Origin of the sequence: Kitasatospora sp. YST-16, assembly GCF_026802215.1 — a bacterium.
Taxonomy (GTDB): Bacteria; Actinomycetota; Actinomycetes; order Streptomycetales; family Streptomycetaceae; genus Kitasatospora; species Kitasatospora cineracea.
This window is the reverse complement of the sequence record NZ_CP113837.1, coordinates 6,994,553-7,108,295: the sequence shown is the minus strand read 5'-3', so window position 1 is coordinate 7,108,295 and position 113,743 is coordinate 6,994,553. Positions and strand designations below refer to the sequence as shown.

The following is a 113,743-nucleotide window of genomic DNA, read 5'->3' as shown; positions in this document are numbered from 1 at the left end:
GATGTCGGAGCCGGCCGCCTTCTTGTCGGTCTCCTCCTGGCGGTCCGGGTTCAGGTACTTCCACCGGACCCAGGCCAGGCCGGCCTTGATCTTCGCCGGGGTGTCCTTCGGGTTGAACATGAAGCCGTCGCCGCCGCCGAGCGTCGCGGTGCCGGGCATCGCGGCCAGCCCGTACTCGTCGTACTTGCGCTCGAACTGCTTGACGATGGTGGGGATGTTGTCGGGGCCGGCGAGGTACATGCCGAGCTTGCCCGCGCCCATCATCTTCTGGACGTCGGGGATCTCCAGCAGTTGGCGGCTGCCCATGCTGTCGTCGGTCCACCGCATGTCGTGCAGGTACTGCAGCGCCTTGTGCCCCGCGTCGGAGTCGACGGCGGCCTTCCACTTGCCCGTGCCGTCCTGGGTGGCGACCTCGCCGCCCAGCGAGTAGATCCAGGAGGTCAGGTGCCAGCCGCCCTGGTTGTTCTTGGAGAAGTCGGCGTAGCCGGTGGTGCCGTCGCCGAGCGCGGTGATCTTCTGCGCGGCGGTGCGGACCTCGTCCCAGGTGGTCGGCGGCTTGTCCGGGTCCAGCCCGGCCCTGGTGAACAGTTCGCGGTTGTAGACCAGGCCCATCGAGTAGTTGCCGGTGGGCAGGCCGTAGACCTTGCCGTCCTTGCCCGTGAAGACCCGCTGCAGGTCGGGCTTGACGTCGGCGAGCGCGGGGACGTCCTTCAGGTACGGGGTGATGTCGGCGGCCTGGTGACGCTGGATCAGGCCCGCGGGGTCGGTGAAGTAGACGTAGTAGACGTCCTCCAGCTGCCCGCCCGCGAGCTTGGCGGCGAAGGTCTTCGGGTCCATCAGGCCCTCGTGGGCGTCGATCCTGATGTTCGGGTGGCTCGCCTCGAACGCCTTGACGTCGTCCTCGAAGTTCTTGCGGTCCACGGTCTGGGTGGCCGGGGGGAGGCCGTTGACCGAGATGGTGACCACACCGCCGGTGTCACCCGAGCCGCTGCCGCTGCTGCCGCAGGCGGCGGCCGCGAGGGCGGTGGCCGTGGCCAGCGCCACGGCGGAGACACGGCGAATTCTGTTGCTGCCCATGCTGATTCGGACCTTCCGTGGGACCTGCAACCGCTTGCGCCGGGGTGGACGAACGCGCAAGCGGCTTGACGGATGAGGAGGCCCGGCTGGTTGCCTCGGGCGCTCGTCGATGACCCGAACACTGACATCGCGAACGCAAAGAGTCAACAGCTTGACGCAATATCCTTGCGTGCCGCCCGGTTTCGTGACCTACTTCCCGGTAGCGATCACTGCGCGTGCCGGAGCGGTCGACCCGCGCACGATCAGCTCGGGCTCGAACAGCACCTCCCCGGCGGGCACTTGGCGGCCCTCGATCTGGTCGACCAGGGCCTTTGCCGCCGCGGCGGCCATCACGGCGGTCGGCTGGCGCACCGTGGTCAGCGGCGGATCGGTGGCGATCATGTACGGAGAGTCGTCGAACCCGACCACCGAGACGTCGTCCGGCACCACCAGGCCCTCGCGCCGCAGCCGCCGCACCGCGCCCAGCGCCAACGCGTCGCTCGCGCACACCACCGCGCTCGCCCCGGCCCCCACCAGCCTGGGCACGGCCGCCGCTCCGCCGTCCATCGAGAACATCGCGTGGGCCACCAGCCGACCCAGCTCCCCCTCCCGCCCGCGCCGGCGCAGGTGCCGGGCGAACGCCTCGAGTTTGCGCACGGACGGTACGTGTCCGGCCGGGCCGAGCAGCAGTCCGATCCGCTCGTGCCCGAGCGCCTCCAGGTGGGCCAGCGCCTGCTCGACGGCGGCCTCGTCGTCGACCGAGACCAGCGACGAACCCCGGTGCCCGTCGGCCGCGTTGATCAGCACCACCGGCACCTCGCGCTCGCGCAGCGCCCGCCCCTGCTCGGGCCCGGCGTCCGCGTAGCTGGCCCCCACGAACACGATGCCGGCGACGTTCTGCCGCAGCAGCATCTCGATGTAGTTCGCCTCCGAGACGCCGTCGGCGGTGCGGGTGCACAGCACCGGCATCAGCCCCTGCTTGCTCAGCGCCCCCGCCAGCACCTCGCAGAACGCCGGGAAGACGGGATTCTGCAGGTCGGGGACGACCAGGCCGACCAGCGGCGCCCGCTCCGAACGGAAGCCGGCGGGCCGCTCCAGGCCCATCACGTCCAGCGCCGTCAGCACCGCCTCGCGCGTCTCCCGCGACACCCCCGGCCGGTTGCGCAGCACCCGGCTCACCGTCACCGTGCTCACGCCGGCGAACCGGGCCACCTCGTCCAGCTTCTTCTTCATGTCCGAAGGCTACTGTCTGCGCTGCAAAAAAACGACTGCTCCATGAAAATCAACGAAAGCGGGAGTCGCCGGACCGGTCGGCCGGATGGTCTGTAAGGACTCTTGACAGTCCTGCGGCCCGGACCACGACTATTGGTCCGGACCAGAGCCCCTCGAAGGCCGAAGTCCGTTACCTCCCCACACAGTTGAAGGGAGCGCGGTCCATGACAGGACCCGTTCGCAGACCATTCCGAGCCCTGCTCGCCGGAGTCCTCGGCGTCACCGCCCTGGCCGGCCTCACCCTGACCGGCTCGGGCACCGCCAGCGCGGCGGGCACCCCACTGCCCGCCCAGGTCTTCGCCCCGTACTTCGACGCCCGGACGACCGGCGACAGCCTGTCCACCCTCTCCACGCGGTCCGGCAACAAGTTCGTGACGCTGGGCCCCATCCAGGCCGCCGCCAAGGGCTCCTGCACGCCGTACTGGAACGGCGACACCAGCACCCCGGCCTTCCGGGTCGACCGGGCGCCGAGGTTCACCGACGACATCAGCTACCTCCGGGCGGGCGGCGGCGACGCCGTCCTGTCCTTCGGCGGGCCCGCGGCCGACCGCGCCGGCACCGAGATCGCCGACAGCTGCACCGATGTCGGGGCGATCGCCATGGCCTTCCAGAACGTCGTCCTGTCGTACGGCGTCAGCCGGATCGACCTGGACGTCGAGGGCGACTCGCTGACCGACTCGGCCGGCATCGACCGCCGCAACAAGGCGGTCAAGCTGACCGAGGACTGGGCCGCGTCCGTCGGCCGCCCCCTCCAGTTCTCGTACACCCTGCCGGCCACGCCCGCGGGCCTGACCCCCGGCGGCCTGGCGGTGCTGCAGAACGCGCTGTGCAACGGCGCCCGGGTCGACGTCGTCAACCTGCTGACGTTCGACTACCGCGACGGCCCCCGGCACGACATGGCCGCCGACACCCGGAGCTCCGCGCAGGGCCTGCACGACCAGCTGCAGCAGCTGTACCCGCCCAGGACCGACGCGCAGCTGTGGGGCTCGATCGGGATCACCGAGATGATCGGCGTCGACCACTACGGCCCGGAGGAGACGTTCAGCACCGCCGACGCCGCCGCCGTGGAGAGCTGGGCGGCGGGCAAGGGCGTCAACACCCTGTCGTTCCGGTCGCTGCAGCGCGACAACGGCGACTGCCCGGGCACGGCCGGGTCGGACTCCTGCTCGGGCACCGCGCAGAGCGCCTGGCAGTTCAGCAGGGCCTTCCAGCCGTTCACCGACCCCCCGCCCGTCTACCACTCCCCGTCGCCCTCGTCGCCCTCGTCCCCCTTCCCCTCGATCACCGACGAGGGGCCCAGCTTCCTCATGCACCTGAGCCAGGACGCGGGCAGCGTGGTCGCCGGCTCCTCGGTGACCACCACGGTGAGCGCGGCGGTCAACCACGCCCAGGTGGAGTACGTGACGGTCGGGGTCAGCGGCACCCCGGCGGGGGTCACCGCCTCGGTCGACCCCGCCGTGGTCTTCACCAGCTATCCGGGCAACCAGAGCGACTCGGCCGCCACCCTGTCGCTGACGACCACGTCCGCGACCGTCCCCGGCACCTACAAGCTGACGGTGACCGGGCGGGGCAACTCGTTCCGGGCCGACATCACCTACACCCTCACCGTGGTGAGCCCCGTCCCCCCGCCGCCCTGCGCCGCCGCCGCCTGGAACCCCGCGCGGGTCTACACCAACGGCGACACCGTCTCGTGGACGGGCCACAACTGGCAGGCCAAGTGGTGGACGCAGGGCGAGCAGCCCGGGACCACCGGTGAGTGGGGCGCCTGGAAGGACCTCGGCGCCCACTACTGAGCCACCGGGGCCGACGGGGGTTACGCACTCCGTCCGGGGGACACCGGGAGGTCACGCGGTCTCCCCCGGGCAAGCGAAATCCCGACTCCAGGCGGCGCAGAGCGGCGGTGGCGCCGGGTCGGCGGGGGCGGGGTGTCGCCTTGCATGTGCCGCATGTCAACACTTCGACACGGGCGTCACCGCACGCTCCGGTCCGACTTTCCGCTGCCCCGGGCCCGGCATCCGAAGCCGACCCCGGACCCGGCCCTGACCCCGGCTCCGGAACCGGAACCGACCGCGGCCCCGTCCCGCTCCGGGCGGGCCCGGCTCCGGCGGGAGTCGGGCCGGACCCTGCGGTGGGTGCGGCAGACCTGTGCGCCCAAGGGGCGGCCCGCCGTCTCCCCGGCGGTGTGGCGGTCGGCGCTGGCGGTGACCGCCCCGGCCGGGGTCGGGCTGGGGGTGGGGCGGCCCGCGGAGGGGGTGATGGTGGCGATGGGCGCGTTGTCGGCGGTGCTGACCGATGTGGCGGCCACCTACCGGCACCGGGCGATCACCATGCTGCTGCCCCAACTGCTGGGCGCGGCGGGGGCCTTCGCCATGCTGGCGGCGGAGGGGCGGTGGTTCGCGCCGGGCGTGCTGCCCGCGCTGGGGGTGGTGGCGGGGGTGCTGGCCGCGCTGGGGGTGGAGGGGTCACTGGGCGCGATGATCCTGCTGATGGACGCCGAGGTGGCGATGGACCTGCCGCTGCCGGGGCCGCTCTGGTGGCCGCCGGCGCTGATGCTGCTGGGCGGGCTGTCGGTGGTCGGGCTGGCGCTGGCCGGGCGGCCGTTCTTCCGGGGCCGGGCCGAACGGGCGCTGCTGGCACAGTGCCTGACGGGGTGTGCGGCGGTGCTGGCGCCGGACGCGGCGGGCCCGGCCGGGACGGCGCGGCGGCGGGCGCTGCACGACGTGCTGGAGCGGGCCCGGCACACCGGTTCGGTGGGGGGCAGCGTGCTGCTGGCCCGGCACCTGCCGGGCCTGCTGGCGCTGGCCGAGACGGCGTCCTCGGCGGGGGCCCGGGGACTGGTGGCCGATCCGGCGCTGGTCGGCCGGCTGCGGGCCGAGGCCAGACGGGTGGCGGCGGGGCGGGCGGCGGGGCGGGCGGCGGGGCGGGCGGGCGCGGGCGGGGCGTGGCCGCCGGGGCACGGCCCGCTGGACGCCCGACTGGTCCGGGCGGCCCGCGCGGCGGTGACGCCGGGCCCGGGGCCCACCGGGTCGGCCGGTCTGCGAGCCGGTCTGCGAGCCGGTCTACGAGCCGGTCTGTCCCCGGGCCGGCGGCGGGCGGTGGTCCGGGCGGTGCTGGCGGATCCGCGGTCCTGGCTGGGCGGTCTGCGGGTGGGGGCGGCGCTGCTGCTGGCGGGGGCGGCGGCCGCGCACTGGGACCTGCGGCACCCGTACTGGGCCGTGCTGAACGTGACCTTCGTCTGCCGTCCGGAGGTCGGTCCGGTCACCGGGCGTGCGCTGGAACGGTTCTGCGGCACCGCGCTGGGACTGCTGGGCAGCGGGCTGGCGCTGGCGCTGGCGCCGGCCTGCGCCGGGCCGGACGGGGCGCTGCTGGTGCTGCTGGCGGTGCTGGCGCTGGCGGCGGGGCTGGTCCCGGCGCTGTCCGGCACCGGCTACCTGTACCAGGCGGCGGCGCTGGCCACGGTGGTGCTGATGGCCACTCAGCTCGCGGGCGATCCGGGCCTGCCGCTGCTGCTGCCGAACCTGGCGTCCTGCGCGATCGGCTGCCTGGCCGCGGTGCTGGCCGGTGAGCTGTTCGGCCCGCGCCACCGGCACCCGGTGGTGGCCCGCCGCCTGGCCGGCGCCGTCGAGCAGGCCGCCCTCACGCTGACCCCGCGCCACCCCCGGACCTCGGCCCCGGCCCCGTACCGGCCGGGCGCCGCCGTCTCCGCCGCCATCGCCCCGCACCTGCAACTCGCGGCGGCCCGGGCCGAGTTCGAGCGGGTCCGGCGGGAGCCGCCGTGGGGCAGGGGGCGACCGCGCGCTGGGCCGCGCTGATCGACGAGGTGGAGCGGACGGTGGACACCGCGCTCGCCCCGGCCGTCCCCGCCGACCACCGCCACTTCGACGCCACCCGCCACCACCTGCACCGGCTCGCCACCGACCTGCACCGGCTGGCGACCCGCCCCTGAGCCCCGCACCGCACCGCACCGCACCGCACCGCACCGCCCCGCCCCTTCCCCCTCTGCCCGCAGCGAATCTGCGGCGGGCAGAGAACCCTTCACCGGGGGCCGCCGGGAGCCGACAGTGGAGTCACCGACCCTCCGTCACCACCCACCGGGAGATCCGATGACTCCACCGCTCAGCGTCCTCCGCCCCCGGGCGGAGGACGGCGACACCCCGCCCAACCCGTTCGACGACCACCTGGCGGCGCTGCTGCTGGCCCGGCGGATCGTCCTGCTCGGCACCCAGGTCGACGACGTGTCGGCGAACCGGGTGTGCGCGCAGCTGCTGCTGCTCTCGGCCGAGGACCCGCGGGCCGACATCAGCCTGTACATCAACAGCCCGGGCGGTTCGGTCACGGCCGGGCTGGCGATCTACGACACCATGCGGCTGATCCCGAACGACGTCTCCACCCTGGCGATGGGGTTCGCGGCCAGCATGGGGCAGTTCCTGCTGACGGTGGGCGCGCCGGGCAAGCGGTTCGCGCTGCCGAACGCGCGGATCATGATGCACCAGCCGTCGGCGGGCATCGGCGGCACCGCGTCGGACATCGCCATCCAGGCGGAGAACCTGGAGTACACCAAGCAGGCCATCGAGCGGATCACCGCCGAGCACACCGGGCAGAGCCCGGAGACCATCGCCCGGGACGGCGACCGGGACCGCTGGTTCACCGCCGAGCAGGCCCGCGAGTACGGGATGGTGGACCAGGTGCTGGAGTCGCTGGCCGACATCGGCACGGCCGCGTCCCGTCGACGGGCGGGGCTGTGACATGGCCTCCTACCCGATTCCCTACGTGATCGAGCGGACCGCCCAGGGCGAGCGCTCCTACGACGTGTTCAGCCGGCTGCTGAACGAGCGGATCGTCTTCCTCGGCACCGAGATCGACGACGGCGTGGCCAACGTGGTGATCGCCCAGCTGCTGCACCTGGAGGCGGCGGCCCCCGAGCAGGAGATCGCCGTCTACCTCAACTCGCCCGGCGGGTCGTTCACTTCGCTGATGGCGATCTACGACGCGATGTCGTTCGTGCAGTGCCCGATCGCCACCTTCTGCGTCGGCCAGGCCGCCTCCACCGCGGCGGTCCTGCTGGCCGGCGGCGACCCGGGGCGGCGTTCGGTGCTGCGGCACGCCCGGGTGCTGCTCAGCCAGCCCGCCAGCGGCGGGCAGCGCGGCACCGTCTCCGACCTCAGCCTGGCCGCCAAGGAGGTGCTCCGGATCCGTTCCCAGGTCGAGGAGGTGCTCTCCCGGCACACCGGCCACCCGGTGGCCGCGCTGCGCGCCGACCTGGACCGCGAGAAGGTGTTCAGCGCCGAGGAGGCCGTCGCCTACGGCCTCGCCGACCGGGTCCTGAACAGCCGCGTCCCCACCCCCTGAGCCCCTCGTCCCCCGTGCCGGTGCGCGCCCGCCCCCTTCGGTCCGAAGGGGCGGGCGCGCACCGGCGGGTACGGGTGTGGCGGGTACGGGTGTCCGGCGCTCAGGCCGCCAGGCAGAGCCCGCCGTAGCGGCCCGCGGTCGCGGTCGCGGTCCGGCCGCGGCCGGCCGTGCTGTGCACCGCGACCAGTTCCCGCTGCACCAGCGAGAGCACGTCCCCGAGGCCCAGCCCGAGCGCCCGAGCGGCGGCGGCGAGCACCTCCGAGGAGGCTTCCTTGCGGCCGCGTTCCAGCTCCGACAGGTAGGGCACCGAGATCCGGGCGGCCTCCGCGACGTCCTTCAACGTCCGTCCCTGGGTGAGGCGTTCGCGCCGCAGCACCCCGCCCACCACGTCCCGCAGCAGCGGCTCCCTGGGCTCCGGCCCGGGCGGCGGGGCCTGCTGCGGGCGCAGCGGAACGACGCGGGCGGTCTGGGTGTCCGGCGCACGAGTTGTCATCCCCCAAGCCTAGGCACCGCACCCCGCCCGGAGGGCCCGCGCCGCTCTGCCCTCAGCAGAACCCCCTCCCACCGGCTCCCCGGTCGGTCGGCCGCCGGGCCCCCCGCCCGACGGCCGACCGGTTCGTCAGCCTCCTTCCGTTCCAGGGGTGTCGGCCGGTGCTACGGCACGGCCAGCAGGCACAGCAGCGAGCAGGCGACCGCCGCGGACGGCGCCGTGGTGGTCGGGACGGTCCCGGCGGGCGCGTTCGCCGCGACGAAGCTGGCGGACGCGGTGTTCTTCACCGGCAGGGCCAGCAGCAGCGAGTCGCAGTAGACCTGGCGGCTGCTCCCGGCGGCCAGCGCGAACGTCCCGGCGGCGGTGCGGCAGGCGGGCGTGCTGGGGTCGTTGACGGTGACGGTGGCGGCGTCGACCGGGCCCGCGTTGGTGACGGTGATCCGCCAGTGCGCGGTGCCGAGCAGTCCGAGCAGTCCGACGGGGCTGGTCTTGGCCCAGGGTCCGGGTCCGCCGGGGGCGCAGTCGTGCGAGTTGAGGGAGCCGCAGATCTCCTTCTCGACGCTGACCTTCGGCTGGCAGCCGGTGCCGGGCGCGACGGGGGCGGTGACGGTGTTGGAGGTGAACGTGCCGGTGGTGTCGGTGCCGGTGGCGGTGTTGCTGACCGAGGTGGTGGTGCAGCTCGCGGCGACCGTGGTGCGGAAGCAGATCTGCGGCGCGTCGCCCCGGTACTCGACGACCAGCATGGGGTGGTTGGTGGCGGTGAAGTCCCCGGTGGTGGTGAGCACGAGTTGCGCGGTGACGGTGAGCGCGGGGTGCGCGGCGGGGTCGACGCCGGAGAGGTCGACGGTGCCGTCGGGGGCGAGGCCGGGGGTGGTGACGGGCGTGCCGTCGGGGTCGGTGACCAGGACCCGGGAGGCGGCCAGGTCGAGGTGGGTGAGGTCGAGGTCGGTGAGCCGGGCCCGGGTGTAGGCCTGGACGTGGCCGCTGCCGCCGTCGCAGTAGAAGGAGGCGGGCTTGAGGGTGACGGTGGCGCCGCTGTGCATGCAGGGGCTGGCGGCGGTGGTCGGGTCCATCGAGAACAGCACGCCGGCGTCGCCGAGTCCGATCAGGCAGCGGGTGGTGCTGTCGTAGCTGTAGCCGTAGTCGCGGGTGGTGCCGCCGTTGGCGCTGGGGTGGGTGGCGGGCAGCGGGAAGCCGGCGCAGGGGGCGGCGGTCCGCCAGTCGTAGCAGAGGGTGACGCCGCTGCCGCCGCTGCCGCCCCAGGCCGGGAAGTAGCTGCGGGTGGTGGTGTCGGTGACGACGGTCTCGGGGTCGAAGGTGAGGGTGGAGCCGTTGAGGGTGCCGAGGATGCCGGGTGCGGTGAGCGGCGTGCCGTCGACGGCGTAGCAGGTGGTGAGGACGTTGGCGCCGCCGACGGTGCTGGTGCAGACGCCGTTGGGGTGCCCGGCGGTGTCGTAGGCGGTGAAGGCATCGTAGGTGTAGTACGCGGAGCCGGGCCCGGCGGGGTGCGGGGTGCTCCAGCCGGCGCAGGTGGTGTTGGTGGTGGTGTCGAAGCAGCCGAGGGCGGGCGCTCCGGGGGTGGTGGAGCCGCTGCCCTGCGGGGCGGAGGAGGCGAACACCTTGTCGTCGATGGCGGTCAGGCCGCCCTGGTAGAGGGCGCCGGGGGTGCCGGGCAGGTCGTGGTTGGCGGCGACGACCGGGGCGTAGGGCTGTCCGGCGCAGGGGGTGCGGCCGGGCAGGGCCATGCACAGCACCTGGCCGGTGCTGGCGACGGCGTACAGGTTGTCGCCGACCTTGGCCAGGCCGGCCAGGTTGTTGGCGCTGCTGGGGGAGGTGCCGTTGTTGGCGAGCGCGGTGAAGCCGCAGTTGGCGTGGGCGGCCAGGTCGAGGCAGCCGATGCCGACGCCGGTGGCGGTGTTGGCGGGGTAGTAGAGCAGGTTGGACTGCTGCGGGTCGATCACGTACTTGCTGGTCAGCGGGCTGCCGAGGTCGCCGGTGTTGCCGGTGCCGAGCGGTCCGGCGGTGGTGTTCAGCGGGCGCGGCCAGGGGCCGCCGGTACAGGGCTGGCCGGTGGTGAGGCTGCTGCACACCACCTTGGCGGCGGCGGGCGAGGCGTGGTGGTAGATGCTCCAGGCCTGCACCTCGCCGCCCGGAGTGCGGTACAGGACGGGGGTGTAGCCGTCGCCGCCGGTGGCCTGCGCGGTGGGCTGGACGGGAGCCAGCAGCAGCGGGGAGACCTCGGTGCCGCCGGCCCGGGCGACCGGGTTCTCGGCCCGGACGGCGACGGTGGCCGCGCCGGTGTCGGTGGGCCCGAAGGTGGTGCCGTCGGTGGACCAGGACGGCGTCCAGCCGGGCGGGACCTGCAGCGATCCGGGCAGGTAGCTCTGGCCCGCCCCGGCCCCGGCGATCGGGTCGGTGACGGTGGCCGGGGCGGCCGCGTCGCCGGGGGTCCGGTTGTCGTACTGCACGGTCCAGTTGAGGGTGTCGCCGTGCTCGGCGGTGGCGGCCCCGGGGTGGGTGGCGTTCTGCACGCTCTTCACCAGCGCGGAGCCCGAGCCGGTGTCGGCGGCGGTGGCGGTGTCGGCGGCGGCCCGGCCGCTCGCGGGGACGAGGCCGCCCGGTCCGAGCAGCAGCAGGGCGGTGGTGAGCGCCGCGGCCAGGGCGGCGCGCAGCGGACGGGTCGGCCCGGGGGCCGGTTCGGGGTTCGGGTTCGGTTTCCGATGGGGCGGACGCTGGCTGTTCAGCACTTCTTCTCCACCTCGGCTCAGCAGCCGACCTGACGGACCGTCAGATCGCGCCGCCGCCAGGGTAGGGCGGGCGCGGACCCGCTCCGCGCCCGCTTTTCGTATTGGTCGCATCATGACCGGATATGACTGCTCGCCCCCACCGCGACCGCCCGGAAAACCGAACACCGGCCCCCACCCCGAAAACCCGCCCGAACCCGAACCCCCACCGATCCCCGCCCCGAACCAGAGCCCCGCCCCCACCGATCCCCGCCCCGAACCAGAGCCCCGCTCCCCATCGGACCCCGACCCGCACGCCCCGGCCCGGCTCCCCTAGGGGCCGCCGCCCGCGGCCCGCCGTCCGCTCGGTGGAACCCCCTACGCCTCTGACGTGACGCCAACTCCCTTGCCCACGGCCTATGTTCCGACCATGACCCGAATCCTCCGCCGCACCGCCGCGACAGCCGCCGTGCTGCTCGCCCTGCCGCTCTCCCTCCTCGCCGCCGCCCCGGCCCCGGCCGCCCCGCTCTCCCTGACGGCCACCGCCACCACCGGGTCCGCCGCCGACTCCACCGGCTCCGCCACCACCGCCGCCTCCGACACCGGCTCCGCCAACACCGCCGACGCCCAGGTCCGGGTCGAACTGCCGCGCCCCACCGGCCCGTTCGCGGTCGGCCGGCAGATCCTGTCCCTGGTCGACCAGGACCGCCCCGACCCGTGGGTGCCCTCGGCCGGGCCGCGCCGGCTGATGGTCTCGGTGTACTACCCGGCCCGCCCGGGCACCGGCGGCCCGGCCCCGTACATGACCGCCGAGGCCGCCCGCCTGCTGCTCGCCGACCGGGGCGCGGCCGGCGTCATCCCGGTCGAGGCCGTCACCGGCGCCCGCACCTGGTCGCGGACCGACGCCGTCCCGCACCCGGGGCGCTTCCCGCTGGTGGTGCTCTCCCCGGGCTTCACGCTGCCCCGCACCACCTTGACCAGCCTGGCCGAGGACCTCTCCAGCCGGGGCTACGTGGTCGCCCTGGTCGACCACACCTACGAGAACACCGGCACCACCTTCCCCGATGGCCGCACCCTGCCCTGCACGGTGTGCCACACCCTGCGGACCCCGGAGCAGTGGGCCGCCCTGGACGCGAGCCGGGCCACCGACATCTCCTTCGTCATCGACCGGCTGACCGCCCGCGACCACCCCGACTGGGCCTACTCCCGGATGGTCGACCCGCGCCGGATCGGCGTCGCCGGGCACTCCGCGGGCGGCGCCGCGACCGTTCCGGCGCTGCTCTCCGACGCCCGGATCCGGGCCGGGGTCGACCTGGACGGCACCCTGGACTTCCCGGTCCCCGACAGCGGCCTCCACGGCAAGCCCTTCCTGCTGGTCGGCCACCCCCTCCCCGGCCCCGAGGACGCCACCTGGACGGACGCCTGGGCCCGGCTCGACGGCTGGAAGCGCTGGCTCACCGTGGCCGGCACCGACCACGCCAGTTTCACCGACAACCCGCTGTTCGCCGAGGCGTTCGGCCTGCCCGCCCAGCCCGGCACCACGATCCGCGCCGAGCGCGGCGTCGAGCTCACCCGCCGGTACGTGGCCGCCTTCTTCGACCTCCAACTGAAGGGCGTCCCGCAGCCGCTCCTCGACGGGCCCGACCCGACCGCCCCGGAGGTCGGCTTCCACGCCTGACAGCCGTAGGAGCATCCCGCCGCTCCCGCCCCGTTCGGCCCGGCGGCCCGGCGGGGCGGCAGGGCGGCGGCCCACCCGGAGAACTCCGCAGGCCCGTCCGACCCGGCGGCCCGTCCTGAAAGTTCCGCGGACCCGTTCCGCGGAGTTTTCCGGCGGGCCGCCGCCCCGACCTGCCGGAAGCCCTAGCGTTTACATCCATGAACTTCGGTCACGTACACGTCTATTGACGCGCCCAGAACAGGCTCCTACTGTCCCTGGGGCGGCGCCGCACCCGCACCACGTTCACATCCGTGACCCCACCCACCTGGAGACGAACGCATGCGCAAGAGAGCAGCCCTCGCGTCCGCGGCCCTGCTGGCCGGCACCCTGGCCGTGCTGTCCACCGGGCCCGCCCGAGCCGCGTCCACCCGCTACGAGGCGGAGACCTCCCCCGCGGTCTGCACCGGCACCGTCGACTCCGACTGGACCGGCTTCTCCGGCTCCGGCTTCTGCAACGGCACCAACGCCACCGGCGCGTACGCCCAGTTCACCGTGAACGCCACCGCCGCGGGCACCGCGACCCTGCGGTTCCGGTTCACCAACGGCACCACCGCCGCCCGGCCCGCCGACCTGGCCGTCAACGGCACCACCACCGGCACGCTCTCCTTCGAGGGCACCGGCAGCTGGACCGGCTGGACCACCAAGTCCGTGACCGTGCCGGTCCGTTCGGGCAGCAACACGATCCGGCTCACCCCGACCACCGCCGCCGGCCTGCCCAACCTGGACTACCTGGACGCCGAGACCACCGCCTCCTCCACCACGCCCCCGCCCGCCTCGGGCGCCCTCTACGTCGCCCCGAACGGCACCGCGGGCGCGGCCGGCACCCAGTCCGCGCCCACCACGCTCGCCTCGGCGATCGCCCGGATCACCCCCGGCGGCACCATCTACCTGCGCGGCGGCACCTACGCCTACGGCACCACCGTCACCGTCCCGGCGGGCAGCAACGGCACCACCGCCGCCCGCACCACGCTGTCCGCCTACCCCGGCGAGACCCCGGTCCTGGACTTCTCCGCGATGACCGAGGACCCGGCCAACCGCGGCCTGGTCCTCGACGCCGACTACTGGCACGTGTACGGCCTCACCGTCCAGCACGCCGGGGACAACGGCATCTACGTCGGCGGCAGCCACAACGTCGTCGAACGGACCGTCACCCGGTACAACCGCGACTCCGGCCTGCAGCTCGGCCGGATCTCCTCCACCACCCCCGCCGCCCAGTGGCCGTCCGACAACCTGATCCTCAGCGCCGAGTCCCACGACAACGCCGACTCCGACGGCGAGGACGCGGACGGCTTCGCCGCCAAGCTCACCGTCGGCCCCGGCAACGTCTTCCGCTACGCCGTCTCGCACAACAACATCGACGACGGCTGGGACCTGTACACCAAGACCGCCACCGGCCCGATCGGCCCCGTCACCGTCGAGGACTCGCTCTCCTACGGCAACGGCACGCTCTCCGACGGCACCGTCAACGCCAACGGCGACCGCAACGGCTACAAGCTCGGCGGCGACGACATCGCGGTCGACCACACCGTCCGCCGCAGCATCGCCTACCGCAACGGCCACCACGGCTTCACCTGGAACAGCAACCCGGGCACCATGGCGGTCTCCGGCAACCTCAGCATCGACAACGCCGAGCGCAACTACTCGTGGGACGCCGGTACTTCGGTGTTCCGCAACAACACCTCCTGCCGCTTCGCGATCAGCGGCTCCAACGACAAGACCGTCGGCGACGCCGACTCCACCAACCAGTTCTGGACCGGCACCAACGGCTCCCGCTGCGCCCCCTACGCGGGCGCCCTCGCCTGGTCCTTCGCCGCCGACGGCCACCTGGCCGTCACCATCGGCGGCACCCCCGTCACCCTCTGACCCGCCCGCACCCCGTCCGGCGCACCCCGCCCCACCCGGGAGCCCCCGGCCGCCCGCCCCGCCAGGCGGACGCCGGGGGCTCCCGGCCGTCCGGCAGTTCGCCAGGCGTGCCGCCGGACGGGGCGTCGGACGGGGGTCCGGACGGGCGGCGCCGGGAAAATGTCATGAACCCTTGACGTCGGCACTGTTAGCGCTAACACTCGGGTGACGTCGAACGACGGCACCCCCGCGGCCGGTCCGACCGCCCGTCACCGGGCCGTCGTCCGCCCCGCCGTGCCCGCGCGCGGACCCGGACGCGGGACCGGGCCCGGGCCCCCGTCGTCCGGCGCACCACCACCTGCCCCACCCCCTCGCCCCACCCCCCTCGCCGGCCCACCCCGGCGCACCCTTGGAGGACCTGTGCGGAAGCTTGCGACGACCCTGGCCACGGCGGCGCTGCTGCTGCCCCTCGCCGCCTGCGGCCAGAGCGCGAACGGCGTCGGGGACGGCGCGGCCAAGGACGGCGGCGGCGGCAAGGGCGGGCTGGTCGGCATCGCCATGCCGACCAAGTCCTCCGAGCGCTGGATCAACGACGGCGACAACATGGTCAAGGAGTTCCAGGCCAAGGGCTACAAGACCGACCTGCAGTACGGCGACAACGTGGTCGAGAACCAGGTCTCGCAGGTCGAGAACATGATCACCAAGGGCGCCAAGCTGCTGGTGGTCGCCGCCATCGACGGCTCCTCGCTCACCGACGTGCTGCAGAAGGCCGCCGACGCGCACATCCCGGTGATCTCCTACGACCGGCTGATCCGCGGCACCAAGAACGTCGACTACTACGCCACCTTCGACAACTTCAAGGTCGGCGTCCTCCAGGGCACCTACATCGCCGACAAGCTGGGCCTCAAGGACGGCAAGGGCCCGTTCAACATCGAGCTGTTCGCCGGCTCCCCGGACGACAACAACGCCAACTTCTTCTTCGACGGCGCGATGAGCGTCCTCAAGCCGTACCTCGACAGCAAGAAGCTGGTCGTGCAGAGCGGCCAGACGGCGTTCAACCAGGTCGCCACCCTGCGCTGGGACGGCGGGCTCGCGCAGTCCCGGATGGACAACCTGCTGAGCAAGTCCTACACCTCGGCCCGGGTCGACGCCGTGCTCTCCCCGTACGACGGCATCTCGATCGGCATCCTGTCCTCCCTCAAGGGCGTCGGCTACGGCGGCGCCGGCAAGCCGCTGCCGATCGTCACCGGCCAGGACGCCGAGCTGGCCTCGGTGAAGTCCATCATCGCGGGCGAGCAGACCCAGACCGTCTACAAGGACACCCGCCAACTCGCCAAGGTCGCCGTCCAGATGGGCGACGCGCTGCTCACCGGCGGCAAGCCCGAGACCAACGACACCACCCAGTACGACAACGGCGCCAAGGTCGTCCCGGCCTACCTGCTCCAGCCCGTGAGCGTGGACAAGGACAACTACCGCAAGGTGCTGATCGACGGCGGCCAGTACACCGCCGACCAGGTCAAGTAGCCGCACCGGCCCGCGCCCCCCACCCGAAACGGAAGCCCACCATGGCCGGACCGGTCCTCGAGATGCGCGCGATCACCAAGACCTTCCCCGGGGTCAGCGCGCTCTGTGACGTCAACCTCACCGTCGCCGCCGGCGAGGTGCACGCGATCTGCGGCGAGAACGGCGCCGGCAAGTCCACCCTGATGAAGGTGCTCAGCGGGGTGCACCCGCACGGCTCCTACGAGGGCGAGATCCTCTTCAAGGGCGAGCCCTGCCGGTTCAAGGACATCCGCGCCAGCGAACGGCGCGGCATCGTCATCATCCACCAGGAACTCGCCCTGGTCCCGTACCTGTCGATCGCGGAGAACGTCTTCCTCGGCAACGAGCACGCCCGCCGCGGCATCATCAGCTGGAACCGGACGCTCACCCACGCCGCCGAACTGCTGCGCCGCGTCGGCCTGCACGAACACCCCCGGACCCGGGTCGCCGACCTCGGCGTCGGCAAGCAGCAGCTGGTCGAGATCGCCAAGGCCCTCGCCAAGGACGTCGAACTCCTCATCCTCGACGAGCCCACCGCCGCGCTCAACGACGAGGACAGCCGCAAGCTCCTCGACCTCATCGCGGAACTCAAGGCCCAGGGCATCGCCTGCATCCTCATCTCGCACAAGCTCAACGAGATCGCCAAGGTCGCCGACTCCGTCACCATCCTGCGCGACGGGCGCACCATCGAGACGATCGCCGTCGGCTCCGGGGGCGTCTCCGAGGACCGGATCATCCGGGGCATGGTCGGCCGCGACCTGGAGCACCGCTACCCCGAGCGCACCCCGCGGATCGGCGAGGTCGCGCTGGCCGTCGAGGACTGGACGGTGCAGCACCCGATCGACCACCACCGCAACGTCGTGGACGGCGTCTCGCTGCACGTGCGGCGCGGCGAGATCGTCGGCATCGCCGGCCTGATGGGCGCCGGCCGCACCGAGCTGGCGATGAGCGTCTTCGGCCGCTCCTACGGCCGGTGGACCGGCGGCCGGGTCCTGATGAACGGCACCGAGATCCGCACCCGCACGGTCTCCGAGGCGATCGGCCACGGCATCGCGTACGTCACCGAGGACCGCAAGCACTTCGGGCTCAACCTGGCGGACGACATCAGCCGCAACATCTCGCTGGGCGCGCTCGGCAAGGTCTCCCGCCGCGGCTGGATCAACGAGCACGAGGAGACCCGGGTCGCCGAGCGGTACCGGAAGTCGATGAACATCAAGGCCCCCTCGGTGTTCACGGAGACCGGGAAGCTCAGCGGCGGCAACCAGCAGAAGGTCGTCCTCAGCAAGTGGATCTTCGCCGAGCCCGAGGTGCTGATCCTCGACGAGCCGACCCGCGGCATCGACATCGGCGCCAAGGCGGAGATCTACACCGTGATCGCCGAACTCGCCGCCCAGGGCAAGGCGGTGCTGGTCATCTCCTCCGAACTCCCCGAACTGCTGGGCCTGTGCGACCGCATCTACACCATGGCCGAAGGCCGGCTCACCGGTGAGGTGCCGCGGGCGGACGCGACCCAGGAATCCCTCATGCGCCTCATGACCGTGAGCGCCGCGACCCAGAACGAGCAGGTGTAACCCATGGCCCAGACCGGGACCACCCCCCAGGCCGGGAAGGCCGCCCCCGCGGCGGCCGACCGCCCGGCCCTCCAGACCCTCCTCGCCGGGGCGCTGCGCGGCAACGTCCGCCAGTACGGCATGCTGGTCGCCCTCGCCCTGATCGTGGTGCTGTTCCAGATCTGGACGGACGGCATCCTGCTCCAGCCGCTGAACGTCACCAACCTGATCCAGCAGAACAGTTACATCCTGATCCTGGCGATCGGCATGATGATCGTCATCATCGCCGGGCACATCGACCTGTCGGTCGGCTCGCTGGCCGCCTTCACCGGCGCGGCGGCGGCCGTGATGATGGTCAAGCACCAGGTGCCCTGGCCGGTGGCGCTGGTCGCCTGCCTGCTGATCGGCGCGGCGGCCGGTGCCTGGCAGGGCTTCTGGATCTCCTACGTCGGGATCCCGTCGTTCATCGTCACGCTGGCGGGCATGCTGGTCTTCCGCGGCGGCACCCAGATCATGCTGCAGGGCCAGTCGATCGCCCCGTTCCCCAAGGGCTTCCAGAAGATCGGCAGCGGCTTCCTGCCCGAGGTCGGCCCGCACACGGACTACCACAACCTGACCCTGCTGCTGGGCGCCGCCGTCCTCGCCGTCGCGCTGCTGCAGGAGGTCCGCGGCCGCCGCCAGGCCGCCTCGTACGGGCTCGAACTCCTGCCGACGGGCTTCTTCCTGGCGAAGCTGGCGGCCGTCACCGCCGCGGTCGTGGTCTTCACCCTGCTGCTGGCCAGCTACCACGGCTTCCCGATCGTGCTGCTGGTCCTGGCCGTCCTGCTGTTCGGCTTCGGCTACCTGATGCGCAACTCGGTCATCGGACGGCACACCTACGCCATCGGCGGCAACGAGCCCGCCGCCAAGCTCTCGGGCGTCAAGAGCAAGCGCGTCGTCTTCCTCGCCTTCGTCACCATGGGGGTCCTGGCGGCCCTGGCCGGACTGGTCTTCGCTGCCCGCCTCAACGCCGGCACCCCGCAGGCCGGCATCAACTTCGAACTCGAGGCGATCGCCGCCGCGTTCATCGGCGGCGCCTCGGCCTCCGGCGGCGTCGGCACGGTGCTGGGCGCGATCATCGGCGGCCTGGTGCTGGGCGTGCTCAACAACGGCATGTCGCTGGTCGGCGTCGGCACCGACTACCAGCAGGTGATCAAGGGCCTGGTGCTGCTCGCGGCGGTCGGCTTCGACGTCTGGAACAAGCGCCGGGCCGGTTCCTGACCCGCCTGCGGGCCCCGGCACGGCCCGGTGCCCAGTACTGTTTGGCGGAGGGGAACTCGTCCGGCCTGGTCCGGAGGAACGGGAGAACGATGGAAGAGACTGCCGAGCGGCGCCCGCCGACGATGGCGGACGTGGCCCAGGTCGCCGGCGTGTCCCACCAGACGGTCTCCCGGGTGCTCAGCGACCACCCGAACGTGCGCGAGGCGACCAAGGAGCGGGTGCTGCGGGCCATCACCGAGCTGGGCTACCGGCCCAACTCGGCGGCCCGCACCCTGGTGACCCGGCGCAGCCGCACCATCGGCGTGGTCGCGGCGAACACCACGCTGTTCGGCCCCGCCAGCATCCTGGCGGGGCTGGAGCGCGCCGCCCGGCAGGAGGACTACCTGGTGGCCTCGGTCGGGCTGGAGGAGCTGACCGAGCACGCGCTGGGCAAGGCGCTGGAGCGGCTGGGCGGCTGGGGGGTGGACGGCGCGGTGGTGATGACGCCGCACCGGCGCGCGGTGGCGGCGCTGGCCCGGCTGCCCCAGCCGTTCCCGGTGGTGACGGTGGAGGGCGGGCACGACCTGGACCTGCCGGGCGTGGCCGTGGACCAGTTCGCCGGGGCGCGGGCGATCACCGAGCACCTGCTGGCGCTGGGCCACACCTGCGTGTGGCACGTGGCAGGCCCGGGCGAGTGGATCGAGGCGGAGGGGCGGCTGCAGGGCTGGCGGGCCGCGCTGGAGGCGGCCGGGCTGCCGGTGCCGCCGCACCTGACCGGGGACTGGAGCCCGGCGTCGGGCCACGCGGCCGGGCGGCAGGTCGCGGCGGCGTTCCGCGGCGGGTCCGGCCCGCGGCCCACGGCGGTGTTCGCGGCCAACGACCACATGGCGCTGGGCCTGGTGCGGGCGCTGACCGAGGCGGGCGTGCGGATGCCCGAGGACGTGGCGGTGGCCGGGTTCGACGACCTTCCGGAGGGCGCGTACACCACTCCGTCGCTGACCACGGTCCGGCAGGACTTCGCCGCCGTCGGCCGGGCCGGGATAGGGCTGCTGCTGCAGCTGATCGACGATCCCGGCGCGGCGCTGGCGCACGTGTCCGTCCGGCCGGAGCTGGTGGTGCGGGAGAGCACGGCAGGCCGCTCCCCCGGCGGTCACCGCCCGCGGGCGTCCCGTCCCGGCCCGTCCTCGGCGCTGTTCTCGGACGCCGGCTGACCGGTGGTGAACCGGTAGGCGGTGGTCGAGTCGTACTCCTCCCCCGGGCGCAGGACGGTGGAGGGGTAGCCGGGGTGGTGGGGCGAGTCGGGGAAGTGCTGGGTCTCCAGGGCGATGCCGCCGTGCCGGGGGTGGGGGGCCTCGGCGGGGCCGGTGGAGCCGTGGAAGTGGTTGCCGGTGTAGACCTGGAGGCCGGGTTCGGTGGTGAGGCACTCGACGCGGCGGCCGCTGGCGGGGTGGTGCAGTTCGGCGGCGGGGCGCAGGCCGGTGCCGGGGCGCAGCAGCCAGTTGTGGTCGAACCCGCCTCCGGCGAGGGCGAGTTGGGGGTGGTCGAGGCCGAGCCGGGGTCCCAGCGGGGTGGGCCGGTCGAGGTCGAAGGGGGTGCCGGCGACGGGGGCGGGCGGGCCGAGCGGGAGGAGTTCGGCGTCGACGGGCAGGTAGGCGTCGGCGTGGACGCGCAGCAGGTGGTCGCCGACGGTGGCGCCGGGGGTGCCGGCGAGGTTGAAGTAGGCGTGGTTGGTGAGGTTGACGACGGTGGGCGCGTCGGTGGTGGCCCGGTACCGGATGGTCAGGGTGCCCCCGGCGTCGAGCAGGTAGGTGACGTGGACGTCGAGGGTGCCGGGGAAGCCCTGGTCGCCGTCCGGGCTGGTCAGCTGGAAGCGCACTCCGGCGGCGTCGTCGGTGCGGACGGGTTCGGCGTCCCAGGGGCGGGTGGCGAAGCCGTCGGGGCCGCCGTGCAGGGTGTGGCCGGTGCGCTGGGTGGCGAGGGCGTGCACGGTGCCGTCGAGGGGCAGTTCGCCGCGGGCGATCCGGTTGCCGTAGCGTCCGACGGTGGCCCCGAAGTAGGCGCCGTCCCCGTGGAGTTGGCGCTGGTCGGCCGCGCCGAGGACGATGTCGGCGGTGCGGCCGTGCGCGTCGGGGGTGCGGACGGCGTGGAGCCGGGCGCCGAGGTCGAGGAGGTCGGCGGTGACGCCGCTCGGGGAGCGCAGCGTCCAGCCCCCGCCGGGCAGGGAGCCGGCGGGGGCGCGGTGGACGGTGGGGGTGCGGTCGGTCATGGGGGTTCCCGGGGGTCGGTGGGGGCCGTCCGGGCCGGGTCCCGGCGTCGGGGCGGTGGAGCCGGGCCCCGGCCCGGACGGCGTTTCGGGCAGGGCGTCAGAGGCCCTGGGCGAGGCGGTGGTAGGCCTGGTTCCAGCGCAGTTCGCGGGTGAAGGTGCGCATGGTGGTGTCGGCGTCGATGAGGACGAGTTCGACGTGGAGCATCTCGGCGAGGTCGTCGAGGTGTTCGGCGTCCAGGGCGCGGGTGAGCACGGTGTGGTGGGGGGCGCCGGCGGTCAGCCAGGCTTCGGTGGAGGTGCGCAGGTTCGGCTTCGGCTGCCAGACGGCGCGGGCGACGGGCAGCTTGGGGAGCGGTTCGACGGGGTCGACGACGTCGATCTCGTTGGCGACCAGGCGGAAGCGGTCGCCGAGGTCGGCCAGGCCGACGACGACGGCGGGGCCGGGGGCGGCGTCGAAGACCAGCCGGACCGGGTCCTCGCGGCCGCCGATGCCCAGCGGGTGGATCTCGCAGCTGGGGGTGGCGGCGGCGATGGTCGGGCAGACCTCCAGCATGTGCGCGCCGAGGATCAACTCCCGTCCGGGCTCCAGGTGGTAGGTGTAGTCCTCCATGAAGGAGGTGCCGCCGTCCAGGCCGGTGGCGGCGGTCTTGAGGGTGCGCAGCAGGACGGAGGTCTTCCAGTCGCCCTCGCCGCCGAAGCCGTAGCCGTCGGCCATCAGGCGCTGCACGGCCAGTCCCGGGAGCTGGCGCAGGCCGCCGAGGTCCTCGAAGTTGGTGGTGAAGGCGCCGAAGCCGCCGTCCTTGAGGAAGCCGCGCAGGCCGAGTTCGATCCGGGCGGCGTAGCGCAGCGCGTCGTGGCGCTCGCCGCCGGCGCGCAGTTCGGGGGCGAGGCGGTAGAGCTCCTCGTACTCCTTGACCAGGGCGGTGACGTCCGCGTCGGCGGCGGCGTCGACGGCGGCGACCAGGTCGTTGACGCCGTAGGTGTTGACGGAGACGCCCAGGCGCAGCTGGGCTTCGACCTTGTCGCCCTCGGTGACGGCGACGTCGCGCATGTTGTCGCCGAAGCGGGCCAGCTTGAGGGTGGCGAGGTCGGCGCGGGCGGCGGCGGCGCGGGCCCAGGTGGCGACGCGGGCGGCGACGGCGGGGTCGCTGACGTGGCCGGCGACGGTCTTGCGGGTGACGCCGAGGCGGGACTGGATGTAGCCGAACTCGCGGTCGCCGTGGGCGGCCTGGTTCAGGTTCATGAAGTCCATGTCGATGGTCGACCAGGGCAGGTCGCGGTTGGCCTGGGTGTGCAGGTGCAGCAGCGGCTTGCGCAGCGCGTCCAGGCCGGAGATCCACATCTTCGCCGGGGAGAAGGTGTGCATCCAGGCGATCAGGCCGACGCAGGCGTCGTCGGCGTTGGCCTCCAGGCAGACCCGGCGGATGGAGGCGGCGTCGGTCAGCACGGGCTTCCAGATGATCCGCACGGGCAGGCCGGTGCGGGCGAGCTGGTTGACGACCTGCTGGGACTGCTCGGCGACCTGCTGCAACGTCTCGGGGCCGTAGAGGCCCTGGCTGCCGGTGAGGAACCAGATCTCGCGGTTGAGGAACACTTCGCTCATCGGGGGGTTCTCCTTCAGCGGGCCGCGGGGCGCTGGCCGTAGACGTTCTGGTAGCGGTAGTTGAGGCGGTCGATGTCGGCCTGGGCGATCGGCATCGGCTCGCCGAGCTGGCGGGAGACGTGCACGGTGCGGGCGACGTCCTCGCACATGACGGCGGCCTTGACGGCGGCCCGGGCGTCCTTGCCGATGGTGAACACGCCGTGGCTCTTCATCAGCACCGCGGGCGAGCGGTGCCCCTCGAGGGTCTCGACGATGCCGCGGCCGATCGAGTCGTCGCCGATCAGCGCGAACGGGCCGACCGGGATCTCGGCGCCGAACTCGTCGGCCATCGCGGTCAGCACGCACGGCACCGCCTCGCCGCGGGCGGCCCAGGCGCTGGCGTAGGTGGAATGGGTGTGCACGACGCCGCCGACGTCGGGGCGGTGGCGGTAGACGTAGGCGTGCGCGGCGGTGTCGGAGGACGGGGCGTGCTCGCCCTCGACCACGTTGCCGTGCAGGTCGCACAGGATCATGTTCTGCGGCGTCAGTTCGTCGTAGTCGACGCCGCTGGGCTTGATCACCAGCAGGTCCTCGCCGGGGACGCGGGCCGAGACGTTGCCCGCGGTCCACACCACCAGGCCGTAGCGGACCAGTTCCCGGTGCAGGTCGCAGACCTGGCGGCGCAGCAGGTCGATGGTGTCGCTCATGGGGTGCGGTCCTCGCTGTCGTGGGTGAGGGCGTCGTTGCGCAGGCGGCGCAGGCGGTGCAGCAGCAGGTCGGGGCCGGTGCCGAAGTGGTCGTGCAGCAGGCGGTACTCGGCGTACAGCGCGTCGTAGGCGTCGGCGCGCTCCGGGTCGGGCAGGTAGGCGTGGCGCTGGACGCGGCCCATCGCGGCGGACGCGGCCCGCACGTCGGGGTAGGCCCCGGCGGCGACCGCGGCGTGGATCGCCGAGCCCAGGGCCGGGCCCTGCTCGGAGACGGCGAGCGAGACGGGGCGGCGCAGCACGTCGGCGTGGATCTGCATCAGCAGGGCGTTCTTCTTCAGCCCGCCGGTGACGACGAACTCGGTGACCGGGACGCCACCGTTCTCCAGGGCCTCGACGATGGTGCGGGTGCCGTAGGCGGTGGCCTCCAGCAGGGCGCGGTAGACGTCCTCGGGGCGGGTGGCCAGGGTCAGGCCCGCGATGACGCCGGAGAGGTGGTGGTCGACCAGGGTGGAGCGGTTGCCGTTCAGCCAGTCCAGCGCCACCAGGCCGTGGGCGCCGACCCGTTGGGCGGCGGCCTTGCGGGTGAGCAGCTGGTGGGCGTCCTCGCCGGTGGCGTCGGCCTCGGCGAGGTAGTCGGCGGGCAGACCCTGACGCAGCCACCAGGCGAAGATGTCGCCGACCGCGGACTGCCCGGCCTCGTAGCCCCAGGCGCCCTCGGCGATCCCGCCGTCGACGACGCCGCAGATCCCGGGGACGTCGGCCAGGACCGGGCCGTTGACGACGTGGCAGGTGGAGGTGCCCATGATCGCCAGCAGCCTGCCGTTCTTCACGGCCTGCGCAGCGGGCGCCGCCACATGCGCATCCACGTTCCCGGCGGCCACCGCGATGCCCTCCGGCAGCCCCGTCCAGGCCGCCGCCTGCGCGCTCAGCGAGCCGACCCGCGAACCCAACGCAGCCAGCGGGTGCTCCAGCCGGGTGCGGGCGAAGTCGGCGAAGCCGGGGTGCAGGGCGGCCAGGTACTCCTCGGACGGGTAGCCGCCGTCCTGGAAGATCCCCTTGTACCCGGCGGTGCAGGTGTTGCGGGACTCGGCGCCGGTCAGCTGCCAGACGATCCAGTCGGCGGCCTCGATCCACCGCTCGCACGCGGCGTAGACGGCCGGGTCCTCCTCCAGCACCTGCAGCGCCTTGGCGTACTGCCACTCGGCGGAGATCTTCCCGCCGTAGCGGTGGATCCACTTCTCGCCGCGGGCGTGCGCCAGCGCGTTGATCCGGTCGGCCTGGCCCTGCGCGGCGTGGTGCTTCCACAGCTTGGGCCAGGCGTGCGGACGGTCGGCCCAGGCGGGCAGCTCGGCCAGCGGGGTGCCGTCGGCCAGGGCGGGCAGCACGGTGCAGGCGGTGAAGTCGGTGGCGATGCCGATGACGCGGGCCGCATCGACGCCGGCGTCGGCGAGCGCGGCGGGAACGGCGGTGCGCAGCACCTCGCGCCAGTCCTCGGGGTGCTGGAGCGCCCAGTCCGGGGGCAGGCGGCGGCCGGTGCCGGGCAGGTGCTCCTCGATGACGGCGTGCGGGTAGGGGTGCACGCCGGTGCCGAGTTCCTCGCCGTCGCGCACCCGGACCACCACGGCGCGACCGGACAGGGTGCCGAAGTCGATGCCGACGACGTAGCTCTCGGTGTCCTGGTCGGGGGCGTGGGGCAGGTCGGTCACGGTGTCGTCCTTCGCGCAGGGGTGGGATGTCAGGGTCCGGCCGCCGGTGGTCTCCGCGTCGTCGCGGCCGGCGGCCGGCCTGCCTCGTTCCGCGTTCCCACCCTCGGGAGAAGCACGGAACGGGAGCCGTCGGCCGGGCGCGCGGAAGCGGGTGATGCCGCACGGCCGACGGGGTCGGGGTGGACGGGCGCGACCGGCGGGGGCCGGGCGGCCCGGCTGCGGTGGTGCTGCCCGTGGAGTGGACGAGCGAAATGTTAGCGCTCACAATCGGGGTCGACAAGAGGTCCGCCGCCGGAACCGCAGACCCGCCCGGCCGCACCGCCAACTCCCGCCAGCCGCACGGGAGGTGGCGCCGCGGCCCGTCGTGCGCGACGGCTGGACAGTGCGGACGGCCGCGACTATAAAAGTCATCCATCCGCGACCGGCCCGTGCCGCCTGCCCGCACCGCGCACTTGTTAGCGCTCACACCCCTGAGCCCGCACCCCGAGCCCTGCACGCCCTGAGCCCGCACGCCTTGATCCCCGCACGCCCCGAGCCCCGCACCCCCGAGCCCGCACGCCCCGCACCGCCCGGCACCGAGTCCCCACCCGAACCCGTACCCGGCCCCTGGAGCCCACCATGCCCCCTCCTCCTCCCCCGCCCCCTCCCCCGCCCTCCGCCCCGACCCGGCGCAGCGTGCTGAAGGCCACCGGGGCTGCGGCGGTGGCCGCCGCCGTCCCGCTCGCCGCCGACCGGTCCCCGGCCGCGGCCGCCACCGTCCCCCCGGTCCAGGCGGAGGTCGGCGTCTCGACCTACCCGTTCGACCCGGGGCAGGTCCGGCTCACCGGCGGCCGCTGGCTCGACAACCAGAACCGCACCCTGGCCTACCTGCGGTTCGTCGACGTCGACCGGCTGCTGTACGTCTTCCGCGCCACCCACGGCCTGTCCACCAACGGCGCCGCCCCGAACGGCGGTTGGGACGCGCCGGGCTTCCCCTTCCGCGGCCACGTGCAGGGCCACTTCCTCTCCGCCTGGGCCCAGGCGTACGCCGCGCTCGGCGACACCGTCTGCCGGGACAAGGCCGCGGCCATGGTGGCCGCGATGGCCCAGTGCCAGGCCGGCAACGCGGCCAGGGGCTTCACCGCCGGGTACCTGTCCGGCTTCCCCGAGAGCGACTTCGCCGCGCTGGAGGCGGGCACCCTCGCCAACGGGAACGTGCCCTACTACTGCGTCCACAAGACCATGGCCGGCCTGCTCGACGCCTGGCGCCTGCTGGGCAGCACCCAGGCCCGGGACGTGCTGCTGGCCCTGGCGGGCTGGGTCGACGCCCGCACCGCGAACCTCGGCTACAGCCGGATGCAGGCGGTGCTGGGGACCGAGTTCGGCGGCATGACCGAGGTGCTGGCCGACCTCCACCTGCAGACCGGCGACCGGCGCTGGCTGACGGTGGCCCAGCGCTTCGAGCACGCCGCGGTCCTCGACCCGCTCGCCGCCGGCCAGGACCGGCTGGACGGCCTGCACGCCAACACCCAGCTGCCCAAGTGGATCGGCGCCGTCCGCGAGTACAAGGCCACCGGCACCGCCCGGTACCGCGACATCGCCGCCAACGCCTGGACCATCACCACCGGCGCGCACACCTACGCGATCGGCGCCAACAGCCAGGCCGAGCACTTCCGGGCCCCGAACGCGATCGCCGCCCACCTGACCGACGACACCTGCGAGCTGTGCAACTCGTACAACCTGCAGAAGCTGACCCGGGAGCTGTGGCTGCTCGACCCGGAGCGCGCCGACTACTTCGACCTCTACGAGCGGGACCTGCTCAACCACACCATCGGCGGCCAGAACCCGGCCGACCCGCACGGGCACATCACCTACTTCACCCCGCTGAAGGCCGGCGGCCGGCGCGGCGTCGGCCCGGCCTGGGGCGGCGGGACCTGGAGCACCGACTACGGCACCTTCTGGTGCTGCCAGGGCACCGCGCTGGAGTCCAACACCAAGCTGGCGGACTCGGTCTACTTCCACAGCGGCAGCACGCTCACGGTGAACCTGTTCACGCCCTCCGTGCTGGACTGGTCCCAGCGCGGCATCACCGTCACCCAGAGCACCGCCTACCCGGTCGGCGACACCACCACCCTGCGGGTCACCGGCAGCGTCGCCGGGACGTGGTCGCTGCGGGTGCGCATCCCGGCCTGGGCGGCCGGCGCCACCCTCGCCGTCAACGGCGCCGTGCAGAACACGCCCGCCGCGCCCGGCAGTTACGCGGTCCTCACCCGCGCCTGGACCTCCGGCGACACCGTCACGGTCACGCTGCCGATGCAGGTCGCCGCCGTGCCCGCCAACGACAACCCGGACGTCGTCGCCCTCAGCTACGGCCCGACCGTGCTGTGCGGCAACCACGGCGACACCGTGCCGGCCGCGCTGCCCGCGCTGGCGCTCTCCTCGGTGGCCAGGAGCAGCAGCACCGCGCTGGCCTTCACCGCCACCGCCGACGGCGCGGACGTCGGCCTCGGGCCGTTCCAGGACGCGCAGGGCTACAACTACAGCGTCTACTGGAGCACCGGCGCCGGCTTCCGCCTGGCCAACGCCGCCAGCGGCCTCGTCCTGGGCGTCAAGGACATGTCCGTCGCGGACGGCGCGCCCGCCCTCCAGTGGGCGGACTCCGGCACCGCCGACCACCTGTGGTCCCTCGTCGCCGACGGCACCGCGCTGCGGCTGCGCAACGCCCGCAGCGGCAAGGTGCTCGGCGTGCAGAACATGTCCACCGCGGACGACGCGCCCGTCCTGCAGTGGGCGGACAACGGCACCGCCGACCACCGCTGGGAGGTGGTCGACCTGGGCGACGGCACCCACGCGCTGCGCAACGCCAACAGCGGCAAGGTGCTCGGCCTCCTGAACAGCTCCTCCGCCCAGGGCGCGCAGGCCGTCCAGCACCCGGACAACGGCACCTCCGACAGCCGGTGGCGGTTCGTCCCCGACGGCGCGCGCCGGATCCGGAACCTGAACAGCGGCCTGGTCCTGGGGGTGCAGAACATGTCCACCGCGGACGGCGCGCCGGTCCTGCAGTGGGGCGACAGCGGCACCGCCGACCACCTGTGGTCGGCGGTCGTGGACACCGGCGGCTACCTGCGGCTGCGCAACGCCAACAGTGGCAAGGTGCTCGGCACGGAGGGCGGCGCCACCGCGAACGGCGCCCGGATCGTCCAGTGGGCCGACAGCGGCGCCGCCGACCACCGGTGGCGGCTGCGGTACGGCTCCGGCGGCTGCTTCCGCATCCAGTGCGCCGCCGGCGGCCGGGTGCTGGGCGTCACCGGCATGTCGGCCGCCCAGGGCGCCCAGGTGGTGCTCTGGGACGACAACGGCACCACCGACCACCTGTGGCGCTTCGTCTGAGCGCCCGCCGACCCCCCGTGCCGGACCGGCGGGCCGCGGCCCGGCGCCGCGCGAGCGCGCACCACCGGGTCCGCCGGTCCCCTGCGGCCGGGTCCGGCCCGCCGGCCGGGCGCCGCGATTGGAGCCCGCATGACCGAACCGAGGACCCGTCAGCCCGTGATGGCCGACGTGGCCAAACTGGCCGGGGTCTCGCACCAGACCGTCTCGCGGGTGCTGAACGGCTCGCCGAACGTCGCCCCGGCCACCCGGGCCAGGGTCGCGGCGGCGATCCGCGAGCTGGACTACCGGCCGAACTCGATGGCCCGGGCGCTGGTGACCCGGCGCTCGCAGACCCTGGGCGTGGTCAGTTTCGCCAGCACCCTCTACGGGCCCGCCTCCATGCTGGACGGGCTGGAGCAGGCCGCCCGCAGCGCGGGCTACTTCGTCAGCGTGGCCTCGCTGCGGTCGCTGGACCCGCGCTCCGTGCAGGAGGCCGTCGACCGGCTGCGCGACCAGGGCGTGGAGGGCATCGCGGTGATCGCCCCGCAGGTCTCCGCGACCGGCGGCCCGGCCGACCCGGCCGGGGCGAGCCCGGTGGTGATGGTGGGGACCGGCGCGCCCTCCGCCGTTCCGCGGGTCGCGGTGGACAACGTGGCGGGGGCCGCCGCGGCCACCCGCTACCTGCTCGGCCTCGGCCACCTGACGGTGCATCACATCACCGGCCCGCCGGGCTGGTTGGAGAGCCAGGAGCGGGAGCGGGGCTGGCGCGGCGCGCTGGCCGAGGCGGGCGCGCAGGTGCCGCCGGCACTCCCCGGCGACTGGGGCGCCCGCTCGGGCTACCAGGCCGGGCTGCGGATCGCCGCCGACCCGCGGGTGACCGCGGTGTTCTGCGCGAACGACCAGACGGCGCTGGGCGTGCTGCGCGCGCTGCACGAGGGCGGGCGGGCGGTCCCCGGGGACATCAGCGTGGTCGGGTTCGACCACATCCCGGAGGCCGCCTACCTGGTCCCGCCGCTGACCACGGTCCGCCAGGACTTCGAGGCCCTGGGGCGGCAGGCGCTGTCGCTGCTGGTCGAGGAGCTGTCCGGGGTGCCGTGCGCGGGCCGCCGGGTGCTGATCGCCCCGGACCTGGTGGTGCGCGATTCGTCCGGCCCGGCGCCCGCCGGGGCGGCGGTCAAGATTCGATAACGCGGTGCACCGCTCTTGCCGAGGGTGGTTGTTAGCGCTAACAATCTTGTCTGGCCGAGGCGCCGGCGCGTCGAACCCCACCGGGGGCACCACCGCCGGCCGCCGGCCGCGAACCCGGCGCACTCCCCGCCTCCGGCGATCCACCGCACTCCCCCGCGGCGGCCGTCCGCGCAGGGCCGCCCGATGCGAACCCCCTTCCCTTCCGGCACCACCCCCACCCCTTCCGGCACCACCCGCCGCCCCGCGGCGCCCGCCCGGGAGCACAACCGAGAGGAACCCCAGATGTCCAAGAGAGCCGTTGCCGCAGCCGCACTCGCCGGCGCCCTGGTCCTCGGCCTGACCGCCTGCTCCTCGGGCAGCGGCTCCGCCGACGGCAAGAAGTCGGACGGCAAGCTCACCATCGGCTTCGCCCAGGTCGGCGCCGAGAGCGGCTGGCGCACCGCCAACACCAAGTCCATCCAGGACGCGGCGAAGAAGGCCGGCGTCACCCTCAAGTTCTCCGACGCGCAGCAGAAGCAGGAGAACCAGATCAAGGCGATCCGCTCGTTCATCCAGCAGAAGGTCGACGTGATCGCCTTCTCGCCGGTGGTGGAGTCCGGTTGGGACACCGTCCTGAAGGAGGCCAAGAACGCGCACATCCCGGTGATCCTCACCGACCGCGCGGTGGACTCCAAGGACGAGTCGCTGTACGTCTCCTTCCTCGGCTCGGACTTCGTCGAGGAGGGCAAGAAGGCCGGCGACTGGCTGGTCAAGGAGTACGCCTCCGCCCCCGGGGACGTGAACATCGTCCAGCTGGAGGGCACCACCGGCTCCGCGCCCGCCAACGACCGCAAGTCCGGCTTCGCGGACGCGATCAAGGGCGAGCCGAAGTTCAAGGTGGTCGCCTCGCAGACCGGCGACTTCACCCGGGCCAAGGGCAAGGAGGTCATGCAGGCGTTCCTGAAGTCCCAGCCGAAGATCGACGTGCTGTACGCGCACAACGACGACATGGCGCTCGGCGCGATCCAGGCGATCGAGGAGGCCGGCAAGAAGCCCGGCACCGACATCAAGATCGTCTCGGTGGACGGCGTCAAGGACGCCTTCACCGCGATGAGCCAGGGCAAGATCAACTTCGACGTCGAGTGCAACCCGCTGCTCGGCGACCAGCTGATGGAACTGGCCAAGAAGGTCAAGGCCGGCGAGAGCGTCGAGCGCCGGATCAAGACCGAGGAGGGCACCTTCACCCCCGAGCAGGCCACCGCCGCGCTGCCCAACCGCCAGTACTGATCCGGCCGGACCCCCCGGGGGCCCGCGCCGCCTGCCCCGCGGCACGGGCCCCCGTCTCCCGACCGACCACGAAAGGAGGACCGATGCAGCCACCGGTCCTGGAGGTACGCGGGCTCCGCAAGGAGTTCCCCGGCGTGCTGGCGCTCGACGGCGTCGACTTCCGGCTCTTCCCGGGCGAAGTGCACGCGCTGATGGGCGAGAACGGCGCGGGCAAGTCCACCCTGATCAAGGTCCTCACCGGCGTGTACCGGGCCGACGGCGGGCAGGTCTCGATGGCCGGCCTCGCCGTGCGGATCACCGGGCCGCTCCAGGCCCAGCAGATCGGCATCAGCACCGTCTACCAGGAGGTCAACCTCTGCCCGAACCTGTCGGTCGCGGAGAACCTCTTCATCGGCCGCGAGCCCCGCCGGCGCGGCCTGGTCCACTGGTCCGAACTGCGCCGCCGCGCCGCCGCCTCGGTGGCCGCGCTCGACCTCGACCTCGACGTCACCACCCGGCTGGACAGCCACTCCATCGCCGTCCAGCAGCTGGTCGCCATCGCCCGGGCCGTCGACGTCGACGCCAAGGTGCTGATCCTGGACGAGCCCACCTCCAGCCTCGACCGCGACGAGGTCGCCCAACTGTTCGCCGTCATGCGGCGGTTGCGCGACCGCGGGGTGGCGATCCTGTTCGTCTCGCACTTCCTCGACCAGGTCTACGAGATCTGCGACCGGATGACCGTGCTGCGCAACGGCCGCTTGGAGGGCGAGTACCGCACCCGGGACCTCACCCAGGTCCAGCTGGTCTCCCGGATGATCGGCTCCGAACTCGCCAGCCTGGAGAGCCTGGCCGCGGCCGGCCGCCGCACCGACACCGTGGCCGCCGGCGGCGAGCCGTTCCTGGTCGCGGACGGCCTCGGCCGCAGCGGCGCCATCGAACCGTACGACCTGACCGTCCGCCCGGGCGAGGTGGTCGGCCTGGCCGGCCTGCTCGGCTCCGGCCGCACCGAGGCCGCCCGGCTGCTGTTCGGCGCCGACCAGGCCGACCGCGGCACCCTGCGCCTGGACGGGCGCCCCGCCGCGCTGCGCGAACCGCGCGCCGCCATCGGCCACGGCATCGCGTTCTGCTCGGAGAACCGCAAGGCCGAGGGCCTGGTCGGCGAACTCACCGTCCGCGAGAACATCGTCCTCGCCCTGCAGGCCGGCCGCGGCTGGCTGCGCCCGATCTCCCGCACCGAGCAGGACGCCCTGGCGCTGCGCTGGATCCGCGCCCTGGACATCCGCCCGAACGACCCCGAGGCGCTGGTGCGCAACCTCTCCGGCGGCAACCAGCAGAAGGTCCTGCTGGCCCGCTGGCTGATCACCGACCCCAAGCTGCTGATCCTCGACGAGCCCACCCGCGGCATCGACGTCGGCGCCAAGGCCGAGATCCAGAAGCTGGTCGCCCGGCTCGCCGAGAAGGGCATGGCGGTGCTGTTCATCTCCGCCGAACTCGAAGAAGTCCTGCGCCTGAGCCACAAGGTCGGCGTGCTGAAGGACCACCGGATGGTCGCCCAGCTCGCCAACGACGGCTCCCTCACCCCGGAGCACATCATGGAGACCATCGCGAGCGGAGGCCGGCCGTGACGGCGATCGCCAGGCACCGGCTCTTCTGGCCCGCGGCCGTCCTGGCCGTCATGCTGCTGGCCAACCTGGCCTTCACCCCGGACTTCTTCGCCGTCCGGATCAAGGACGGCCACCTGTACGGCAGCCTGGTCGACATCCTGCACTTCGGCGCCCCGCTGACCCTGGTCGCCCTCGGCATGACGCTGGTCATCGCCACCGGCGGCATCGACCTGTCGGTCGGCTCCACCGTCGCCATCGCCGGCGCCCTCGCCTGCCTGTACATCAGCAAGGCCGCCGACCCCGGCAGCGTCACCACCGTGCTGGTCGCGGTCGCCCTGGCGCTGGCCGTGGCGCTCGTCCTCGGCGCCGTCAACGGCGTGCTGGTGGCCCGGATCGGCGTGCAGCCGATCGTGGCGACGCTCATCCTGATGGTCGCCGGGCGCGGCGTGGCCCAGCTGATCACCGACGGCCAGATCATCACCGTCACCAGCGGCCCGTACCAACTCATCGGCGGCGGCTACTGGTTCACCGTGCCGTTCGCCGTCCTGCTGGCCGCCGCCGCGGTGGGCGCGGCCCTGCTGCTGACCCGGTCCACCGCGCTGGGCCTGCTGCTGGAGTCGGTCGGCGGCAACCCGGTGGCCAGCCGGCTGGTCGGCATCCGGGCGCTGCGGCTGACCGCCCTGGTGTACGTGGTCAGCGCGGTCTGCGCGGCCGTCGCCGGTCTGATGATCAGCTCCAACGTGTCGGCGGCCGACGGCAACAACGCCGGCCTGTGGATCGAGCTCGACGCCATCCTGGCCGTCGTGATCGGCGGCACCTCGCTCAACGGCGGCCGGTTCTCGATCGGCGGCACGGTGATCGGCGCCCTGGTCATCCAGACCCTGTCCACCACCGTCTACACCATCGGCATCCCGCCGGAGACCACCCTGGTCTTCAAGGCCGCGGTGGTCATCGCCGTCTGCCTCGTCCAGTCCCCCCAGTTCCGCGCCAAGATGGCCCGCCGCCGCCACGCGGCCCGCAGCAGCCGGCCCGAGCCCGCGGCCCCTACCGCTCCGAAGGTGGGCACATGATCGCCACTCTCACCGCCCGGCTGCGCGGACAGATCCCGCTGCTGGTCACCTCCGTCCTGCTGCTGGCGATGTTCGGCGCCGGCTCGGTGCAGTACGAGGGCTTCGCCTCCGGCCAGGTCCTGCTCAACCTGCTGATCGACAACGCCTTCCTGCTGGTCGTCGCCGTCGGCATGACCTTCGTGATCCTCACCGGCGGCATCGACCTGTCGGTCGGCGCGGTCGTCGCCCTGTCCACCATGGTGTCGGCCTGGCTGGTGGAGAAGCACCACTGGCCGATGCTGGTCGTCATCCCGCTGGTCCTGGCGATCGGCACCGGGATCGGCTGGGCGATGGGCTGGGTGATCCACACCTTCGAGATCCAGCCGTTCATCGTCACCCTGGCCGGCATGTTCCTGGCCCGCGGCCTGTGCTACACGATCAGCGTCGAGTCGATCTCCATCACCGACTCCTCCTACACCACGATGGCGCAGACCCGCATCCCGCTGCCCGGCGGCACCTTCCTGTCCCCGAGCGCCCTGATCGCGGCCCTGGTCGTGGTCGCCGCCTTCGTGGTGCTGCACTACACCCGCTTCGGCCGCAACGTCTACGCGCTCGGCGGCAGCGAGCAGTCCGCCCTGCTGATGGGCCTGCCGGTGGCCCGGACGAAGGTCACCGTGTACGCGGTCAGCGGCTTCTGCTCGGCGCTCGGCGGCGTCCTGCTCACCTTCTACATGCTCTCCGGCTACGGCCTGCACGCGGTCGGCCTGGAGCTGGACGCGATCGCCGCGGTGGTCATCGGCGGCACCCTGCTGACCGGCGGCTCCGGCTACCTGATCGGCACCGTGCTGGGCGTGGCCGTGCTCGGCCTGATCCAGACGATCATCAGCTTCCAGGGCACCCTCAGCTCCTGGTGGACCCGGATCGTCATCGGCGCCCTGCTGTTCGTCTTCATCGTCCTGCAGCGCCTGGTCACGGCCCGCCGCCGGCCGGCCTGAACGGGCGCCGCCCACCCCCGCCGGACCGGCCGGCGGGGGTGAGTACGCGGGTGAGTACCCGGGCTCAGGCCGCACCGGCCGCCCCGGCGCCACACTGGGCGGGCCGCCCCCGGGAGCGCCGCGGGCGGCCCGCCGCCACCCGATCCCGAGGGCCCACCCCATGCTGAGCGCCGTCGCCCGCACCGTCGTCCCGGTCCTCGGGCGCCTCACCGTCACCACCGACCCGGAGACGGTCCTGGCCCCCGGCAGCATCGTCGCCGCCAACCACTCCTCGCTGGCCGACCCCGGCGTGGTGCTCGCCGCCCTCGACCGGCTGGGCGTCGAACCCGTCGTGCTGGCCACCGCCGGGCTGTGGCGGATCCCGCTGCTGCGCGGCGCGCTGACCCGCGAGGGCCACGTCCCCGTCCACCGCGGCACCGAGCACGCCGCCCGGGCCCTGGACGCCGCGGCCGCCGCGCTGGCCGCCGGCCGGGTGGTCGTCCTCTACCCCGAGGGCCGACTGCCGCTGCGGACCGACCCCGCCGACCACGCCCCCGGCCCGTTCCGCACCGGCCTGGCCCGGCTCGCCGCCGGCGGCGCCCCGGTCGTCCCGCTCGGCCAGGCCGGCGCCCGCCGGATCAGCTCGGGCTCCACCGCCAAGCAGTTCGCCGGCCTGCTCACCGCCCCGCTGCGCCGCCCCGCCGTCCACGTCCACCTCGGCGCGCCCCTGCACCTCTCCCCCGACGTCGCCACCGCCACCGCCGAGGCCCGGGCCGCCGTCACCGCCGCCTGGCGCACCGCCGCCACCCACCTGCCGCCGCACCGCCGCTGACGGCCCGTCAGCCCGACGCGGGCCGGGGTCACCCGCCCTGGCCGGCGCTCCCCACCGGGCCGACCTTCACCGGGGACCCGTCGGTGTCCGAGGCGGGCAGCGAGCCGGCGCCCGGCCAGGGCATGGTGATCTCCTCCGGTGGGACGGTCGGACCGGCCGCCCGGTGCGAGCGGGTTTCCGAAGACCAGGACCGTCCGCCCGGACGAACCCGTTGCACCCGGGCCGCCCCCAGAACAGTGCTGTGACACACCCCGCCGCAACCCGCCCGCCCCACCGCCCCGCATCCCCCGCATCCCCCGCCGACCTGCGAGAACGCCGCCCCGCCCGGCCCCCGCGCCCCACCGCCACCGCCCCCGCCCACCGCCGGCCGGGACGGACCCGTGGCCCGGCCGCCCTTGACCCACGACGGAGCCCCACCGCCCCCCGTCGGCCCGGAAGTTCACTCCCCGTCGGCCCGCACCGCCCGGCCGCGCCCGGGCAGGGCCGTCGGATGTCCCGTCCCGCTGCCCCCTAAGGTGGGCGCAGACCGCGCCGCCCGCCCGGAGGATCCCGTGCTCCAGCTCCGCCTGATCGTTCCCCCCGACCTGCGCGAACAGGTCCTGAAACGGCTCGACACCCGGGTCGGGGTCGCCCACCTCGCGGTGCTGCCCGACGGTGCGGTGCGCCCGGCCGGCGACCTGGTGCTGTGCGACGTGGCCCGCGAGGCCGCGGACGAACTGCTCGGCGAGCTGCGCGGGTTGGGGCTGGCCGAACGCGGGGCGATCAGCCTGGACGAGGTCGGGCTGACCCTCTCCCGGGCGGCCGACGAGGCGGAGCGGGCGGCGCCGGGCGAGGGGGTCGACGCCCTGGTGTGGGAGGAGGTGTCGGAGGTCGTCCAGGAGGAGTCGACGCTCAGCGGGGTCTTCCTGGCGCTCCTGACGGTCGCCACCATGCTGGCCGCCTGCGGCGCGGTGCTGGACAGCGCGATCCTGATCGTCGGCGCGATGGCCGTGGGCCCCGAGTTCGGGCCGCTCGCCGGGCTCTGCGTCGCCGTCGTGCGGCGCCGGGCCCGCCCGGCGGTGCGCTCCCTGCTGGCGCTGGCGGTCGGTTTCACCGTGGCGATGGCGCTCACCGTGGGCTTCTCCCTGCTGATGGACGCGCTGGGCCTGTTCAGCGACGCCAGGTTCGCGGCCGCGCGCCCGAACACCTCGTTCATCTGGCAGCCGGACGCGATGTCCTTCGTGGTGGCCTTCCTGGCGGGTGTCGCGGGCCTGCTCTCGCTCACCTCCGCCAAGGCGTCCGCCCTGGTCGGCGTGGCGATCTCGGTCACCACCGTCCCGGCCGCGGCCAACGCGGCCGTCGCCGTGGCCTACGGCGAGTACGCCCAGGGCTGGGGCTCGGCCGTCCAGCTCGCCCTGAACCTGCTGGGCATCGTCCTGGCCGGCGTCCTGACCCTGCTGGTCCAGCACGGCGCCTGGCACCTGGTCCGCCGCCGCCGCACCCGCTGAACCCGGACGGCCCGCGGGCACCCCGGCCGCTGCGGGCGTCGACGCCCTCCCCTCCGCGGCGTCGACGCCCCTGGACCGCTCATCCCCCCGGTGCGGCTCCCCCTGGCAGTGCGCCGCGGACGGGCCCACCGACGCCGCCGGCGCGGCCCCGGCCGACCCGTCCGCTCCCCCGGTCGCACTGCGGCACCTCCCCCCGAGGTGCCGGGATGATCGTGGCAGGCGGCGGGGGGCCGGCACATTGCCAGGATCCGGCAGTCTTGGCGCCCCTTCGGCGCCGGAAACCCGCAAGGGAGTCGGCCACGGAAATGCGGTCTCCCGTGGCTGGGCGCGACGCCGGTCCTTCCCGCGTGCTCATCCGCCAGCCCGCCTGCTTCGGGCTGTCCGGCCCCACCGTGTCGGCCGACGACCCGCCCCCGGGCCGGCGGGTGCGTTGCCCGTCCGGCTCCCGCGGCGCGCCCCCTCACAGCTCGCGCTGCGGCCATCCGAGCAGGCGGGCGCCCATCGCGGCGGTCTCCAGGGTGTAGCGGTGCAGGGCGTCCGAGGGGTCGTAGCCGGTCAGGGACTTGATCCGGTCCATCCGGTAGCCCAGTGTGCGGACGCTCACGCCCAGCCGCCGGGCGGCCTCCGCGTTCACGTAGCCCGCCTCGGCCTGCGCGGCGAGGGTGGCCAGCAGCGGGGCGGCGCCGCCGCGCGCGCCGCCGAGCGGCCCCAGCACGCTGCGCACCAGCTCCGCCATCGCGGCCCGGTCGCGCATCAGCACCGGGAACACCAGCAGTTCCTCGGCCCGGAGCCGTTCGGCGGGCAGGTCGAGGCGCTGCGCGAAGTCCAGCGCGCCCAGCGCCTCGTCGTAGCTGCGCACCACCCCGCCCGGCCCGGAGTGACGCCGCCCGGTCGCCACCCGGGCCGCCGCCCGGTACCCGGGGCCGGGGCGGAGCGCGAGGGCGGCGAACGCCTCCAGCACCGCGTGCCCGCCGTCGGGGGCGACGCACACCAGCCGGCCGTCCTTGGTCGCCAGCAGGACGTCCCGTTCGCCGAAGCGGCCGACGAGTTCGCGCTCCACCCGGCGCGCCACCGGGTGCGCCCCGTCGTACGGTTCCGTGCCGACCGCGACCGCCACCGCGTGCGCGCGGGCCAGCCGCAGCCCGAACCGCTCGGCCCGCTCGGCCAGCGCCCCCGGGTCGCTGCGCCCGTACAGCAGGTCGTCGATGAACTCCCGCCGCGCCGCCTCCTCCTGGCGGATCGCCAGCCGCTGCGCCCGCTCGTGGCCCTCGCCCAGCGCGGCGACCGCGGCCTCCGCGGCGGCGAGCAGCGCCTCGCCGGTGCGGCGGAGCCCGCCCAGCGAGCCGGCCCCGGCGACGCCGGGCAGCGCCGGCCAGGCCCGTCGGCCGGCGCCGAGGCAGTGCGCGACCAGTTCGCGCAGCCCGTGCCCGGCCTCGGCGGCGCGCTCGCCGAGCGCGCGCAGCGACTCCAGTTCCTGGCGGTCCAGGTTCCGGCCGGTCCGGGAGACCTCGGCGAGCAGTTCCGGGTAGCGGGCGCCCAGGTCGGACAGGGCCGTCGGTTGTTCCATCTCACTGCTCCGCTGCCGCACGACCGGTACCCGGGCGCCCGCCCGGTCGGCGGACGGCGGACAGATCCTAACGACCCCTTGACGGCCCGCCGTCACCGACCACCCGGCCCGGAGGCCCGGCTAGCCCTTCGTCCGGCGGCGGGCCAGCAGGCCGCCGAGGGCGGCTCCGACCAGCAGGGTGACCAGCAGGACCAGCCAGAGCGGGAGGGTGACGGTGGGGATCCACAGCCGGATGCTCACCGAGGCGGTGTTCACCGCGATGAACCAGACCGCCAGGATGCCGAGCACCAGGAAGGCGATCGTCCGGAAGCGTACGTCGCGGCCGCCGACGGTCACCGAGGCCGGTCGGTCCGCACTGCGCGTCTTGTCAGCCATACGGCCCATTATCCGGGGGACGCCGCGTTTCGGCCCGCCGACGGCCGACCGGCCCCCCGCCCCGCCCACCCGCGTCCACTGCCGTCCTCCGCCGCCCCGCCCCCGTCCGCCCCCCGTCCGCTCCCGGCGCGCCGGTTCCGTGCCGTCCGGTGCGCTGCCTACGGTGGGGTGGTGACAGATCGTCAACACCGCGGGTACCTGGGGGCGGCGGCCGCGTTCGCCGTCTGCATGGCCGGCACCACGCTGCCCACCCCGCTGTACGGGCTCTACCAGGAGCGGATCGGGTTCTCCGAGCTGATGGTGACGGTGGTGTTCGCCGTCTACGCGTTCGGGGTGATCGGCGTGCTGCTGCTGTTCGGCAACGTCTCGGACGCGGTGGGCCGGCGGCCGGTGCTGCTGTGCGGGCTGGCCTGCGCGGGCGCCAGCGCGGTGGCGTTCCTCGCCGAGCAGGGGCTGGCCTGGCTGTTCGCAGGCCGGCTGCTGTCGGGTTTCGCGGCGGGCCTGTTCACCGGCACCGCCACCGCGTACGTGCTGGAACTGGCCCCGCCGGGCGGCCGGGCCCGGGCCGCCTTCACCGCGACCGCCGCCAACATGGGCGGCCTGGGCTGCGGCCCGCTGCTGGCCGGGCTGCTCGCCCAGTACGCGCCGCGGCCGCTGACCCTGCCGTTCGCCGTCCACCTGGCGCTGCTGGCGGCCTCCTTCGCGGTGGTCCGGACGCTGCCGGAGAGCGTGGCCGGGGCGCGTCCGCTGCGCACCGCCCGGCCGCGGCGGCCGGTGCTGCCCGCCGAGGTGCGCGGGGTGTTCGTGCCGGCCGGGATCGCCGCGTTCACCGGGTTCGCGCTGCTGGGGGTGTTCACCTCGGTCACCCCGGCCTTCCTGGCCCAGGACCTGGGGGTGCGCAACCACGCCGCGGTCGGCCTGATCGTCGCGGCCGCGTTCTTCGCCTCCACCGGCGGCCAGCTGCTGGTGCCCCGGCTCGGCGCCCGGCGGGCGATCCCGCTGGGCTGCCTGGTGCTGATCGGCGGCCTCGGCCTGCTCGCCCTCTCGCTCGCCACCCACACCCTGGCCCCGCTGGTGCTGGCCGCGCTGGTCGGCGGCACCGGCCAGGGCATGACCCTGCGCGGCGCGGTCGGCGAGGTCGCGGCGGCGGCCCCCGACGCCCACCGGGGCGGGGTGCTCTCCGCCCTGTTCGTCGTCGCCTACCTGGGCATCTCCGTCCCGGTGATCGGCGTCGGCCTGCTCACCGGCCCGCTCGGCCTGCCCGACGCGGGCCTGGTCTTCACCGCCTGCATGGCCGTGCTGGCCGCCGCCTCCGGCGCCTTCCTGCTGCACCGCGCCCGCGCCTCCTCCGCCGCCTGACCTCCACCACCCGACCTCCCCCGCCACCTGACCTCCATCACCTGACCTCCACCGCCCCACCCCCGCCACCTGATCGGACGTCATACCCGGGTAGCATCCCGCCGTTTGGCTCCCGGGTACGACGCGTCCGGCCCGTTCGCGCCCGTACCGTGTCGCCCGTCGGGTCCGCAGCGGGCGGACGGGCGCGGAGGGAGCAGCCGATGGGCAGGCGGGGACGGATCACGGGGGCGGCGCTGCTGCTCGCGGCGACGGCGGCACTGGCACCGGTGTGCACCCCGGGCGCAGCAGCGGCAACGGCAGCGGGCACGACGACGGCGGCAGACGCGACAGCAGCAACGGCGGGCCCGGCAGCGGAGACCCGTCGGGCGGCCGCCGAACTCCCGTCCCCCACCGGCCCGTTCAGCATCGGCACCACCTCGTTCGAGCTCACCGACCCCGCCCGCGCGGACCCGTGGACCCCCGGGCGGACGCGCCGCCTGATGGTCAGCGTCTGGTACCCGGCCGTCCCCGCCACCGGGGGCGCCCCGGCGCCGTACATGATGCCGGCCGCCGGTGCGCACTTCGGCGGGCCGGAGGGCGTCGGGCTGATCAACTACGGTGTCACGCCGGGCAGTACGGACTGGTCCGCGATCCGCACCCACGCCCGGACGGACGCCCGGGTGCTGCCGGGCGGGCCGCGGCCGGTGGTGCTGTACTCGGCCGGGCTGGGCGACCCGCGCACCTGGGGGACCGCGCTGGTCGAGGACCTGGCCTCGCGCGGGTACCTGGTGGTGACCGTCGACCACACCTACGAGGCGTCCGAAGTCGCCTTTCCGGACGGCACGTTGGCGACGTCCGTGCTGCCCGGCATGCTCGGCGACCCGGACCTCGACATCGGCGCGGTGCTGCGCCGGTCGATGGACGCCCGGGTCGCCGACACCCGTCTGGTCCTCGACCGGCTGGCCTGCCTCGGCGAGCGCCCCGGCCTCCCGGCCGGCCTGGCCGGCGCCCTCGACCTGACCCGGGTCGGCATGGCCGGCCACTCCGCGGGCGGCTTCACCGCCCTGCAGACCATGCACGACGACCCTCGGATCGCCGCCGGGATCGACCTCGACGGGCAGCTGCACTACCCGGGCCCCGACGGCCGGAGCGGCGTCTTCCTCCCGACCCTCGCCCAGGACGGCCTGGACCGCCCGTTCCTGCTGCTGGGCACCCGCAGCCCCGACTCCGGCTCCTACCACCGGCAGCCCGGCTGGGACGCCCTGTGGCAGCACAGCACCGGCTGGCACGCGGACCTCACCCTGGAGGGCTCCCGGCACGGCTCCTACACCGACGCCGAGTCCCTCCTCCCCCAGCTCGCCCGCCGGGGCGCCCTCTCCGCCGACACCCTGGCCTCCGAGGTCGGCACCGTCGCCCCCGCCCGCGCGGAGCGCGCCACCCGCAGCTACGTCGCCGCCTTCTTCGACCGCTGGCTGCGCGGCCGCGACGACCACCTGCTGGACGGGCCGTCCCCGCTGTTCCCCGAGATGACCTACGAACGCTGACCGGTCCGGGGCCCGGGACGCGCACCGCCCCGGGCCCCGGCCCCCTCGACGCGCCCCCGCTCAGGCCGCCGTGACGGACTGCGGGAAGGCGAACACCCCGTCGGGGTCGTAGTGGCGGGCGGCCTGCCGGAGGCGCGGCAGGTTGGCGCCGTAGTAGGCGCGGCCCCAGTCGGGCAGGGTGGCGTCGATGTAGTTGACGTAGGCGCCGGGGGCGCCGAGGCGGGAGAGGCCGTCGCGGATCTCGTCGACGGTGGCCCGGACCCGGTCCTCGGTGGCGGGGGTGGCGGCGGCGTAGACCTGGGCGCTGGCCAGCGAGTCGCGGTGCGGGAAGGCCGTCCCGTCGGGGGCGATCTCGCCGACCGCGCCGCCGAGCGAGTCGAGCAGCAGGTCGACGCCGGTGCGGCCGGTCATCAGCTCGGTGAGCCGGGCCGGGTCGAGGGGGCCGGGGCCGAACATCCGGGAGACCGCGACGAATCCGGTCCGGGTGAGCCGGCCGCCCTCCCAGACGGGGTGGCACTGGGCGACGGTGTCGTTGGCGCAGCCGGCCATGAACTTCATCGCGGCCAGGTAGTCCTTGGCGGCGACGGTGCGGCCGGTGGGCGCGGTGCCGGCCAGCCGCACCAGGCGGTCGACCTGCTGGTTCGCGCCGGACGGGTCGCCGACCCAGCAGCCGACGATCTTGCAGGTGGGCGGGTTGCCGCCGGAGACCTGGCAGCTGGCCCACAGTTCGGGGGGCGCGTCGGCGACCCACTGCTGCCAGGCGCCGAGCACCTGCGGGACGGAGCCGGCCGGGAACGGCAGGACGATGACCGTCAGGCCGGGGGCGGGCGGGGTGTCGAAGGTGAAGCGGGTGACGACGCCGAAGTTGCCGCCCCCGCCGCCGCGCAGCGCCCAGTGCAGGTCGCTCTCGTGCTCGGCGTCGGCGGTCAGCACGCAGGAGTCGGCGGTGACGACCTCGGCGGCGGTGAGCCGGTCGCAGGTCAGGCCGTACTTGCGGGCCAGCACGCCGATGCCGCCGCCGAGGGTGAGGCCGCCGATGCCCACGGTCGGGCAGCTGCCGCCGGGCAGCAGCCGGCCAGCGGCGGCGAGGCCCGCGTAGACCTCGATCAGCCGGGCGCCCGCGCCGACCTCGGCGCTGCCGTCGGGGCGGACCCGGACGTCGTTCATGGCGCGCAGGTCGATCACCAGGCCGCGGTCGGGGACGCTGTAACCGAGGTAGCTGTGGCCGCCGCTGCGGGCGGCGATCGGGATGCCGTGGCCGCGCGCCACGTCCAGGCAGGCCCGGACGTCGTCGGCGGAGGCGCACTTGGCGACGGCTCCGGGGAACTGGCCGTCGTTCAGCTCGTTGAAGCCGAGCCGGGCCGTCCCGTACCCGGGGTCGGCGGGCAGCACCAGCCGGTCGCCGAGCCGCTGCCGCAGCGCCTGCCAGTCCGGCGGCGCGGCCCGCCACCCACGCTGCCGGGCCGGGAACGCCCGCACCGAATCCGCTCCTGCTGCTCCCGCTGCTTCCGCTGCTCCCGCGCCCCGCCCTTGGGCCCGGGCCGGTGAAGCCCCTGCCATCAGCCCCGCCCCCAGCGCTCCACCCACGGCCAGAAAACGACGACGGTCCATTGTCACGACGCACCTTCCTCCCCCGCACCGGGCGCACGGGGGCTCTGCGCCGATCGTCACGCCCCGTCCCGCCCCCGCCCGGCTGCGGCCCGCCGGAGTGCGTCCGATGGCCCAGCGCGCCCGGCGCGCGCCCGACGCCCCGTCAGTTTCCGCGCGCCGGTGGGCGGCTGTGCGCCCGGACCACCCTGCGGCTTTAGCCGTCAAATCGGACGAACGTATAAATGTAGGATTTGCACCATGAAACTGGTGAAGAGGCGGCCGAGGTTCTACCTGCTGCTGGGTCTGGCGGTGGCGGCGGTCGTGGCACTGGTCACGGTGGTGATCGTGCGCAGCTTCGCCATGGTCACGGTCGACCCCGCCCAGGCCCGCAAGCAAGCGAAGGGCGCCCCGGCCGCCGGGCAGGTGGACTGCTCCCGGGAGAAGTGCATCGCGCTCACCTTCGACGGCAGCCCGGGCGAACCCACCGGGCGGGTCATGGACCTGCTCGCGCAGCACCACGCCCGGGGGACGTTCTTCCTGGAGGGCCGGGACATCCACAGCTTCCCCGACGTGGTGCGGCGCATCGCGGCGGAGGGCCACGAGATCGGCGACCACACCTGGAACCACCCCCGGCTGACCGAGATCCCCGACGCGGAGGTCAGGGACGAACTGACCCGCACCGCGGACGCCATCGCGGAGGTCACCGGCAGCCGGCCCACCCTGATGCGCCCGCCGGAGGGCCGCACCGACGACCGGGTCTCGAAGATCTCCCGGGAGCTCGGCCTGGCCCAGGTGCTGTGGACGGTCACCGCGCAGGACTACGCGACCGAGGACACCGCCCTGATCACCAAGCGGGTCCTGGACGGCGCCGACCGGGACGGGATCGTCCTGCTGCACCCGCTGCACAAGGGCACCGTGCCCGCCCTGCCCGGCATCCTCCAGGCCCTCGACGACCAGGGCTACACCTTCGTCACCGTCGGCCAGCTGCTCGCTCCCGGCACCGCGCAGCCCGGCACCATCTACAAGTGACGCCCCGCCCCGCGCGGCCCTCCCTCCCCCGTCCACGCCCGCCCGCACCCGACCGCCCCCGAACCGTGACCTGACCGCCCGTCAATTCCGCTGCTGGTGCCGTATTGTCGCCGTCCTCGGCCGGACGCGGACGCCGGCGATCACGCGTCGTCGCGGCCGCACGGCCGCGCGCTGCCCGGAACCGCGGGCGGACGCGCGGACGGACGCGCGGGCCGGGGCGGGGAGGGCACCTCCGGCCGCACGGGTCGGCGGGAACGACGGGAGGCACACGGGTGCGGTTTCGGGGACGGGCACGGCTTCGGGGACGGGAACGGGTGCGGCCGACGGCACGCCCGGCGAAGGGGTGCGACTGGTGACGGCCTTGGACGGCCTCCCGCCGATGAGCGTCGAACCGGGCGCGGAACTGCGGGAGTTCGCCGCGGAACTGCGCACGCTCTTCCTCCGCCTGGACGCCCCCGCGGCGGACACCCTCGCCGCCCGCTGCACGCCGGGGCCGCAGGCGTGCGCCGACTACCTGGCGGCCGTGCGCATCCCGCCGTGGGAGTTCGTCGAGGCACTGCTCGACGCCCTCCCCGACGCCCCCGACCGGCCGGACGTCCGGGAGCGGCTGCGCCGGTCCCGGCTGGCCGCCCTGCGGGTCGCCCCGCCGATCGGCTGGGCGGTGCGCCAGATCGAGGGCCAACTGCACGCCGCCGAACGGGAGGTGCAGGAGGCCGACGAGGAAGCCGAACAGGCCGAACGCGAACTCGCCCACGCCCGGCCGGCTCCGGCTGCCCCCGACACGCCCGACGCTTCCGGCACGCCGGCCGACGGCACCGACCCCGCCCAGCACGCCGCGCTGCTGGCCGAGAAGGCCGGGCAGGCCCGCGAACGGTCGGCCCGGGCCGCCGCCCGCCGCGACCTGATGCAGCGTCAACTCGTCCTGGTGGAACGGCAGCAGGGCACCACGGCCGCCCCGCCCGGGCCCACCGGGGCAGCGGCCGCGGAGAGCGGCGGCGCCGACCCGCTGCCGAAGATCCTGCTGGTGGACGACCGACCGGAGAACCTGGTCGTCCTGGAGGCGCTGCTCGGCCCGCACGGCCACCACCTGGTCTGCGCGACCTCGGGGCCCGACGCGCTGCGGGCGCTGATGGAGCCCGACGACTACGCCGCGATCCTGCTGGACGTGCAGATGCCCGGCATGGACGGCTACGAGACCGCCGCGCACATCCGGGGCCGGGCCCGCACCCGTGACATCCCGATCGTCTTCGTCACCGCCATCGGCAGCGGCCCCGACCACGCCCGGCACGCGTACGCCGCGGGCGGCGCCGACTTCATCCCCAAGCCGGTCGACCCCTGGACGGTGCGGGCGAAGGTCGCCTCCTTCGTCGAACTGCACCGCGCACGCCGTACCGGTCGCTGACCGGCCCGGCCCGGCCCGCCGTCGGCCGGAACGGCGAGGCCGCCACCCCGTGACAGGGGTGGCGGCCTCATTCCGTGGGGGTCTGCGTTCCGCGGGGTCTGCGTCCCGCGGGGGTCCGGTCCCCGTCCCCGTCCCCGGGCGGGTGCTACTTCCAGCTGTCGGTGAGCGTCGCCGTCCCGGAGGCCCCGGTGGTGTAGCTGCGGTTGGCGCCGCTCTCCCAAGTGACGTTCCCGGCCGCGTCCTTGACGATGTACTTGTACTCGAAGGCGCTGTTCGCGGGCAGGGTCAGCGAGAGCGTCCAGTTCGGGTAGGAGGCGGAGGACATCGGCAGCGCGGAGGCGGGGTTCCAGCTGCCGAGCTGGGCGGTGGAGCCGACCAGGTAGACGTTCTGCCCGTAGACGGTGGCCTTGTTCTCGGAGAAGTTCACCGTGACCTGGCCGGTCGTCGCGGTGCTGCCGCCCCAACTGTCGTTCAGCGTGCCGCCGGTGGCCCCGGAGTTGGCGCTGTGGTTGGCGCCGCTCTCCCAAGTGACGTTCCCGGCCGCGTCCTTGACGATGTACTTGTACTCGAAGGCGGTGTTCGCGGGCAGTTGGACGCTGCCGCTCCACACCGGGTAGCCGGCCGGGGAGAGCGCGACCGCCGCGTTCGGGTCCCAGCTGCCGAGCTGGGCGACCGAGCCGACCAGGTAGACGTTCTGGCCGGTCACGGTGGTCTTGGTCTCGTTGAACTTCTCCGTCACCGTCCCGTTGCCGGGCGAGCTGGAAGCCGAGGGGCTCGGGCTCGCACTGGCACTGGCACTGCCGCTCGGGCTCGGGCTCGGGCTGGTGGTGCCGGTGGTGGCGGTGTACAGCGCGACCGCGTCGCCCGCGTTCACGGTGACCGTCGCCTTGCCGGAGCCGTCCACGCTCACGGTCGGGCCGGTGCAGTTCGAGCCGCTGATGTCGCCGTGGACGACGTCGCAGTAGGTGCCCGCGGCGAGGCCGGTGGTGAAGGTCTGGGTGACCGCGGAGCCGCTGTTGTTGATGGCGACCCAGCCCTTGCTGCCGCGGCTGAAGGCGATCGCGTTGCCGCCGTTGTCCCACCAGTTGGCGACGCTCTCGCCGCGGGTGGCGTTGTGCCAGCCGACCATGTTGGAGATGCCCTGGTCCCGGTCGGTGCAGGTCCAGGTGTTGTTGCCGCAGTTGACGTCGGTGACGAAGCCGTTGCCGTCGGCGGGCGGCGAGTCGTCCTTGTTGTTGAACCGGAAGCCCGCGTACACCTGCGGGGTGCCGTAGCCCCAGGCGAGTTCGAAGACGTGCGCCAGCTTGTACTTGGAGCCGTCGTTGTACGTCAGGGTGGTCTTGTCGCGCTCCAGGTCGTGGTTGGTCACCATGACGGCGGACTTGTCGCTCGGCTCGAAGCCCCAACTCTGCCCGAAGGTCTTGAGGTTGGCGATGTTGCCGTTGAACTGCTGGGAGAGCTTGGAGGCGTAGGTGAACTCCAGCACGCTGCCGTTGCCCTCGAACGCGGCGGGCGCCAACTGGCCGCCGCTGCCCGGGAAGATCTCCTGGTAGACGTACGGGCGCCCGCCCCACTGGGTGTCGCTCAGCCGGGAGACGATGTTGCCCATGTCGGCCTGGGCGATGTGCTTGGCCGCGTCCACCCGGAAGCCGTCGACGCCCGCGCCGATCAGGGTGTTCAGGTACCCGGCGATCTTGCCGCGGACGTAGTCGCTCTCGGTGTTCAGGTCCTCCAGGTTGAGCAGCTGGCACTCCTGGACCTGGGTGACGTTGTTCCAGTCGTTGATGCCCAGGTCGGCGTTGGGGCACGGCGGGGAGCCGTGGAAGTCCGACTTGGCGTAGGGCACCGCCGAGTAGCTGTACGCGGACGGGCTGAAGGCCGACCCGCCGTACCCGGTGGTGCTGGTCTGGTTGCTGCCCGCCATGTGGTTGATCACCGCGTCGGCGTACACCTTCACGCCCGCGTTGTGACAGGCCGTCACCATCGCCCGGAACTGCGCGTCGGTGCCCATCCGGCTGTTCAGGTTGTACGAGACCGGCTGGTAGACCTCCCACCAGGGGTGCCCGGGCAGCGAGATCGACTCCTGCGGCGGGGCGACCTGCACGGCGCCGTAGCCCTTGGGGCCCAGGACGTTGGTGCACTCGTTCGCGACCGAGTTCCAGTTCCACTGGAACAGGTTGGCGATCACGTCGCCGCCGTTGGGCGTCGCGGCGGCCTGCGCGGTGCCCTGGAGGCCGAGCGGCATCAGCACGCCCAGGACCAGTGCGCCGGCCGCGGCGGCCACGGGCACGGTTCTACGGACAGGGGTCATCGGCGAATCTCCCAAGGTGGTGGGGGACTTGAGGAGGGAACGGGAAGACGATCCACCCCGGCGCGACACACCGTCAAGACATCCGTGCAAGAAATTTCATCTCCTTGCGTTCGGATCCACATCCGTCGGAAACAAAAACCGGGCAGTCAATCCGCCGAAAAGGTATACACCTCCCCACCATTCGCCCAGCTCACCCCGCACTTGCTGCAAGTATTTTCAGAAACTTTCACCCACCGTGCCGCTCCGCGCCGCGCACCCGCCCCCGGGATAGCGTGGCGCGGTGGACCACAGCGAGATCGACGACGACGGCATGGTGCGGGTGCGCGGCGCCCGGGTGCACAACCTGCGGGACGTGGACGTCGCCGTGCCGCGCGGCGCGGTGGTCGCGTTCACGGGGGTGTCCGGCTCCGGCAAGTCCTCGCTGGCCTTCGGCACCCTGTTCGCCCAGGCCCAGCACCGCTACCTGGAGTCGGTCTCGCCGTACGCCCGCCGCCTGCTGCGCCAGGTCGAGGCCCCGCAGGTGGACGCGGTGACCGGCATGCCCCCGGCCGTCGCCCTGGAGCAGCGCCGCTCCGTCCCCTCCTCCCGCTCCTCCGTCGGCACCATCAGCACCATGTCCAACCTGCTGCGGATGCTGCTCTCCCGCTGCGGCACGTACCCGCCGGGCGCGCCGCGGCTGGACTCCGACGCGTTCTCGCCGAACACCCCGGCGGGCGCCTGCCCCGAGTGCCACGGGCAGGGCGTGCTGCACCGGGTGACCGAGCGCTCCCTCGTCCCGGACGACTCGCTCTCCATCCGGCAGGGCGCCGTCGCGTCCTGGCCGGGCGCCTGGCAGGGCAAGAACCTGCGCGACATCCTGGGCACGCTCGGCCACGACCTGGACCGGCCCTGGCGCGAACTGCCCGCCGCCGAACGGGAGTGGATCCTGTTCACCGACGAGCAGCCGGTGGTCACCGTCCACCCCGAGCGCGAGCCCGGCCGCGTCCAGCGCCCGTACCGGGGCAAGTACAGCAGCGCCCGCCGCCTGGTCCTCAAGTCCTTCGCCGAGTCCCGCAGCGAGGCCGCCCGTGCCAGGGCGGCCGCTTTCCTCGAACAGTCCACCTGCCCGCACTGCCACGGCCACCGGCTGCGCCCCGAGGCGCTGGCCGTCACCTTCGCCGGCCTGCCGATCACCGGCCTGGCCGCTCTCCCCGCCGCCCGCCTCGCCGACCTGCTGCGCCCGCACACCGCCGGGGACGGCCCGGCCGCCCTGATCACCGCCGACCTGGCCGACCGCCTCACCGCCCTGGACCGCCTCGGCCTCGGCTACCTCTCGCTCGACCGCGCCGCCCCCACCCTGTCCACCGGCGAACTCCAACGCCTGCGCCTGGCCACCCAGTTGCGCTCCGGCCTGTTCGGCGTGGTGTACGTCCTGGACGAGCCCTCGGCGGGCCTGCACCCGGCCGACACCGAGGCGCTGCGCCGGGTCCTGGCCGAGCTGCGGGCGGCGGGCAACTCGGTGTTCGTGGTCGAGCACGACATGGCGGTGGTGCGCGGCGCCGACTGGCTGGTGGACGTCGGCCCGGCCGCGGGCTCCGGCGGCGGCCGCGTCCTGTACAGCGGCCCGGTGGACGGCCTGCGCACGGTGGACGCCTCCGCGACCTGCCGCTTCCTGTTCGACCCGCCTCCCCCGCCGCCGTCCCGCCACCGCACCCCCACCGGCGTGCTGCGCCTGCGCGGCGTCACCCGGCACAACCTGCGCGACGTGGACGCGGACGTGCCGCTGGGCGTGCTCACCGCCGTCACCGGCGTCTCCGGCGCGGGCAAGTCGACGCTGCTCGCCGCCGTCGCCGAACACCCGGACGCGCACCGGGTGGTGACCTTCGACCAGACCCCGCTGGGCCGCACTCCGCGCTCCAACCTGGCCACCTACACCGGGCTGCTGGACACCGTCCGCAAGCTGTTCGCCGCCACCGACGAGGCGAAGGCCCGCGGCTACGGCGCGGGCCGGTTCTCCTTCAACGTGGCGGCCGGCCGCTGCCCGACCTGCGAGGGCGCGGGCGCGATCGAGGTCGAACTGCTCTTCCTGCCCACCGCGTGGAGCCCCTGCCCGGACTGCCATGGCAGCCGCTACAACCCGCAGACCCTGCAAGTGACCTACCGCGGCTCCACGATCGCCGACGTGCTCGCCCTGACCGTCGACGAGGCCGCCGCGTTCCTCGCCGACACCCCGCCCGCCGCCCGCGTCCTGACCACCCTCCAGCAGGTCGGCCTCGGCTACCTGCGGCTCGGCCAGCCCGCCCCGGAACTCTCCGGCGGCGAGGCCCAGCGCGTCAAACTCGCCGCCGAACTCCAGCACGCCCACCGCCGCCGCACCCTCTACCTGCTCGACGAGCCCACCACCGGCCTGCACCCCGCCGACAGCGAGACCCTCACCGCCCAACTCCACCGCCTGGTCGACGCGGGCGCCACCGTCCTGGTCGCCGAACACGACCTCACCCTGATCGCCGGCGCCGACCACGTCATCGACCTCGGCCCCGGCGGCGGCGACACCGGCGGCCGCATCCTCGCCACCGGCACCCCCACCACCGTCGCCACCACCCCCGCCAGCCGCACCGGCCCCTACCTGGCGGAGCGCCTCGGACTACCGGGCAGCTGACCGGCCACGCACGTCCACCACCGCCATCCCCGCCCGCCGCGCCGCGAGCAGCCCGCTGTCGGCGTCCTCCAGCACCACGCACGCCGCCGGCTCGACGCCCAACTGCCGTGCCGCCAACAGGAAGACGTCCGGCGCGGGCTTGCCCCGCTCCACCTCGTCCCGGGTCACCACCCGCGCGAACAGCCCGTCCAACCCCAGGTGCCGCAGCGTCGCCTCCACCGTCCGCCGCGTCCCACCGGAAGCCACCGCGAGCGGCACCCGCCCGACCGACTCCCGAGCCAGCCCCGCCACCGGCCCGATCGCGGTCACCGCCCCCAGGTGGTCGAGGTAGCGCTCTCCGCACTCCCCCACCAGCCGCCGGATCAACTCCTCGTCGCCGTAGGCTCGTCGGCCGTCCAGTGCGGCCTTGATCGTCTCCGGAGCTGCGCGAACTCCTCGCCGAGGAGGCGGCGTGTGGCCTCGACCCGGCCGACCGGGTCTGCCTGCGCCACCCCGTCCCGCTCCCGTATCGCCCGTAACACCCGTAACGTCCCGCCGCAGCCCGAGGGGCCCGAGCGCAGTACCTACTGCCCGGGCCCCTCGTTCCCCCGCCCCTCCCTACTGCCCTCCCCCTGCGCTCAGTTGGCGAGGCTGAAGTCCCCGCCCACCGGGGCGGCGATCTTGTCGACGCCGGTCAGCGCGGTCAGTGTGGTGACCGGGGTGCTGCTCTCGGTGGTGGTGCCGTTGCCGAGCTGGCCGGAGCCGTTGGCGCCCCAGGAGCGGACGGTGTTGTCGCCGAGCAGCACGATGGTGTGCTCGCGGCCGCCGGCGACGAGCTGTACGCCCTTGATGCCGGGCACCGGGACGGGGGTGATCCGGTAGTCGGTGGTGCCGTCGCCGACCTGGCCGGAGGTGTTCTGGCCCCAGCCCTTGAGCTTGTTGTCGCTGTCGGTGACGGCCAGGCTGTGGTTGCAGCCCGCGGCGATCTGCGAGACGCCGCCGAGCCAGATGCCCTGGGTGTCGACGGGCGTGTACCGGTTGATGGTGCTGTTGTCGCCGAGCTGCCCGGTCGCGTTGTAGCCCCACGCCTTGACGGCGTTGCCGCTGGTGGGCCTGGTGCCGCCGCTGGGCGGTCCGACCAGGGCCAGGTTGTGGTTGCAGCCGGCCGCGATCTTGGTGACGCCGGTGAGTCCGCCGACCGGGGCGGGCACGTTGCGGCTGGCCGAAGTACCGTCGCCGAGCTGCCCGTTGATGTTGTAGCCCCAGGCCCAGACGGTGCCGTCCTCGCGCAGGGCGAGGCTGTGGTTGAGCCCGGCGGCGATCGCCACCACCTTGTTGAGGCCCTCGACCCGGACCGGGACGCTGCTGTCGGCGTTGGTGCCGTTGCCGAGCTGCCCGTAGTTGTTGCGGCCCCAGGCGACCACGGTCTGGTCGTCGAGCAGCGCGAGGCTGTGCCAGCCGCCGGCGGCGACATCGCGGGCGTTGGAGAGGTTGACGACCTGGCCGGGCGCGTTGTGGCTGAACACGCTGCCGTCGCCGAGCTGCCCGGAGCCGTTGGCGCCCCAGGACATCACGGTGCGGTCCTTGAGCAGCGCCAGCCCGTGCCCGGTGGTGGAGCCGCCACCACCGGCGGCGATCTTGTCGACTTCGGCGCTGGTGAGGCCGAGCACGGTGGTGGAGGTGGTGCGGAAGTCGGTCCAGGTGCCGTCGCCGAGCTGCCCGGAGCGGTTGTTGCCCCAGGCCTTGAGCCGCTTCTCCTGCGCGTGCGCGGTCCCGGCGGGCACGGCGGCCAGGCTGAAGGCGGTGAACGCGGCCAGCCCGGCGGCGAGCACCGGCCGCAGGCGGGAGCGGCCGGCGGTGGCAGTCTGCGTGGACGTCATGAAGTGCCTTTCCTCGAAAGGTGGTTGGGGTCAGCGCGCGAGGCTGAAGTTGCCGTTGCTCGGCGCGGAGATCAGGGAGACGCTGCCGGACTTGGCGAGCACCTGGACGGGGGTGTTGCGCTGGGTGGTGGTGCCGTCGCCGAGCTGGCCCTTGTCGTTGAGGCCCCAGGCCTGCACGGTGCCGTCGGCGAGCACGGCCAGGTTGTGCGCGGAGCCGGCGGCGATCGCCTCGACGCCGGACACGCCGGGGACGGGCACGCTGGTGTTGCGCTGGGTGGTGGTGCCGTCGCCGATCTGCCCCTTGTCGTTGGCGCCCCAGGCGCGCAGCGTGTGGTCCTGGAGCAGGGCGAGGCTGTGGGTGGCGCCGCCGGCCAGCGCGACGACGTCGGTCAGTTCCTGAACGGGCACGGGGTAGGGCTTGTTGACGGTGCTGTCGTCGCCGAGCTGGCCCTTGTCGTTGAGGCCCCAGGCGTAGACGTGGCCGTCGGCGAGCAGCGCGAGGGCGTGGTTGGCGCCGGCGGCGATGCCCTTGACGGTGGTCAGGCCGGGGATGGTCATCGCGGTGTTGCGGGTGCCGGGGGTGGGCGCGGGGACGGGCGCGGTGGAGCTGACGGGCACCGGGGTGACGCCGAGCTGGCCCTTGTCGTTGAGGCCCCAGGTCTTGACGGTGCCGTCCTTGAGCAGCGCCATGCTGAAGGCGTCCCCGGCGGCGATGGCCTTGACGTCGGAGAGCCCGGCGACGGTGACGGGCAGGTTGGTGTTGGTGGCGGTGCCGTCGCCGAGCTGGCCCTTGTCGTTGGCGCCCCACGCCTTGACGGTGCCGTCCTTGAGCAGGGCGAGGGCGTGCGAACCGCCGGCCGCGACGGCTTCGACGCCGGTCAGTCCGGCGACCAGGCCGGGCACCGCCGCGTCCTCGGTGGCGCTGGTGACGCCGTTGCCGAGCTGGCCCTTGTCGTTCTTGCCCCAGGCTTCGACGGTGCCGTTGGCGAGCAGCGCGAGCGCGAAACCGGTGACGGTGGCGCCGCTGGTGGTGCCGCCGGCGGAGATGCCGTTGAGTTCGGCCCCGGCCATGCCGACCACCGAGACGGGGGTGAGCCGCTGGGTCTTGGCGGTGCCGTCGCCGAGCTGCCCGCTGGCGTTGTTGCCCCAGGCACGCAGCCGCAGGTCGTAGGCGGACGCGGTACCGGCCGGCAGGGCGGTGGTGCACACCAGGGTCAGGCCGGCCACCATCGCGGGCAGGGTGACGGCGGGCAGCTGGCGCAGCTTGCGGTGCATCGGTGGTTCCTCCGTGGACGTGGACGGGCGGGACGAGCTGGGCGGACAGGGCAGACGGGACGCGGCCTGACGGGACGTCAACGGCGTCAGGGGGCGGACGCGCCGGGAAGCGCGCGCCGGACGGGCTCGCCCTGGGCGAGCCGTCCGGGCGGGGGCTGGACGGGGTAGGTCTTGTCGACCGGCCGGTGCGCGGCGTGCGATCCGCCGTACGCATCGCCGTACGTACGGCCGTACGCGCCGCCGCTCGCCGCTGGACGACCGTTCAGCGCGGCGTCCGACGCGGCGGCCGGCGGTGCGGCCAGCAGCGCGGCGAGCAGGCAGGGGGCGGCGGCCGCGAGCAGGGCGGCGCTTCGGGTGTGGGGTGTCATCGGGGCCTCGTGGTCACGGTCGGGGCGCGGCACGGCACGGCGCGGCACGGCGCGAGGGGTGCACGGTGGCAGCCCGACCCCGGTCGAAGTCGAAGTCGAAGTCGAGGTCGAGGTCGAAACCGGAGTCGGGCTCGGAGTCGAAATGATGATCCGATCGCCGGATACCTAACCCACCGTCACCGGCTTCGTGCGGCCCGGAACCGCTTTCCATGCCAACGGCCCAGCCCGTCCTTCGCACACCCCCCGTTCGGTCCGCTCTCGGTTGCGGTGCGTAGTCGCCCCGCCCAGCATGGCCAGGGATCTTGATCGTCAGCCGTCCTGATCAGACATCAACCGATCGGCCCCGTCGCCGAGTTCAGGGAGGAACCCGTTGCTCCGGACCTCACCGGCCAGACTCCTGGCCATCACCCTCAGTAGCGCCGCCGCGCTGGCCGTCCCGGCTCCGGCGAGCGCGGAGGACACCGAGCCGGCCGTCGTGGTCAACGGCACCTTCGTCTCCCCGCAGGTCCCGTCCGGCAAGGACTGGGCGTACCTCACCATCGACGGCTGGGACGGCCCCGGCCTGCTCTCCGCCGCCCGGGCCAACCACCCGCAGGGCTACCAGGCCGCTTTCCTCGCCGCCCCCGGCTCGGCCGAACCGCTCAGCACCCGGCTGCGCGCCGTCCGCGCGGGCGCCACGGTCACCCTCACCTGGGACGACAACCCCGACACCTGCGTGGGCAAGGGCGTCGCCCGGCGCAGCTACACGGTCTCGGTCGCGGGCGGCGCCAACCAGCCGGGCGCGTTCGCCACCAACGAGCCCACCGGCCGGGCGAACTGGTTCGTCGGCCGGTCCTACTCCTTCACCGCGGCCGAGGACTCCCCGAAGGTCACCTTCTCCTTCGACGCCTCCAACGCCACCCCGAGCTGCCAGCCGTCGATCACCAATGTGTCCGCCAAGCAGACCGCCCCGACGGCCCCGCCGAAGGCCGCCACCGACCCGTGCGCGGGCGACGCGGCGAACGGCTCCCAGTGCAAGGACGTCGGCGGCGCCAAGGAGGAGATCGCCAAGTGCCCGGCCACCAGCCGGGACTGCCTGAGCGGCGTCGCCGGGGACGGCAAGCAGACCAACGACGGCATCGCCCAACAGACCGGTGCCGTGCAGGACTTCGGGGCCGTCCCGCGCGACCAGAGCCCGGACGCCGCCGCCCAGGGCCTGTGCCCGCTGTCCAACGCCCTCACCGACGGCCTCCCGCCCTCGTCCGTGGTCGTCCCGCCGAGCCAATGGGGTCCGTGCTGATGCTCCGTCAACTGCCTTGCGCCGCCGGTTCGGTGCTGCTCGCGTCCGCCCTCGCCCTGACCGCCCCGCCACCCGCCGCACACGCCGCCGACACCGTCGACGCCACCGTCCCGAACGGCACCTTCGCCGATCCGGTAGCGCCCGACAACGGCACCCAGGCCGGGCACGCCGGCTGGTCGCCCGACGGCAACGGCGTGGTGTTCGGCAAGGGCCTGGCCCAGCACCCGCGGGGCTACCAGGCGGCCTCGCTGAACTGGAACGGCGCGCCGCTGACCCTGCGCACCCGGCTCTGGGGCGTCAAGAAGGGCTCCACCGTCACCCTCACCTGGGACGACAGCCCCAGCACGTACAGGGGCTGCAAGCCGGAGCAGGTCAAGGACGGCCAGACGTACAACGTCGCGCTGATCACCGACGGGCCCGCGCCCGACCCGCAGGTCACCACCAAGGGCAGCGACACCGTCGGCACCGCCAACTGGACGGCGGGGCGGGCCTTCCCGTTCACCACGACCGAGGACAACCCGATGGTGTCCTTCGAGTCGGCGGAGCCCGCCGGGGCAATGTCCTGCGGCCCGCTGATCACCAACGTGGCCGCCCGGCAGACGCCCGCGCCCGTCGACAAGAAGGTCCGCAAGGAGCAGCTGCCGCCTCCGAAGGCGTACCGGGGCAACGACCCGCTGGAGCCGGGCGTGGCGGTGGACGACTGCGAGGGCTCGCCGACCACCTGCACCTTCACGGTCGACAAGGGCTACTCGTACCAGTACTACGGGCAGACCCGGATCGTCGGCGAGGTGTACCTGAACTGCACCCGCAACGCGATCACCGACGACCGCAAGCTGGAGGTCACCGAGCCGCCGTACGACAGCCTCACCCAGTACTACGCGCTGAAGGGCGCCCCGCTGCTGCCCAGCCGCTCCGAGCTGGCCAAGAGCCGCCCCAACGTGGCCAGTCAGGTCGAGGCGGGCTTCAGCGTGGCGGGCGGGAACGCGGCGGCGGTGTCCACCAGCAACCCGCTGACCTGGTCGCGGACCACCAGCAAGCCGATGAACCCGGTGATCCAGCCCGGCGAGGTGAGCTGGATCGAGGTGCAGCCGGCCCGCGAGCGGGTGACCGGCTCGTTCACCAACTCCCGCAACAACTACCGGCTGGACGCCGCCTTCGACGTCCCGGCGACCTCGCTGCCGGACCGCTACTACCAGCGCACTGGCCCGCTCACCGAGGTCGAGCTGAAGCGCTGCGGCGCCGACCGCCCGACGGCCGACACCCCCGACAACACGGCCGGCCCGGACAAGCGCCTGACCGCACTGGACGCCCCGCCGGCCGGCCTGGCCACCCGCACCGTCCCGCTCACCCCCTGAGCCCCCTGAGCCCCCTGAGTCCCCTGAGCCCTCTGATCCCCTGAGCCCCCCGAGCCCGCACAACCCCTTCCCCCGCAAGCCGATCGGCCGCCCGGTACCCGCAACACCGGGCGGCCGAAGCCCTGTTCACCGACCTCCAGGAGCAACCCGTGCCGCCCACCCGCCTGTTGGCCCTCCCGCTCGGTACCGCCCTCGTCCTCGCCGCCCCCTGGCCGGCCGGGGCGGCGAACACCGATCCGGTGGCGGTGGAGAACGCGACGTTCTCCTCCCCGACCGTGCAGTCCGGCGACTGGACCTACGGCGTCGACGGCTGGGCCGGCCCCACCGGCGTCGCCTCCACCTCCCGGGCCGCCCACCCGAAGGGGCTGCAGGCCGCCACCCTGGGCTGGGACGGCAAGGCGGTCTCGCTCAGCACCCGGCTGCGCGGCGTCCGGGCCGGTGCGGGCGTCACCCTCAGCTGGGACGACAACCCCGACTCCTGCGCCGCGTCCGGTTCCGGCCCGCGCTCCTACACGGTGACCGTCACGGGCGCCGCCGACGCCCCCGGCAGCTTCGCCACCAAGGCCCCCGCCGCGAAGGCCGACTGGTACCTCGGCCGCACCTACTCCTTCACCGCCCCCGAGGACTCCCCGCAGATCACCTTCACCAGCACCATCACCAACAACCCCGGCTGCGGCGAGCTGATCACCAACGTCCAGGCCGCCCAGACCCCGCCGCCCGCCAAGGCCCCCACCCCCGGCGCCGCCGACCCGTGCGCGGGCGACGGGGCGAGCAGCCCGGCCTGCACCACCGACGCGGGCAACAAGGAGAAGATCAAGGACTGCCCGGCCACCAGCCGCCAGTGCCTGGAGGGCGTCGCGGGCAAGGGCGAGAAGGAGAACGCCGGAATCGCCCAACAGACCCAGGCCCTCGACGAGTTCACCAACACCCCGCGCGACCAGGACCCCAACACGGCCCTCGGCCCGCTCTGCCAGGTCGCCGACCTGCACCACGGGAGCCTGCAGCCCGGCGACACCGTCCTCGCCCCCGGCACCTGGTGGTACTGCTGAACCACCCCTCCGCCCCGGGGCGGCACGACGCCGGGCCCGTACGGATGGTCACCGTACGGGCCCGGGCCCGCTGTCCGGGCGGATCGGTCAGTCCGTCCGCACCCACTCCTGACGATCAGTCAACTCGTACTGCTCCAGCGGCTGTTCACCGCTCCGATGCGGGGCACCCTCGAAGACCCCGACCTCCGCTCCGGGGACGGCGCGCTTGGGTTGCAGGGTCAGGCAGTAGTCCTTGGCGTTGAAGGTCTGGGCGACCACGGTGCTGATGTTGGAGCTGGACGGGCTGGTCACCACGATGTTCCTGACCGTCGTCCCGGTGCCGTCGAGCGACAGCACGCCGACCGTCCGGGTCATCGCGCTGAGCATGCCGAACTGCAGTTCCTGGCCGGTGCCGACCTGGAACTTCACCTGGGTGCTCTCGGTGTTGGTGCGCTTCCACTCGTGCGAGTAGGCGGCCTTGAAGGCGAGTTGGAAGGCCGCGGTGGCGGTGAGCTTGAGCTGGGCGGAGCCGGTGGCGCTGCCGCTGACGGTGGTGGTGGTACCGGTGGTGGTGTCGGTGTTGGGGCCCTTGTCCTTGGGCGCGGTGGTGTCGGTGTGCGAGTTCTCGGTCTTGTCGGAGCCCGCCACCGTGCCGGACACGTTGGTGGTGTTGTCGATCGTGCCCTCGACGGTGGCCGAGCCGGAGATCTCGCCCGCCAGGTTGTCGGTGGCGCTCGACTCCAGCACCACCGTCCGGTACACGGTGATCTTCTTGTTGGTGCAGTTGATGACGCTGTTGCCGACCGAGACCACGGCGGCGGTCCGCTCCGCGGTCAGCCCGGGGATGAACCGGAAGCTGCAGCTGTGCTCCTGCCCGCAACTGCGCACCACGGCCGCGACGTCCGGCAGCGGGGTGTCGCCGTCGAAGGCCTGCGCCACCAGCTCCTCGGCGGCCGGCTGGACCGGCGCCGCCCCGCCCGCGAACGCCGCTCCGTCCGCGAACGCCGGCCCGGCTGCCGTCCCGCCCAGCGTCAGCAGCGCGACGGCCAGCGCCGCGCCCCGCTTCACCGCTTGCTCCAGGTGCCCTCGGGGGTCCGCGCGTACACCGCGTCCGGCACCTGTCCCGGCGGCTGCGGCGCCACCTCCAGCAGGCCCGGTTTCGCCACCGACCGGCCCGGCGGGCGCAGCGACAGGCAGACGTCCGGCCGGGCGAAGGTCTGCGCGACGATGGAGCTGCCGGTGGCGATGGACGGGCTGTCCACCACCACGTTCTTGATGAACCGTCCGGTGTGGTCGACCGTCAGGATGCCGACCACCCGGGTGACGGCGTTGACGGCGCCGAACTGGATCTCGTCGTTGGCCGAGACGGTGAACACCACCCGGGTGGTCTCCTTCACGGTGGCCTGCCACTGCTTGGCGTAGGACGCCTGGAAGGCGAGTTCGAAGCTGGCCTTGGCCCCCAGGTGGAGCGCGTTGGAACCGGCCACGGTGCCGGTGACGCCCGTGGTGTTCTGGAACTTGTCCTGGGTGGTGGGGCCCTTGTCCTTGTTCGGCCCGTACTGGACGGTGCCGTTGGTGGTGTCCGTCGCCAGGCTGCCCTGCGCGGCGGCGGTCACCGTGGTGTCGATGCTGCCGGTGACGGTGGCCTTGCCGGAGATCGAGCCGCTGATGTTGTCGGTGCTGCTGCTGGCCACCGTCAGGCTGCGGTCGATCTCCATGTCGTCGCCGGTGCAGTTGATCGCCGCGTTGCCGACCGAGGCGACGGCGCTGCCGAACAGCCCGACGATCCGGTCCGTCACCCGGAACGTGCAACTGCCGGGCCGGTCGCACTGCGAGGCGACCTCCTCGGTCGAGGCCAACCTGGTGTCGCCGTCGTACGCCTCGGCCGCGGGCATCGGCGGCAGCAGCGCCGCTCCCGGCGTCCCGGCCGCGGGAGCCGCGGCCGGAGCAGGGGCACTCCCGGCGTTCCCGGCCGTCCCGGTGCTCACCGCCTCGCTGCCCTCGGCGGCCTCGGCGGCCGCGGCGGGGGCGGCCAACGGCACCAGGCCGCCCAGGACCACCAGCCCGGTCAGTGCGGCCCCGGGCAGCAGGGCCGCATGTCCACTTATCCACCTGACCGTTCGCGTGACCGTTCGCGGGCGTGCGGAACCAACCACGGACGTGCTCCTCACTCGTCGACGACCCCCGTGACCGAGCCGCCCGGGCGGGCACCGGGCCCGCGGACGACCCCCCGCGCCCATCCTCCGCGAACGGCGGATCGCGGGCGAACGGTCGTCGTCGCAGGTGCGCCATTCGATGGCACGTCACCCGGTGGGACGTCAGGACGCGTCCGCCGACGGCCGGTCGGCCCCGCCCCGGGGCCCGCTCCGGCAGCACGAACCAGCGCTCGGCCGCCGCCCGGACCCGCTCGGCGAGCACGCTGTACGGGGCACGGGTGCGCGGCCGGCCTCCCGCACCAGGCCCTCCGGGCGGTCGCGCACCCGCCACACACTCGCCGGAGCCGCCCCGGCCGCCCCGGCCGCCCCGGCCACCCCGGCCACCCCCAGGATCCGATCGAACTCCCGTCCGCCGTAGCCGAGTTCCTCCCGGACGGCGTCCGCCGGAATGCCGCTCAGTTCCAGGTCTGCCCGCCCGCTACGCCGCCCCACCGGCCTCCTCGGCCCGCTCCGCCGCCTCCTGCGCGGCCATCACCTCGTCGCCGTGTTCGAAGGCCCACGCGCCGAAGGCGTCGATGGCGGGCAGCAGGGTGCGGCCCAGCGCGGTGAGCCCGTAGGCCACGCCCGAACGGCCGGGGCCCGGCGGGCGGCGGTCGACCAGGCCGTTGTACTGGAGGCGGCGCAGCGTCTCGGTGAGCACCTTGGAGCTGATCCCGCCGATCCGCCCGCGCAGTTCGACGGGCCGGAACGGGCCCTCGCGCAGCGACCAGAGCACGACGGCGTTCCAGGTGTTGGAGAGCAGGTCGAAGGCGAGGCGGGCCCGGCAGTCGGCGAGCAGCGGATCGGCGTTCACGTACCGAATGGTGCCCGATGGCCTCCCTAGGCTCGCATCCGAGGCCCTCACCCTCACGAAGTCACCACCAACAGGCTTGGAACGAACGGGAGTCAGTCGATGCGGATCGGCATTCTGGGCACGGGCAACATGGCGGACGCACTGGGCACCCACTGGGCCCGGGCCGGGCACCGCCTCACCGTCGGCGGCCGCGACCTGGCGGCGGCCCGCCGCGCGGCCGACCGGATCGGCGGCGGGGCCCGGGCCGGCGACCTGCGCGCGGCGGTGGCGGACGCCGAAGTCGTGCTGGTGGCCCTGCCGTTCGGCCCGAGCACGGAGGTCGTCCGCACGCTCGCCGGACCGCTCGCGGGCCGGACCCTGATCGACTGCACCAACCCGGTGGGCCCGGGCTTCCGCCTGCTGACCGGCCACGGCCCGTCCGCCGCCGAGCAGTTGGCCGCCGCCGCGCCGGAGGCCCGGGTGGTGAAGGCGTTCAACCTGTGCCACCAGGACGTCTGGCGGATGTACCCGCCGGTCTTCGACGGCCGCCCCCTCGCCGTCCCGCTGTGCGGCGACGACCCCGCGGCCCTGGCCCGGGTCTCCACCCTGGTCGCCGACCTGGGCTGCACCCCGGCCCCGGCCGGCCCCCTCGACCGGGCCGCCCTGCTGGAGGCCACCGCCGCCCTCTTCATCGGCCTGTGGGTCGACACGGGCGCGGACGTCCAGGCGATCACGCCCCCGCTCACCCACGCCTTCGGACCCGCCCCGTCCGCCACCTGACCCGCCACGGCCCCCGGCCGCCGACCGAACCCGCCCGCGTCAACCACCCGTCCCCGCGCCCACCCCCGTCCCCGTCCCCAACTCCGCGCCCAACTCCGCCCAGGCCCCGACCGGCGCCCCGTCCGTCCCACTCACCCCGCCCGTCCCATCCAGCCCGTCCGGGGTGATGACGTGCAGTGCGACGTGGTCCGCACCGGCCGCCCAGTGGGCGCGGACCCGGGCCGCGAGCGTCCCGGCGTCGCCGTGGGCCACCAGGGCGTCTACGGTCTCCGGGCCCGGCGGGTCGAGTTCGCGGTGGCCGGACCGGCGGAGCAGTTCGCGCCGGTTGGGCATCGCGGCGGCGGCCAGTTGGGCGGCCGCCGCTCCGGTGGCCGCCCGGTCCGGGCCCAGCACGCACAGTTGGACGACGGCCAACAGCCGTTCGGGACCGAGGAGTCGGCGTGCTTCGCGGGTGTGCTCGACCGGCAGGCCGAACACCAGCGCGCCGTCGGCGCCGTGGGCGGCCGTCTCCAGTACGTCCCGCTCCAGCGCCGACACCAGCCGGGGCACGCGCGTCCCCGGGCTGCCGGGCGGTCCGAACGGCGCCGCGTCGAGGGCCGCCAGGTAGGCCCGGAGCGTCTCGGCGGCGGGGCGGTGGGTGTGGCCGCGCACGTCCCGGGCCAGGCTGGGGTGGCTCTCCCAGAGCGTGGTCAGGAAGCGCCCGGGGAAGGCTTCGTCGAGCGTCCGGGCCCCGGCCGCCGTCGTCACCGCGTCGCGGGCGTAGACGTCGGCCATCCCGCAGGCGACGGTGATCCGCCCGCTCGCGGCCAGCAGCAGCGCGGCCTGCGCCATCGCCTCCCGCCCGTGGGCTTCCCCGAACCACAGGGTGCCGTAGCCCAGCCGTTCGGCGGCGGCGGCCGCCCGGCGCAGCTCTACGATCGGCCACCCGTCCGCACCGCCCGCCCAGACCCCGACCCGTCCGAGCGGCGGCAGCCCCGTCGGCCCCGTCCGCCCCGGCTCCCCCGCCGCATCCGTCCGGCTCACGGCATCCCCCTGTCCGGCACGTGTGCACGTGCCGCGCGCTCGGCCCTCGGGCAGCCCATCCGCACCAACCGGGGTGGGCCCCCATTTGACGGACGCTACGATATGGAGGACCACCCCGGTTGACAAGCCGTCAGGAGTTCCGGTGCCCCAGAACCGTCCCGCCACCCCGCCGCTCCCGCCGTCCCGGCCGATGCGCGCGGACGCCCGCCGCAACTACGAGCGGATCGTGGCGATCGCGGAGCTCCTGGTGGCCGAACAGGGCGCGGAGGTCTCCCTGGAGGAGGTGGCCCGGGTCGCCGGGGTCGGCTCGGCGACGCTGCACCGGCACTTCCCGTCCCGGCAGTCCCTGCTGGAAGCGGTCTTCCGGCAGCGGGTCGCCGCGCTGTGCGCGCAGGCCGACGAACTCGCCGCCACCCGGCCCCCCGCCGCCGCGCTCACCGACTGGCTGCACGCCCTCGGCACCCACGCGGTGACCAACCGCGGCCTCGGCGCCTCCCTGCTGCGCGGCGCCCGGACGGACCCGGCCGCCGACCCGGAGTTCGGCGCCACCTGCCACGCGCTGATCACCGGCACCGGCCACCGCCTCCTCGCCCGCGCCACCTCGGCCGGCGCCGTCCGCCCGGACCTGACGATCGCCCCGCTCCTCACCCTGGTCAGCGCCATCGCCACCGCCACCGAGAACGACCCGGACGGCCCCGCCGCGACCCGCCGCCTGATCAGCCTCGCACTGACCGGCATCCACCCCGCCCCGCTGCCCCCTGCCAGCTCACCGCACCCCGCCACCTCACCGCATCCAGCCCGCTGACCGCACCCGCCCCCTCCGCCACGCCTCGGCCACCGTCTCCGCCCCGGCCGTCACAGGGCGCGCAGCAGGTGGTCCGCCGGGGCGTAGTCGATCTTCCAGTCGGTGTAGACCCCGGTCGCGCCGTCCCGGTCGCAGCGCAGCCCCACCGTCACCCAGCGGACCGCCCCCTCGGCCGTCAGCGTGAAGGCCACCGCCGCCTCGAACTCGTCGCCACCGCAAGGGCATTCGGCCATCCCGGGATCGGCCTCCTGCCAGACCTCGGCACTGTCCGCGAGGAAGGCCCGCCCCTCGCAGCGCACGCACTCCCGCCCGGCGCAGCCCTGGGTGTCGTCCACCCAGACGGTGAACACCCGCCCGCCGCACTCCTCGCACACGCACCCGCCCAGCACCCCCGGGGTGTCCCCGACGGCCTCCCGCAGGCACGCCGCCAACTCCGCGGAGACGTCCCCGCCCACACCCGTCCGCTGCTGCCGTTCCGCGCCCATGTCCCCATCCTGACAAAGCCGTCCGACATCCCCCCGGCCCCGGTCAGGCCCTGCGGCGGGCCACCAGTTCGCGGGCGGCGTCCGCGCAGTGCGGGAATCGGGGACGCCCGATTCGCTGCCGCCGACCAGGCCGGTCGCCTCGTCGTTCGGGGCGTCGAAGCGGTGCGCGTACACCGTCGCCGTGCTCATCTGCAGCCAGACCCGGGGCGGACGCGCCGCGGCGGCGATCGCCTCGCCGACCTCCCGGGCCGAGTCGACCCGGGCGTCCATCATCTGGCGGAGGTTCTCCGACGTGCAGCGGCAACCGACCGTCCGCCCACCCTGTCCGCCCCGTCTGCTATCCCTGTGCCGGTGGACACCGAACAGCCGGACCCGGCCGAACTCGCCGCCCTCCGCCGCACCTTCGCCGACCTCGACGGCGTCGCCGACCCCCTCGGCTGGCCCGCCGTGCACGCCTTCGAGGCCCGGCACGGCGTCGTACTGCCCGAGCCCTACCGCACCTTCGTCGCCGAGATCGCCGACGGCTCCCGCAGCGGCCCGCCCGACTACGGCCTGATCGGACTCGCCGCCCTCCCCTCCGACTGGGGCGCCGACCGCCCCGCCCGCGAACTCTCCCGCCCCTTCCCGCTCACCGCCGCCTGGAACTGGGAGAGCGACGAGGAGACCCCCGAAGAAGAACTCGACACCCTGGTCGAACAGGTCTGCAACGACGGCTCGATCGTCCTCGGCACCGACGGCTGCGGCATGTACTGGCACCTGATCGTCACCGGCCCCCACCGCGGCCACATCTGGTTCGTCGCCGACGTCGGCGCCACCCCCTTCGGCACCGATTTCGGCCACACCACCGCCCCCACCGGCTTCACCGCCTGGGTCACCCACTGGCACACCGGCCGCCCCTGGTTCGACGCGGACGCCTGACACCCCCTGCCGCGAACACGGCCACCTCAGCGGCAGAGCCCACCCCCTTCCCACCCAGCACCGACAACAAGGCCCCCGACGCGAGCATGGCCTCGTCGGCGACCAGGCCCCTCTCGCCCCCGCCCTCCCCACCCAGCGCCGACAACAAGGCCCCTCCCGCATCCCCTCCCCTGACTGCAAACATGGCCCCGCCGGCAACCGGGCCCGCCCCTTCCCGCCCCACCCCGCCCACCCTCGGCAACAAAGCCCCCTCCCCCTCCACGCACTCCCTCCCGCCCGACTGCAAACATGGCCCCATCGGCAACAAGGCCCGCCCCCACCCCCACCCTCGGCAACAAAGCCCCCTCCCACACACACCCTCCCGCCCGACTGCGAGCATGGTCCCGTCGGCAACAAGGCCGGAATATCGAGATGTCGACCGGGGAGACCGGATGGAGCTACGGCAGTTGCACTGCTTCGTCGCCGTCGCGGAGGAGTTGCACTTCGGACGCGCCGCCGAACGGCTGCTGCTCGGCCAGCCCGCCGTGAGCCAGCAAGTGCGGCGGCTGGAGCGGGAGTTGAGGGTCGAGCTGTTCGACCGCTCGCCGCGCCACGTGCGGCTGACCCCGGCGGGCGAGCGTTTCCTGCCGGCGGCCCGGAACGTGCTGGCGGCTGAGGACGCGGCCCGCGCCCTCGCCGCCGACCTGGCCGCGCCGACCGTGTTGCGGCTCGGCACCGTCACCGGCCTCGGAGAGCGGCTGGACGACATCCTGGACGCCTACCGCCGACAGGCCCCGACCGTGCGCGTCGAGCTCGACTCGCTCCCCGTCCGGGAGCGGCTGACCCGCCTCGCGGACGGGCGGCTCGACGCCGCGTTCGTCCGCGGCACCGTCCCGAACCAGGACCAGACCCAGGACCAGACCCAGGACCGGAACCCGGACCAAGCCCAGGACCAGGCCCCGGACCTGCGCTACCTCCCGCTCTGGCAGGACGAGTTGGTGATCGCCCTGCCCGCCGGGCACCCGCTCGCCGACCGTCCCGAGGTCGACCTCGCCGACCTCGCCACCTTGCCCCTGCTGCTGACCGAGCGCCGCAACCACCCGACCCTGGTCGACCTGGTGACGGCGGCCTGCGTGGAGGCCGGTTTTCGGCCGCTGCTCGGCCCGCCGCACAGCACCCTGCAGAACACTCTCGCCTCGATCGGCACCGGCGCCCCGATGTGGACGGTGGTGTACGCCGCCAATGCCCGGATGACCAACACCCGCCGGATCGCCTTCCGCCCGTCCCGCACCCCGCTGACCCTTCCGATGTCGCTCGCCGTCCGACGCTCCGCCCCGCTGCCCCGGCTGCTCCTCGCCACCTGCCGCAACCCCGCCACCCTCGCCCCCGCCCCTTCCCTCACCACCACCCCCACCCCCACCAGCAACGATCAGGATTCGTGATCGCTGCGAGAGCGAATCGGGTCTGGGTGCGGACGGCCGGATCCGGTGGACTGGTGTCGGCCGGAAGGACCGGCCCGCAGAACGGATCACCAGGAGTCGAAGATGCCGATCGTCACCATTCAGCAGGGCCCGCGCCAGGTCGAGCAGAAGCGCGAGCTGGTCGAGCGGATCACCACGGCCTTCGTGGAGACCCTCGAGTGCCCGGCCGAGAGCGTGCTGGTGTGGATCCAGGAGTACCCGGCCGAGAACTGGGGCAAGGCCGGCAAGCTCACCGCCGACCGGTAGCACCACCGCCCCGGGCGGCGCGCGGTGTCCGAGCACCCGCGCCCGCCCGGGACGGCCGCACCGCACCGCACCGCCTCACTCCCCCGGCGGCCGCACCCAGGGCGCCCGCCGCTGGCCCGGCTCCACCTGCTCGCGCCAGTACCGGAAGACCACCCCGGTAACGGTCTCCAGCCGCCGGGCAGCGATCAGCCCGGTCTCCGGACCCGCCCCACCCGCATCACACTCGAACGCGACCAGCACCTCCGGCAGCCCCCCAGCCACCTCGGCCACCCGTTCCACCTCGGCCGCCGTCGCCTCCCGGAACACCGGGTCCATGAAATACTCCGGGCACTGGACGAACACCGGTTCGTAGAAGCGCAGTTCGAGCCCGTGGTGGTACGACAGGTCGAAGTCCGCACCCAGCACGAACAGCCCCGGCTGCGCGGGCAGCACGTCCCACTCCCACCACGGTCCCTCCGGCAGTTCCGGCACCACCCGCACCACCCGCACCACTCCTCACCTCCCGGGGAACCGTTCCTGGACGATGACGCACTCGCCCTCGCCGACGGGCTCCTCGAAGTCGGCGAAGTAGCGTTCCAGCAGTTCGTCGGAGACGGTGACGCTGTTCGCGTCGTCCCGCCGGTTGCGGTCGGCCAGCCGGCGTCGCAGGGTCGCAAGATCGGCCTTGAGCCGGATCAGCTCCCATCGGCATCCGTGGCTCTCGATCGCGGCCTTGTACCGGTCCCGGGTGGCCCGGCTCCAGAAGCTGTAGTCGATGACGGTCGGCAGCTTCGCCTCCAGCAGGCGGATCAGCTCCTCCCACAGCTCCTGCTCGATGGCGGACTTGAGTCGCTCGTACTCCGTCGGGTCGAGGTCGGCCCCGTCGCGCCCGGTGCGCGCCCACACCACCTCGTCGATCGACAGCCGGGTGTAGCCGCGGCGTTCGAGGGCCTGCGCGTAGGTGCTCTTGCCCGAGCCGGGCAGGCCGCACATCATCACGACGAGGCCGCGTTCCGTCCCGTCCAGGTGCGGTAGAAGGCCCACTTCTTCCATGCGGGCGAGGCTAACGCGCAGGCGGGCGGTCGTGCTCGGGGTTTCCCCGGTACCGACTCGTGCCCGCCCGACCGCGTCCCCTCCCCGTCCGCCGGAGGTCAGAGTTCGTCCGCCCAGGGCGGGTTGGCTCCGGCGACGGCGACCGTCCGGGCGGCGACCCGGGCGGCGAAGGTGCAGGCGTGCTCCAGGTCCGCGGGGGTGAGGGAGTCGAGGCGGCCGCCGAGGTGGCCCTGGGCGGCGAGTGAGTGGAGCAGGCCGGCGGTGAAGGCGTCGCCCGCGCCGACGGTGTCGGCCACCGGTGTCGCGGGGGCGGGGACCTGGATCCGGTGGCCGTCTAGCGAGGCCAGCGCGCCGCGTTCGGCGAGCGTCACCACGACCAGGCGGGCGCCCGCCGCGTGCCAGCGGTCGCAGGCGTTCTCGGGGGCGGTGCCGGGCAGCAGGGTGTGCAGGTCGTCCTCACTGAGGCGCAGCAGGTCGGCCAGGGCGCACCAGCGGTCGAGCCGCTGCCGGTAGGTGTCGGGGTCGACCAGCAGCGGGCGGACGTTGGGGTCGACGGAGACGGTGGTGTGCGGGCGGGCGGCGGCGAGCAGGTCCTCGATCCGCGGGCCGCCGGGTTCGCGGACCAGGGCGAGCGAGCCGGTGTGCAGGCACACCGAGCCGTCCTGGCGGGCGGTGGCGAGTTCGGTGCCGGTCCACTGCCAGTCGGCGGTGGCCTCGGCGTGGAAGGAGTACTCGGCGCGGCCGTCGTCGTCGAGTGCGGCCACGGCCAGGGTGCTGGGTTCGGTGGCGGTGACGGTACCGGTCAGGTCGACGCCGGAGCCGGTCAGGTGGGCGCGGAAGAGGGCGCCGAACGGGTCGGCGGAGATCCGGCCGACGAACCTGGTCGGCGTGCCGAGCCGGGCCAGGGCGACGGCGGTGTTCGCCGGGCCGCCACCGGGCAGCACCCGCAACGCGAGTTCGCCCGACCGGGCCCCGCCGCGTTCGACGAAGGCGTCGGCGACGCACTCGCCGACCACGGTGATCTGCCGACCTGCCACGGCCATCTGCCGACCTGCCATCGAAACCAGCCTCCCAACAGGGCGAACGCACATCCGGCGGTCCGGACTCCATCACCGCGACCCGCCCGTAGTCAACGCGCGGACCACCGCCCGGGTCACCCCGGCGGTACCGGTCCGGCGCCGATGTACGTTTCAGCTGTACGTTTCAGCTGTACGTTTCAGCGCACCGGAGTGGACAGCCACCTTCAAGTGGGAGCGCTCCCAAAACTCTTGACGACCTAGCACCCCGTCTGGCTTCATATGGCAAGCCCGTACGGGCAGTCAGTGGGAGCGCTCCCGATCTTCCCCCACCACGACCGGCCGCCCCACCCCGTCCGCCCCACGGGCCGCACGACCGAACACCGCACACGTCACGAACATCACGAACGTCTCGGACCACCCCACCCCCACCGGACGCCCCCACCCGCGTCCAGAGAGGAACGAGACCCATGCGCCTCCAGCTGCGCCGGCGCCTGTCGCGCCGGTTGGCGGGCTGTGCCGCGGCCCTGGCCGCCGCGCTCGTCACCACGCTCGCCGCCCCGGCGGCACCCGCGGCCCAGGCCGCCACCACCAATGCCGGCTCCGCCACCACGGCCGCCGCGTCCACCGCCGGAGCCGGCTACTGGCACACCAGCGGCCGGCAGATCCTGGACGAGGCCGGGAACCCGGTGCGGATCGCGGGCATCAACTGGTTCGGCTTCGAGACCTCCAACTACGTGCCCCACGGGCTGTGGAGCCGCGACTACAAGTCGATGATCGACCAGATGAAGTCGCTGGGCTACAACACCATCCGGATGCCGTACAGCGACGACATCTTCAAGGGCACCACCCCGTCCAGCCTGAACACCTCCGGCGGGATGAACGCCGACCTGGTCGGCCTGAGCTCGCTCGGCGTGATGGACAAGCTGGTCAACTACGCGGGCAGCATCGGCATGAAGGTCATCCTGGACCGCCACCGTCCGGACTCCGCCGGGCAGTCGGCGCTCTGGTACACCGCCTCGGTACCGGAGACGACCTGGCTGGCGAACCTCAAGTCGATCGCCGCCCGGTACGCGAACAACCCCGCCGTGATCGGCATCGACCTGCACAACGAGCCGCACGACCCGGCCTGTTGGGGCTGCGGCGACCAGGCCACCGACTGGCGGCTGGCCGCCCAGCGCGGCGGCGAGGCCGTGCTGTCGGCCAACCCGAAGCTGCTGATCTTCGTCGAGGGCGTGCAGAGCTTCAACGGCAGCTCGTACTGGTGGGGCGGCAACCTGCAGGGCGCGGGGCAGTACCCGGTCCAACTGAGCGTCCCCAACCGGGTGGTGTACTCGGCGCACGACTACGCGACCAGCGTGGCGCAGCAGACCTGGTTCTCCGACCCGAGCTTCCCGTCGAACATGCCGGGCGTCTGGGACAAGAACTGGGGCTACCTGTTCAACCAGAACATCGCGCCGGTGTGGGTCGGCGAGTTCGGCACCACGCTCCAATCCACCGTCGACCAGGCGTGGTTGAAGGCGCTGGTGCAGTACCTGCGGCCGACCGCGACGTCCGGCGCGGACTCCTTCCAGTGGACGTTCTGGTCGTGGAACCCCAACTCCGGTGACACCGGCGGCATCCTGAACGACGACTGGACGACGGTCAACACGGTCAAGGACGGCTACCTGGCCTCGATCAAGGCGCCCGGCTTCGGCTCCTCCACCGGCGGCAACCCGGGCGGCGGCGACGTCCAAGCCCCGTCCGTCCCGGGCGGGTTGACGGTCGGCGCCACCACGGCGAGCAGCGTGTCGCTGTCCTGGACGGCGTCCACCGACGACACCGCGGTCACCGGCTACGACGTGTACCGCAACGGCACGAAGGTCGGTTCGCCGACCGGAACCTCCTACACCGACAGCGGGTTGAGCGCGGCAACGGCGTACAGCTACACCGTCCGGGCGAAGGACGCGGCGGGCAACGTCTCGGCGGCCTCGGCCGCGGTGACGGCGACCACCGCGACGGCCGGCGGCGGGACGAACGCCGGGTGCTCGGCGGCGGTCAGCCTGAACGACTGGGGCAGCGGCCTGACCGCGACGGTCACCGTGACCAACACCGGCACCACGGCCGCCACGGGCTGGCAGGTCTCCTGGACGTGGCCCACCAGCCTGCAGATCACCAGCAGTTGGAGCGCGAACGTGACCCGCAGCGGGCAGACCGTCACCGCGACGAACCTGCCCTACAACGGGGCGCTGGCCCCAGCGGCGTCCACCTCGTTCGGCGTCCAGGCGACCCGGACCGACGCGTCGGCCGCGGCCACCGCGACGGCGGTGTGCACCGCCACCTCCTGACCGGCTCCCCCTCAGCAGGCCCGTCCGCCGCCGACCGGTTCCTCCGGTCGGCGGCGGACGCGTTCGCACGGCGGAGCGGGACGGTTCAGCCGGTACGGCGGAGCGGGACGGTTCAGCCGGTACGGCGGGCCTCGAGGAAGCCGGAGCCGTCGAAGCTCCCGGTGGACGGCAGTCGGCGTCCGAGCGCGTCGGCGAGCGCGGTGATGGCGGTGTACTCGGTCCGCCAGCCGTGGGCGTCCAGCCAGTCGGCGGTGCCGGCGCCGAGGCCGCCGCGCCACAGCGCGGTCATCTCGGCGAGCGGCCCCTCGGCGGTGACCTGCGAGACGTCGCGGCCCTGCTCGGTCAGCAACCGGCTGCCGGGGGCGGAGAGTTCGCCGACGGTGGTGAGCAGCCGCTCGGCCTGGTCGGCCTCCAGGTAGACCAGCAGGCCCTCGGCCAGCCAGGCGGTGGGCTGCCCGGGGTCGAAGCCGGCCGCGACCAGCCGGTCCGCCCAGTCGGGGTCGGCCAGGTCGGCGGGCAGCGCGGTGCGGGCGCAGGCCGCGACGGCCCCCTGCTCGTCGAGGACCTCCTGCTTGAAGTCGAGGACGGGCGGCAGGTCGACCTCGAACAGCCGGGTGCCGGTCGGCCAGGCCAGCCGGTAGGCGCGGGTGTCGAGCCCGGCGGCGAGCAGCACCACCTGGCCGGCGCCGGCCGCGAGCAGCCGGTCGTCGTAGAAGCGGGTGCGCATGATGCCCCGGGCCACCAGCCACTGGGCGAGCGGCCCGGCCGGTCCGGCGGTGGGCATCGGGGTGCCGGAGGCCGCGATGAACGCCAGGGCGTAGGGATCGGTGAACAGCGGGTCCGGCCGGCTGCTCTCGTAGGCCCGGACCCGGGCCACCGAGAGCGCGGTGCGCGAGACGGGGCTCAACCGGGCGGCCCGGGGCGCGTCGGGGCCTGGGCCGGGTTCGGGTTCCGCGGGCTCGTTCGTCGTCATGCCCGCCAAACTACATCGCCACAGATGCATCCGTGAAGATACATCTGCGCCGATGGACGATGGATACGTCGGCACCCGCTCCCCGTGCCCCGGCCCCGACCTCGGCCCATCAGTTCCAGTACATCAGTCCTGATGCATCAGCACCGATGCAGTGGCGCGCTAGCCTGTCCGCCATGGACGGCGTACGACTTCTGCGACTGGGCAAGCGGCTGACCGAACTGGGCCGGGCGATGGTCACCGAGCACGCCTCGGCGACGCTCACGCCGGGCGAGATCGCGGTGGTCTCCGACGTGTACCAGCACCCGGGCAGCTCGGTGCAGGACATCCGGGTCCGCACCGGCTTCGCCCAGAGCCACGTCTCCACCTCGGTGGCCCGGCTGCGCGAACGCGGCCTGCTGGACGCCGAACCCGACCCCGCCGACGGCCGCCGCACCCTGCTGTCCGTCTCCGCACCCGCCCGCGACTACGTCCGCGCCCGGGCCGCCCGCCCCGCCGAACCGCTCCTCGCCGCGGCCCTGCCCGACCCCGCCCAGGCCCGGCGGGCCGCCGAACTGCTCGACGAACTCGCCACCCTGCTGCTCCCCGCCCCGCCACCGCCCGCCCCCTGACCCGGCCCGCCCCCTGGCCCGGCCCGGCCCGCACCGGCCCCGCCGATCAGGGCAACGGCGCGGCCGCCGGACGGGCGGGCCCCGCCACCGTCGGTGAGCATGGAACGGACCGAACGCCCATCGGGTCCGAGCCCAGCCCAGCCCAGCCCAGCCCACGGAGGCCGTGAATGATCCAGATCGCCGACATCAGGGAGTGGCGCAGCCACGACGTGGTCGACCAGGACGGCAAGAAGATCGGCAGCCTGGAGAACATCTACGTCGACACCGCCACCGACGCACCGTCCTTCGCCACCGTGACGATCGGCCTGCCCGGCCGGCACCGTCTGGTGTTCGTGCCGGTCGCGGACGCGGTGGCCGGCCCCGGCTACCTGCGGGTGCCGTTCAACCGCGGCGACGTGAAGAACGCCCCGTCCATCGGCACCGACGACGTGCTCACCGCCGAACAGGAGCCCGAGGTCTTCGCCCACTACCACCTCGACTACGCCACCGGCGCGGGCGGCGAACGCCGCCTGGCCCGCCGCTGAACCCCGCCGCTGAACCCCGCGGGCGGGCCGGTCGGGGGTCCGGCCCGCCTCAGGCCGACAGCAGCCCGGCCAGCCCGCCGTCCCAGTCGATCCGCTCCGACTCGCCGCCCAGCGGCACCGCCTCGGCGGTGGCGGCCAGGAACGCCGCGAGTTCGGCGCGCCCGACGGTGAGCACCACCGCGGCGGCCCCGCGCCCGAGCGCCAGGCCCAGGCAGTCGCCGTCGAGCGGCGCGCAGCGGATGTCGCCCTCCCCGACCGGCCCGTGCAACGCGGCCAGCAGCGTCTCCCGGGACAGCACCCAGCTGGCCCCGGCGGCACGCGGACCGAAGTCGAGGCGCACCGCGTACGGGTCGTCGGGCAGGTAGCGCCAGTCGGTGTCGAGGGCGACGGCGCTGCCGTCGGGGGCGAGCAGGTGCAGGACGAGCTGCTCGGTGACGGGGCCCATGGCGGTGCTCCCTTCCGGGTCGTTTCCGTGGTGCACGGGGGGTTCGGACGGTTCAGGCGGTCCAGGCGGTCCAGGCGGTCCAGGCGGTCCAGGCGGTTCAGGCGGCGAGGTGCTGCCGGTGGTCCTCGACGTGGGCCTTGAAGGCGGCGAGTTCGTCGATGACCCGGCGGTCGGTGAAACCGAGGCCCTCGACCAGGTGGTCCCACAGGCCGTGCGGTTCGGTGTCGAGCTGGAGCATCAGCCGGGTGGCGTGGTCGGTGACGCGGTGGAAGGTGACGACTCCGGAGTGCCCGGGCAGGTCGGGACCGCCGCTCCAGGCGATCCGGTCGGGCGGCAGCACTTCGGTCGCGGTGGCGCCGCGGTCGGCCCCGCCGCGCATGCAGGCGGGCAGCGACGAGCGGGCGGTCCACTCGCGGTAGACGGTGCCGATCGGCGCGTCGATCTCGATGGATTCCTCGATCCGGCCCATGGGTGTTCCCTCCTCCTCCGGAACATCCGGAACGCAGCGGGCGTCCCGAACATCCCGGAACATCCTGTAACGTCCGGAGCGCGGCCGCCGGGTGCGGTCCGCGTCCGGGACCCGTCTGCCCCTCCCTCCGCCGCGCATGCACGTTCGAGCGGACCGTTCGCCGAACCCCGCCGCCCGGAAACCGCCCCGGAACCACCCCGGGAGTAGTCTTCACAGAATGTCCACACGGGCAGCAGGCATGAGCGGCGATTGCCCGGGTACCCGGGGACGGACTGGCCGGAGACGAGGAAAGGACTGGCATGCGCGTGCCCACTGATGAACTTCTCCTGACCGCCCCCATCGAGGCTGACTCCGACCGACTCGGAGCGCCCTCCGCCGTACCGGCCCCCAGGGCCGCCGCGGCGGACGTCCGCGTCCCGGGGCTCGACCCGGAGCTGACGGCGCTGCTCGCCGACCCCGCCCACACCACGCCCACCGACGCCCGCGAGCTGACCCGGGTGCTGCTGCGGCGGCTGGCCGACCTGGAGGAGGGCACCCGGGAGTTCAGCTACGTCCGCTCCACCCTGATCGAGCTGAACCTGACCCTGGTCCGGTTCGCCATCCGCCGCTTCGGGCACAGCAAGGAGCCGTACGAGGACCTGCTGCAGGTCGGCTCGGTCGGCCTGATCAAGGCGATCGACCGGTTCGACCCGCACCTCGGCGTCGAGTTCACCACGTACGCGGTGCCCACCATCGTCGGCGAGATACGGCGCCACTTCCGGGACACCACCTGGTCGGTGCACGTGCCGCGCCGCCTGCAGGAGCTGCGCCTGGACCTGGCGAAGGCGCAGGACGCGCTGGCCCAGACGCTGGACCGGGAACCGACCGTCGCCGACCTCGCCGAGCACCTCTCGATCTCCGAGGAGGAGGTGATCGAAGGGCTGACCGCCGCGAACGCGCACACCGCGGGCTCCCTCGACCTGACCTCCCCGGGCGAGGGCGACGGGCAGCAGCCCGCCGAGCGGCTCGGCCGGGTGGACGGGCGGTTCGCGCTGGTGGAGAACCTGGTCGCGCTGAAGCCGCTGATCGCCGAACTCCCGGAGCGGGACCGGGAGATCCTGGCGATGCGGTTCGGCGAGGACCTCACCCAGTCACAGATCGGCGCCCGCCTCGGCCTGTCCCAGATGCACGTGTCCCGGCTGCTGTCCCGGACGCTGGCCCGGCTGCGCACCGGTCTCGACGCGACGGACTGACAGCCCGTCGATTCTCGTTGCTGCGACGGCTTCTGCCGTCCGCACCTCCCGCACCGGGCACCCCCGTCTCGACCGCCGTGCCCGCCGGTGCGTAAGGTCGAGGCAGGTCGGTCGAAGGAACAGGACGAGGATGCCAGCCGAGAACATGCCCGTAGCCCCTCTGGCGGTCGACGTCCGGCGCACGCCCTCCAGAGCCGCCGTGTGCGTGCTCTCCGGCGATCTGGACATCGAGACCCTGGCCCCCGCCCGGGAGGCGCTCGACCTGCTGGTCGCCGAGCGTCCCCGTGCGCTGGTCGTCGATCTCGGACGGGTCGACTTCTGCGACTCGTCCGGGCTGAACCTGCTGCTCCAGACCAGGATGGCCGCCGCCGACGAGGGGCTGTCCTTCCAACTGGCGGCGCTCTCCGGGCCGGTCCGGCACCTGCTCGAACTGACCGGCGCGAAGGCCGTGTTCACCATCCACGAGACGGTGGACGCGGCCCTCGCGGCGGACGGCTGACCGGGCCGCCGTGCCTCCAGCCACCAGCCGCACCCGCACACCGTCGGCCGCACCGGGCATAATCCGGGCACGGCCGGGAAACCGAACCGTGAGAGCGAACCGTGAGAGCGCCGTCGAGAACGAAGGGAACCCGCACGTGACACCGAGCCGGGGCACCCTGGACGGCGACCGTCCGGACGCCGGGTCGGCGCTGCCCCCGGCGGGCAGCGCCGACGCCTGCGACTGGCGGGCGTCCCGCGCCCGGTCGCCCGGGCCCGGGCGTTCACCGCGGAGGCGCTGGGCGACTGGTCCTGGGCGGCGCCGCCCGACCCGGACCTCGCCGAGGACGTCGTCCTGCTGGTCGCCGAACTGGTCGGCAACGCCATGCTGCACGCCGGCGGCCCGCTCGAACTGGTCCTCGACGCGACGCCCGAGCGGCTGCGGATCGAGGTCTCCGACACCTCCGAGGTGCTGCCCACACTGCGCACCCCGCACCGCCCCGGCCTGCCCGGCGGGCACGGGCTGTACATCGTGCAGCGCACCGCCGACCGCTGGGGGGCCGACCTGCACGCGCAGGGCAAGTCCATCTGGGCGGAGATCGACGTCGCCCGGCTGCTCGCGTAGCCGTCGGCCCTCCGGCCATCCGGCCGTCCGGCTTCAGCTGTACCCCGCGCACGGCGGAGGCGGTCCCCGTACCTTCCGGGGACCGCCTCCGCCGTGTTGTCGCCGCGCTCTCCGGGCCGCGCCCGTACGCGGTCAGCGGACGCGGTTGCGCCGGCGGCGGCGCAGCATGCTGCGCCGCTCCTCCTCGGTGCAGCCGCCCCAGACGCCGTAGCGTTCGCGGGCGGCCAGCGCGTGCCGCAGGCAGCGTTCGCGGACGGGGCAGCGCGCGCAGACGGCCTTGGCGGCGCGGTCGCGGTCCTCGTGGGCCTGGCCGCGCTCCCCGGCCGGGTGGAAGAACAGCTGGGAGTCGGCGGCGCGGCAGGCGCCGGCGAACTGCCAGTCCCACTCCTCCTCGACGGCGCCGGGCAGGCGCGAGATCACGGTCATCGGGTGCTCCTTCCGTCGGACGGTCCGACCAGCGGTGAACAGCCGGTCAGATGAACGGATGTTCTGTCCGTCTAACCGCGATCCGTCGGCCGAAGCACCCGTCCCGGCCGGAAGCACCCATTCCGACCGGAAGCACCCGTCCGGGCCGGAAGCACCGGTTCCTACCGGAGCGCCCGCTCCTCCGGGGGCGCCCTGCCCGGCGCAGCCGCTCAGCCCTCCTCGGGCTCGGGCGGCGAGGAGACCGGCACGGCGAACTCGGGGCCGTCCTCGGGGGACTTCTCGCTCTCGTCCGGCGGCGGCGAGCCCTCGGCGGTCATCCGGGCCTCCGGGGTCTCGGTGGGCGGCCACTCGTCGGCCGGCGCGCCCTCGTGGGTCCCGTGCGTGTGCTGCTGCGACATGCTCTCTCCCGCGGCTTCGTCTCGGCCCCCCTCTTCTCTCCATCCTGGCCCCCGCGGCGCACCACCGCCCCACCCGGAGCCCGGCGGCCACCGGCGTGTCGGGACCGCCGCGCCCGGGCCGGGGTACGCGGAGCGGGCCGGGGTACGCGGAGCGGGCCGGGGTACGCGGAGCGGGCCGGGACGGGTGCCGGCTGGCGGGTTCGGCGGGGACGGGGCACGGTGGTGGGACGGGGGGTGCCGTGCACCGCCGCGAGAGGAGAGGCCATGTCGTCGAAGCGCCGCCGCAAGAAGAAGGCCCGCGCGAGGCGCGGAGCGAACCACCGCCGTCGGCCCCAGTGCTGACCGCGGGACGCCCCGCCCCCGCCGTCGACCACTGACGACGCCGAAGCGGCCGCCGCACCGGAACCCCAGCCCCGGTGCGGCGGCCGCTTCACCGTGTCCGGCCCCGCCGCCACCGCTGCCCCGCCGCCCCACTACCTGCCACCTGCTCTACCTGCTACCTGCGCTCAGTGCTACCTGCGCTCAGTCGCGCGCGGCGCCCGCCCGGGCGGTCGGGGTGCCGGCGGCGCGGGCCGTCGCGGCGGCCCGGATCGGGGACAGGCCGCACGCCCAGACCATGACCGTGCCGAGCAGCCGGGCCAGCGGCCGGTCCCAGAGCCGGCGCACGGCCCAGGGGCGGTGGATGCCGAGGCCGCGGCGGGCCCAGCCGGGCAGCAGGCCGACGGCCGCGTTGGTGAGGACCCGGACGGCGAGGCGTTCGCGCCGGGTGCGGCCGAAGTCGCGCAGCAGGGCGACGGCCTCCAGCGCCTCCGGGGTGGCATGCAGCGCGCCGCGCACCCCGGCCAGGTAGCGGGCGAGTCCGGCGCGCGAGACGGGGACGCCGTCCGCGCCCAGGAGTTGGCCGATCTGGGCGACCTCGGCAAGGTAGTCGTCGCTCTCCGGCCCGCTCAACCTCCCGTGCCCGGCGAAGACTTGGTAGCCGGCCAGGAAGCAGGCGGCCTCCGCGGTGTGCACCCAGCACAGCAGGTCGGGGTCGTCGGCCCGGTACGGGCGGCCCTCGGCGTCCCGGCCGCGGACGTGGCCGTGGATGCGGCGCACGCCCGCGATCGCGGCCTCGGCGGCGGCGGAGGAGCCGAGCGTGGTGGTGGAGACGAAGCGGGCGGTGCGGTGCAGCCGGCCGACCGGGTCGGTGCGGTAGTCGGAGTGCTCGGCGACGGCGCGCATCGCCACGGGGTGCAGCGACTGCAGCATCAGCGCGGCGAACCCGCCGACCAGCATCCCGGCCGGGTGCGCGTGCACCCGCCACACCACGCTGGCGGGCCCGAACAGCCCGGGGTCGCCGGCCGGCCGGTCGTAGCGCTCCAGGTGCAGGTCGGCGCCGTGCACCGTGGAGTTGATCTCCCGCAGCAGTCGGCGGCGCACCGCCTCCACCGGCCGCCGCCACCCGGCGCCCGGTGCGATCCGTCCGGCCGCCACCCGCCCGTCCGCGACCCGTCCGTCCGTCATCCCGCACCGCCGTTCCCCGGTCCGCCCCGGCCGCGCTCCGGCCGCTCGCCGCCACCCTACGTCGGGGCGGTGCCCGGGCGGGACGGTCCGGACGGGACGGAAAGCGCCGGAGGGCGGGGACGGAAACGGGGCTGACAGTTCGCCGATCGGCGGCTACGATCACCGACGATGACTACGCATGGATTGGAGGTCCCGTCCTGCCGAAGTGAGTGCTGATGCACGACACTTCCCTCCTGGACGAGGACACTCGGAACAGTTTCTGGTCGCGCGTGCGGCGTTTCGCCGTCCCCCCGACCATGATCGATACCGCCACCGCCCGCCGTGCGCTGGGCGATTGGGGCGGGGCCTGCGCGGCGGCCGGTTGCGATCCGGAGTTCGAGCTGCGCGCCGTCTCCCGTACGTACGGGGCGGAGCTGGCCGGACGGCTCCGGGCCGACCTGCGGCAGTTGGCCCCGGACCTGCTGCGCTGGCACCTACCCCGGACGGCCCCCGACGGGCTGCTGCGGCCCGGGCTGACGCTGACCCTGGCGCGCTACCCGCGCGACGGGGACGCGGCGCCGCTGCACCTGGTGGCCCGGACGGCACCCGCTCACGCGGCGGCGGCCCAGCGCGTCGCGCTCGCGCTGTGGGACGCCGACGCCCGCCCACCCGGACGGCCCCGGTCCCGCCCCGACCCGCGCTTCCGCCTGGACCTGCACCGGCACCTCTGGGACGCCCACCGCGCCCCCGAACTCGCCAACCGCACCGCCGACCTGACGGACAGTCAGTTCGCCGATGCGGCATGGGAGTTCGAGGCCGGGCTGCTGCGTACGGCGGACGGCCTGCCCGCCGGAGCCCCCGTCGCGGTACGGCTCGCCCACCGGCGGTACCTGCTGCTCGGCGCACCCCCGGACACACCGCCGCAGGTGCCGCGCATCCCGCCCGGCCACCCGGTCCTGCCGGACGCCGCGACGTGGACGCCGCCCGACCTGCTGCTGCTCCGCACGGGGCTGCTCGGGCCGGACGCGCTGCACCCGCTGGTGGCCGCCGCACTCGTCCCCGGCCACCGGCCCGTCCAGGACTCCCGGAGCCAACGACCGGGCGACGATGGGGTGTTGACGGTGCAGTGCCGGGGCGTGCCACACCGGATCGCGGTGGTCGACGGGGTGCTCGTCCCGCTCGACCACGACCCGGAGCAGCTGCGGCGCGAGGAGGCCCTGGCGGCGTTCGGCGGCCCGCCGCTGCCCTGCCTGCGGGCGATCGACCGCGCGCACCGGCAGCCGGAGGACCTGGACAGTATCCGGCAGCGCCTGCTGCACGGCGACCGGGCCGGAGCGCTCGCCGCCGTGCGCCAACTCATCGGCCCGGAAGCCGTCCTGCGCGACGGGGCGCTCTCCGAAGCCCTGGACGACGACACCCGCCGACGCCTAGTCGGCAGCCTGCACACGGTCGGCCTCGGCCCCGGCGACAGCCGCTTCCACGCCATTCCCGTTCCCCTTCCCCACACCCCGCGCCCGCACGGCCGCACCCACCGACAACGCCTCCGGCCGCCCCGCCCACTGCGGCACCCCTGGCGGCACTGACCGCGCGCCGGCCGCCAACGCCTCCGGCCGCCCCTGTCGGCGGGCCGCACCACGGCCCCGCCGCGCCCCCGCACGCCTTCTCCCCGTCCCCGAGCACCCAGGTGGATCACCCATGACTTCTTCCCCTTCCCTCTCCTCCTCCGCTTCCCCCTCCATCTCCCCTTCGCCCCAACTCGCGCTCGCCGAACGGCTGCTGGGCCTCCTCAAGGAGTCCGCCACCGAGCCCCGCCAGGACCTGCAGATCGAGGCGCTGACCCTCGCGGTGGCCGCCGACCTGCCGGTGCTGCTGTGGGGCGAGCCCGGCATCGGCAAGACCGCCGCGCTGACCCAGCTCGCCACCGAACTCGACCTGCCGCTCACCACGGTGATCGCCAGCGTCCACGAGCCGTCCGACTTCTCCGGCCTGCCGGTGATCGGCGACGACCCCGCCGTGCAGGGCGTGCCGCTGGCGCCGCCGGACTGGGCGGTGCGGCTGGTGCGGCAGGGCCGCGGGCTGCTGTTCCTCGACGAGCTGTCCACCGCCCCGCCGGCCGTGCAGGCCGCGCTGCTGCGCCTGGTGCTGGAGCGGCGCATCGGTGCGCTGCAACTCCCGCCGGGGGTAAGGATCGTGGCGGCGGCGAACCCGCGCGGCTCGGCCGCCGACGGCTGGGAGCTGAGCGCCCCGCTGGCCAACCGCTTCGTCCACCTGGACTGGGTGCACGACGCCGAGGTGGTGGTGCGCGGCCTCGGCGGGGTGTGGCCGCGCGCCGAGCTGCCCCGGCTCGATCCCGAACGGCTGCCCGCCGCCGTGGAGTTCGCCCGCCGCGCGGTGTGCGGGCTGCTCACCGTCCGGCCCGAGCTGACCCACCGGCTGCCGAGCGCCGAGACCAGGCGCGGCCGGGCCTGGCCGTCGCCCCGCAGCTGGGAGATGGCCATGCGGCTGCTCGCGTTCGGCTCGGCGGCCGGCTCCTCCCGGGAGGTGCTGTCGTTGCTGGTGCGCGGCACCGTCGGCGACGGCCCGGGCCTCGAACTGCTGGCCACCGTCGACCGGTTGGACCTTCCCGCGCCCGAGGACCTGCTCGCCGACCCGGCCGCCGCCGTCCTGCCGCAGCGCGGCGACCTGCGGCAGACCGTGCTGGACGGGGTGGTGGCCGCCGTCCGGTCCCGTCCGACCCGCGAACGCTGGGACGCCGCCTGGGCGTTGATGGCCCGGGCGCTGGAGAGCAGCCCGCCGGACGTGCTGGTGGTGCCGGTGACCACGCTCGCCTCGCTGCGCCAGGACGCCTGGGAGGTACCGGAGTTGATCAACCGTTTCACGGGCGCGCTCCAGGTCTCCCGCCGGGCCGAACGCTCGGCGGCCCGGGTCCCGGCCGTCGCGGGCCGCCGATGAACGCCCCGGTGAGCGACCCGGTGAACGCCCCGACGGGTGCGCCGGCGGGTGCACGGGCGGGTGCGCCGCCGCTCGCGCTGGACACCGAGAAGCTGTTCGCGGCCCGGCTGCACGCCGTCCGGGCCCGCCCGTACCTGGCGACGGCGCTGTTCGCCATGCACGTGGTGGAGTCGTCCCGGGTGCCGACCATGGCGGTGGACCGGCACTGGCGCTGCTACGTCTCGCCCCGCTTCGTCGAACGCACCTCGGAGGAGGTGCTGGCCTCGGTCTGGGTCCACGAGGTCTCGCACCTGCTGCGCGACCACGCCCGGCGCGGCGACCGGCTGCTGCGCGCGATGGACCGCGAGGGGCCCGGCGCCCGCCTTCAGGTCAACCTGGCGGCGGACTGCGAGATCAACGACGACGCGTTCGGCGACGGCCTGGTCCGGATCCCCGACGCGGTCTACCCGGACACCCTCCGGCTGCCCGCGAACCAGCTGATGGAGCAGTACGCGCGGCACTTCTCCCTGGACAGCGAGTACCAGCACCTGGTGTGGCTGGAGTGCGGCAGCGGCGCGGACGGGTGGGAGCGGGAGTGGGACCTCGGCCCGGACGGCGCGCACGGCCTGAACGACCAGGAGCGCGACCTGGTCCGCTTCCGGGTCGCCCGGGGCATCACGGCCCGGCCCGGCCGGGCCCCCGCGGGCTGGCGGCGCTGGGCCGACGAGGTGTTCCACCCGCCGCAGCCGTGGCGGCAGTTGCTCGGCGCGGCGATCCGCTCCACGGTCGCGGCGGCGGGCGCCGGCGAGGACTACAGCTACGGCCGCCCGTCCCGCCGCTCGACCAGCCTGCCCGGGGTGGTGCTGCCCTCGCTGCGCCGCCGCCCGCCCCGGGTCACGGTGGTCGTCGACACCTCCGGTTCGGTCAGCGACCGCGAGTTGGGCTCGGCGCTGCTGGAGACCGCGGCAATCCTGCGCGCACTGGACGGACGGCGCGACCTGGTCTCGGTGATCTCCTGCGACGCGGCCGCCCGGACGGTCCGGGAGGCCGCCGCCGACAGCGGCTGGGTCCTGATCGGCGGTGGCGGCACCGACCTGCGCAACGGCTTCAGCACGGCACTGCGCCGCCGCCCCGCCCCCGACGTCATCGTCGCCCTGACCGACGGCCAGACCCCCTGGCCGAGCTCCCCGCCGCCCTGCCGCACCGTCATCGGCCTGTTCCCCCGCCCGTACACCGGCTCCGCGGCCGACGACGAGGACAACCCCGACTACCGGCCGGACACCCCGCCGGACTGGGCGAAGGTGGTCACCCTCTCCTGACCCGCCTGCCTTGCCTGCCCGGCGGCCGCGGCTCAGAGCGGGCGGAAGCGCAGCGTGTCGCCGGGGCGGGCCTGCGCGGCCGCGTCGAGGTCGGCACGGCGGACCACCGCGACGACCGGGTACCCGCCGGTGACGGGGTGGTCGGCGAGGAACAGGATCGGGCGGCCGGACGGCGGCACCTGCAGCGCGCCGCGCACCATGCCCTCGGAGGGCAGCTCGCCGCTCCGGGCCCGCTCCAGCGCGGGACCGTCCAGCCGCATGCCGACCCGGTCGCTGTCGCCGGTCACGGTGTACGGCTCCCCGTACAGGGTGCGCAGCGCGGCGGCGGTGAACCAGTCGTCGCGCGGCCCGGGGACGACGTGCAGCACCAGCGGCCCGGCCGGTTCGCGCCGCGGGGCGTGCTCGGCGGCGGGCCAGCCGGTGGCGGCGGTGCCGACGGGCAGCAGCCGACCGACGGCCAGCCGTTCGGGGCCGAGGCCCGCGAGGGTGTCGGTGGCACGGGAGCCCAGCACGGCGGGAACGTCCAGGCCGCCGCGGACGGCGAGGTAGACGCGCAGGCCGCGGGTCGGCGTACCGAGGCGCAGCCGGGCCCCGGCGGGCACCGTGAACGGGGTGCGTCCGGCGACCGGGCGCTCGTCCACCCGGGCCGGGCAGTCGGCTCCGGCGAGAGCACAGGTGATGGTGCGGTGAAACTCCAACTCGACGCCGCCGAGCGGCATTTCGAGCCCGGCGACGTCCTCCGGGTTGCCGACCAGCCGGTTCGCGAGACGCAGCGCACCCCGGTCAGCCGCCCCGGAACGCCCCACTCCGAGCGCCGCCAACCCGGGACGCCCCAGATCCTGCACGGTGGCACCGTACCCGGCCCGCACCACCAGCAGCCCGGCCGCGACCTCGTTCACCCGTGCCCTCCCTCGTCTTCGCCCACGTCTCCCTCTCCCCCGCAGTCTCCCCCTCCCCCTCCATCTCCTCCCGCGCCATCTCCTCCCCCGCCGTCGACCGCGACGAAGCGCACGGCGGTGCCGGGGCGCAGCCGGGTGGGCGGGTCGGCGGTGGTGTCCCAGAGCGGGAGGTTGGTGGTGCCGAGCAGTTGCCAGCCGCCGGGCGAGGTGCGGGGGTAGACGCCGGTGTACTCGTCGGCGACGGCGACCGCGCCGGTGGGGACGCGGGTGCGGGGTTCGGCGCGGCGGGGGACCCGCAGGCGCGGGTCGAGGCCGGTGAGGTAGGCGAAGCCGGGGGCGAAGCCGCAGAACGCGACGCGGTAGTGCCCGGCGGTGTGGCGGGCGACGACCTGGCCCGGGGTGAGTCCGGTGAGGCGGGCGACTTCGGCGAGGTCGGGGCCGTCGTAGCGGACCGGGATCAGCACCGTCTCGGCGGCTTCGGCGGGCGGGGCGGCGCGCAGCGGCAGCGCGGTGACGGCGGCGCGCAGGCGCTGCCAGTCGGTGGCGGCCGGGTCGTAGTGGACCAGGACGGTGCGGGCGGCGGGGACGAGTTCGCCGACGCCGGCGGGCGGGGTGTCGCGCAGGGCGGCGTGCAGCCGCTGGGCCTGTTCGGCGTCCTCGGTCTCGATCAGGACGGCGTCGCTGCCGCACCGCAGTACCCGCACCGCATCCGTCCCGTCCGCCGTGCGCGCCCGGCGCGGGTGTGCCGCGTGCGTGCGCCGCCGCCTCCCGGGCCCGGCGCGCTGTTCCGTCTGTCCACCGGCCGTCAGGTGCCCAAGGTACCAAGCCGTGTGGGCCCCGGAGGCATCTGCTGGACGTCGGCTGCCGGGGTGCCGGTGTTGCGGGCATGGTCCGGCCGCGGCCCCCGCCCGCTCGGTGTGCGGGGGCCGCGGCCGGGGCGTCCGACGGTGGCCACGCTCCTCCGCCGGGCGCCTCCCCGGTCAGGCCGGGGTGGCTTCGCGTTTCGCTTCCCGGCGCAGCACGCGGCGGCGGCGGGGTTGGTCGGGGAGCCAGCCGAAGGCGAGGCTGCTGCCGATCAGGCCGAGCAGCAGGCCGATGAAGAAGCCGCCGAGGTTGGAGGTGACCCAGGTGCCGAGGGTGGCGAGGGCGGCGAGCACGGAGTAGAAGACCCGCTGGACGGGGTGGAAGATCAGCAGCAGGCCGCAGAGCACCATGAGCGCGGGGACGATGTATCCGGCCAGGCCGAGCATGCCGATGCGGATGACCATGCGCATCGGGGCCTTCTCGGTGAACAGGATCTCGGCGCCGGCCAGGACGACCAGCAGTCCGCCCCAGAACGGCCGGCGTCCGCGCCAGCCGGCGAAGCCGCGCGGGACGGGCGCCGCCGCGGGGGTCTCGGCGACCGTTTCGCCGGTGCCAATGCCGGTGCCTGTGCCCGCGCCTGCGCTTGTGCCCGCGCCTGCGCCTGTGCCTGTGCCGTCAGCCGGGACGCCGGTGGTGGTGGCTGGGGTGTCGGCGGGCCGGGCGGCCGTGGTGTCGGCCGCCCGGTCCGGTGCCGGTCCGGGTTCAGCAGCCATTGCCGCTGAAGCTGAGGTGCATGTTGGGCAGGCGGAAGGTGCCGGCGGTGGTGGCGTAGTTCTGCTGCCGGAAGTGGTCGACCGCCACGGTGTCGCCCTGCTGGCCGAACATTCCGGGCGGGCCGGCCACGCCGCCCTTGTCGAAGGTGCTGGCGTCGCGGCCGACTTCGAGGTTCTTGAACTCGGCGTCACCGCTCATCAGGTCGGAGTCGGTGGTGAGGTTGTCGGCGGTGACGGGGGTGCCCTTGTCGCCGGCCGTGATCAGCAGGTTGATGCCGCCCAGGTTGACGCTCTGGCAGAGCTTGGTCAGGGAGGCCTGCTTGACCACGGTCTGGATCAGGAACAGCTGGCCGCCGGTGTCGCCGGCGTTGGGGCTGTTCTCGATCATGTTGTCGAGGGTGCCGAACTGCTCGAACCCGCTGCCGTCCAGTCTGTCCGCGGTGACCTCGAAGGCCATCCCCGAAATGGCGAACTGGGTGGCCAGGACGTTCTGCGCGGTCAGGGTCACCAGGATGCCCGCGGTGACGCAGGCCGGTACCGCCATGAGTGCGGCGCGGCGCAGTCGGACCCGGCCGCGCCCGGTCGTGGTGGCGGCGGATTGTTCTGCGGAGGGTGCCATGGAGGGCTCCTGAGGGTCGGGTGGGGGATCCGCAGCCCGTCGGCGGTGAGGGCCTGGCGTGGGTGGGATTCGCCAACTGCGGTGCCTGGCAGTTCAGTTGACGATCTTTCTCACAACCGGCGAGCTGACTGGAAGTTACCCCGGGGTACAGGGCGGGTCAATACTTCGCGCACCGTCCGGGAATTCCTGAACCACAGTCAATTCCTGTTACTGGTGGGACAGTTGAAAACCCGATGTGATCGAACTCCACTCACCTTCCTTCCAACTTCCGCTCTTCTCCTTGACGTTGCCCCGGCAAGCCGCCTAGAACTTGGCGAGTACCCGGCGGTAACCAGGCCTCGCGGCCGCACCCACCGGGTCGTTCCCGTTCCGGGCCCGGCGCGCGCTCCCGCACTCCCCCGTACCCCCGTACGGAGGCGCCGCGTTCCCGGTACGGCGGACCGCTCCGGCGCAACGGTGGCAGTCGTGCGCCCTCGGCCCGGTCGCTCGTGGCGTCGAGCGCCCTGTTCCCCCCAGGCCCAACCGCCCACCCGCTCAGCAGCTCGGCATCGCTCGGCACCACCGCCCGGCCCGCCTCGCCCTGCCCTGCCCTGCCCTGCCCTGCTCAGCCGTGCCCCGCCCCGCCCCCGCCTTGCCTTGCCTTGCTCAGCCCTGCCCCCTGCCGTCAGGAGTCCCCCGCCATGCACGCCAGCACGCCCACCCCTGCCGCTTCCGCCGCCTCGCCCGCAGCCGCGCCCGCCGCCGGCGCCGCCGCCTGCTGCCACCGGCCGCCGTCCTCGCCGGCGCCGCACTACTGGCCGGTGTCACCCCGGGATCCGCCTCCGCCGCCACCACGGCGGCGCCCGGCGCGCCGTACACCGGCATGGGCAACTGTCCGGTCGCCGCGCCCGCCATGACCAACCCGGAGAACCTCCAGGTCGGCTGCCTGGTGTCGGTGACCAACGCCGGGAAGTTCACCCTCGGCAGCACCGTGGTGGCGTTCAACTCGCCGATCACGCTGCAGTTCGGCTTCTACTGGGACAAGTCCGCGCCCGAGGTGTCGTTCCCGGACGGCAGCAGCGCCAACCAGTACACCGTGGTGCCGCCCACCAGCGCGCCGCTGCTCAGCGCGCCCATGGTGCAGATCAACATCCCGGGCATCCAGAACTTCCTGCCGGGCATCACCAGCGTCTTCGCTCAGGTCGAACTCGCGGGCCCGGTCACCAAGTTCACGCCGCTGGCGACCGGCGAGCCGTACCCGGTGTTCCAGCTGCCGATCAAACTGCACCTGTACAACGCGCTGTTCGGCGCGCACTGCTACGTCGGCTCGGACTCCGCTCCGCTGCTGCTCAAGCCGACCACCGGCGCGACCACCCCGACCGGCTCCACCCCGCCGATGACCGGCGACCCGGGCACCCTGGGCTACGACACGGACCCCAACGGGCACAACGCACTGGTCATTTCGGAGACCAACGCCTCCCTGGTCGACAACACCTTCGCGGTGCCCGGCGCCAGCGGCTGCGGCCTGCTCGGCTCGCTGAACCAGATCATCGACTGGACGATGGGCCTGCCCGCGGCGCCCGGCAAGGACTCGGTGAGCTTCCAGCAGACCAACGCGTCCTTCGTCCTGGACACCGACGTCGCCGACCTCACCGCCGCGCTGCGCGACAGCGCCGCGCACTGACGGCCCGCCGGGTCCGCCCCGCGCCACCTCCGCCACCCACCTCGCCCCGCCGGGCCGCACCCGCCCCACCAGCACCATCCGCTCCACCCTCCCCCACGAACCCGTGCCCGCCCCCGTCCCCAGCGCGGGGCCCGCACGCGCTCCGGCGACCGCGCCGGGGCAGCTCCGTCCGCTCCGCCCCACCCACCGGAAGGAACACCCTCATGCGCAACCGCCTCGCCGCCGGCCTCGCGGCCCTCACCGCCGCCGGCGCCCTGCTCGTCCTCCCGGCCGTCCCGGCCAGCGCGGCCGGCACCCCGGTGCTGACCATCGCCGGCACCGGCACGGCCGTCGGGGTCGGCGACACGCTGGCCGCGAACCTGGTCAGCGGCACCTACGCCACCATGTACAACCCGGGCACCACCACCGGCGTCAAGTGCTCCGGCTCCACCATCGGCGGCAGCGTCGCCGCCAACCCGCTCGCCACCGGCTCCGCCACCGCGTCCGGCCCGGTCGGCACCCTGACCTTCTCGGGCTGCACCTCCAACGTGGTGGGCGTCACCGGCGTGAACAGCCTGACCATGAACAACCTGCCCTACACCCTGAGCATCTCCGACTCCGCCGGGTTCCCGGTCAGCCTGAGCGGCTCCATCCAGGCCGCGGTCAGCCTCAAGACCCTGGCCGGCAACGCCCTGTGCACCTACTCCTCGACCGGCGGCGCCCTCAACGGCAACGCCACCAACACCCCGCCGCAGATCAACATGGCCAACCAGGCCTTCACCAAGCTGTCCGGCCCGAGCATCTGCTTCGCCAGCATCAACTTCTCGGCGTCCTACGGCCCGGTCACCGACACCACCCTGGGCGGCACCGTCTTCGTCAACTGACGCCGCCACCAACCGCGGTGCACGTCACCGCACCCCGCACACCCGGACGCCGCGCCCACCCCTCGGGCGCGGCGTTCCGCGCTGACGAGCCGTCAATCCCCTTCCCCACCAGCCTTGTTCGCGGTCCTGGCCCGCACGTGCACCCGCTCCCCCTGCGGGCCGAACAGGCTGAGGAACTCCACCGGCACCCGGCCCGCGTTGGTGAACAGGTGCGGCGTCCGGGTGTCGAACTCCGCCGCCTCGCCCGCCTTCAGCACCACCTCGTGCTCGCCCAGCTTCAGCAGCAGCTCGCCGGAGAGCACGTACAGCCACTCGTGGCCCTCGTGGGTGCGCTGCTCGCAGTTCTCCCGGCTGCCGCCCGCCGGGACGACGATCTTGTACGCCTGCATGCCGCCGAGGCTGCGGGCCAGCGGCAGGTACGTCCAGCCGTGCCGGACGAACGGGCGCAGCCGCACCCGGGGGTCGCCGGTGGGCGGGGCGTCGACCAGTTCGTCCAGCGCCACGCCGTGCGCGCGGGCCAGCGGCAGCAGCAGTTCCAGGGTCGGCCGCCGTCCGCCGGACTCCAGCCGGGAGAGCGTGCTGACCGAGATGCCGGTCTGCTCGCTCAGCTGCGCCAGCGTGGTGCCGTGCTGCTGCCGGATCGCCCGCAGCCGGGGGCCGACCCCCGTCAGCACCGCCTCGAAGTCCTCGCCCATCGCCTCGCTCCTCTCCGGCTTCGCCACTCCCCCATTTGCCACCCCTCCATTTGCCACCTCAGCAACATTGTTTGTCAATCCGGCGAACCCGGCGCACCATCGGAGCATGACCACGACGCACCCGCACGAGCACTCCCAGCAGCACCCGCAGCAGCCCTCGCGCCCCGCCCGCCACCACGACGTCCTGGTCGTCGGAGGCGGCGCCGCCGGGCTCAGCGGCGCCCTCACCCTGGCCCGGGCCCGCCGCTCCGTCCTGGTGGTCGACGCGGGCCGCCCGCGCAACGCGCCCGCCGAGGGCATCCACGGCCTGCTCGGCCGCGAGGGCCTCCCGCCCGCCGAACTGGTCGCCCTGGGCCGGGCCGAAGTCGCCTCGTACGGCGGCGAGTTCCACGACGCGGAGGTGCTCGGCATCCACCGCGAGGAGGACGGCGGCTTCCGCGCCGAACTGTCCGACGGCACCGCCGTGCACGCCCGCCGGCTGCTGCTGACCACCGGCACCACCGACCTGCTGCCCGAGGTGCCCGGCCTGACCGAGCGCTGGGGGCACCAGGTGGTGCACTGCCCGTACTGCCACGGCTGGGAGGTCCGCGACCGGAAGATCGCCGTGCTGGCCACCGACCCGGCCATCGCCGTCCACCAGGCCCTGCTGTGGCGGCAGTGGAGCGACGACGTCACGCTGCTCGCGCACACCAGCGCGCCGTTCGACGAGCAGCAGCGGCGCGAACTGGCCGCCCGCGGCGTGACCGTGGTGCCCGGCGAGGTGGCCGCACTGCTGCCCGAGGACGGCCCCGAGAACGGCCCCGACAGCGCCACCGGCGGCGCCGGGCTGACCGGGGTCCGCCTGGCCGACGGCACCGTGGTGGCCTGCGAGGCGCTGGCCGTCGGCACCGAGATGACGGTGACCGCGCCGTTCCTGGCCGAGCTGGGCCTGGCGGCGACCGACCTGGTCCGCGAGGGCGTCCGGTTCGCCACCCGGCTGGCCACCACCGACCCGACGGGCGCCACCGGCGTCCCCGGCGTCTGGGCGGCGGGCAACCTGACCGACCCGGCCGCGCAGGTCGCGATCGCCGCCGCGGACGGGCTGCGGGCGGCCGCCGCGATCAACGCCGACCTGGTCGCCGAGGAGACCCGGCTGGCCGTCGACGCGGTCGAGTTCTGGGAGAAGCGGTACGGCGAGAGCGAGCAGATCTGGAGCGGCCGCCCGAACGCCTCGCTGACCGTGCAGGCCACCGGCCTGGCGCCCGGCCGGGCGCTGGACCTGGGCTGCGGCGAGGGCGGGGACGCGATCTGGCTGGCCAAGCAGGGCTGGCAGGTCACCGCCGTAGACATCTCGCAGGTCGCGCTCGACCGGGCGGCCGCCCGGGCCGCCGTCGAGGGCGTCGCCGACCGGATCGACTGGCAGCGCGTCGACCTGGCGCACGCCTTCCCGTCCGGCGGCTACGACCTGGTCTCGGCGCAGTTCCTGCACTCCCCCGCCGAGTTCCCGCGCGAGCGGGTGCTGCGCCGGGCCGCCGCGGCCGTCGACCCCGACGGCACGCTGCTGATCACCAGCCACGCCGCGTTCCCGGCCAAGCACGACCACCCGCACCCCGACATGCACTTCCCGACCCCCAGGGAGATGCTCGCCGCCCTGCAGCTCGACCCGGCCGGCTGGACCGTCGAACTCGCCGAGGAGCACGCCCGGCACGACCACCCCGGGCACCCCGTCACCGACCCGGACGCCCGCCCGCACCGCGACTCCACCCTCCGCCTGCGCCGCAAGGGCTGACCGCACCCGCCCCCGGGGCCGCCGCCGTGCCCGCCCGCACGCGGCGGCCCCGCCCGCGTCCGCCTTCCACCCGTTCCACCCGCCGCATTCGTCCAGCGGCCTGACAAACCTGACGCGCCGTCAGCCCTATGATCGCGGCGTGCCCGCTCTCCGCAAGGCCCTGGCCAACCACGAGGACGCGCTGCTGCGCCTGCTGTCGATCGCCTTCCGGGTCGCCGCCGTCCTGCTGCTGCCCTGGATCGTCGACCTCGCCCTGAACGTCCGGGGCCACTTCGGGGCCCGCAACCTCTCCAACGCCTGGGTCTGGCTGGACCTGATCGAGGCCGCCTCCCTGCTGCTGCTCGCCGCCCTGGTCCGCCGCCGCCACCGCACCACCAGCCCGATCGCCTCCGCGACCGCCGTCCTGCTCGGCATGGACGCCTTCTTCGACCTCTGGTCCGCCCACCGCGGCGAGGCCTTCCGCACCGCCGAGTTCCTCGCCTACGCCGCCGAACTCCCCAGCGCCGCCCTGCTCGCCGCCCTCTCCTGGTACTCGCTGCGCTGGGCCGCCGGCCTCCACCCCGCGCCCGCGCCCGCCCGCACCCGCCGCCCGGCCCCGCCCGCTGGGAACTGAGTCCCCCCTCACACCCCCGCAAGAGTGGATCCATGGCACGGAGTGTGGTCTAGTGGGGGTACTCAGTTCCCTCCCGCATGAAAGGACAAGGTGGCCGTGAGCTTGAGGATCGTTGTCTGTGTGAAGTACGTGCCCGACGCGACCGGTGACCGTCGCTTCGCGGACGATGCCACCACCGACCGGGAGGGCGTGGACGGCCTCCTGTCGGAGCTGGACGAGTACGGCGTCGAGCAGGCGCTGCGGATCGCGGAGGCCAACGAGGGCGCCGAGGTGACGGTGCTGACCGTGGGCCCGGACGACGCGAAGGACGCGCTGCGCAAGGCGCTGTCGATGGGCGCGGACAAGGCCGTGCACGTCAACGACGACGACATCCACGGCACGGACGCGCTCGGGACCTCGGCGATCCTGGCGGCCGCGCTGGAGAAGACCGGTTTCGACCTGGTGGTGTGCGGCATGGCCTCCACCGACGGCACCATGGGCGTGCTGCCCGCGCTGCTGGCCGAGCGCCTGGGGGTCCCGCAGGCCACGCTGCTGTCGGAGGTGGCGGTGGCCGGCGGGAAGGTGACCGGGCGCCGGGACGGCGACGCGGCCACCGAGCAGGTCGAGGCGGCTCTGCCCGCGGTCGTCTCGGTCACCGACCAGTCCGGTGAGGCCCGCTACCCCTCGTTCAAGGGCATCATGGCGGCGAAGAAGAAGCCGGTGACCTCCCTGGACCTGGACGACCTGGGCATCGACGCCGACACCGTCGGCCTGGCCGGCGCCTGGACCAAGGTCGAGGACGTCACCGCCCGCCCCGCCCGCACCAAGGGCGTCATCGTGACCGACGAGGGCGAGGGCGGCAAGCAGCTCGCCGCCTACCTCGCCGAGCAGAAGTTCATCTGACGGGCCGCGCCACCGCGCCCGGCCCGGCGGCCGCCACCCCGAGCCCCAGTCGCTCGGCCGGCGGCCGCTCGACCGGCGGCCGACCCGGCCGGAGCACCCCGTCGATGGACAACGCCGCTGCAGGAACGCTCACCTGACGGCTCGTCACCCCTTCTTCCACGCATCCCCAGGAGCCACCGACCATGACCGAGATCCTGGTCCTCGTCGACCACGCCGACGGCGCCGTGCGCAAGCCCGCCCTCGAACTGCTGACCCTCGCCCGCCGCCTGGGCACCCCCTCCGCCGTCGTCCTCGGCGCCGGAGCCGCGGCCGCCGACATCGCCGCCAAGGCCGCCGAGTACGGCGCCGCCAAGGTCTACACCGCCGATGCCGAGGAGTTCACCTCCCAGCTGGTGGTGCCCAAGGTCGACGCGCTGACCCAGATCGCCAAGGACAGCGGCGCCGCCGCGATCCTGGTCACCTCCTCCGGCGAGAACAAGGAGGTCGCCGCCCGCACCGCCCTGCGCCTGGGCTCGGGCCTGATCACCGACGCCGTCGACGTCGCACAGGGCCCCACCGGCCCCGTCGCCACCCAGTCGGTGTTCGCCGCGTCCTTCCAGGTCACCTCCACCGTCACCACCGGCGCCCCGGTCATCACCGTCAAGCCCAACAGCACCGCCCCCGAGACCGCCCCCGCCGCCGGCGCCGTGCAGAACGTGACCGTGGCGCTGACCGGAGGCGCGGCCACCGTCACCGCCCGCACCCCGCGCGTGTCCACCGGCCGCCCCGAGCTGACCGAGGCCGCCATCGTGGTCTCCGGCGGCCGCGGCGTCGGCGCCGCCGACGGCTTCTCCGTCGTCGAGGACCTCGCCGACGCCCTCGGAGCGGCCGTCGGCGCCTCCCGCGCCGCCGTCGACGCCGGCTGGTACCCCCACAGCAGCCAGGTCGGCCAGACCGGCAAGCAGGTCTCCCCCCAGCTCTACGTCGCCGCCGGCATCTCCGGCGCCATCCAGCACCGCGCCGGCATGCAGACCAGCAAGACCATCGTCGCCGTCAACAAGGACCCCGAAGCCCCCATCTTCGAACTCGTCGACTACGGCGTCGTCGGCGACCTCTTCACCGTCCTCCCCCAACTCACCGGCGAGGTCAAGGCCGGCTGACCCGCAGCCGTCCCGGCCCCACCCGAAGGGCGCGACCACCCCGGTCGCGCCCTTCCGCCGTCCCCACCCCCGCCCCGCACCTCCCGCCCTCCTCGCTACGATCGTCCACGGAGCACCGGAACGAGGGGGTACTTGTGCCGCAGAGCGCGCCGCCGACCACGGCCTTCGACGCCAACGAACGCACTGCCTGGGCCGGGCACGGCGCCGTCTACGCCGCCTCGTTCGGCCGGCTCTGCGCCCGCCCGGCGGGCCGGCTCCTGGACGCGGCAGGCGTGTCCGCGCACCACCGGGTGCTGGACGTCGGCACCGGTCCGGGCACCGTCGCCGCGGCGGCAGTGGCCCGCGGCGCCCTGGTCACCGCCGTCGACGCCGAGCCGAGCATGCTCGAACTCGTCCGCCGCGACGTCCCGCAGGCCCGCAGCGGCCTCGCCACCCTCCCCGAACTGCCGTTCCCGGACGGCGAGTTCGACGCGGTGGTGGCCAACTTCGTCCTCAACCACGTCGGTCGGCCGCTGCTCGCACTGGCCGAGATGCGGCGCGTGCTGCGCCCGGGCGGGCGGCTCGCCGTCACCATCTGGTCGGGCAGCCCCGCCCCGGGGCAGACGCTGCTCCCGCGCGCCCTGCAGGCGGCCGGCGCGGTCCGCCCGCCGCACCTGGGGCCGCTCGACCCGGCCGACGACTTCACCCGCACCCCCGAGGGGCTGGCCGGGCTGCTCACCGCCGCCGGACTGCGCGACGCCCACGGCCGCACCCTCGACTTCGACCACGCCACCACCCTGGACGAGTGGTGGAGCGGCCCGGCGGCCGGGGTCGCCACCGTCGGGCTGACCCTGCTCGCCCAGCCGCCCGCCGTCCGGGCCGAGGCCCGCCGCCACTACGAGCGGCTCGCCGAGGAGTACCGCACCGACCCGACGCAGCCGGACGCCCTGCTGCTCCCGCACCGCGCCCTGCTGGCGTCCGCCACCCGCTGAGCGCCCCCGGACCGGCCCCGCGGCCTCACCAGTCGCGGGGTTCGACCAGCTCCTCCAGGTCGGCGTCCGGGAAGCCGTACGCCCCGGCGAGGTACCCGAAGTCCACCGCGATCGTGTCGCGCGCGACGGTCTCGATCTCGCTGTCGGCCGCGTAGAACTCCTCCGCCAGCAGGTTGAACTGCTCCGTCGCGGCATGCGTCAGCACGTACAACTCCTCAAGGCTGCGCGGCGGTTCGGCCTCGATCCGCTCGCACAGCGCGTGCAGGATGTCGCCGCCCTTGGCCACCAGGTGCGCCGGGTAGTACCCGTCCCCGCGCATCGGGCGCAGGAACTCGTACCCCGCCATCCGCTCGTTCGTGATCGCCATGCCGCCGCTCCGTCCACCGGGTCCACTGGGGAAGTCCTCCGGCCGATGATGCCCCCGCCCACCGACAACAGCCGGCACCCCTCCCGAACGGGGCGCCGTCAGCGGTCCCCGGCCGGGTCGCGCAGCAGGTCGTCGACGCTCCGGCGCGGGGTGGCCGCCCCGGGCGGGCCGTAGCCGACCCGCAGCACCACCTGGACGGTGCCGATGCCACTGTCGGGGTCGCGCAACCGCCAACGGGTCTCCGGCAGTTCGACGGCCTGGTGGAGCACCGAGACCCGCAGCCCGCGGGCGGTCGCCACCAGCCAGACCCGTTCCATCGCCTGCCCGGCCCGCAGCCAGTCCGCCACCGTGTCGCCCCGGGTGGCGATGGTCGCCAGCTGCGGCAGCGCCTCGAAGCGCTGCGCGTGCACGGGTCCGCGACCGGCGAAGTCCCGTACGGGGACCCGGGCTTCGTGGTCCTGCGGGCCGAGCGCCCGCTCCGGGATGCCGTCCCCGGTGCGGGCGGCCGGGGCCGCGCGCAGCCAACTCCCGGTCTCCGCCCGGCGGGCGGCGTCCCCGGCGATCCGGGCCTCGGCCTCCGCGGTCAGCGCCAGCACCCGGCGCGCCCCGGCCTCCTCCAGCACGTCCAGCACGGTGTCCTCGTCGGCGGCGGCCGCGATCAGCTCGCCGATCACCGCCTCGGGCACGTCCCGGTTCCCGAACGGCTCGCGACTGGAGTGCCGTTGGCCGATCGCCTCGGCCAACTCGGCCAGTTCAAAAGGCTCCTGGGCTGCTCCGCGCGGCCCGAAGCGCACCACCGCGACCGGTTCGGCCGGCTCGACCGGTCCCGGCGCCAGGTCCAACTCCTCGACGGGCAGGCCGAGTCGGGCCGCCGCCACCCGCAGGTTGAACAGTGCCGCCCCGACCGACAGCAGCATGCCCCGCCCGTCCGGGTCCGCCAGCGGCACCGCCCGCGCCGGGTCGGCGAACACCAGCATCCCGGGCCCGTCCCCGGCCGGCCGGAACCACCACGGCTGCGCGTTGTGCAGCGACGGCGCGGCCCCGGCCGCCGCGACCAGCTCCCGCAGCTCCGCCGGGCTCGGCCCGCCCGGCACCCCGTCCATCGTTCCCGCCGTCGACCCGGTCATCGCGGATCACTCCTCGCCGCATCCTCGTCGGATCCCACACGTCCGTGTCTTGAGCCTGCGCCCGGCCCCGCCCCGCCCGGTAGGGCCCAAAGGCCCGGCCCCGGCGACCTCCGCCCCTCCCGCCGACGACCTCCGCCCCTCCCTCCGACGACCTTCGCCCCTCGCCCCGACGGCACCCGCCCCTGCCCCGTCCCGGCGCCGGTACCACCCGCTCCGCCGCCGCTGACGTACGGTACGGGTCATGGAATTCCGCCACCTGGGCCGCAGCGGCCTGATCATCAGTGAGATCGCGTACGGGAACTGGCTCACCCACGGCTCGCAGGTCGAGGAGGAGACCGCGGGCGCCTGCATCCGCGCCGCCCTCGACGCCGGGATCACCACCTTCGACACCGCCGACGTCTACGCCGAGACCCGCGCCGAGTCGGTCCTCGGCCGGGCCCTGAAGGGCGAGCGCCGCGAGGGGCTGGAGATCCTCACCAAGGTGTTCTGGCCGACCGGCCCCGGCCGCAACGACCGGGGCCTGGGGCGCAAGCACGTCATGGAGTCGATCGACGGCTCGCTGCGCCGCCTGCAGACCGACTACGTGGACGTCTACCAGGCCCACCGCTACGACCCCTCCACCCCGCTGGAGGAGACCATGGAGGCGTTCGCCGACGTGGTCCGCTCCGGCAAGGCGCTGTACATCGGCGTCTCCGAGTGGACGGCCGCCCAGATCCGGGCCGGCTACGCGCTGGCCCGCGAGCTGCGCGTCCCGTTCGTCTCCAGCCAGCCCCAGTACAGCGCGCTGTGGCGGGTCATCGAGGGTGAAGTGGTGCCCACCTGCGAGGAGTTGGGCATCGGCCAGGTGGTCTGGTCGCCGATCGCACAGGGCGTGCTGACCGGCAAGTACAAGCCGGGCGCCGAGCCCCCGGCCGGCTCCCGGGCCACCGACGAGAAGGGCGGCGCGAACTTCGTCGCCCGCTGGCTGCGGCCCGAGGTGCTGGAGCGCGTCCAGCTGCTGCAGCCGCTCGCCGCGGAGGCCGGCCTGTCTCTCGCCCAGCTCGCCGTCGCCTGGGTGCTGCAGAACCCGAACGTCTCCGCCGCGATCATCGGCGCCTCCCGCCCCGAGCAGGTCACTGAGAACGTCAAGGCCGCGGGCGTGAAGCTGGAGCCCGCCCTGCTCGCCCGGATGGACGAGATCCTGTCCCCCGTCGCCGAGTTCGACCCGGCCCGGACGGCGGAGAACGCCCCCAAGACCCGCCCCTGAGACCCGCCTCTGAAACCCACCCCTGAGACACACGGGCGGCCGCCCTTGCCCGGGGCGGCCGCCTCCCCCCGCTATCCGGGCAACTCCCCTTCCCCCTCCTGCCTCTCTCCCTCCCCCTCCGGCAGCTCCTGCTGCGCCCAGATGGTCTTCCCGTGCCGGGCGAACCGGGTGCCCCAGCGCTGCGCCAGCTGCCCGATGATGAACAGCCCCCGGCCGCCCTCGTCGGTGGACTTGGCCCGCCGCAGGTGCGGGGTGCTGTCGGAGCTGTCCGACACCTCGCAGATCAGGCCCCGGTCGTTGATCAGCCGCAGCCGGATCGGCGACTTCCCGTACCGGATCGCGTTCGTCACCAGCTCGCTGACGATCAGGTCGGTGGCGAACTCCAGCTCCGTCAACCCCCAGGCGGCGAGCTGGTGTTCGGCCAGCCGCCGGGCGGTGCGCACCACCGCCGGGTCCTCCGGCAGGGTCCACACCGCGACCTTGTCGTCCGGCAGCCCCAGGGTGCGCACCAGCAGCAGCACGGCGTCCTCGCGCTGGCGTTCCGGCAGCAGCGCGTACACCGCCTGGTCGCACAGCTGCGCCAGCTCCTCCTCGCCGGCCCGGGCCAGCACCCGTTGCAGCACCGCCCGCCGCCCCTCCCCCGGCCCGACCGGCAGCACCTCGTCCAACCCGCCGCGCTCCGCCCCCGTCCCCTCCCTGCCCCCCGTCCCCTCCCCGGCCCCCGTCCGCCGCGGCGGCCCGGACATCAGCCCGTTGGTGTACAGCGCCAGGACGCTACCGACCGGCAGTTCCGCGACCCGCGTCTCGTAGCAGCCGTCGCCGCAGCCCAGCGGCAGCCCGGGCTCGACCGGGAACGGCACCGGCACGCCGTCGGGGCCGACCACGACCGGCCCGGGGTGTCCGGCGGAGGCGGCGGTGCAGGTCCGGCCGATCGGGTCGTAGACCAGGTACAGGCAGGACGCCAGCCCGTCCGGCAGGCTGTCCGCACCGGCCGGCAGGCTGCCCCGCTGCTCGTCGGTCAGCACCCGGGCCGCGTCGTCCAGCCGCACCAGCAGCTCGTCCGGCGCGAGGTCCTGGACGGCCAGCGTCCGCAGCGCGGTGCGGACCTGTCCCATCACGGCGGCGGCCTCGATCCCGGTGCCGGTGACCGAGCCGATCGCCAGCCCGACCCGGGCGGCGGACAGCGGCACCACGTCGTACCAGTCGCCGCCCGGCCCGACCACGCCGGGCAGGTACACGTGCGCGCTCTGCACGGCGCTCAGCTCCACCGGTTCCCGGGGCAGCAGTTGGCGCTGCAGGGTGGTGGCGATCGAGCGTTCCCGGGCGTAGCTGCGGGCCTTGTCGATGGACATCGCGCCGCGCGAGGCGAGTTCGACGGCCAGTTCCAGGTCGTCCTGGTCGAACGGCTCCGGGCGCCGGTGCCGGTAGAGCGCCAGCACGCCCAGCACGGCGTCGTGCACCACCAGCGGCGCGACGATCATCGAGTGCACGCCGAGCCCGGTCAGCCGTCGTCCCCGCTCGGGGTCGGAGGCCAGCCACTGCTCCTCGCCGCCCAGCCCGCGGATCAGCCGGGGCCGCCCGTCCTCGAGCGCCTGGCTGTAGGGCGTCGGCGCCCCGTAGGTGGACAGCGCGCCGTGCGGGACGGGGCCGGGCGAGGGCCCGGCGGGGCCGGCGCCGTGCACGGAGCGGTAGGCGGCCCGGCGCAGCGGGGCGCCGGGGTCGATGGGGCCGGTGCGCAGCGGCAGTCCGCGCAGGGGTTCGTCGAGCAGGTCGACGGTGGCGGAGTCGGCGAAGCGCGGGACGGCGACGTCGGTGAGTTCCTGGGCGGAGCCGATGGCGTCGAGGGAGGCGCCGAGGCTGCGGTGGGCGCTGTGCAGGATGTCGAGCCGGTCGAGGGCGGTCTGCTGTTCGGTGACGTCCTCGACGGCGGCGACCAGGTAGGGGCTGCCGGTGTCGGAGAGGATCCGGAAGAAGGAGATCGCGCCGACCATCTCGTGCCGGGGGTCGGCGGGCATCCGGCCGCGCACCAGGTGTTCGCGGACGTAGCCGCCGTCCTGGAGGGCGTGGCGGGCGAGTGCCTCGAGTTCGCCCCGGTCGAAGCCGGGGGCGAAGTCGGCGGGCCGGTGGCCGACGATGTCGTTGCCGGGCATGCCGCGGACGCCGCGGGCGGCGCCGTTGTAGCGGATCACCCGCAGGTCCTGGTCGAGCAGGTAGAGGCCGATCGGGGCCTGGGCGAACAGCGCGTCGAGCAGTGCGGCGTCGACCTGCCCGCCCTCCCCGCTGCCCACCGGCCCCCGCACCACCCCTTCCCGCGCCTCGCCTTCGCCGCCCCTGCCCGTCACGCCGTCCCGACCGTCGCCGTCCATGCCGTTCCTCCCTGTGCGGCCCCTCCTGCCCTCGTCCCTCCCGCCCTCGTCCCTCACCACCGCTTCCCCTTCCGCCCTCCGCCGCTCGCCGCGCCCTGCCCCGCCGCGCCGTGCCCCGCCGCGCCGTCCTGCACCGGGCCCTGCGGGTCGGGCCGGAAGGCGATCACCGCGATGTCGTCGCGGACGTCGGCGACCAGGGCGACCAGGTGGTCGCAGAGGTCGGCGAGGGGCTGGTGGCGGGCTTCGGCGGCGCTGCGGCAGAGCCGGGCGATGCCGTCGTTGAGGTGTTCGCCGGGGACTTCGACCAGGCCGTCGGTGTAGAGCAGCAGCGTCTCGCCGGCCCCGACGGGGTGCCGGTGGGTGACCCGGGGGCGGCGGGGGTCGACGCACAGCGGGACGTCGGCGTCCTCGGCGGCCAGCAGCCGGGGCGGCCCGTCGACGGGGACGAGGACGGGCGGCGGGTGTCCGGCGTTGGCCCACTCCATCTCCCAGCCGCCGTCGGCGCCGTTGCGCACCAGCCGGGCGTGCACCGCGGTGGCGAAGCTGCCGACGCCCAACCCCTCGGCGGCGGTGTCGAGTTCGCGCAGCGTGTCGGCGGGGGTGTGGGCGTGGCCGCGGGTGTAGGCGATGGAGCGGAGCATGGCGCGCAGTTGGCCCATGGTGGTGGCGGCGGCGAGGTCGTGGCCGGCCACGTCGCCGATGGTGATGGCGAGCGAGCCGTCGGGGAGGGCGAAGGCGTCGTACCAGTCGCCGCCGATCTCGGCGTTGCGGCTGCCGGGCTGGTAGCGGGCGGCGACGGCGGCGGCGCCGAGCCGGGGCGGGGTGGTGAGCAGGGCGCGTTGCAGGACGACGGCGGCGTGCCGGGCGCGCTGCAGGGCGAGGGCCTGGCGCAGCGGGGCCTGGGCGCGCTGCAGGACTTCGTGCTGGAGGTCGATGTCGGCGGGTCCGGGCGGGGGCGCGTCCTGGCAGCCGGCGGTGGCGGCGAGGGCGACGACGGCGCCGTCGACGACGATGGGCAGCAGGGTGAGGCTGGTGGCGCGGACGGCGCGCAGCCAGCGGGCGGAGATCTCGGGGACGGTGCCGGTGGGGAAGGCGCCGGCGGTGAGGTCGAGCAGGGCGGGGGTGCGGTCGGTGACGGCGCGGCGGGCGTGCGGGCCGAGGGTGAAGGTCTGCCGTTCGAGCGGGGGCAGCGGGGGCAGTCCGGGGCGGGCGACGGAGGCGATCCGGGTGGCGACGATCTCTTCGCCGCCGGCGTCGGGTCCGGGCAGCAGGTAGACGGCGCAGACGTCGGTGAGGTCGGGGACGAGGGTGGCGGCGAGGGCGGCGAAGGCGTCTTCGGCGCGTTCGGCCTCGGTGACGGCGCCGGCCCGGGCGAGCAGGCGTTCGCGCAGGCGGCCGCGCCAGTGGTCCTCGATGTCGCGGGTGGTGCCGATCCATTCGGTGCCGCGGTCCTCGTGCGGGACGGGGACGGCGCGGGAGCGGAGGTGCCGGTAGCCGCCGGTGGCGCTGCGGACCCGGAAGGTGTGGTCGAAGACGGCGGGCAGCTCGCGCAGGGCGGCGGCCCAGCGGGCGGCGGTTTCGGCGCGGTCCTGGGGGTGGACGACGTCGAGCCAGCCGTCGGCGGTGGCGGCTTCGGGGAAGGGCTGGCCGGTGATCTCCTCCCAGCCGGGCATGAGTTCGCTGGCGGTGCCGTCGGCGCGGGCGACCCAGACCATCTGGGCGGCGGCGGCGATCAGGGCCTCGTAGCGCTGGAGGGCTTCGAGGCGTTCGGCGGACTGGCGTTCGGCTTCGAGGGCGGAGTGCAGTTCGGCGGTGGTGTCGATGGCGGCGGCGAGGATGCCGGGGCCCTCGCGGGTGGTGGTGGGCGAGCAGGAGTAGACGAAGTGGCGGTGGGTGGGTTCGCCGGCGGGGCAGCCGAGGGTGCGGTGGGCGGTGACCTGTCGGGCGGTGCCGTCGGCGAGGACGGCGTCGAGGGTGGCGAGGAAGCGTTCGCTGCCGGGTTCGGTGAAGGCTTCGCGGGCGGGTGCGCCGAGCGGGCGGTCGCCGAACAGGGCGTGGAAGGCGTGGTTGTAGTAGACCAGCCGGTGGTCGGTTCCGGCGGTCAGGGCGATCGCCACGACGGCGTGGTCGAACGCCTCGGGTGTCAGCTGGGGTTCCGGCACCCCGGGTCCTCCTCCCGTCCGCCGCCGGGCGGGTGCGTGGGTTCCTGCCCGGCTCTGCTCGTGCGCCGTGCGGCGCTCCCGGTACGCGGGCCCGGGCCGGTGCGGGTGGGGTTCCCGCGCCGGCCCGGGCCGTGCTCGGTGCGGTGTCAGGTGAGCAGTTTCTGCTTGGCGGCCCGGAACTCGTCCTCGGAGATCGCGCCGCTGTTCTTCAGGTCGGCGAGCCGGGCGAGTTCGTCGACGTGCCGCGGTCCGGTGTTCCGGTCGTCGGTGCCGGCGGCCTTGCGGATGTAGTCCTGGAACTCGCCCTCGGCCTGGGCGGCGAGGGCCCGGTCGCGTTGGCCCATCTCCTTGCCGCGGACGATCAGGTAGACCAGGACGCCGAGGTAGGGCAGCAGGATCACGAAGATCGTCCAGCCGGCCTTGCCCCAGCCGCCCATGTCGTGGCTGCGGAAGATGTCGGTGAGGACCTTGAACATCAGGAAGAACCACAGGATCCACAGGAACAGCCACAGCATGGTCCAGAACAGGTTGAGCGCCGGGTAGTCGTCCATCGACTGGCTCCCTTCACAGGTCCTTCGAGTGGTATCACCACATTTCGGACATCGCATGTCGGCGGCCCGCCTCCGCGCGGGGCGCCGCGGGCCGGGCGAGGATGTGAGCCGGTGTCGGGTTCGGCGGCGCGGGAGGCGCGGATGGTGGACGGCGGACGGACGGCGGCCGCGGAGCGGGACGGCGACGGGGTGTCCCTGGAGCAGGTGACGGCGCTGCTGGCGCGGCTGGCCGGGATGCTGCTGGCGGCGAGCGGCGAGGGCGCCTCGGAGGTCGAGCGGACGGTGGCGCGGGTCGGGGCGGGTTTCGGCGCCCGCACCTCGATGGTGCTGGTCCCGGACGGCGCGGCGCTGACCGTGCTGCTGGGCGGCCGCACGGCGACGGTCGCGGTGCGGTCCTTCCCGGACGTCGCCCGGCTGGACAAGGTGGCCGCGCTCAAGCCCTGGGCGCACCGGGTCGCACGGGGCGGCACCCCCCTCGCGGAGGCGGAGCGGCGGCTGGCGGCGATCGACGGCGCGCCCGCCCCGTACCCGTGGTGGCTCAAGGGGCTGGGCATCGTGCTGTTCACGGTGGGGTTCGCGCCGCTGATGCAGCCGACCTGGTACGAGATCGGCAGCAGTGCGCTGCTGGGCCTGGTCACGGCGGTGCTGGCGGTGGCGGCGGGGCGGTGGCCGCGGCTGGCGCGGGTGCTGCCGCTGGTGGCGGCGACGGCGGTGTCGGTGCTGGTGCTGGAGGTGTTCGCCCGGACTCCGGCGCACGGCGGGGCGGTGCTGCTGATGCTCCCGGCGCTGTTCTACTTCGTCCCCGGCGACCTGCTGTCGGCGGCGGCCGTCGAGCTGGCCGCGGGCTTCCTCACCACGGGCGCGGTGCGCCTGGTGTACGCGGTGTTCCTGCTGCTGCAGCTGTACCTGGGCGTGATGCTCGGGGTGTACGCGACCGGCGGCGACACCTCGGCGATGTTCGACGTGGCGGCGCACGCCGACCTGCCGCGCTGGGCGACGTTCCTGTCCTGGGTGGTGTTCACCCTCGGCACGGTGCTGGCGTTCGCGGTGCCGTGGCGGCTGCTGCCGGTGCTGCTGGGGACGGTGTACCTGACGGTGGCGGTGCAGTCGGGGGCGACGAAGCTGGTCGGGGAGGTGGGCGGGACGTTCGCGGCGGCGGTGGCGCTGGGGGTGCTGGCCACGGTGGTGGCGGCCGGGCCGGGGCGGCCGCCGCGGATGCTGCTGGCGCTGCCGGGGTTCTTCACGCTGACCGTGGGCTCGCTGGGGATGCGCGGCCTGACCAGCCTGGCCGGCGGGCATCCGGTGCGGGGGTTCCACGACCTGCTGTCGATGGTGACCACGGTGGTGGCGATCGCCGTCGGCCTGCTGGTCGGCTCGGTGCTCGCCCAGCGCCCGCAGCCGCTGCCGGTCTCCCCCGACTACCCGGCCGCGGCCCCGCCGCCGCTGCCGTAGCAGGGCAGATCGAGCGCGGTCGGGTCCATCGCCGCGAGCCACTGGCCGGAGCGGCGCAGCACGGGCGTCAGCACGATCTCCGGCCCGCCGTCGTGGCCGGTCCGCACCAGGGCGTCGTAGCGGACGGGGCGGTGGGCGGCGGTCGCGGGGGTGGGCCGTTCGTCGCGGCGGGCCCGGGCCTGGGCGTCGAGGGCCCGGTAGGCGCGGCGCAGGTGGGGCTCCCAGCCGGGCAGGTGGTGCGGGTCGGCGGGGACGAGGTAGCGGGCGCCGCGGTCGGCCAGCAGGGCGGTCAGGCGCTCGACGGCCTCGGTGCGGCCGAGGCCGTCGGGCAGCTGCTCGACGGCCTCGGCGAGCGGGCGGGTGACGCGCAGCAGGGCCTCGTTGAAGTCGAGGCCGTGCTCGCCCTCGGCCTGCACCAGCAGGGCGCGCTGTTCGCCGGTGAGGTTGAGCCGGCACGGGTAGTGGCCGCCCTCGGTGAGCAGGTCGGGCTGTCCGTGCCAGGCCACGGGGGTGTCGCCGAGGCGGGCCCACTGCGGCCAACTCACCTGCTCGCCGGGGCCTTTGACGGCGTGTCCGAGCGGGTGGTCGCCGACGGTGAGGATCTCGATCCGGGCGCCGACCACCGTGGCGGGGGCGGGGTGGACGACCAGGCGCCGCCCGTCCCAGTCGAGGCCGCCGGTGTGCGCGCCGACGGGTTCGGTGGCGGCGAGGGTGAGCGGGCCGTGCGGGTGGGCGTCGTGCATGTGGGCCACCGTGACGGGGACCAGGACGGCGGCGCGGAGCACGGCCTGCCGGTCGGGGAACGGCCTGGGCTGGACCGTCTCGGTGGTGGCGTGCTCCGTCATGCGCTGTGCCCTTCCCGCGCCCGCACGGCGCGCGACCCGGCGGGTGCCGGCTCGTCGGCCGCCCACCCCGCGGTGTGTCCCGTCGGCCGCCGGAGCGACCAGGGGGACAGCGTACGGGCCGCCGCCCGGTTGCGGAACGCGGTGGGGGCGGGTGGTGGCGAATCGTGACCGGGGGCAACGGCCGGGCGGTCAGCGGTCGTTGGGTGAGACCCGCCAGGCGAGCAGGACGACCAGGAAGGACGCGGCACTGAATCCGGTGCACCACCAGGCGGTGCCGGTCTGGCCGCGCATCCAGGCGTTGGTGGCGGTGTTCAGCGCCCACAGCTGGCCGATCACGATGGTGACGGCGAGGGCGACCCGGGCGGACAGGATCGCCGAGCGCTCGGGCTGCTGGTCGGTGCCCGCGCCGGGGCCGGGGCCGGTCGCCGAGACCCGGGGGTCGGCGTAGCCGGAGGTGGCCCGGATCTGCGGGTACCGTTCGTGGACGGGCCGGTTGAGCCGGGGTTCGTCGCTGCCCGGGTGGTAGCCCTGCGGGTAGTGGCCTTCGGGAACGCTCATCACGCACCTCCACAAGCGAGTTGACGTCTCGTCAGTTCGTCCCGTGCGCGCCGGTCAGCGGCCGCTGCGGCGGGTGGCGCAGCCGGCGGCCTCGGCGAGGGCCGGGTTGCGGGCGGTCAGGCCGCGGCACAGGCCGGCCTCCTCGGCTTCGCCGGAGCGGGCGGTGCCGATCGCCCAGACCGCGCCCTGGGCGTCCTCGACCACCACCACCTTGGGCAGCGGGCGGGGCGGCGGTCCGCCGGTGACCTCGCCGGTGCGGGAGTCGAACTGCCCTTCGTGGCACGGGCAGTAGAGGTCGCCGTCACTGCCGTGGTCGCGCCGCCAGAGCACCCCGCAGGCCAGGTGGGTGCAGACCGTGGAGTAGCCGACCAGGGTGCCGTCGGGCAGCCGGATCGCCATCGCCCGGTCGTCCTCGCCGGGGTAGTCGAAGCTGACCGCCTCGCCGCGCTCGATCCGGTCGGCGACCTTCAGCGGGGCGGCGCTGCCGTCGCCGTGGCGGTGCAGCACGCCGGCCGAGACGACGGTGGAGCCGACCACCAGGCCGCCGGAGACGGTGGCGACGATCCGCAGGTAGTCGCGCCGGGTGGTCAGCGAGTCGGCGCTGATCCGTTCCTTGAGCGCGGCCCGTTCGGCCCGGTGGCCGTCCGGGTCCGCGGTGCCGTACGGCTCGGGGGAGTTGCCGGGGCCGGTCACGCCCTCGCTCCGTTCCCGGGCGCGGGGCGCCCGTTGACCTCGATCAGGTTGAGCGTCCCGCCGGGGACGGGGGTCTGCCGTTCGCCCGGCACCACCATGGCGACGCCGGTGGAGACCACGGTGTCGCCGAACGCGAACAGCGTGGAGACGTCCACGCCGGGCCGTTCGGCCTGGAGTTCCTCGACGGTGCCGTAGAACAGGGCGCCGGTGGGGCAGACGGTGGCGCACATCGGGGCCAGGCCGTAGGAGGTGCGGTCGTAGCAGAGGTTGCACTTCATCTGGAGCTTGGCCTCCAGGTCGATCTTGGGCACGCCGAACGGGCAGGCGTTGACGCAGTTCGCGCAGCCGATGCAGCGGGTCGGGTCGGCCTCCTGCACCACGCCGTCGGCGGTGATCAGGATCGCCTCGGCGGGGCAGACCTCGGCGCACGGCGCGACCGGGTCCTCGCAGTGCATACAGACGGTGGGCAGCGAGGCGACGGTGTGGCCCTCGTCCGGGTAGTCCAGGTGGATCATCGACTTGCCGCGGTGCGAGTCGCACTCGCGGCAGGCCGACACGCAGGCCTGGCAGCCGATGCAGCGGCCCGGGTCGATGAAGATGGTGCGTCCCAGCATCCTCGGTCAGCCCCTCTCGGCGGTGCCGCGGCCCTGCGGCGAGGTCGGCGGCAGCGGGTCGGTGCGGGAGACCTGGGCCTCCGGGTAGGCCTCGCGGCCCGGCGGCACCGGCGGCGCGGGCACCGGGTCGATCTGCTCGGCCCGTTCGATCCGCACCGCGCACACCTTGTACTCGGGGATCTTCGAGCGCGGGTCGAGCGCGTCGACGGTCAGCGCGTTCGCGGCGACGGGGTACGGCCAGTGGTAGGGCACGAACACGTGGTCGGGGCGGATCGCCTCGGTCACCAGCGCGGGCAGCACCTCGCTGCCGCGCCGGGTCACCACCCGCACCGGCTCCCCGTTGCGGAAGCCGTGCGAGGGGTGCACCTCCACCCAGGGGCGGGGCGTCTGCTCGACCAGGCCGCCCAGGCGGCGGGTCTGGTTGCCGGACAGGAAGTGCGCGACGGTGCGCCCGGTGGTCAGCGTCATCGGGTACTCGTCGCTGTACGGGTCGGCCGGCGGGTGCCACTCCACCACCTGCATGTGCACCTTCTGGTCCGGGTGGGAGGTCTTCCCGCCCTCGAACAGCCGCGGCGTGCCCGGGTGGTCGAGGCTGGGGCAGGGCCAGGCGATGCCGCCGGTCTCCTCCAGCCGCTCGTAGGTGATGCCGTAGTAGTCGATGACGGTGCCGGCCGAGGCGCGGCGCAGTTCGTCGAAGACGTCCTTGGAGCCCTCGAAGGCGAACTTGCTTCCCTCGCCGAGGCGCCGGGCGATCTCGCACATCACCCAGGTGTCGGTGCGCACGCCCGGGGGCGGCTCCTGGGCCTTGTTGTGCTTGACCACCCGGGCCTCGGCGTTGGCCATCACGCCCTCGTCCTCGGCCCAGGTGGTGACGGGGAGGACCACGTGGGCGTTGGCGGCGGTCTCGGAGAGGAAGAAGTCGAGCTGGGCGTGGAACTCCAGCTTGTCGTAACCGTCCTTCACCACGGCGTAGTTGGGCAGCGAGACGAACGGGTTGTTGCAGACGCCGATCAGGCCGCGGATCTCGCCGCGCTGCATCTGCCAGACCATCTCCATCATCGAGGTTCCGGCCTGCGGGAGTTCGGACTCCTCGATGCCCCAGATCGCGGCGACCTGCCGGCGGTGCACCGGGTCGTTGATGGAGCGGCCGCCGGGCAGCAGGTCGGACTTCTGGCCGTGCTCGCGGCCGCCCTGGCCGTTGCCCTGGCCGGTGATGGTGCCGTAACCGGCGCCGGGGCGGCCCAGGTTGCCGGTGGCGGTGCACAGGTTGATCACGGTCAGGCAGTTCTCCACGCCCTGGGTGTGGTGCTCGATGCCGCGCGCGTGCCAGGCCATCGCCCGGTCCGCCCTCCCGAACACCCGTGCCACCTGGACGACTTGCTCCGCCGGGATGCCGCAGATCTCGGCGGCCCGGGCGGGCGGGTACGCCTTGACGGCGGCCCTGACCTCCTCCCAGCCGGTGGTGTGCTCGGCCAGGAACGCCTCGTCGGTCAGGCCCTCCTCGACGATGACGTGCAGCACCGCGTTGAAGAACGCCGAGTCCGTACCGGACTTGAGCGCGACGTGGATGTCGGCGGTGCGGGCGACGGCGGTCTCCCGCGGGTCGACGACGATCAGGGTGGCGCCGCGGTCCCGGGCGCCCCACACGTACTGGGTCATCACCGGGAAGCACTCGCCGACGTTCGACCCGGCGATCAGCAGGCACTGGGTCTGCAGGATGTCGGAGAACGGGTTGCCCGCCCGGTCGATGCCGAAGGCCAGCTTGTTGGCGCCGGCGGCGCTCACCATGCACAGCCGGCCGTTGTAGTCGACGTGCCGGGTCTTCAGCGCGACCCGGGCGAACTTGCCGACCAGGTACGTCTTCTCGGAGAACAGGCTGGCCCCACCGAGCATCCCGAACGCGTCCCGGCCGCTCTCGCCCTGGATCCGCTGGATCTCGGCGACGGTGAAGTCCAGCGCCTCCTCCCAGCTCGCCTCCCGGAACGGCTCGTCGCGGCTGCGGCGCATCAGCGGCGCGGTCAGCCGATCCGGGTGGTTGACCTGCTGGTAGGCGTTGACGCCCTTGGGGCACAGCCGCATCCGGTTGATGTCGTGGTTGCGCGGCTCGACGCCGAACACCTTGCCGCGGCCGTCCACCCGTAGGTACATCCCGCACTGCACGCCGCAGAAGCAGCAGTGCGTGGGGACGAGGGTCTGCTCGGTCTGGTCGGCCCGCCAGGCGGCGGCGGGCAGGCCGCCCGCGTCGCGGAAGTTGCGGGTCCCGAGCGGGGCGACGCTCGGGTCCAACGGGACGTGCTCGTGGCTCACTTGAACCCCCGCTTGACGTTCGACAGGTAGGCGTTGCCGCGCAGCACCCGCTTGCAACGGGGGCAGTACTCGGCCCACCCGTCGAAGCCCAGCTGCAGGTCGCGCATGGTGGCGCGCAGGTTGTCCACCGCCGCGACGGTGTCGATCGGCCGGCCGCAGCGCCGGCACCCCTGCAGTTCCTCGGCGTCCGAACCCCCGCGCCGGGCCGTGTACTTGAACAGCTGCATGCCGACCGCGGCCGGGCGCTGCACGATGTGGAAGAACTTGCCGAACGGCAGGTAGACCAGGGTCAGGACGACCGAGGCCATGTGCAGGATCGCCAGGAACTCGTAGCCGCCGCCGTGCAGGAACATCTCGGAGAAGGTCAGCAGCAGGCCGGTGACCGAGATGGTGACCAGGGCCAGCAGCGGCAGGAAGTCGTAGCCGAAGCGCTGTCCGGTGGTGGCGGCGCGGTCGCGCACCCGCCGCCACAGGAAGTAGCCGGCGCCGCCGATCACCAGCACGGCGGCCAGGTCCAGGCCGTGGTAGAGCGCCCAGCCGAGGAAGCTGCCGGAGTCGAAGCCGAACAGCTTGAAGCCCCACAGCCGCATCTCGTAGCCCGGGCCGGCCGCGCTGGAGGAGGTGAAGGTGAACCAGCCCCAGGTCAGCGGGAAGGTGATCGCGGCGGCCAGCAGGCAGCCCCAGAAGATGAGTTGGTGCGCGGCCCAGCGGGCGTGCGAGCGGGCGCCGAGGAACTTCTGGAAGCCCAGGTAGGTGGCGATCATCCGGGGCAGCGCGGCGGGCGAACGCTTGAGGTTCTCCCAGGACAGCGCGGCCTTCCAGCCCGCCACGAACAGCCGGCGGGCGGCGGGCGCGGACACCCACACCACGTAGCGGTAGACCACGCCGAAGGTGAGGAACACCGACGCCACCGCGTACGGCACCAGCGCCGAGTCGAAGTCCCGCAGGCCCCGGCTGCCCAGCACGATCGCCACCACCAGCAGCGCACTGGCCGCGGCGGCGACCACCGAGGCGCGCACCACCGTCGCCGAGCCGGGCGACGGCTCGACCGCCTCCGCGCCTCCCCCGCCCGGCCCGTCCCCGACCGGGCCGCCCCCGGTCGGTCTGCCCTCCGCGGGCGGCGCTGTCCCGGCCACGCGCACTCTCCTCAGCGTTCGACGACCCACTCGACCTGACGTTCTCTCCGCCGGACGCTAGCGATCACCCCCGCCCGGAGCCCGCCGTCTGCACCGTCGGCGGCGCGTCGCTGCGCCGGACGGGTGAGCGGGCGGCGCGGCTGCCCCGGCGGGGGGACCGGCCGTGGTGGGCGGCAGGGCCCTCTCCGGAAGGGCTGGCCTGACGGGACATCAGCCATTAGGGTAGGTCTTCATGTTGAAGGACGTACACAATTCCGGGCCGGTCGAGGACACCGACGGCCACCTCTACGACCCCGGCGTGCGCGCCGCCATGAGCGCGTTCGACCCCGACGGAGACACGCTCGCCCTGGAGGCCGCCGCCGCGGTCCGCTCCGCCTCGCAGGCCGTCGACCGGCTCCGCTCGCACGGCGCGGGCGGACGCGGCCTCAGCTCCGGGGCGCTCGACGTGCTCGCCCGGCTCGCCGGCGCCGACCCGGCGGGCCTGAGCATCGGCGAACTCGCCCGCGCGGGCGGCGTCAGCTCGCGCAACGTGACCGGCCTGGTCGACACCCTGGAGGGCGAGGGCCTGGCCCGCCGCGTCCCCGACCCCGACGACCGGCGCTCGGTGCGCGCCACCATCACCCCCGCGGGCCGCGACTGGCTCGAGGACTTCCGCGTCCCCACCCGGCGCGCGATGGCCGCGGTCTTCCGCGGCTTCACCCCCGGGGAGCTGGCCGCCTTCCGGCACCTGTGCCTGCGCGTGGTCGCCAACCAGCAGCAACTGGAGCAGTACCTGGGCCGCGGCGGGCGCTGACCGGCCGCCCGCGCCGCCCGCGCCGTCCCTCGGCCGGAGTTCCTGCACGAGCGCGCGCACGGGCACTTCCCGCTGGCGGCCGGTCAGCGCCTCCCGACCGGCCCCGTCAGTCCTCCCCCGCCAGGGCGTCGACGGCGGCGCGGACGACGCCCGGGTGGGCCAGCAGGTCGGTGCTGTCGGCCCACTGGTCGACGGCGCCGATCAGCGGGCGCTCGCGCAACTGCGGTTCGGTGACGGTGCGTTGCAGGGCGCGGGCGAAGCGGTCGGCGTGCAGGACCGGGTACGGGCGGCTGTGGTAGCGGCGGCGGGCCGGGTCGAGCGGCTCGGTCAGCCCGAGCGCGTTGTGCGCGCGGGCCGCGGCCTCGTACGCGTCGGCCAGGTGGCGGGCTTTCGCGGCCGGGTCGGGGGCGGCGAGGGCGGCGCGCAGGGCCGGGGCGAGGGCGGGGCCGGTGTCGAGGCGGGCGAAGGCGCTGCCGAGCCACTTGCCGTACGGGGCGTAGCGGCGGCCCATCAGGAGGGCGAGCCGCATCAGGTCGCGGACCAGGCGGGCGGTGGTCACGGCGGCGCCGAGGTCGTCGCCCGCCTCGGCGCAGCGGCCGACGAACGCCTCCTCCTGGGCGATCCGCTGCCACTGGCAGGCCAGCAGGTGGCGCCACACATGGTCGGGGTACCAGCGCAGGCGGGCGCGGGCGGCGGTGAGCATGCCGGGGCCGTCGTGGAGGACGGCGCCGCCGGTGAACTCGGCGAGCCGCTGCTGCGGGAGGGCCAGCCAGTCGGTGGCGGACGGTTCGGCGGCGGTCCAGGCGGCGGCGGGCGGGCCGAGGCGCTCGGCGAGCCAGCCGGGCAGGTCGTGGACGGTGACCCGGTGGTCGACCGGGCCGTCGGCGGGGGCCAGGTGGCTGACCGGGTCGTCCGGGTCGCCGCTGCCGCGGTAGTGGGTGGACCAGCCGCGGATCCGGCCGGGGAGGCGTTCGGCGAGCAGCCGGTGCAGGGCGGGGCCGTGCCGGCGGGCGTCGTCCGGGGCGAGGAAGAGCTGCAGGCGCGGGCCCCAGTCGTGGTCGGTGGAGCGCGCGCTGTCGAGGCCGAGCACCTCGGAGCCGGGGCCGATCCGGGCCGCGGCGTACGGCAGGCCCGGGTGGGTGTCCGCCAGGATCGGCCGGACCGCCTCCTCGTACAGGGCCCGGGCGAGGTCCAGCCCGGGGACGAAGGGCGGGTCCGGCGGGGCGGGTGCGGTCATGCGGCCCACTGTGGCGGAGCGGGTCGGGCGGGGTCCACCGCTTATCCCCGCGGCGGGGCGGGGCCGCCCGTTCAGCCGACGGGGGCCGGGCGTTCGCGGGCGGGGGCGGTGCGCTGCGGGAGGCGGACGGCGGGGGCGGTGGCCTGCTGCGGGCGGGCCGGCGGGCGCGGTTCCTCGGGGTGGCGGCGGATCGGCAGGGCGAGCAGCAGGCCGAGGGTGGCCAGGACGTACGCGCTGCCGCCGAACAGGGTGCCGAGGTCGCGGCCGTCGGGGCGCCAGAGCCACACCATGCCGCTGGAGAGCACGAGTTGGAGCAGCCAGCAGAGGGTGAGCAGGGTGCGGCGGCGCCGGGTGCGGTCCAGTGCGGCGTCGGCGAGGACGACCAGGGCGGGCAGCATCCACACCAGGTGGTGCACCCAGGTGATCGGGCTGACCAGGCAGCAGGCGATGCCGGTGAGGCTGTACGCGGCGAGGCTGTCGCGGGCCGCTTCGGCCCGGTGCAGGCGGTACGCCCAGAGCGCGAGGACGGCCAGCGAGGCGGCCACCCACAGGGCCCGGCCGGGGAGTTGGGGGCCGAGCCGGGCGATCAGGCCCTGCAGGGACTGGTTGGACATGTTGGCGAAGCCGCCGACCCGGTCGGTGTCCCAGAGGGTGACGGTCCAGAACTGGCGGGAGACCTCCGGGCCGGCCAGGAAGCCCGCCCCGGTGGCGCCGAGCGCGGTGGCGGTGGCCGTCGCGGCGGCCCGCCACCGGCGGGTCAGCAGCAGGTGGACGATGAACAGCGCCGGGGTCAGCTTGATCGCGGCGGCCAGTCCGGTGCCCACCCCGGCAAGCAACTGCCATTTCCTGCTGGTGAATTGACGGCTCGTCAGCTCACGGTCGGCGAACACCAGGGCGACCAGCAGCAGGTTGACCTGGCCGAAGCTGAAGGTGTCGCGGACGGGGTTGCTCAGGCCGCACAGGCAGGCCGCGAGGCCGAACGCGTACCAGCGGCACCAGCCCCGGCGGCGGGCGATCGGGTCGACGATCCAGTACAGCAGCAGCGCGGTGGCGACGGCGGACAGCGCGACCCCGACCGCGATCGCCGGGTGCCAGCCGAGCAGCCGCATCGGCAGCATGCAGACGGCCGCGAACGGCGGGTAGGTGAACCCGTACGGGGTGCCGGGCCGGACGTAGTCGTAGAGCTGCCCGGTCGCGGCCCAGTGCCGCACCGTGCCGTAGTACACGCCGGCGTCGAACCAGCCCCGGTGGCCCGGGATGAACGCCAGGATCAAGGTGGTGGCCAGGACGGCGACGGCGAGCACCGCAGTCCTGGCGGTGGTGGTGCCGCGGGTCAGCACGCCGGCTGCCTTTCCTGGAAGGTGAGTTGACGCTCCGTCAGCATGACCGCGGCCGCCCCGAGGACGAGGCCGCCGGCCGCCAGCACCAACTCGGCGGAGTCCGGCTCGAATCCGTCCGGCATGACGGCGAACGCCAGTGCCGCGCAGGCGAGTTCCACCGCCCGGCGGGCACCGGCGGTCCGGGCCGCGAGCGCGGCCGGGACGGCGCACCACAGCGCGTACCAGGGCCGGAAGGCCGGTCCGAGCGCGACCACCGCCCCGAACGCGAGCGCCAGGGCCGCCACCGGCCCGCTCCCCGCCGCGCCACCCGCACCGCCAGTAGGACGACCGCCGCCACCGCCACCGCCGCCCCGAGCAGCCGGGCGCCCGCGACCGGCCCCTCCGGCGCGATGCCCGCCAGCGCGGCGGCCAGCCGGCCCAGCCCGCTGCTCGGCGACCAACTGCTCGCGGTGGCCGGGGTCGTGAGCGCGGAGACCCAGCCGTAGCCGGTCCCGGCCACGGCGGTGACGGCGGCCGTGGTGCCGGCGGCGACCGCCAGGACC

The 113,743-nt window shown here is 74.4% G+C and carries 99 protein-coding genes and 1 pseudogene (2 of these 100 cut by a window edge); 51 read left to right on the top strand and 49 right to left on the bottom strand.

The features are described from left to right. Together OU787_RS31995 and OU787_RS31990 are read right to left on the bottom strand one after the other, a co-directional pair. On the bottom strand, positions 1-1,077 hold the 5' portion of the coding sequence (locus OU787_RS31995) for an extracellular solute-binding protein (protein ID WP_268661453.1). The gene continues 282 nt to the left of window position 1, outside the view; only the first 1,077 of its 1,359 coding nucleotides appear in the window; it begins with the start codon at positions 1,075-1,077; its stop codon lies beyond the left edge, outside the window. 189 nt (positions 1,078-1,266) lie between these two features. Further along, complete coding sequence (locus tag OU787_RS31990; RefSeq protein ID WP_268661452.1) at positions 1,267-2,289, bottom strand: LacI family DNA-binding transcriptional regulator; 1,023 nt, start codon at positions 2,287-2,289, stop codon at positions 1,267-1,269. Positions 2,290-2,492: 203 nt separating this feature from the next. On the opposite strand from OU787_RS31990, the gene OU787_RS31985 reads away from it, so the two are divergent. The 5 genes from OU787_RS31985 to OU787_RS31965 all read left to right on the top strand — a co-directional run bounded on the left by OU787_RS31985 (position 2,493) and on the right by OU787_RS31965 (position 7,677). Beyond that, positions 2,493-4,121, top strand: coding sequence for a chitinase (locus OU787_RS31985; protein WP_268661451.1), 1,629 nt, complete (start codon positions 2,493-2,495; stop codon positions 4,119-4,121). Between the two features lie 339 nt (positions 4,122-4,460). After that, positions 4,461-6,140, top strand: coding sequence for an FUSC family protein (locus OU787_RS31980; protein WP_268661450.1), 1,680 nt, complete (start codon positions 4,461-4,463; stop codon positions 6,138-6,140). Then, positions 6,104-6,274 carry a hypothetical protein gene (locus OU787_RS31975; protein WP_268661449.1) on the top strand — a complete coding sequence of 57 codons (171 nt, stop codon included), beginning with the start codon at positions 6,104-6,106 and terminating at the stop codon, positions 6,272-6,274. Before OU787_RS31980 ends, OU787_RS31975 begins: the two co-directional genes overlap by 37 nt. 157 nt (positions 6,275-6,431) lie before the next feature. Further along, positions 6,432-7,073 carry a ClpP family protease gene (locus tag OU787_RS31970; protein WP_030913048.1) on the top strand — a complete coding sequence of 214 codons (642 nt, stop codon included), beginning with the start codon at positions 6,432-6,434 and terminating at the stop codon, positions 7,071-7,073. 1 nt (position 7,074) lies between these two features. Beyond that, complete coding sequence (locus tag OU787_RS31965) at positions 7,075-7,677, top strand: ClpP family protease (RefSeq protein ID WP_268661448.1); 603 nt, start codon at positions 7,075-7,077, stop codon at positions 7,675-7,677. Between the two features lie 100 nt (positions 7,678-7,777). Here OU787_RS31965 and OU787_RS31960 read toward each other — a convergent pair whose 3' ends face one another. Further along, on the bottom strand, positions 7,778-8,170 hold the full coding sequence (locus tag OU787_RS31960; protein ID WP_268661447.1) for a helix-turn-helix domain-containing protein: 393 nt from the start codon (positions 8,168-8,170) through the stop codon (positions 7,778-7,780). A gap of 161 nt (positions 8,171-8,331) precedes the next feature. Further along, positions 8,332-10,914: a DUF7617 domain-containing protein gene (locus OU787_RS31955; RefSeq protein ID WP_268661446.1), complete on the bottom strand. Its 2,583-nt coding sequence runs from the start codon at positions 10,912-10,914 to the stop codon at positions 8,332-8,334. Positions 10,915-11,320: 406 nt separating this feature from the next. Between OU787_RS31955 and OU787_RS31950 the strand changes: the two genes are divergently transcribed. The 6 genes from OU787_RS31950 to OU787_RS31925 all read left to right on the top strand — a co-directional run bounded on the left by OU787_RS31950 (position 11,321) and on the right by OU787_RS31925 (position 19,991). Continuing rightward, positions 11,321-12,568, top strand: coding sequence for an alpha/beta hydrolase family protein (locus OU787_RS31950; RefSeq protein WP_268661445.1), 1,248 nt, complete (start codon positions 11,321-11,323; stop codon positions 12,566-12,568). A 318-nt stretch (positions 12,569-12,886) separates the two neighbouring features. Continuing rightward, the gene (locus tag OU787_RS31945) at positions 12,887-14,470 is read left to right on the top strand and encodes a carbohydrate-binding protein (RefSeq protein ID WP_268661444.1); all 1,584 of its coding nucleotides are present in this window, start codon (positions 12,887-12,889) and stop codon (positions 14,468-14,470) included. Between the two features lie 399 nt (positions 14,471-14,869). Then, positions 14,870-15,973 (top strand): multiple monosaccharide ABC transporter substrate-binding protein, encoded by a 1,104-nt coding sequence (chvE, locus tag OU787_RS31940; RefSeq protein ID WP_268661443.1) that lies wholly within the window; start codon positions 14,870-14,872, stop codon positions 15,971-15,973. Between the two features lie 41 nt (positions 15,974-16,014). Continuing rightward, on the top strand, positions 16,015-17,562 hold the full coding sequence (gene mmsA / locus OU787_RS31935; protein ID WP_268661442.1) for a multiple monosaccharide ABC transporter ATP-binding protein: 1,548 nt from the start codon (positions 16,015-16,017) through the stop codon (positions 17,560-17,562). Positions 17,563-17,565: 3 nt separating this feature from the next. Further along, positions 17,566-18,801 (top strand): multiple monosaccharide ABC transporter permease, encoded by a 1,236-nt coding sequence (gene mmsB / locus OU787_RS31930; RefSeq protein ID WP_030463911.1) that lies wholly within the window; start codon positions 17,566-17,568, stop codon positions 18,799-18,801. Between the two features lie 89 nt (positions 18,802-18,890). Next, positions 18,891-19,991: a LacI family DNA-binding transcriptional regulator gene (locus OU787_RS31925; protein ID WP_268661441.1), complete on the top strand. Its 1,101-nt coding sequence runs from the start codon at positions 18,891-18,893 to the stop codon at positions 19,989-19,991. Here the strand turns inward: OU787_RS31925 and OU787_RS31920 are convergent. The 4 genes from OU787_RS31920 to OU787_RS31905 all read right to left on the bottom strand — a co-directional run bounded on the left by OU787_RS31920 (position 19,931) and on the right by OU787_RS31905 (position 25,041). Then, the gene (locus tag OU787_RS31920; RefSeq protein WP_268661440.1) at positions 19,931-21,046 is read right to left on the bottom strand and encodes an aldose epimerase family protein; all 1,116 of its coding nucleotides are present in this window, start codon (positions 21,044-21,046) and stop codon (positions 19,931-19,933) included. The genes OU787_RS31925 and OU787_RS31920 overlap by 61 nt on opposite strands. 97 nt (positions 21,047-21,143) lie before the next feature. Further along, a complete protein-coding gene (araA, locus tag OU787_RS31915) occupies positions 21,144-22,649 on the bottom strand; it encodes an L-arabinose isomerase (protein ID WP_268661439.1) in 1,506 nt (501 codons plus the stop codon). A 14-nt stretch (positions 22,650-22,663) separates the two neighbouring features. Next, entirely contained in the window at positions 22,664-23,335 is a 672-nt protein-coding gene (locus OU787_RS31910) for an L-ribulose-5-phosphate 4-epimerase (protein WP_030463907.1), read from the bottom strand. After that, positions 23,332-25,041 carry a ribulokinase gene (locus tag OU787_RS31905; protein ID WP_268661438.1) on the bottom strand — a complete coding sequence of 570 codons (1,710 nt, stop codon included), beginning with the start codon at positions 25,039-25,041 and terminating at the stop codon, positions 23,332-23,334. Before OU787_RS31905 ends, OU787_RS31910 begins: the two co-directional genes overlap by 4 nt. Positions 25,042-25,659: 618 nt before the next feature. Between OU787_RS31905 and OU787_RS31900 the strand changes: the two genes are divergently transcribed. From OU787_RS31900 to OU787_RS31865, 8 genes are all read left to right on the top strand, one after another. Continuing rightward, complete coding sequence (locus tag OU787_RS31900; RefSeq protein WP_268661437.1) at positions 25,660-28,410, top strand: beta-L-arabinofuranosidase domain-containing protein; 2,751 nt, start codon at positions 25,660-25,662, stop codon at positions 28,408-28,410. Between the two features lie 129 nt (positions 28,411-28,539). Then, positions 28,540-29,577, top strand: coding sequence for a LacI family DNA-binding transcriptional regulator (locus OU787_RS31895; protein WP_268661436.1), 1,038 nt, complete (start codon positions 28,540-28,542; stop codon positions 29,575-29,577). A 282-nt stretch (positions 29,578-29,859) separates the two neighbouring features. Beyond that, positions 29,860-30,843: an ABC transporter substrate-binding protein gene (locus OU787_RS31890; protein ID WP_268661435.1), complete on the top strand. Its 984-nt coding sequence runs from the start codon at positions 29,860-29,862 to the stop codon at positions 30,841-30,843. An 83-nt stretch (positions 30,844-30,926) separates the two neighbouring features. Continuing rightward, positions 30,927-32,447 (top strand): sugar ABC transporter ATP-binding protein, encoded by a 1,521-nt coding sequence (locus tag OU787_RS31885; RefSeq protein WP_268661434.1) that lies wholly within the window; start codon positions 30,927-30,929, stop codon positions 32,445-32,447. Positions 32,448-32,497: 50 nt separating this feature from the next. Further along, positions 32,498-33,496, top strand: coding sequence for an ABC transporter permease (locus OU787_RS31880; RefSeq protein WP_268661956.1), 999 nt, complete (start codon positions 32,498-32,500; stop codon positions 33,494-33,496). Further along, the gene (yjfF, locus tag OU787_RS31875; protein ID WP_030464232.1) at positions 33,493-34,470 is read left to right on the top strand and encodes a galactofuranose ABC transporter, permease protein YjfF; all 978 of its coding nucleotides are present in this window, start codon (positions 33,493-33,495) and stop codon (positions 34,468-34,470) included. Before OU787_RS31880 ends, yjfF begins: the two co-directional genes overlap by 4 nt. A gap of 160 nt (positions 34,471-34,630) precedes the next feature. Further along, complete coding sequence (locus OU787_RS31870) at positions 34,631-35,281, top strand: lysophospholipid acyltransferase family protein (protein ID WP_030464231.1); 651 nt, start codon at positions 34,631-34,633, stop codon at positions 35,279-35,281. A 551-nt stretch (positions 35,282-35,832) separates the two neighbouring features. Beyond that, the gene (locus OU787_RS31865; RefSeq protein WP_030464694.1) at positions 35,833-36,768 is read left to right on the top strand and encodes a DUF389 domain-containing protein; all 936 of its coding nucleotides are present in this window, start codon (positions 35,833-35,835) and stop codon (positions 36,766-36,768) included. 460 nt (positions 36,769-37,228) lie between these two features. Here OU787_RS31865 and OU787_RS31860 read toward each other — a convergent pair whose 3' ends face one another. Next, on the bottom strand, positions 37,229-38,335 hold the full coding sequence (locus OU787_RS31860; RefSeq protein WP_268661433.1) for a PucR family transcriptional regulator: 1,107 nt from the start codon (positions 38,333-38,335) through the stop codon (positions 37,229-37,231). Between the two features lie 120 nt (positions 38,336-38,455). Beyond that, positions 38,456-38,710: a lipopolysaccharide assembly protein LapA domain-containing protein gene (locus OU787_RS31855; RefSeq protein ID WP_030464696.1), complete on the bottom strand. Its 255-nt coding sequence runs from the start codon at positions 38,708-38,710 to the stop codon at positions 38,456-38,458. A gap of 228 nt (positions 38,711-38,938) precedes the next feature. On the opposite strand from OU787_RS31855, the gene OU787_RS31850 reads away from it, so the two are divergent. Together OU787_RS31850 and OU787_RS31845 are read left to right on the top strand one after the other, a co-directional pair. After that, positions 38,939-40,069 (top strand): MFS transporter, encoded by a 1,131-nt coding sequence (locus tag OU787_RS31850; protein WP_442788660.1) that lies wholly within the window; start codon positions 38,939-38,941, stop codon positions 40,067-40,069. 200 nt (positions 40,070-40,269) lie between these two features. Further along, positions 40,270-41,592, top strand: coding sequence for an alpha/beta hydrolase family protein (locus OU787_RS31845; RefSeq protein WP_268661431.1), 1,323 nt, complete (start codon positions 40,270-40,272; stop codon positions 41,590-41,592). Positions 41,593-41,652: 60 nt separating this feature from the next. Here OU787_RS31845 and OU787_RS31840 read toward each other — a convergent pair whose 3' ends face one another. Next, on the bottom strand, positions 41,653-43,071 hold the full coding sequence (locus OU787_RS31840; protein WP_268661430.1) for an FAD-binding oxidoreductase: 1,419 nt from the start codon (positions 43,069-43,071) through the stop codon (positions 41,653-41,655). A 369-nt stretch (positions 43,072-43,440) separates the two neighbouring features. On the opposite strand from OU787_RS31840, the gene OU787_RS31835 reads away from it, so the two are divergent. Together OU787_RS31835 and OU787_RS31830 are read left to right on the top strand one after the other, a co-directional pair. Beyond that, entirely contained in the window at positions 43,441-44,211 is a 771-nt protein-coding gene (locus tag OU787_RS31835; RefSeq protein ID WP_268661429.1) for a polysaccharide deacetylase family protein, read from the top strand. A 352-nt stretch (positions 44,212-44,563) separates the two neighbouring features. Next, the gene (locus tag OU787_RS31830; protein ID WP_268661428.1) at positions 44,564-45,613 is read left to right on the top strand and encodes a response regulator; all 1,050 of its coding nucleotides are present in this window, start codon (positions 44,564-44,566) and stop codon (positions 45,611-45,613) included. 145 nt (positions 45,614-45,758) lie between these two features. On the opposite strand, the gene OU787_RS31825 is transcribed toward OU787_RS31830, so the two are convergent. Next, a complete protein-coding gene (locus OU787_RS31825; protein WP_268661427.1) occupies positions 45,759-47,897 on the bottom strand; it encodes a carbohydrate-binding module family 20 domain-containing protein in 2,139 nt (712 codons plus the stop codon). Between the two features lie 337 nt (positions 47,898-48,234). On the opposite strand from OU787_RS31825, the gene OU787_RS31820 reads away from it, so the two are divergent. Further along, entirely contained in the window at positions 48,235-50,562 is a 2,328-nt protein-coding gene (locus OU787_RS31820) for an excinuclease ABC subunit UvrA (RefSeq protein WP_268661955.1), read from the top strand. Here OU787_RS31820 and OU787_RS31815 read toward each other — a convergent pair. The 4 genes from OU787_RS31815 to OU787_RS31800 form a co-directional block, all read right to left on the bottom strand. Then, positions 50,548-50,913, bottom strand: a complete 366-nt coding sequence (locus tag OU787_RS31815) for an HAD family hydrolase (protein WP_327059440.1) — start codon at positions 50,911-50,913, stop codon at positions 50,548-50,550. The two genes, OU787_RS31820 and OU787_RS31815, sit on opposite strands and share 15 nt — an antisense overlap. Positions 50,914-51,179: 266 nt before the next feature. Beyond that, a complete protein-coding gene (locus tag OU787_RS31810; protein ID WP_268661426.1) occupies positions 51,180-52,421 on the bottom strand; it encodes an RCC1 domain-containing protein in 1,242 nt (413 codons plus the stop codon). 30 nt (positions 52,422-52,451) lie between these two features. Next, on the bottom strand, positions 52,452-53,696 hold the full coding sequence (locus OU787_RS31805; RefSeq protein ID WP_051817544.1) for an RCC1 domain-containing protein: 1,245 nt from the start codon (positions 53,694-53,696) through the stop codon (positions 52,452-52,454). 86 nt (positions 53,697-53,782) lie between these two features. Continuing rightward, positions 53,783-54,064, bottom strand: a complete 282-nt coding sequence (locus tag OU787_RS31800; RefSeq protein WP_268661425.1) for a hypothetical protein — start codon at positions 54,062-54,064, stop codon at positions 53,783-53,785. A gap of 370 nt (positions 54,065-54,434) precedes the next feature. Between OU787_RS31800 and OU787_RS31795 the strand changes: the two genes are divergently transcribed. The 3 genes from OU787_RS31795 (at position 54,435) to OU787_RS31785 (ending at position 57,747) form a co-directional block, all read left to right on the top strand. Continuing rightward, complete coding sequence (locus OU787_RS31795) at positions 54,435-55,343, top strand: hypothetical protein (RefSeq protein ID WP_268661424.1); 909 nt, start codon at positions 54,435-54,437, stop codon at positions 55,341-55,343. Beyond that, entirely contained in the window at positions 55,337-56,698 is a 1,362-nt protein-coding gene (locus OU787_RS31790) for a hypothetical protein (protein ID WP_268661423.1), read from the top strand. The genes OU787_RS31795 and OU787_RS31790 overlap by 7 nt, the downstream gene beginning before the upstream one ends. Positions 56,699-56,847: 149 nt before the next feature. After that, positions 56,848-57,747, top strand: coding sequence for a hypothetical protein (locus tag OU787_RS31785; RefSeq protein ID WP_268661422.1), 900 nt, complete (start codon positions 56,848-56,850; stop codon positions 57,745-57,747). Between the two features lie 87 nt (positions 57,748-57,834). Here OU787_RS31785 and OU787_RS31780 read toward each other — a convergent pair whose 3' ends face one another. From OU787_RS31780 to OU787_RS31770, 3 genes are all read right to left on the bottom strand, one after another. Further along, positions 57,835-58,794 (bottom strand): hypothetical protein, encoded by a 960-nt coding sequence (locus tag OU787_RS31780; RefSeq protein WP_268661421.1) that lies wholly within the window; start codon positions 58,792-58,794, stop codon positions 57,835-57,837. Then, positions 58,791-59,786 carry a hypothetical protein gene (locus tag OU787_RS31775; RefSeq protein WP_268661420.1) on the bottom strand — a complete coding sequence of 332 codons (996 nt, stop codon included), beginning with the start codon at positions 59,784-59,786 and terminating at the stop codon, positions 58,791-58,793. The genes OU787_RS31780 and OU787_RS31775 overlap by 4 nt, the downstream gene beginning before the upstream one ends. 574 nt (positions 59,787-60,360) lie before the next feature. Beyond that, a complete protein-coding gene (locus OU787_RS31770) occupies positions 60,361-60,735 on the bottom strand; it encodes a winged helix-turn-helix transcriptional regulator (RefSeq protein WP_268661419.1) in 375 nt (124 codons plus the stop codon). Between the two features lie 99 nt (positions 60,736-60,834). Between OU787_RS31770 and OU787_RS31765 the strand changes: the two genes are divergently transcribed. Then, positions 60,835-61,494: an NADPH-dependent F420 reductase gene (locus OU787_RS31765; protein ID WP_268661418.1), complete on the top strand. Its 660-nt coding sequence runs from the start codon at positions 60,835-60,837 to the stop codon at positions 61,492-61,494. Between the two features lie 39 nt (positions 61,495-61,533). Here the strand turns inward: OU787_RS31765 and OU787_RS31760 are convergent, their stop codons facing one another. Then, positions 61,534-62,517 carry an LLM class flavin-dependent oxidoreductase gene (locus OU787_RS31760; protein WP_268661417.1) on the bottom strand — a complete coding sequence of 328 codons (984 nt, stop codon included), beginning with the start codon at positions 62,515-62,517 and terminating at the stop codon, positions 61,534-61,536. Positions 62,518-62,659: 142 nt separating this feature from the next. On the opposite strand from OU787_RS31760, the gene OU787_RS31755 reads away from it, so the two are divergent. Next, a complete protein-coding gene (locus tag OU787_RS31755) occupies positions 62,660-63,322 on the top strand; it encodes a TetR/AcrR family transcriptional regulator (protein ID WP_327059439.1) in 663 nt (220 codons plus the stop codon). 577 nt (positions 63,323-63,899) lie between these two features. Here OU787_RS31755 and OU787_RS31750 read toward each other — a convergent pair. Next, positions 63,900-64,125: pseudogene (locus OU787_RS31750) on the bottom strand (epimerase); the annotation flags it as partial. 33 nt (positions 64,126-64,158) lie between these two features. On the opposite strand from OU787_RS31750, the gene OU787_RS31745 reads away from it, so the two are divergent. The 3 genes from OU787_RS31745 to dmpI all read left to right on the top strand — a co-directional run bounded on the left by OU787_RS31745 (position 64,159) and on the right by dmpI (position 66,431). Then, positions 64,159-64,725 carry an SMI1/KNR4 family protein gene (locus tag OU787_RS31745; RefSeq protein WP_268661416.1) on the top strand — a complete coding sequence of 189 codons (567 nt, stop codon included), beginning with the start codon at positions 64,159-64,161 and terminating at the stop codon, positions 64,723-64,725. A gap of 431 nt (positions 64,726-65,156) precedes the next feature. Continuing rightward, positions 65,157-66,146, top strand: coding sequence for a LysR family transcriptional regulator (locus OU787_RS31740; protein WP_268661415.1), 990 nt, complete (start codon positions 65,157-65,159; stop codon positions 66,144-66,146). Positions 66,147-66,248: 102 nt separating this feature from the next. Continuing rightward, positions 66,249-66,431, top strand: coding sequence for a 4-oxalocrotonate tautomerase DmpI (dmpI, locus tag OU787_RS31735; protein ID WP_268661414.1), 183 nt, complete (start codon positions 66,249-66,251; stop codon positions 66,429-66,431). Positions 66,432-66,506: 75 nt separating this feature from the next. Here dmpI and OU787_RS31730 read toward each other — a convergent pair whose 3' ends face one another. The 3 genes from OU787_RS31730 to OU787_RS31720 all read right to left on the bottom strand — a co-directional run bounded on the left by OU787_RS31730 (position 66,507) and on the right by OU787_RS31720 (position 68,521). After that, on the bottom strand, positions 66,507-66,914 hold the full coding sequence (locus OU787_RS31730; protein WP_268661413.1) for a hypothetical protein: 408 nt from the start codon (positions 66,912-66,914) through the stop codon (positions 66,507-66,509). Between the two features lie 12 nt (positions 66,915-66,926). Then, the gene (locus tag OU787_RS31725; RefSeq protein ID WP_268661412.1) at positions 66,927-67,463 is read right to left on the bottom strand and encodes an AAA family ATPase; all 537 of its coding nucleotides are present in this window, start codon (positions 67,461-67,463) and stop codon (positions 66,927-66,929) included. A 98-nt stretch (positions 67,464-67,561) separates the two neighbouring features. Further along, positions 67,562-68,521 (bottom strand): carbohydrate kinase family protein, encoded by a 960-nt coding sequence (locus OU787_RS31720; protein WP_268661411.1) that lies wholly within the window; start codon positions 68,519-68,521, stop codon positions 67,562-67,564. A 428-nt stretch (positions 68,522-68,949) separates the two neighbouring features. On the opposite strand from OU787_RS31720, the gene OU787_RS31715 reads away from it, so the two are divergent. Beyond that, the gene (locus OU787_RS31715; protein WP_268661410.1) at positions 68,950-70,806 is read left to right on the top strand and encodes a cellulase family glycosylhydrolase; all 1,857 of its coding nucleotides are present in this window, start codon (positions 68,950-68,952) and stop codon (positions 70,804-70,806) included. Between the two features lie 112 nt (positions 70,807-70,918). On the opposite strand, the gene OU787_RS31710 is transcribed toward OU787_RS31715, so the two are convergent. After that, entirely contained in the window at positions 70,919-71,779 is an 861-nt protein-coding gene (locus OU787_RS31710; protein WP_268661409.1) for an SAM-dependent methyltransferase, read from the bottom strand. Positions 71,780-71,952: 173 nt separating this feature from the next. On the opposite strand from OU787_RS31710, the gene OU787_RS31705 reads away from it, so the two are divergent. Both OU787_RS31705 and OU787_RS31700 read left to right on the top strand, forming a co-directional pair. Continuing rightward, positions 71,953-72,387: a MarR family transcriptional regulator gene (locus OU787_RS31705; RefSeq protein WP_030463438.1), complete on the top strand. Its 435-nt coding sequence runs from the start codon at positions 71,953-71,955 to the stop codon at positions 72,385-72,387. A 167-nt stretch (positions 72,388-72,554) separates the two neighbouring features. Further along, positions 72,555-72,911, top strand: coding sequence for a PRC-barrel domain-containing protein (locus OU787_RS31700; protein WP_268661408.1), 357 nt, complete (start codon positions 72,555-72,557; stop codon positions 72,909-72,911). 49 nt (positions 72,912-72,960) lie between these two features. On the opposite strand, the gene OU787_RS31695 is transcribed toward OU787_RS31700, so the two are convergent. Together OU787_RS31695 and OU787_RS31690 are read right to left on the bottom strand one after the other, a co-directional pair. Continuing rightward, positions 72,961-73,356, bottom strand: coding sequence for an SsgA family sporulation/cell division regulator (locus tag OU787_RS31695; RefSeq protein WP_268661407.1), 396 nt, complete (start codon positions 73,354-73,356; stop codon positions 72,961-72,963). Positions 73,357-73,453: 97 nt separating this feature from the next. After that, positions 73,454-73,825 carry a hypothetical protein gene (locus OU787_RS31690; RefSeq protein ID WP_051817763.1) on the bottom strand — a complete coding sequence of 124 codons (372 nt, stop codon included), beginning with the start codon at positions 73,823-73,825 and terminating at the stop codon, positions 73,454-73,456. A 299-nt stretch (positions 73,826-74,124) separates the two neighbouring features. Here OU787_RS31690 and OU787_RS31685 point away from each other — a divergent pair, with 299 nt between their 5' ends. From OU787_RS31685 to OU787_RS31675, 3 genes are all read left to right on the top strand, one after another. Beyond that, on the top strand, positions 74,125-75,057 hold the full coding sequence (locus OU787_RS31685; RefSeq protein WP_030463442.1) for a SigB/SigF/SigG family RNA polymerase sigma factor: 933 nt from the start codon (positions 74,125-74,127) through the stop codon (positions 75,055-75,057). 145 nt (positions 75,058-75,202) lie between these two features. Then, on the top strand, positions 75,203-75,556 hold the full coding sequence (locus tag OU787_RS31680) for an STAS domain-containing protein (protein ID WP_030463443.1): 354 nt from the start codon (positions 75,203-75,205) through the stop codon (positions 75,554-75,556). Between the two features lie 216 nt (positions 75,557-75,772). After that, the gene (locus tag OU787_RS31675) at positions 75,773-76,159 is read left to right on the top strand and encodes an ATP-binding protein (RefSeq protein ID WP_327059459.1); all 387 of its coding nucleotides are present in this window, start codon (positions 75,773-75,775) and stop codon (positions 76,157-76,159) included. A gap of 132 nt (positions 76,160-76,291) precedes the next feature. Here the strand turns inward: OU787_RS31675 and OU787_RS31670 are convergent, their stop codons facing one another. The 3 genes from OU787_RS31670 to OU787_RS31660 form a co-directional block, all read right to left on the bottom strand. Beyond that, positions 76,292-76,585, bottom strand: coding sequence for a WhiB family transcriptional regulator (locus tag OU787_RS31670; RefSeq protein ID WP_030463445.1), 294 nt, complete (start codon positions 76,583-76,585; stop codon positions 76,292-76,294). A 209-nt stretch (positions 76,586-76,794) separates the two neighbouring features. Continuing rightward, the gene (locus OU787_RS31665) at positions 76,795-76,983 is read right to left on the bottom strand and encodes a hypothetical protein (RefSeq protein ID WP_030463446.1); all 189 of its coding nucleotides are present in this window, start codon (positions 76,981-76,983) and stop codon (positions 76,795-76,797) included. Between the two features lie 522 nt (positions 76,984-77,505). Continuing rightward, positions 77,506-78,489 (bottom strand): oxygenase MpaB family protein, encoded by a 984-nt coding sequence (locus OU787_RS31660; protein WP_268661406.1) that lies wholly within the window; start codon positions 78,487-78,489, stop codon positions 77,506-77,508. Between the two features lie 296 nt (positions 78,490-78,785). On the opposite strand from OU787_RS31660, the gene OU787_RS31655 reads away from it, so the two are divergent. From OU787_RS31655 to OU787_RS31645, 3 genes are all read left to right on the top strand, one after another. Beyond that, a complete protein-coding gene (locus tag OU787_RS31655; RefSeq protein WP_268661405.1) occupies positions 78,786-80,051 on the top strand; it encodes a hypothetical protein in 1,266 nt (421 codons plus the stop codon). A gap of 112 nt (positions 80,052-80,163) precedes the next feature. After that, complete coding sequence (locus OU787_RS31650; RefSeq protein ID WP_268661404.1) at positions 80,164-81,420, top strand: AAA family ATPase; 1,257 nt, start codon at positions 80,164-80,166, stop codon at positions 81,418-81,420. Beyond that, positions 81,417-82,718 (top strand): vWA domain-containing protein, encoded by a 1,302-nt coding sequence (locus OU787_RS31645; protein ID WP_442788596.1) that lies wholly within the window; start codon positions 81,417-81,419, stop codon positions 82,716-82,718. Before OU787_RS31650 ends, OU787_RS31645 begins: the two co-directional genes overlap by 4 nt. Positions 82,719-82,750: 32 nt before the next feature. On the opposite strand, the gene OU787_RS31640 is transcribed toward OU787_RS31645, so the two are convergent. From OU787_RS31640 to OU787_RS31625, 4 genes are all read right to left on the bottom strand, one after another. After that, positions 82,751-83,617, bottom strand: a complete 867-nt coding sequence (locus OU787_RS31640; protein WP_030463451.1) for a biotin-dependent carboxyltransferase family protein — start codon at positions 83,615-83,617, stop codon at positions 82,751-82,753. Continuing rightward, positions 83,614-84,321 carry a 5-oxoprolinase subunit B family protein gene (locus tag OU787_RS31635; protein WP_268661402.1) on the bottom strand — a complete coding sequence of 236 codons (708 nt, stop codon included), beginning with the start codon at positions 84,319-84,321 and terminating at the stop codon, positions 83,614-83,616. The genes OU787_RS31640 and OU787_RS31635 overlap by 4 nt, the downstream gene beginning before the upstream one ends. Before the next feature lie 276 nt (positions 84,322-84,597). Continuing rightward, complete coding sequence (locus OU787_RS31630; RefSeq protein WP_442788595.1) at positions 84,598-85,194, bottom strand: DUF6114 domain-containing protein; 597 nt, start codon at positions 85,192-85,194, stop codon at positions 84,598-84,600. Further along, positions 85,184-85,813, bottom strand: coding sequence for a DUF6230 family protein (locus tag OU787_RS31625; protein ID WP_030463454.1), 630 nt, complete (start codon positions 85,811-85,813; stop codon positions 85,184-85,186). The genes OU787_RS31630 and OU787_RS31625 overlap by 11 nt, the downstream gene beginning before the upstream one ends. 862 nt (positions 85,814-86,675) lie before the next feature. On the opposite strand from OU787_RS31625, the gene OU787_RS31620 reads away from it, so the two are divergent. Next, entirely contained in the window at positions 86,676-87,476 is an 801-nt protein-coding gene (locus OU787_RS31620; RefSeq protein WP_268661401.1) for a hypothetical protein, read from the top strand. A 203-nt stretch (positions 87,477-87,679) separates the two neighbouring features. Then, the gene (locus OU787_RS31615) at positions 87,680-88,339 is read left to right on the top strand and encodes a hypothetical protein (protein ID WP_030464663.1); all 660 of its coding nucleotides are present in this window, start codon (positions 87,680-87,682) and stop codon (positions 88,337-88,339) included. Positions 88,340-88,431: 92 nt separating this feature from the next. Here OU787_RS31615 and OU787_RS31610 read toward each other — a convergent pair whose 3' ends face one another. After that, a complete protein-coding gene (locus tag OU787_RS31610) occupies positions 88,432-89,034 on the bottom strand; it encodes a helix-turn-helix domain-containing protein (protein ID WP_268661400.1) in 603 nt (200 codons plus the stop codon). A 106-nt stretch (positions 89,035-89,140) separates the two neighbouring features. On the opposite strand from OU787_RS31610, the gene OU787_RS31605 reads away from it, so the two are divergent. The 5 genes from OU787_RS31605 to OU787_RS31585 all read left to right on the top strand — a co-directional run bounded on the left by OU787_RS31605 (position 89,141) and on the right by OU787_RS31585 (position 94,407). Further along, on the top strand, positions 89,141-90,802 hold the full coding sequence (locus tag OU787_RS31605; RefSeq protein WP_268661399.1) for an FAD-dependent oxidoreductase: 1,662 nt from the start codon (positions 89,141-89,143) through the stop codon (positions 90,800-90,802). 139 nt (positions 90,803-90,941) lie between these two features. Further along, positions 90,942-91,415 (top strand): hypothetical protein, encoded by a 474-nt coding sequence (locus OU787_RS31600; protein WP_051818295.1) that lies wholly within the window; start codon positions 90,942-90,944, stop codon positions 91,413-91,415. Between the two features lie 96 nt (positions 91,416-91,511). Beyond that, positions 91,512-92,297, top strand: coding sequence for an electron transfer flavoprotein subunit beta/FixA family protein (locus OU787_RS31595; protein ID WP_435820764.1), 786 nt, complete (start codon positions 91,512-91,514; stop codon positions 92,295-92,297). 182 nt (positions 92,298-92,479) lie between these two features. Beyond that, on the top strand, positions 92,480-93,436 hold the full coding sequence (locus OU787_RS31590) for an electron transfer flavoprotein subunit alpha/FixB family protein (protein WP_268661398.1): 957 nt from the start codon (positions 92,480-92,482) through the stop codon (positions 93,434-93,436). 134 nt (positions 93,437-93,570) lie between these two features. Next, a complete protein-coding gene (locus OU787_RS31585) occupies positions 93,571-94,407 on the top strand; it encodes a class I SAM-dependent methyltransferase (RefSeq protein WP_268661397.1) in 837 nt (278 codons plus the stop codon). Positions 94,408-94,432: 25 nt separating this feature from the next. Here the strand turns inward: OU787_RS31585 and OU787_RS31580 are convergent, their stop codons facing one another. Both OU787_RS31580 and OU787_RS31575 read right to left on the bottom strand, forming a co-directional pair. Beyond that, the gene (locus OU787_RS31580; protein WP_030461612.1) at positions 94,433-94,774 is read right to left on the bottom strand and encodes a DUF5713 family protein; all 342 of its coding nucleotides are present in this window, start codon (positions 94,772-94,774) and stop codon (positions 94,433-94,435) included. A 98-nt stretch (positions 94,775-94,872) separates the two neighbouring features. Beyond that, a complete protein-coding gene (locus OU787_RS31575) occupies positions 94,873-95,901 on the bottom strand; it encodes an Acg family FMN-binding oxidoreductase (protein WP_232795052.1) in 1,029 nt (342 codons plus the stop codon). Between the two features lie 241 nt (positions 95,902-96,142). Between OU787_RS31575 and OU787_RS31570 the strand changes: the two genes are divergently transcribed. Next, positions 96,143-97,147, top strand: coding sequence for an aldo/keto reductase family protein (locus OU787_RS31570; protein WP_030461614.1), 1,005 nt, complete (start codon positions 96,143-96,145; stop codon positions 97,145-97,147). Positions 97,148-97,218: 71 nt separating this feature from the next. Here OU787_RS31570 and OU787_RS31565 read toward each other — a convergent pair whose 3' ends face one another. The 3 genes from OU787_RS31565 to OU787_RS31555 form a co-directional block, all read right to left on the bottom strand. After that, the gene (locus OU787_RS31565) at positions 97,219-99,513 is read right to left on the bottom strand and encodes an ATP-binding SpoIIE family protein phosphatase (protein ID WP_081967058.1); all 2,295 of its coding nucleotides are present in this window, start codon (positions 99,511-99,513) and stop codon (positions 97,219-97,221) included. Between the two features lie 53 nt (positions 99,514-99,566). After that, positions 99,567-101,675 carry a SpoIIE family protein phosphatase gene (locus OU787_RS31560; RefSeq protein ID WP_051817213.1) on the bottom strand — a complete coding sequence of 703 codons (2,109 nt, stop codon included), beginning with the start codon at positions 101,673-101,675 and terminating at the stop codon, positions 99,567-99,569. Between the two features lie 146 nt (positions 101,676-101,821). Next, positions 101,822-102,226 carry an SHOCT domain-containing protein gene (locus OU787_RS31555; RefSeq protein WP_030461617.1) on the bottom strand — a complete coding sequence of 135 codons (405 nt, stop codon included), beginning with the start codon at positions 102,224-102,226 and terminating at the stop codon, positions 101,822-101,824. Between the two features lie 111 nt (positions 102,227-102,337). Between OU787_RS31555 and OU787_RS31550 the strand changes: the two genes are divergently transcribed. Then, entirely contained in the window at positions 102,338-103,678 is a 1,341-nt protein-coding gene (locus tag OU787_RS31550) for a threonine/serine ThrE exporter family protein (RefSeq protein ID WP_255358107.1), read from the top strand. Here the strand turns inward: OU787_RS31550 and OU787_RS31545 are convergent. The 6 genes from OU787_RS31545 to OU787_RS31520 all read right to left on the bottom strand — a co-directional run bounded on the left by OU787_RS31545 (position 103,645) and on the right by OU787_RS31520 (position 109,717). Continuing rightward, on the bottom strand, positions 103,645-104,523 hold the full coding sequence (locus tag OU787_RS31545; RefSeq protein ID WP_030461619.1) for a hypothetical protein: 879 nt from the start codon (positions 104,521-104,523) through the stop codon (positions 103,645-103,647). The genes OU787_RS31550 and OU787_RS31545 overlap by 34 nt on opposite strands. Positions 104,524-104,712: 189 nt before the next feature. Beyond that, positions 104,713-105,081: a hypothetical protein gene (locus tag OU787_RS31540; protein WP_030461620.1), complete on the bottom strand. Its 369-nt coding sequence runs from the start codon at positions 105,079-105,081 to the stop codon at positions 104,713-104,715. Between the two features lie 54 nt (positions 105,082-105,135). Continuing rightward, positions 105,136-105,774 (bottom strand): QcrA and Rieske domain-containing protein, encoded by a 639-nt coding sequence (locus OU787_RS31535; protein ID WP_051817214.1) that lies wholly within the window; start codon positions 105,772-105,774, stop codon positions 105,136-105,138. Next, the gene (locus OU787_RS31530) at positions 105,771-106,388 is read right to left on the bottom strand and encodes a 4Fe-4S dicluster domain-containing protein (protein ID WP_030461622.1); all 618 of its coding nucleotides are present in this window, start codon (positions 106,386-106,388) and stop codon (positions 105,771-105,773) included. Before OU787_RS31530 ends, OU787_RS31535 begins: the two co-directional genes overlap by 4 nt. A gap of 6 nt (positions 106,389-106,394) precedes the next feature. Beyond that, positions 106,395-108,695, bottom strand: a complete 2,301-nt coding sequence (locus tag OU787_RS31525; RefSeq protein ID WP_268661396.1) for a molybdopterin oxidoreductase family protein — start codon at positions 108,693-108,695, stop codon at positions 106,395-106,397. Beyond that, on the bottom strand, positions 108,692-109,717 hold the full coding sequence (locus tag OU787_RS31520) for a hypothetical protein (protein ID WP_030461624.1): 1,026 nt from the start codon (positions 109,715-109,717) through the stop codon (positions 108,692-108,694). Before OU787_RS31520 ends, OU787_RS31525 begins: the two co-directional genes overlap by 4 nt. 346 nt (positions 109,718-110,063) lie before the next feature. On the opposite strand from OU787_RS31520, the gene OU787_RS31515 reads away from it, so the two are divergent. Beyond that, complete coding sequence (locus tag OU787_RS31515; protein ID WP_268661395.1) at positions 110,064-110,624, top strand: MarR family winged helix-turn-helix transcriptional regulator; 561 nt, start codon at positions 110,064-110,066, stop codon at positions 110,622-110,624. Positions 110,625-110,730: 106 nt separating this feature from the next. Here OU787_RS31515 and OU787_RS31510 read toward each other — a convergent pair whose 3' ends face one another. The 3 genes from OU787_RS31510 to mptB all read right to left on the bottom strand — a co-directional run. Continuing rightward, entirely contained in the window at positions 110,731-111,861 is a 1,131-nt protein-coding gene (locus tag OU787_RS31510; RefSeq protein ID WP_268661394.1) for a DUF4037 domain-containing protein, read from the bottom strand. Positions 111,862-111,932: 71 nt separating this feature from the next. Beyond that, a complete protein-coding gene (locus tag OU787_RS31505; RefSeq protein ID WP_051817216.1) occupies positions 111,933-113,201 on the bottom strand; it encodes a glycosyltransferase 87 family protein in 1,269 nt (422 codons plus the stop codon). Between the two features lie 37 nt (positions 113,202-113,238). Beyond that, positions 113,239-113,743 carry the 3' end of a polyprenol phosphomannose-dependent alpha 1,6 mannosyltransferase MptB gene (mptB, locus tag OU787_RS31500; protein WP_268661393.1) on the bottom strand. The gene runs 1,130 nt beyond the window's last position, so the window shows 505 of its 1,635 coding nt (coding positions 1,131-1,635); its start codon lies beyond the right edge, outside the window; its stop codon occupies positions 113,239-113,241.

Coding starts and splice junctions, on each gene's coding strand:
- OU787_RS31960 (WP_268661447.1), bottom strand. CDS start 8,170: ATGACAACTCGTGCGCCGGACACCCAGACCGCCCGCGTCGTTCCGCTG.
- OU787_RS31615 (WP_030464663.1), top strand. CDS start 87,680: ATGCGCAACCGCCTCGCCGCCGGCCTCGCGGCCCTCACCGCCGCCGGC.
- OU787_RS31655 (WP_268661405.1), top strand. CDS start 78,786: ATGATCGATACCGCCACCGCCCGCCGTGCGCTGGGCGATTGGGGCGGG.
- yjfF (WP_030464232.1), top strand. CDS start 33,493: ATGATCGCCACTCTCACCGCCCGGCTGCGCGGACAGATCCCGCTGCTG.
- OU787_RS31820 (WP_268661955.1), top strand. CDS start 48,235: ATGGTGCGGGTGCGCGGCGCCCGGGTGCACAACCTGCGGGACGTGGAC.
- OU787_RS31925 (WP_268661441.1), top strand. CDS start 18,891: ATGGAAGAGACTGCCGAGCGGCGCCCGCCGACGATGGCGGACGTGGCC.
- OU787_RS31725 (WP_268661412.1), bottom strand. CDS start 67,463: ATGGAAGAAGTGGGCCTTCTACCGCACCTGGACGGGACGGAACGCGGC.
- OU787_RS31570 (WP_030461614.1), top strand. CDS start 96,143: ATGGAATTCCGCCACCTGGGCCGCAGCGGCCTGATCATCAGTGAGATC.
- araA (WP_268661439.1), bottom strand. CDS start 22,649: ATGAGCGAAGTGTTCCTCAACCGCGAGATCTGGTTCCTCACCGGCAGC.
- OU787_RS31890 (WP_268661435.1), top strand. CDS start 29,860: ATGTCCAAGAGAGCCGTTGCCGCAGCCGCACTCGCCGGCGCCCTGGTC.
- OU787_RS31835 (WP_268661429.1), top strand. CDS start 43,441: ATGAAACTGGTGAAGAGGCGGCCGAGGTTCTACCTGCTGCTGGGTCTG.
- OU787_RS31805 (WP_051817544.1), bottom strand. CDS start 53,696: ATGCACCGCAAGCTGCGCCAGCTGCCCGCCGTCACCCTGCCCGCGATG.
- OU787_RS31740 (WP_268661415.1), top strand. CDS start 65,157: ATGGAGCTACGGCAGTTGCACTGCTTCGTCGCCGTCGCGGAGGAGTTG.
- OU787_RS31700 (WP_268661408.1), top strand. CDS start 72,555: ATGATCCAGATCGCCGACATCAGGGAGTGGCGCAGCCACGACGTGGTC.
- OU787_RS31620 (WP_268661401.1), top strand. CDS start 86,676: ATGGGCAACTGTCCGGTCGCCGCGCCCGCCATGACCAACCCGGAGAAC.
- OU787_RS31660 (WP_268661406.1), bottom strand. CDS start 78,489: ATGACGGACGGACGGGTCGCGGACGGGCGGGTGGCGGCCGGACGGATC.
- OU787_RS31920 (WP_268661440.1), bottom strand. CDS start 21,046: ATGACCGACCGCACCCCCACCGTCCACCGCGCCCCCGCCGGCTCCCTG.
- OU787_RS31630 (WP_442788595.1), bottom strand. CDS start 85,194: ATGGCTGCTGAACCCGGACCGGCACCGGACCGGGCGGCCGACACCACG.
- OU787_RS31895 (WP_268661436.1), top strand. CDS start 28,540: ATGACCGAACCGAGGACCCGTCAGCCCGTGATGGCCGACGTGGCCAAA.
- OU787_RS31860 (WP_268661433.1), bottom strand. CDS start 38,335: ATGGAACAACCGACGGCCCTGTCCGACCTGGGCGCCCGCTACCCGGAA.
- OU787_RS31680 (WP_030463443.1), top strand. CDS start 75,203: ATGCCCGTAGCCCCTCTGGCGGTCGACGTCCGGCGCACGCCCTCCAGA.
- OU787_RS31800 (WP_268661425.1), bottom strand. CDS start 54,064: ATGACACCCCACACCCGAAGCGCCGCCCTGCTCGCGGCCGCCGCCCCC.
- OU787_RS31610 (WP_268661400.1), bottom strand. CDS start 89,034: ATGGGCGAGGACTTCGAGGCGGTGCTGACGGGGGTCGGCCCCCGGCTG.
- OU787_RS31625 (WP_030463454.1), bottom strand. CDS start 85,813: ATGGCACCCTCCGCAGAACAATCCGCCGCCACCACGACCGGGCGCGGC.
- OU787_RS31580 (WP_030461612.1), bottom strand. CDS start 94,774: ATGGCGATCACGAACGAGCGGATGGCGGGGTACGAGTTCCTGCGCCCG.
- OU787_RS31950 (WP_268661445.1), top strand. CDS start 11,321: ATGACCCGAATCCTCCGCCGCACCGCCGCGACAGCCGCCGTGCTGCTC.
- OU787_RS31910 (WP_030463907.1), bottom strand. CDS start 23,335: ATGAGCGACACCATCGACCTGCTGCGCCGCCAGGTCTGCGACCTGCAC.
- OU787_RS31945 (WP_268661444.1), top strand. CDS start 12,887: ATGCGCAAGAGAGCAGCCCTCGCGTCCGCGGCCCTGCTGGCCGGCACC.
- mmsB (WP_030463911.1), top strand. CDS start 17,566: ATGGCCCAGACCGGGACCACCCCCCAGGCCGGGAAGGCCGCCCCCGCG.
- OU787_RS31715 (WP_268661410.1), top strand. CDS start 68,950: ATGCGCCTCCAGCTGCGCCGGCGCCTGTCGCGCCGGTTGGCGGGCTGT.
- OU787_RS31885 (WP_268661434.1), top strand. CDS start 30,927: ATGCAGCCACCGGTCCTGGAGGTACGCGGGCTCCGCAAGGAGTTCCCC.
- OU787_RS31970 (WP_030913048.1), top strand. CDS start 6,432: ATGACTCCACCGCTCAGCGTCCTCCGCCCCCGGGCGGAGGACGGCGAC.
- OU787_RS31530 (WP_030461622.1), bottom strand. CDS start 106,388: ATGCTGGGACGCACCATCTTCATCGACCCGGGCCGCTGCATCGGCTGC.
- OU787_RS31810 (WP_268661426.1), bottom strand. CDS start 52,421: ATGACGTCCACGCAGACTGCCACCGCCGGCCGCTCCCGCCTGCGGCCG.
- OU787_RS31690 (WP_051817763.1), bottom strand. CDS start 73,825: ATGGGCCGGATCGAGGAATCCATCGAGATCGACGCGCCGATCGGCACC.
- OU787_RS31765 (WP_268661418.1), top strand. CDS start 60,835: ATGCGGATCGGCATTCTGGGCACGGGCAACATGGCGGACGCACTGGGC.
- OU787_RS31650 (WP_268661404.1), top strand. CDS start 80,164: ATGACTTCTTCCCCTTCCCTCTCCTCCTCCGCTTCCCCCTCCATCTCC.
- OU787_RS31645 (WP_442788596.1), top strand. CDS start 81,417: ATGAACGCCCCGGTGAGCGACCCGGTGAACGCCCCGACGGGTGCGCCG.
- dmpI (WP_268661414.1), top strand. CDS start 66,249: ATGCCGATCGTCACCATTCAGCAGGGCCCGCGCCAGGTCGAGCAGAAG.
- OU787_RS31855 (WP_030464696.1), bottom strand. CDS start 38,710: ATGGCTGACAAGACGCGCAGTGCGGACCGACCGGCCTCGGTGACCGTC.
- OU787_RS31900 (WP_268661437.1), top strand. CDS start 25,660: ATGCCCCCTCCTCCTCCCCCGCCCCCTCCCCCGCCCTCCGCCCCGACC.
- OU787_RS31555 (WP_030461617.1), bottom strand. CDS start 102,226: ATGGACGACTACCCGGCGCTCAACCTGTTCTGGACCATGCTGTGGCTG.
- OU787_RS31710 (WP_268661409.1), bottom strand. CDS start 71,779: ATGACGACGAACGAGCCCGCGGAACCCGAACCCGGCCCAGGCCCCGAC.
- OU787_RS31545 (WP_030461619.1), bottom strand. CDS start 104,523: ATGACGGAGCACGCCACCACCGAGACGGTCCAGCCCAGGCCGTTCCCC.
- OU787_RS31665 (WP_030463446.1), bottom strand. CDS start 76,983: ATGTCGCAGCAGCACACGCACGGGACCCACGAGGGCGCGCCGGCCGAC.
- OU787_RS31575 (WP_232795052.1), bottom strand. CDS start 95,901: ATGACCGGGTCGACGGCGGGAACGATGGACGGGGTGCCGGGCGGGCCG.
- OU787_RS31590 (WP_268661398.1), top strand. CDS start 92,480: ATGACCGAGATCCTGGTCCTCGTCGACCACGCCGACGGCGCCGTGCGC.
- OU787_RS31880 (WP_268661956.1), top strand. CDS start 32,498: ATGCTGCTGGCCAACCTGGCCTTCACCCCGGACTTCTTCGCCGTCCGG.
- OU787_RS31990 (WP_268661452.1), bottom strand. CDS start 2,289: ATGAAGAAGAAGCTGGACGAGGTGGCCCGGTTCGCCGGCGTGAGCACG.
- OU787_RS31965 (WP_268661448.1), top strand. CDS start 7,075: ATGGCCTCCTACCCGATTCCCTACGTGATCGAGCGGACCGCCCAGGGC.
- OU787_RS31985 (WP_268661451.1), top strand. CDS start 2,493: ATGACAGGACCCGTTCGCAGACCATTCCGAGCCCTGCTCGCCGGAGTC.
- OU787_RS31870 (WP_030464231.1), top strand. CDS start 34,631: ATGCTGAGCGCCGTCGCCCGCACCGTCGTCCCGGTCCTCGGGCGCCTC.
- OU787_RS31670 (WP_030463445.1), bottom strand. CDS start 76,585: ATGACCGTGATCTCGCGCCTGCCCGGCGCCGTCGAGGAGGAGTGGGAC.
- OU787_RS31540 (WP_030461620.1), bottom strand. CDS start 105,081: ATGAGCGTTCCCGAAGGCCACTACCCGCAGGGCTACCACCCGGGCAGC.
- OU787_RS31510 (WP_268661394.1), bottom strand. CDS start 111,861: ATGACCGCACCCGCCCCGCCGGACCCGCCCTTCGTCCCCGGGCTGGAC.
- OU787_RS31685 (WP_030463442.1), top strand. CDS start 74,125: ATGCGCGTGCCCACTGATGAACTTCTCCTGACCGCCCCCATCGAGGCT.
- OU787_RS31720 (WP_268661411.1), bottom strand. CDS start 68,521: ATGGCAGGTCGGCAGATGGCCGTGGCAGGTCGGCAGATCACCGTGGTC.
- OU787_RS31705 (WP_030463438.1), top strand. CDS start 71,953: ATGGACGGCGTACGACTTCTGCGACTGGGCAAGCGGCTGACCGAACTG.
- mmsA (WP_268661442.1), top strand. CDS start 16,015: ATGGCCGGACCGGTCCTCGAGATGCGCGCGATCACCAAGACCTTCCCC.
- OU787_RS31845 (WP_268661431.1), top strand. CDS start 40,270: ATGGGCAGGCGGGGACGGATCACGGGGGCGGCGCTGCTGCTCGCGGCG.
- OU787_RS31515 (WP_268661395.1), top strand. CDS start 110,064: ATGTTGAAGGACGTACACAATTCCGGGCCGGTCGAGGACACCGACGGC.
- OU787_RS31695 (WP_268661407.1), bottom strand. CDS start 73,356: ATGGGCCCCGTCACCGAGCAGCTCGTCCTGCACCTGCTCGCCCCCGAC.
- OU787_RS31565 (WP_081967058.1), bottom strand. CDS start 99,513: ATGGACGGCGACGGTCGGGACGGCGTGACGGGCAGGGGCGGCGAAGGC.
- OU787_RS31850 (WP_442788660.1), top strand. CDS start 38,939: ATGGCCGGCACCACGCTGCCCACCCCGCTGTACGGGCTCTACCAGGAG.
- OU787_RS31605 (WP_268661399.1), top strand. CDS start 89,141: ATGACCACGACGCACCCGCACGAGCACTCCCAGCAGCACCCGCAGCAG.